107 protein-coding genes and 1 pseudogene (2 of these 108 only partly in view) are annotated in these 115,343 nt (G+C 57.0%); 38 read left to right on the top strand and 70 right to left on the bottom strand.

The window, feature by feature from the left end; all coding sequences use genetic code 11:
- Both M5B97_RS03880 and M5B97_RS03875 read right to left on the bottom strand, forming a co-directional pair.
- Window positions 1–478, bottom strand: the 5' portion of a protein-coding gene (locus M5B97_RS03880) for a CHAD domain-containing protein (protein ID WP_248730798.1). It extends 284 nt beyond the left edge of the window; the window shows 478 of its 762 coding nt (coding positions 1–478); it begins with the start codon at window positions 476–478; the stop codon falls past the left edge of the window.
- Window positions 479–522: 44 nt separating this feature from the next.
- On the bottom strand, window positions 523–801 hold the full coding sequence (locus M5B97_RS03875) for a hypothetical protein (RefSeq protein ID WP_010176194.1): 279 nt from the start codon (window positions 799–801) through the stop codon (window positions 523–525).
- 216 nt (window positions 802–1,017) lie between these two features.
- On the opposite strand from M5B97_RS03875, the gene M5B97_RS03870 reads away from it, so the two are divergent.
- Complete coding sequence (locus M5B97_RS03870; protein WP_248730797.1) at window positions 1,018–2,055, top strand: patatin-like phospholipase family protein; 1,038 nt, start codon at window positions 1,018–1,020, stop codon at window positions 2,053–2,055.
- 47 nt (window positions 2,056–2,102) lie between these two features.
- Here M5B97_RS03870 and M5B97_RS03865 read toward each other — a convergent pair whose 3' ends face one another.
- The 6 genes from M5B97_RS03865 to kdpF all read right to left on the bottom strand — a co-directional run bounded on the left by M5B97_RS03865 (window position 2,103) and on the right by kdpF (window position 10,066).
- Window positions 2,103–2,792 (bottom strand): response regulator, encoded by a 690-nt coding sequence (locus M5B97_RS03865; protein WP_134659778.1) that lies wholly within the window; start codon window positions 2,790–2,792, stop codon window positions 2,103–2,105.
- Window positions 2,793–2,829: 37 nt separating this feature from the next.
- Window positions 2,830–5,481 carry a sensor histidine kinase KdpD gene (locus M5B97_RS03860; RefSeq protein WP_248730796.1) on the bottom strand — a complete coding sequence of 884 codons (2,652 nt, stop codon included), beginning with the start codon at window positions 5,479–5,481 and terminating at the stop codon, window positions 2,830–2,832.
- A gap of 133 nt (window positions 5,482–5,614) precedes the next feature.
- Window positions 5,615–6,160 (bottom strand): potassium-transporting ATPase subunit KdpC, encoded by a 546-nt coding sequence (gene kdpC, locus M5B97_RS03855; protein ID WP_248730795.1) that lies wholly within the window; start codon window positions 6,158–6,160, stop codon window positions 5,615–5,617.
- 39 nt (window positions 6,161–6,199) lie between these two features.
- On the bottom strand, window positions 6,200–8,263 hold the full coding sequence (kdpB, locus tag M5B97_RS03850; protein ID WP_248730794.1) for a potassium-transporting ATPase subunit KdpB: 2,064 nt from the start codon (window positions 8,261–8,263) through the stop codon (window positions 6,200–6,202).
- 9 nt (window positions 8,264–8,272) lie between these two features.
- Window positions 8,273–9,967 (bottom strand): potassium-transporting ATPase subunit KdpA, encoded by a 1,695-nt coding sequence (gene kdpA, locus M5B97_RS03845; RefSeq protein WP_123715175.1) that lies wholly within the window; start codon window positions 9,965–9,967, stop codon window positions 8,273–8,275.
- 9 nt (window positions 9,968–9,976) lie between these two features.
- Window positions 9,977–10,066, bottom strand: a complete 90-nt coding sequence (gene kdpF, locus M5B97_RS03840; protein ID WP_003218754.1) for a K(+)-transporting ATPase subunit F — start codon at window positions 10,064–10,066, stop codon at window positions 9,977–9,979.
- Window positions 10,067–10,476: 410 nt separating this feature from the next.
- On the opposite strand from kdpF, the gene eat reads away from it, so the two are divergent.
- Together eat and M5B97_RS03830 are read left to right on the top strand one after the other, a co-directional pair.
- Window positions 10,477–11,841, top strand: coding sequence for an ethanolamine permease (gene eat, locus M5B97_RS03835; RefSeq protein WP_248730793.1), 1,365 nt, complete (start codon window positions 10,477–10,479; stop codon window positions 11,839–11,841).
- 110 nt (window positions 11,842–11,951) lie between these two features.
- Window positions 11,952–12,119: a DUF2897 family protein gene (locus M5B97_RS03830; RefSeq protein WP_012722955.1), complete on the top strand. Its 168-nt coding sequence runs from the start codon at window positions 11,952–11,954 to the stop codon at window positions 12,117–12,119.
- Between the two features lie 6 nt (window positions 12,120–12,125).
- On the opposite strand, the gene M5B97_RS03825 is transcribed toward M5B97_RS03830, so the two are convergent.
- The 28 genes from M5B97_RS03825 to mtnA form a co-directional block, all read right to left on the bottom strand.
- Window positions 12,126–12,974: a DUF1989 domain-containing protein gene (locus M5B97_RS03825; RefSeq protein ID WP_248730792.1), complete on the bottom strand. Its 849-nt coding sequence runs from the start codon at window positions 12,972–12,974 to the stop codon at window positions 12,126–12,128.
- Window positions 12,975–13,192: 218 nt separating this feature from the next.
- Window positions 13,193–13,525, bottom strand: coding sequence for a helix-hairpin-helix domain-containing protein (locus tag M5B97_RS03820; protein WP_248730791.1), 333 nt, complete (start codon window positions 13,523–13,525; stop codon window positions 13,193–13,195).
- 206 nt (window positions 13,526–13,731) lie between these two features.
- Window positions 13,732–15,165, bottom strand: coding sequence for a hypothetical protein (locus M5B97_RS03815; protein ID WP_248730790.1), 1,434 nt, complete (start codon window positions 15,163–15,165; stop codon window positions 13,732–13,734).
- 206 nt (window positions 15,166–15,371) lie between these two features.
- On the bottom strand, window positions 15,372–17,366 hold the full coding sequence (locus tag M5B97_RS03810) for a nucleoside-diphosphate sugar epimerase/dehydratase (protein WP_248730914.1): 1,995 nt from the start codon (window positions 17,364–17,366) through the stop codon (window positions 15,372–15,374).
- A gap of 95 nt (window positions 17,367–17,461) precedes the next feature.
- Window positions 17,462–18,481: a glycosyltransferase family 4 protein gene (locus M5B97_RS03805; protein WP_248730789.1), complete on the bottom strand. Its 1,020-nt coding sequence runs from the start codon at window positions 18,479–18,481 to the stop codon at window positions 17,462–17,464.
- Window positions 18,478–19,443: an SDR family oxidoreductase gene (locus M5B97_RS03800; protein ID WP_248730913.1), complete on the bottom strand. Its 966-nt coding sequence runs from the start codon at window positions 19,441–19,443 to the stop codon at window positions 18,478–18,480. Before M5B97_RS03800 ends, M5B97_RS03805 begins: the two co-directional genes overlap by 4 nt.
- A gap of 13 nt (window positions 19,444–19,456) precedes the next feature.
- On the bottom strand, window positions 19,457–20,377 hold the full coding sequence (locus M5B97_RS03795) for a glycosyltransferase (protein WP_248730788.1): 921 nt from the start codon (window positions 20,375–20,377) through the stop codon (window positions 19,457–19,459).
- Window positions 20,374–20,961, bottom strand: a complete 588-nt coding sequence (locus M5B97_RS03790) for an acyltransferase (protein ID WP_248730787.1) — start codon at window positions 20,959–20,961, stop codon at window positions 20,374–20,376. The genes M5B97_RS03795 and M5B97_RS03790 overlap by 4 nt, the downstream gene beginning before the upstream one ends.
- Window positions 20,962–20,978: 17 nt before the next feature.
- Window positions 20,979–21,983 carry a glycosyltransferase family 2 protein gene (locus tag M5B97_RS03785; RefSeq protein WP_248730786.1) on the bottom strand — a complete coding sequence of 335 codons (1,005 nt, stop codon included), beginning with the start codon at window positions 21,981–21,983 and terminating at the stop codon, window positions 20,979–20,981.
- A 5-nt stretch (window positions 21,984–21,988) separates the two neighbouring features.
- Window positions 21,989–22,978: an EpsG family protein gene (locus M5B97_RS03780; RefSeq protein WP_283100881.1), complete on the bottom strand. Its 990-nt coding sequence runs from the start codon at window positions 22,976–22,978 to the stop codon at window positions 21,989–21,991.
- 186 nt (window positions 22,979–23,164) lie between these two features.
- Complete coding sequence (locus M5B97_RS03775) at window positions 23,165–24,343, bottom strand: glycosyltransferase family A protein (protein WP_248730784.1); 1,179 nt, start codon at window positions 24,341–24,343, stop codon at window positions 23,165–23,167.
- Between the two features lie 5 nt (window positions 24,344–24,348).
- Entirely contained in the window at window positions 24,349–25,356 is a 1,008-nt protein-coding gene (locus M5B97_RS03770; RefSeq protein ID WP_248730783.1) for a polysaccharide biosynthesis protein, read from the bottom strand.
- Between the two features lie 14 nt (window positions 25,357–25,370).
- A complete protein-coding gene (locus tag M5B97_RS03765; RefSeq protein WP_248730782.1) occupies window positions 25,371–26,732 on the bottom strand; it encodes an oligosaccharide flippase family protein in 1,362 nt (453 codons plus the stop codon).
- Window positions 26,729–27,877 carry a DegT/DnrJ/EryC1/StrS family aminotransferase gene (locus tag M5B97_RS03760; RefSeq protein WP_248730781.1) on the bottom strand — a complete coding sequence of 383 codons (1,149 nt, stop codon included), beginning with the start codon at window positions 27,875–27,877 and terminating at the stop codon, window positions 26,729–26,731. Before M5B97_RS03760 ends, M5B97_RS03765 begins: the two co-directional genes overlap by 4 nt.
- 14 nt (window positions 27,878–27,891) lie before the next feature.
- Window positions 27,892–28,953, bottom strand: a complete 1,062-nt coding sequence (locus M5B97_RS03755) for a DegT/DnrJ/EryC1/StrS family aminotransferase (RefSeq protein ID WP_248730780.1) — start codon at window positions 28,951–28,953, stop codon at window positions 27,892–27,894.
- A 45-nt stretch (window positions 28,954–28,998) separates the two neighbouring features.
- Entirely contained in the window at window positions 28,999–29,814 is an 816-nt protein-coding gene (locus M5B97_RS03750) for a GNAT family N-acetyltransferase (RefSeq protein WP_248730779.1), read from the bottom strand.
- A gap of 304 nt (window positions 29,815–30,118) precedes the next feature.
- Window positions 30,119–31,450, bottom strand: coding sequence for a Wzz/FepE/Etk N-terminal domain-containing protein (locus M5B97_RS03745; protein ID WP_248730778.1), 1,332 nt, complete (start codon window positions 31,448–31,450; stop codon window positions 30,119–30,121).
- 439 nt (window positions 31,451–31,889) lie between these two features.
- On the bottom strand, window positions 31,890–32,129 hold the full coding sequence (locus tag M5B97_RS03740) for a lipopolysaccharide assembly protein LapA domain-containing protein (protein ID WP_248730777.1): 240 nt from the start codon (window positions 32,127–32,129) through the stop codon (window positions 31,890–31,892).
- 24 nt (window positions 32,130–32,153) lie between these two features.
- A complete protein-coding gene (gene ihfB, locus M5B97_RS03735) occupies window positions 32,154–32,450 on the bottom strand; it encodes an integration host factor subunit beta (protein ID WP_003189779.1) in 297 nt (98 codons plus the stop codon).
- 131 nt (window positions 32,451–32,581) lie between these two features.
- Window positions 32,582–32,866 (bottom strand): hypothetical protein, encoded by a 285-nt coding sequence (locus M5B97_RS03730; RefSeq protein ID WP_248730776.1) that lies wholly within the window; start codon window positions 32,864–32,866, stop codon window positions 32,582–32,584.
- Window positions 32,867–33,027: 161 nt separating this feature from the next.
- Window positions 33,028–34,716 carry a 30S ribosomal protein S1 gene (gene rpsA / locus M5B97_RS03725; RefSeq protein WP_123715163.1) on the bottom strand — a complete coding sequence of 563 codons (1,689 nt, stop codon included), beginning with the start codon at window positions 34,714–34,716 and terminating at the stop codon, window positions 33,028–33,030.
- Between the two features lie 119 nt (window positions 34,717–34,835).
- Window positions 34,836–35,525, bottom strand: coding sequence for a (d)CMP kinase (gene cmk, locus M5B97_RS03720; protein WP_003172653.1), 690 nt, complete (start codon window positions 35,523–35,525; stop codon window positions 34,836–34,838).
- Window positions 35,522–37,732: a bifunctional prephenate dehydrogenase/3-phosphoshikimate 1-carboxyvinyltransferase gene (locus M5B97_RS03715; RefSeq protein WP_248730912.1), complete on the bottom strand. Its 2,211-nt coding sequence runs from the start codon at window positions 37,730–37,732 to the stop codon at window positions 35,522–35,524. Before M5B97_RS03715 ends, cmk begins: the two co-directional genes overlap by 4 nt.
- Window positions 37,733–37,760: 28 nt before the next feature.
- Entirely contained in the window at window positions 37,761–38,873 is a 1,113-nt protein-coding gene (gene hisC / locus M5B97_RS03710; RefSeq protein ID WP_134659724.1) for a histidinol-phosphate transaminase, read from the bottom strand.
- A 9-nt stretch (window positions 38,874–38,882) separates the two neighbouring features.
- Window positions 38,883–39,977 carry a prephenate dehydratase gene (gene pheA / locus M5B97_RS03705; RefSeq protein ID WP_123715161.1) on the bottom strand — a complete coding sequence of 365 codons (1,095 nt, stop codon included), beginning with the start codon at window positions 39,975–39,977 and terminating at the stop codon, window positions 38,883–38,885.
- On the bottom strand, window positions 39,977–41,062 hold the full coding sequence (serC, locus tag M5B97_RS03700; protein WP_123715220.1) for a 3-phosphoserine/phosphohydroxythreonine transaminase: 1,086 nt from the start codon (window positions 41,060–41,062) through the stop codon (window positions 39,977–39,979). Before serC ends, pheA begins: the two co-directional genes overlap by 1 nt.
- Before the next feature lie 112 nt (window positions 41,063–41,174).
- A complete protein-coding gene (gene gyrA, locus M5B97_RS03695) occupies window positions 41,175–43,829 on the bottom strand; it encodes a DNA gyrase subunit A (protein ID WP_123715160.1) in 2,655 nt (884 codons plus the stop codon).
- 423 nt (window positions 43,830–44,252) lie between these two features.
- Window positions 44,253–45,323 (bottom strand): S-methyl-5-thioribose-1-phosphate isomerase, encoded by a 1,071-nt coding sequence (mtnA, locus tag M5B97_RS03690; protein WP_248730775.1) that lies wholly within the window; start codon window positions 45,321–45,323, stop codon window positions 44,253–44,255.
- A 109-nt stretch (window positions 45,324–45,432) separates the two neighbouring features.
- Here mtnA and M5B97_RS03685 point away from each other — a divergent pair, with 109 nt between their 5' ends.
- The 4 genes from M5B97_RS03685 (at window position 45,433) to M5B97_RS03670 (ending at window position 49,100) form a co-directional block, all read left to right on the top strand.
- Entirely contained in the window at window positions 45,433–46,764 is a 1,332-nt protein-coding gene (locus M5B97_RS03685; RefSeq protein ID WP_248730774.1) for a TRZ/ATZ family hydrolase, read from the top strand.
- Between the two features lie 63 nt (window positions 46,765–46,827).
- Window positions 46,828–47,526, top strand: a complete 699-nt coding sequence (ubiG, locus tag M5B97_RS03680) for a bifunctional 2-polyprenyl-6-hydroxyphenol methylase/3-demethylubiquinol 3-O-methyltransferase UbiG (RefSeq protein ID WP_003189760.1) — start codon at window positions 46,828–46,830, stop codon at window positions 47,524–47,526.
- A 4-nt stretch (window positions 47,527–47,530) separates the two neighbouring features.
- On the top strand, window positions 47,531–48,202 hold the full coding sequence (gene mupP, locus M5B97_RS03675; protein ID WP_123715157.1) for an N-acetylmuramic acid 6-phosphate phosphatase MupP: 672 nt from the start codon (window positions 47,531–47,533) through the stop codon (window positions 48,200–48,202).
- A 157-nt stretch (window positions 48,203–48,359) separates the two neighbouring features.
- On the top strand, window positions 48,360–49,100 hold the full coding sequence (locus M5B97_RS03670) for a YciK family oxidoreductase (protein ID WP_248730773.1): 741 nt from the start codon (window positions 48,360–48,362) through the stop codon (window positions 49,098–49,100).
- An 83-nt stretch (window positions 49,101–49,183) separates the two neighbouring features.
- On the opposite strand, the gene M5B97_RS03665 is transcribed toward M5B97_RS03670, so the two are convergent.
- From M5B97_RS03665 to M5B97_RS03640, 6 genes are read right to left on the bottom strand one after another with little or no spacing between them, the layout of a single operon-like run.
- On the bottom strand, window positions 49,184–50,698 hold the full coding sequence (locus M5B97_RS03665) for an ABC transporter substrate-binding protein (protein ID WP_134659716.1): 1,515 nt from the start codon (window positions 50,696–50,698) through the stop codon (window positions 49,184–49,186).
- Window positions 50,680–51,699, bottom strand: coding sequence for an ABC transporter ATP-binding protein (locus M5B97_RS03660; RefSeq protein ID WP_134659714.1), 1,020 nt, complete (start codon window positions 51,697–51,699; stop codon window positions 50,680–50,682). Before M5B97_RS03660 ends, M5B97_RS03665 begins: the two co-directional genes overlap by 19 nt.
- The gene (locus M5B97_RS03655) at window positions 51,696–52,652 is read right to left on the bottom strand and encodes an ABC transporter ATP-binding protein (RefSeq protein ID WP_248730772.1); all 957 of its coding nucleotides are present in this window, start codon (window positions 52,650–52,652) and stop codon (window positions 51,696–51,698) included. Before M5B97_RS03655 ends, M5B97_RS03660 begins: the two co-directional genes overlap by 4 nt.
- A complete protein-coding gene (locus M5B97_RS03650) occupies window positions 52,649–53,506 on the bottom strand; it encodes an ABC transporter permease (protein WP_248730771.1) in 858 nt (285 codons plus the stop codon). The genes M5B97_RS03655 and M5B97_RS03650 overlap by 4 nt, the downstream gene beginning before the upstream one ends.
- Window positions 53,503–54,450, bottom strand: coding sequence for an ABC transporter permease (locus M5B97_RS03645; RefSeq protein ID WP_248730770.1), 948 nt, complete (start codon window positions 54,448–54,450; stop codon window positions 53,503–53,505). Before M5B97_RS03645 ends, M5B97_RS03650 begins: the two co-directional genes overlap by 4 nt.
- Before the next feature lie 3 nt (window positions 54,451–54,453).
- Entirely contained in the window at window positions 54,454–55,341 is an 888-nt protein-coding gene (locus tag M5B97_RS03640; protein ID WP_123715149.1) for a proline iminopeptidase-family hydrolase, read from the bottom strand.
- A 183-nt stretch (window positions 55,342–55,524) separates the two neighbouring features.
- Between M5B97_RS03640 and M5B97_RS03635 the strand changes: the two genes are divergently transcribed.
- A complete protein-coding gene (locus M5B97_RS03635; RefSeq protein WP_123715148.1) occupies window positions 55,525–56,289 on the top strand; it encodes a LuxR family transcriptional regulator in 765 nt (254 codons plus the stop codon).
- 92 nt (window positions 56,290–56,381) lie between these two features.
- Complete coding sequence (locus tag M5B97_RS03630; RefSeq protein WP_248730769.1) at window positions 56,382–57,314, top strand: proline iminopeptidase-family hydrolase; 933 nt, start codon at window positions 56,382–56,384, stop codon at window positions 57,312–57,314.
- Window positions 57,315–57,413: 99 nt separating this feature from the next.
- Here the strand turns inward: M5B97_RS03630 and M5B97_RS03625 are convergent, their stop codons facing one another.
- Complete coding sequence (locus M5B97_RS03625) at window positions 57,414–58,916, bottom strand: nucleobase:cation symporter-2 family protein (RefSeq protein WP_134659704.1); 1,503 nt, start codon at window positions 58,914–58,916, stop codon at window positions 57,414–57,416.
- A 158-nt stretch (window positions 58,917–59,074) separates the two neighbouring features.
- Between M5B97_RS03625 and M5B97_RS03620 the strand changes: the two genes are divergently transcribed.
- A complete protein-coding gene (locus M5B97_RS03620) occupies window positions 59,075–59,908 on the top strand; it encodes a nucleoside-binding protein (RefSeq protein WP_248730768.1) in 834 nt (277 codons plus the stop codon).
- A gap of 65 nt (window positions 59,909–59,973) precedes the next feature.
- Here M5B97_RS03620 and punC read toward each other — a convergent pair whose 3' ends face one another.
- Entirely contained in the window at window positions 59,974–61,158 is a 1,185-nt protein-coding gene (punC, locus tag M5B97_RS03615) for a purine nucleoside transporter PunC (protein ID WP_248730767.1), read from the bottom strand.
- Window positions 61,159–61,280: 122 nt separating this feature from the next.
- Here punC and punR point away from each other — a divergent pair, with 122 nt between their 5' ends.
- A complete protein-coding gene (gene punR / locus M5B97_RS03610) occupies window positions 61,281–62,198 on the top strand; it encodes a DNA-binding transcriptional activator PunR (protein ID WP_248730766.1) in 918 nt (305 codons plus the stop codon).
- On the opposite strand, the gene M5B97_RS03605 is transcribed toward punR, so the two are convergent.
- On the bottom strand, window positions 62,176–63,348 hold the full coding sequence (locus tag M5B97_RS03605) for an aspartate aminotransferase family protein (RefSeq protein WP_123715142.1): 1,173 nt from the start codon (window positions 63,346–63,348) through the stop codon (window positions 62,176–62,178). The genes punR and M5B97_RS03605 overlap by 23 nt on opposite strands.
- 103 nt (window positions 63,349–63,451) lie before the next feature.
- Here M5B97_RS03605 and M5B97_RS03600 point away from each other — a divergent pair, with 103 nt between their 5' ends.
- Entirely contained in the window at window positions 63,452–64,357 is a 906-nt protein-coding gene (locus M5B97_RS03600) for a LysR family transcriptional regulator (protein ID WP_248730765.1), read from the top strand.
- On the opposite strand, the gene M5B97_RS03595 is transcribed toward M5B97_RS03600, so the two are convergent.
- Window positions 64,354–64,977 (bottom strand): HAD family phosphatase, encoded by a 624-nt coding sequence (locus tag M5B97_RS03595; protein WP_248730764.1) that lies wholly within the window; start codon window positions 64,975–64,977, stop codon window positions 64,354–64,356. The two genes, M5B97_RS03600 and M5B97_RS03595, sit on opposite strands and share 4 nt — an antisense overlap.
- Before the next feature lie 151 nt (window positions 64,978–65,128).
- Window positions 65,129–66,322 (bottom strand): enoyl-ACP reductase FabV, encoded by a 1,194-nt coding sequence (gene fabV, locus M5B97_RS03590; RefSeq protein ID WP_123715139.1) that lies wholly within the window; start codon window positions 66,320–66,322, stop codon window positions 65,129–65,131.
- Between the two features lie 274 nt (window positions 66,323–66,596).
- On the opposite strand from fabV, the gene M5B97_RS03585 reads away from it, so the two are divergent.
- From M5B97_RS03585 to M5B97_RS03565, 5 genes are all read left to right on the top strand, one after another.
- A complete protein-coding gene (locus M5B97_RS03585) occupies window positions 66,597–67,421 on the top strand; it encodes an aspartyl/asparaginyl beta-hydroxylase domain-containing protein (RefSeq protein WP_248730763.1) in 825 nt (274 codons plus the stop codon).
- Window positions 67,422–67,572: 151 nt separating this feature from the next.
- Window positions 67,573–68,946 (top strand): nucleotide 5'-monophosphate nucleosidase PpnN, encoded by a 1,374-nt coding sequence (ppnN, locus tag M5B97_RS03580; protein ID WP_248730762.1) that lies wholly within the window; start codon window positions 67,573–67,575, stop codon window positions 68,944–68,946.
- 298 nt (window positions 68,947–69,244) lie between these two features.
- Window positions 69,245–69,502: an AbrB/MazE/SpoVT family DNA-binding domain-containing protein gene (locus M5B97_RS03575; RefSeq protein ID WP_134659692.1), complete on the top strand. Its 258-nt coding sequence runs from the start codon at window positions 69,245–69,247 to the stop codon at window positions 69,500–69,502.
- Window positions 69,499–69,894, top strand: a complete 396-nt coding sequence (locus M5B97_RS03570) for a type II toxin-antitoxin system VapC family toxin (RefSeq protein ID WP_134659690.1) — start codon at window positions 69,499–69,501, stop codon at window positions 69,892–69,894. The genes M5B97_RS03575 and M5B97_RS03570 overlap by 4 nt, the downstream gene beginning before the upstream one ends.
- Window positions 69,895–69,964: 70 nt before the next feature.
- The gene (locus tag M5B97_RS03565) at window positions 69,965–70,339 is read left to right on the top strand and encodes a hypothetical protein (RefSeq protein ID WP_177421605.1); all 375 of its coding nucleotides are present in this window, start codon (window positions 69,965–69,967) and stop codon (window positions 70,337–70,339) included.
- Window positions 70,340–70,346: 7 nt separating this feature from the next.
- Here M5B97_RS03565 and M5B97_RS03560 read toward each other — a convergent pair whose 3' ends face one another.
- The gene (locus M5B97_RS03560; RefSeq protein WP_123715135.1) at window positions 70,347–70,676 is read right to left on the bottom strand and encodes a YXWGXW repeat-containing protein; all 330 of its coding nucleotides are present in this window, start codon (window positions 70,674–70,676) and stop codon (window positions 70,347–70,349) included.
- Window positions 70,677–70,804: 128 nt separating this feature from the next.
- Window positions 70,805–71,701: a LysR family transcriptional regulator gene (locus M5B97_RS03555; protein WP_248730761.1), complete on the bottom strand. Its 897-nt coding sequence runs from the start codon at window positions 71,699–71,701 to the stop codon at window positions 70,805–70,807.
- A gap of 50 nt (window positions 71,702–71,751) precedes the next feature.
- On the opposite strand from M5B97_RS03555, the gene M5B97_RS03550 reads away from it, so the two are divergent.
- Window positions 71,752–72,465 (top strand): NAD(P)-binding domain-containing protein, encoded by a 714-nt coding sequence (locus M5B97_RS03550; protein ID WP_283100842.1) that lies wholly within the window; start codon window positions 71,752–71,754, stop codon window positions 72,463–72,465.
- Window positions 72,466–72,532: 67 nt separating this feature from the next.
- Here the strand turns inward: M5B97_RS03550 and mqo are convergent, their stop codons facing one another.
- Complete coding sequence (gene mqo / locus M5B97_RS03545) at window positions 72,533–74,179, bottom strand: malate dehydrogenase (quinone) (protein WP_248730759.1); 1,647 nt, start codon at window positions 74,177–74,179, stop codon at window positions 72,533–72,535.
- Window positions 74,180–74,661: 482 nt separating this feature from the next.
- On the opposite strand from mqo, the gene M5B97_RS03540 reads away from it, so the two are divergent.
- The gene (locus tag M5B97_RS03540; protein WP_134659686.1) at window positions 74,662–75,849 is read left to right on the top strand and encodes an MFS transporter; all 1,188 of its coding nucleotides are present in this window, start codon (window positions 74,662–74,664) and stop codon (window positions 75,847–75,849) included.
- A 73-nt stretch (window positions 75,850–75,922) separates the two neighbouring features.
- Here M5B97_RS03540 and M5B97_RS03535 read toward each other — a convergent pair whose 3' ends face one another.
- Both M5B97_RS03535 and M5B97_RS03530 read right to left on the bottom strand, forming a co-directional pair.
- The gene (locus M5B97_RS03535) at window positions 75,923–76,144 is read right to left on the bottom strand and encodes a hypothetical protein (protein ID WP_123715131.1); all 222 of its coding nucleotides are present in this window, start codon (window positions 76,142–76,144) and stop codon (window positions 75,923–75,925) included.
- Window positions 76,145–76,332: 188 nt separating this feature from the next.
- The gene (locus M5B97_RS03530; protein ID WP_248730758.1) at window positions 76,333–76,737 is read right to left on the bottom strand and encodes a MerR family transcriptional regulator; all 405 of its coding nucleotides are present in this window, start codon (window positions 76,735–76,737) and stop codon (window positions 76,333–76,335) included.
- Window positions 76,738–76,811: 74 nt separating this feature from the next.
- Between M5B97_RS03530 and M5B97_RS03525 the strand changes: the two genes are divergently transcribed.
- The gene (locus M5B97_RS03525; RefSeq protein ID WP_248730757.1) at window positions 76,812–77,891 is read left to right on the top strand and encodes an SDR family oxidoreductase; all 1,080 of its coding nucleotides are present in this window, start codon (window positions 76,812–76,814) and stop codon (window positions 77,889–77,891) included.
- A gap of 159 nt (window positions 77,892–78,050) precedes the next feature.
- Here M5B97_RS03525 and M5B97_RS03520 read toward each other — a convergent pair whose 3' ends face one another.
- Window positions 78,051–78,416, bottom strand: a complete 366-nt coding sequence (locus tag M5B97_RS03520; RefSeq protein WP_248730756.1) for a DUF6124 family protein — start codon at window positions 78,414–78,416, stop codon at window positions 78,051–78,053.
- 544 nt (window positions 78,417–78,960) lie between these two features.
- On the opposite strand from M5B97_RS03520, the pseudogene M5B97_RS03515 reads away from it, so the two are divergent.
- Window positions 78,961–79,175, top strand: a pseudogene (locus tag M5B97_RS03515) (hypothetical protein).
- Window positions 79,176–79,575: 400 nt separating this feature from the next.
- Entirely contained in the window at window positions 79,576–80,949 is a 1,374-nt protein-coding gene (locus M5B97_RS03510) for a hypothetical protein (protein WP_248730755.1), read from the top strand.
- Between the two features lie 273 nt (window positions 80,950–81,222).
- Here M5B97_RS03510 and M5B97_RS27705 read toward each other — a convergent pair whose 3' ends face one another.
- Together M5B97_RS27705 and M5B97_RS03500 are read right to left on the bottom strand one after the other, a co-directional pair.
- A complete protein-coding gene (locus M5B97_RS27705) occupies window positions 81,223–82,356 on the bottom strand; it encodes a multicopper oxidase domain-containing protein (RefSeq protein ID WP_248730754.1) in 1,134 nt (377 codons plus the stop codon).
- 2 nt (window positions 82,357–82,358) lie between these two features.
- A complete protein-coding gene (locus tag M5B97_RS03500; RefSeq protein WP_248730753.1) occupies window positions 82,359–82,982 on the bottom strand; it encodes a multicopper oxidase domain-containing protein in 624 nt (207 codons plus the stop codon).
- Between the two features lie 833 nt (window positions 82,983–83,815).
- Here M5B97_RS03500 and M5B97_RS03490 point away from each other — a divergent pair.
- The 4 genes from M5B97_RS03490 to M5B97_RS03475 all read left to right on the top strand — a co-directional run bounded on the left by M5B97_RS03490 (window position 83,816) and on the right by M5B97_RS03475 (window position 88,083).
- On the top strand, window positions 83,816–85,531 hold the full coding sequence (locus tag M5B97_RS03490) for a carbamoyltransferase C-terminal domain-containing protein (protein WP_248730752.1): 1,716 nt from the start codon (window positions 83,816–83,818) through the stop codon (window positions 85,529–85,531).
- 74 nt (window positions 85,532–85,605) lie between these two features.
- A complete protein-coding gene (locus tag M5B97_RS03485) occupies window positions 85,606–86,781 on the top strand; it encodes an MFS transporter (RefSeq protein WP_248730751.1) in 1,176 nt (391 codons plus the stop codon).
- Window positions 86,747–87,454 (top strand): HAD family phosphatase, encoded by a 708-nt coding sequence (locus tag M5B97_RS03480; RefSeq protein ID WP_248730750.1) that lies wholly within the window; start codon window positions 86,747–86,749, stop codon window positions 87,452–87,454. Before M5B97_RS03485 ends, M5B97_RS03480 begins: the two co-directional genes overlap by 35 nt.
- The gene (locus M5B97_RS03475; protein ID WP_248730749.1) at window positions 87,454–88,083 is read left to right on the top strand and encodes a YdcF family protein; all 630 of its coding nucleotides are present in this window, start codon (window positions 87,454–87,456) and stop codon (window positions 88,081–88,083) included. Before M5B97_RS03480 ends, M5B97_RS03475 begins: the two co-directional genes overlap by 1 nt.
- Before the next feature lie 707 nt (window positions 88,084–88,790).
- Here the strand turns inward: M5B97_RS03475 and M5B97_RS03470 are convergent.
- Window positions 88,791–89,549, bottom strand: coding sequence for an SDR family oxidoreductase (locus M5B97_RS03470; protein WP_134659672.1), 759 nt, complete (start codon window positions 89,547–89,549; stop codon window positions 88,791–88,793).
- 168 nt (window positions 89,550–89,717) lie between these two features.
- Here M5B97_RS03470 and M5B97_RS03465 point away from each other — a divergent pair, with 168 nt between their 5' ends.
- Window positions 89,718–90,650, top strand: a complete 933-nt coding sequence (locus M5B97_RS03465) for a helix-turn-helix domain-containing protein (protein WP_248730748.1) — start codon at window positions 89,718–89,720, stop codon at window positions 90,648–90,650.
- A gap of 440 nt (window positions 90,651–91,090) precedes the next feature.
- On the opposite strand, the gene M5B97_RS03460 is transcribed toward M5B97_RS03465, so the two are convergent.
- From M5B97_RS03460 to M5B97_RS03445, 3 genes are all read right to left on the bottom strand, one after another.
- Window positions 91,091–92,110: a GGDEF domain-containing protein gene (locus tag M5B97_RS03460; protein WP_248730747.1), complete on the bottom strand. Its 1,020-nt coding sequence runs from the start codon at window positions 92,108–92,110 to the stop codon at window positions 91,091–91,093.
- 177 nt (window positions 92,111–92,287) lie between these two features.
- Window positions 92,288–93,556, bottom strand: coding sequence for a PAS domain-containing methyl-accepting chemotaxis protein (locus M5B97_RS27610; RefSeq protein ID WP_283100841.1), 1,269 nt, complete (start codon window positions 93,554–93,556; stop codon window positions 92,288–92,290).
- A gap of 100 nt (window positions 93,557–93,656) precedes the next feature.
- On the bottom strand, window positions 93,657–94,541 hold the full coding sequence (locus tag M5B97_RS03445; protein ID WP_248730746.1) for a helix-turn-helix domain-containing protein: 885 nt from the start codon (window positions 94,539–94,541) through the stop codon (window positions 93,657–93,659).
- 361 nt (window positions 94,542–94,902) lie between these two features.
- Here M5B97_RS03445 and dusA point away from each other — a divergent pair, with 361 nt between their 5' ends.
- Entirely contained in the window at window positions 94,903–95,889 is a 987-nt protein-coding gene (gene dusA, locus M5B97_RS03440; RefSeq protein ID WP_248730745.1) for a tRNA dihydrouridine(20/20a) synthase DusA, read from the top strand.
- Window positions 95,890–96,105: 216 nt separating this feature from the next.
- Here dusA and M5B97_RS03435 read toward each other — a convergent pair whose 3' ends face one another.
- Window positions 96,106–96,852: a hypothetical protein gene (locus tag M5B97_RS03435; protein WP_248730744.1), complete on the bottom strand. Its 747-nt coding sequence runs from the start codon at window positions 96,850–96,852 to the stop codon at window positions 96,106–96,108.
- 425 nt (window positions 96,853–97,277) lie between these two features.
- On the opposite strand from M5B97_RS03435, the gene tal reads away from it, so the two are divergent.
- Complete coding sequence (tal, locus tag M5B97_RS03430; RefSeq protein ID WP_248730743.1) at window positions 97,278–98,204, top strand: transaldolase; 927 nt, start codon at window positions 97,278–97,280, stop codon at window positions 98,202–98,204.
- A gap of 171 nt (window positions 98,205–98,375) precedes the next feature.
- Here the strand turns inward: tal and rssC are convergent, their stop codons facing one another.
- Both rssC and rssB read right to left on the bottom strand, forming a co-directional pair.
- Window positions 98,376–98,858 carry an anti-sigma factor antagonist RssC gene (gene rssC / locus M5B97_RS03425; protein WP_010212025.1) on the bottom strand — a complete coding sequence of 161 codons (483 nt, stop codon included), beginning with the start codon at window positions 98,856–98,858 and terminating at the stop codon, window positions 98,376–98,378.
- Window positions 98,858–100,039, bottom strand: a complete 1,182-nt coding sequence (gene rssB / locus M5B97_RS03420; RefSeq protein WP_134659656.1) for a two-component system response regulator RssB — start codon at window positions 100,037–100,039, stop codon at window positions 98,858–98,860. The genes rssC and rssB overlap by 1 nt, the downstream gene beginning before the upstream one ends.
- 276 nt (window positions 100,040–100,315) lie before the next feature.
- On the opposite strand from rssB, the gene M5B97_RS03415 reads away from it, so the two are divergent.
- Complete coding sequence (locus tag M5B97_RS03415; protein ID WP_134659654.1) at window positions 100,316–100,612, top strand: PilZ domain-containing protein; 297 nt, start codon at window positions 100,316–100,318, stop codon at window positions 100,610–100,612.
- 63 nt (window positions 100,613–100,675) lie between these two features.
- Here the strand turns inward: M5B97_RS03415 and M5B97_RS03410 are convergent, their stop codons facing one another.
- Complete coding sequence (locus tag M5B97_RS03410; RefSeq protein WP_123715117.1) at window positions 100,676–101,365, bottom strand: VacJ family lipoprotein; 690 nt, start codon at window positions 101,363–101,365, stop codon at window positions 100,676–100,678.
- 196 nt (window positions 101,366–101,561) lie between these two features.
- On the opposite strand from M5B97_RS03410, the gene M5B97_RS03405 reads away from it, so the two are divergent.
- Complete coding sequence (locus M5B97_RS03405; RefSeq protein ID WP_248730742.1) at window positions 101,562–102,170, top strand: HAD family phosphatase; 609 nt, start codon at window positions 101,562–101,564, stop codon at window positions 102,168–102,170.
- A gap of 110 nt (window positions 102,171–102,280) precedes the next feature.
- Window positions 102,281–102,547, top strand: a complete 267-nt coding sequence (locus tag M5B97_RS03400) for a DUF4404 family protein (protein ID WP_134659650.1) — start codon at window positions 102,281–102,283, stop codon at window positions 102,545–102,547.
- 136 nt (window positions 102,548–102,683) lie between these two features.
- On the opposite strand, the gene queF is transcribed toward M5B97_RS03400, so the two are convergent.
- Both queF and M5B97_RS03390 read right to left on the bottom strand, forming a co-directional pair.
- Complete coding sequence (gene queF / locus M5B97_RS03395) at window positions 102,684–103,514, bottom strand: NADPH-dependent 7-cyano-7-deazaguanine reductase QueF (protein ID WP_248730741.1); 831 nt, start codon at window positions 103,512–103,514, stop codon at window positions 102,684–102,686.
- A 69-nt stretch (window positions 103,515–103,583) separates the two neighbouring features.
- Window positions 103,584–104,105 (bottom strand): cupredoxin family protein, encoded by a 522-nt coding sequence (locus tag M5B97_RS03390; protein ID WP_248730740.1) that lies wholly within the window; start codon window positions 104,103–104,105, stop codon window positions 103,584–103,586.
- Window positions 104,106–104,262: 157 nt separating this feature from the next.
- Here M5B97_RS03390 and M5B97_RS03385 point away from each other — a divergent pair, with 157 nt between their 5' ends.
- Both M5B97_RS03385 and M5B97_RS03380 read left to right on the top strand, forming a co-directional pair.
- Window positions 104,263–104,943 carry a heavy metal response regulator transcription factor gene (locus tag M5B97_RS03385; RefSeq protein WP_248730739.1) on the top strand — a complete coding sequence of 227 codons (681 nt, stop codon included), beginning with the start codon at window positions 104,263–104,265 and terminating at the stop codon, window positions 104,941–104,943.
- On the top strand, window positions 104,940–106,295 hold the full coding sequence (locus M5B97_RS03380; RefSeq protein WP_248730738.1) for a heavy metal sensor histidine kinase: 1,356 nt from the start codon (window positions 104,940–104,942) through the stop codon (window positions 106,293–106,295). Before M5B97_RS03385 ends, M5B97_RS03380 begins: the two co-directional genes overlap by 4 nt.
- Window positions 106,296–106,409: 114 nt before the next feature.
- Here M5B97_RS03380 and M5B97_RS03375 read toward each other — a convergent pair whose 3' ends face one another.
- Genes M5B97_RS03375 through M5B97_RS03365 form a run of 3 tightly spaced genes read right to left on the bottom strand, consistent with a single transcriptional unit; the run spans window position 106,410 to window position 109,655 of the window.
- On the bottom strand, window positions 106,410–107,654 hold the full coding sequence (locus M5B97_RS03375) for a lipoprotein-releasing ABC transporter permease subunit (protein ID WP_123715110.1): 1,245 nt from the start codon (window positions 107,652–107,654) through the stop codon (window positions 106,410–106,412).
- Between the two features lie 59 nt (window positions 107,655–107,713).
- Window positions 107,714–108,397, bottom strand: coding sequence for a lipoprotein-releasing ABC transporter ATP-binding protein LolD (gene lolD / locus M5B97_RS03370; RefSeq protein WP_167659653.1), 684 nt, complete (start codon window positions 108,395–108,397; stop codon window positions 107,714–107,716).
- A 7-nt stretch (window positions 108,398–108,404) separates the two neighbouring features.
- A complete protein-coding gene (locus M5B97_RS03365) occupies window positions 108,405–109,655 on the bottom strand; it encodes a lipoprotein-releasing ABC transporter permease subunit (protein WP_248730737.1) in 1,251 nt (416 codons plus the stop codon).
- A 94-nt stretch (window positions 109,656–109,749) separates the two neighbouring features.
- Here M5B97_RS03365 and M5B97_RS03360 point away from each other — a divergent pair, with 94 nt between their 5' ends.
- Window positions 109,750–110,334, top strand: coding sequence for a PilZ domain-containing protein (locus M5B97_RS03360; protein ID WP_134659639.1), 585 nt, complete (start codon window positions 109,750–109,752; stop codon window positions 110,332–110,334).
- 44 nt (window positions 110,335–110,378) lie between these two features.
- The gene (locus M5B97_RS03355) at window positions 110,379–111,101 is read left to right on the top strand and encodes a glycerophosphodiester phosphodiesterase (protein ID WP_123715107.1); all 723 of its coding nucleotides are present in this window, start codon (window positions 110,379–110,381) and stop codon (window positions 111,099–111,101) included.
- Between the two features lie 42 nt (window positions 111,102–111,143).
- Here the strand turns inward: M5B97_RS03355 and sthA are convergent, their stop codons facing one another.
- Window positions 111,144–112,538 (bottom strand): Si-specific NAD(P)(+) transhydrogenase, encoded by a 1,395-nt coding sequence (gene sthA, locus M5B97_RS03350; RefSeq protein WP_060753154.1) that lies wholly within the window; start codon window positions 112,536–112,538, stop codon window positions 111,144–111,146.
- Between the two features lie 234 nt (window positions 112,539–112,772).
- On the opposite strand from sthA, the gene M5B97_RS03345 reads away from it, so the two are divergent.
- Together M5B97_RS03345 and M5B97_RS03340 are read left to right on the top strand one after the other, a co-directional pair.
- Window positions 112,773–113,315, top strand: a complete 543-nt coding sequence (locus M5B97_RS03345; protein WP_248730736.1) for a chalcone isomerase family protein — start codon at window positions 112,773–112,775, stop codon at window positions 113,313–113,315.
- 162 nt (window positions 113,316–113,477) lie between these two features.
- Window positions 113,478–114,776, top strand: a complete 1,299-nt coding sequence (locus tag M5B97_RS03340; protein WP_123715105.1) for an MFS transporter — start codon at window positions 113,478–113,480, stop codon at window positions 114,774–114,776.
- Window positions 114,777–114,864: 88 nt separating this feature from the next.
- Here M5B97_RS03340 and M5B97_RS03335 read toward each other — a convergent pair whose 3' ends face one another.
- On the bottom strand, window positions 114,865–115,343 hold the final stretch of the coding sequence (locus M5B97_RS03335; protein WP_134659633.1) for a glyceraldehyde-3-phosphate dehydrogenase. 985 nt of this gene lie beyond the right edge of the window; only the last 479 of its 1,464 coding nucleotides appear in the window; its start codon lies off the right edge, out of view; the stop codon is at window positions 114,865–114,867.

Here is a 115,343-nt window from a genome sequence, read left to right as displayed (position 1 = left end):
TCAAGGCATCGCCGAGTTTTTCCCATTGCTTGGCGAGACGTTTTTCGATGCGTGGGCGCAAGCCCTTGAGCAGTTTCTGATGCTCGGATGCGCGAATAAAACGTGGGAAAGCGTCGAGGATCAACAACAGGTGGGCCACCTCGGGGCTTTGCGCAATGTCCCGATAAGCATCGGGTTGCAAGCGCAAACGCCGCGCGGCGGCCTCGTGATAACCCTGCTGGAGCAGGTAAGCAGCCAGCACCTCTCGATCCCGCAGCGGCGTGGTCAACTGGCCGACCGCCTTGGCGGCCAATTCAAGCTGCTCCACTCCGGGCAAGCCGCGCAGAGGACGCAACAGGCTGCGCAGGCGGCGCACAGTAGTGCGCAGATCATGCAGGGCTTCATCGTCGGTGACGGCAGCGAGACGAGCCTGGCAGCTCAATAATCCTACTTCCAGGCCAATGACCTGAACGACTAACTGATCGACCAAGGCTGACATCCCTTCCTCCGCTGACGATGAAACTCTCTGCCAACTGCTACGGTTTAACGGCCGGCGCGCGACTCACGAATATAGAACCGGGCCTTCTCGGCCTTGTTGGAGCAACCCTCAAAAGCTTCGAATTGCTGCTGGGTCTTGGCGCCAGTCAACAGGGACAGCGCTTTGGAGTAACTGACAGTCCCAGCGAATCCCTCGGCCTTGGCCAGGTCCAGCTCATGCCAGGCGGCATCCAGTTGCGTGCCACAGCTATCACGGTACGCAGTTTTCCCGGCACAACCGGCCAGAGCCAACACGATCACAGGCACACACATCCAGGCTTTCATCGATGACACCTCAAAATAAACAGAAACAGTCGTAGCCTGTAGACGTTGCCTACAGGGAAAAGTGCCTTGTCCGGCTACCCGAAAGCAAAACTGACTATAGCCAGAGCATACCCGAGCGCCCTGGCTAATCAGGAAAAATATTCCGCACATCGACGAAGATTGAGCCGCCACTCGGATGAGCGCATTGTGGTCAACTGTTTTGCGAAGGATCAGCTCATGAAGAAACGTGTGGCCTTGGTACTGGGCTCCGGGGGGGCTCGGGGATACGCTCATATTGGCGTGATCGAAGAAATCGAACGGCGCGGTTATGACATCGCCTGTATCGCCGGTTGTTCCATGGGCGCGGTGGTGGGTGGGATCTACGCAGCCGGCAAATTGGATGAGTATCGAAACTGGATTGAAAGCCTCGACTACCTCGACGTGCTGCGCCTGGTGGATGTGAGCTTTCGCCTGGGTGCCATTCGTGGCGAGAAAGTCTTCGGGCAGATCCGCAAGATCGTTGGCGAACTCAATATCGAAGAGCTGCGCATTCCCTACACCGCCGTCGCCACCGACCTGACCAACCAACAGGAAATCTGGTTTCAGGAGGGCTGCCTGCACCAGGCCATGCGTGCCTCAGCGGCGATTCCCAGCCTGTTCACCCCAGTGATGCAGGGCAACCGCATGCTGGTGGACGGAGGCCTGCTCAACCCATTGCCGATCGTGCCGGTGGTGTCGAGCCATTGCGACTTGATCATCGCGGTCAACCTCAATGCCACCAACCAAAAGCACTACCACTTGCCGCTGATCCAACGCCCGCCCGCGTTCAAGAGTCGCTTCAACAACCTGGCGAGATCCCTGGGCTCGCACCTGCCGTTTCGACGCAAACAAGCTGAACAATTAATGAAGCTGGAACAGGAGGCCTTGCAGGCCGAAGCGGCAGAGATCAACCCGTGGCTGGAATCGGCAGAGCCCGAAGCCCAGCAGCCTGCGGCGGCACCGGAAACAGAAGGCGCACCGAAGTCCGCGACCGGTTCGTTCATCATCGATAACGTCGGCCCGGCGTCACTGCTGGATCTGATCAACCAGAGTTTCGAAGTGATGCAAACGTCACTGGCGCAGTACAAGATTGCCGGTTACCCGCCCGATGTGCTGATCAACGTGCCGAAGCGGGTGTGCCGGTTTTTCGAGTTCTACAAGGCGCCGGAGCTGATCGCCCTGGGGCGGCAAATCGCCAGCGATACCCTGGACCGGTATGAGAGTGAGCAGCACTGACATCGGCAGCCAGCCCCTCTCATCGGTGACCGGGTTCTCGTCAGAATCTAAGCATTCAACAATCGATACCCCACACCCGCCTCGGTCACGATGAACCTGGGCTGAGTGGGGTCATCCGCCAGCTTCTGCCGCAAGTGGCCCACGACGATGCGCAGGTAGTGGCTGTCCTCGGTATGGGTAGGCCCCCAGATATCCTTGAGCAGTTGCTGCTGGGTAATCACCCGTCCCGGATGCCGCGCCAACTGTGCCAGTACCGCGTACTCCTTGCGGGTGAGCGCCACTTCGGCACCGTCCAGCAGGACGCGACGATAGGCCAGGTCCACCGTCAGAGGGCCGAAATTCAAGGCAGCTTCCTGGGCCTCGCCCGCCGGCGCCTGGCGCAGCAATGCACGCACGCGGGCGAGAAACTCCTGGATACCGAACGGCTTGGTCACGTAGTCATTGGCGCCACCGTCGAGGGCCTCGACCTTCTGGCCTTCGCTGGCCCGCACCGACAGCACCAGGACCGGCACCGTCGACCACTCGCGAAACTCTCGCAGCACTTGCTGGCCGTCCATGTCGGGCAGGCCAAGGTCAAGTACCAGCAAGTCCGGCTTGCTCAGTGCCGCTTGGGCCAGGCCCTCGTTGCCGGTGCCGGCTTCGATCACTTTATAGCCCTGGGAGGCCAGGCTGATGCGCAAGAACTTGCGGATCTGCGGTTCGTCATCAATGACTAGAATCGTCGCGGTCTGGCTCATGGTGTCCAATCAAAATCCGTGGAGAAAAGAGGGTAGCTCAAGCCTCGCGCTCCAAGCCAGGCTGCGTCGGTAGCGGCAGGAACAAGGTGATGCAGGTGCCCCGCCCGTCAATGCCATCGGCCACGCTGATATGCCCGCCGTGGGCACCAACCATGCCCTGGCAAATCGCCAGGCCCAGACCCGTGCCCTGCCCGCCCCGGTCACCGCGAGCGGCGGTGTAGAACATATCGAAAATCTTTGCACGCTCATCCTCGGGAATCCCCGGGCCCTCATCGGCCACCGCGAAGAACAACTGCTCACCCGTCACGCCGGCGGTCAACTGCAAGCGGCCGTGAGGCGGAGAAAAACGCGCGGCATTTTCCAGCACATTGACCAAGGCTTGTTCGATCAACGCCGCGTGTACATACAACAGCGGCAGTTCAGCCGGTACATCGGCACTCACCTGCAACGGCGCGAGCACGGCGCGCAAACGACCGAGGGCACTGCCGACGATGTCGCCGGGTGACACCCAGTCCCGCGCCAGTTTCAACGCACCATGGCCCAGGCGCGTCATGTCCAGCAGGTTCTGGATATAGCGGTCGAGGCGCTCGGCTTCATCGCGGGTGCCTTCGAGCAACTCGCGGCGGTCGTCCAGAGGAATCGCTTCGCCAAGGGCCAACAAACTGTCGATGCTACCGCGCATGGACGTCAGCGGCGTGCGCAAATCGTGGGATACCGAAGCCAGCAAGGCGCTGCGCAACTGCTCGGTTTCGCCATGCAGCCGAGCGGATTCGAGTTCCTGCCCCAACTGGGCCCGTGCCAGTGCCTGTGCCAGCGGCTGGCTCAACGCAGTGAGCAGGCGACGGCGTTGGCCACTCAACTCCAGACCCGGTTTGGGGCTGACACCGAGCAATCCCAGGGGCCCCTCCTCGCTCGATAACGGCCACCACCACCAGCGCCCGAACGGCAAGGTGCCAGTGCCCATGCCGGCCGGTTGATCGTGCTGCCAGGCCCAATCGGCGGCGGCGCGCTCGGCTTCGGTAAGGGTCAGCGGGCCACCGGTCTCGACCTTCCAACCGCCCTGGCCGTCACGGTTGACCAGGCACAGGTCCAGGTCACTCCAGCCTTCCAAATGATGGGCCGCGGCGCTGATCACCGCCTGGCGATCGGTGGCCGCCGTCAGTTTGCGCGACAGGTCAAGCAGTTCGCTGGTTTCTTCCTGGGTATCACGCAGGGCCTGCAGTTGCCGGCGTTGGCGCGCAGCAAGGTTGCCGGTCAAAGCCGCCATCAACAGGAAGAACAACAGGGTCAGCACGTCCTCTTCACGCTGGATGGCAAACGAGAAATTCGGTGGGATAAACAGGAAATCGTAGGTCAGGAACGACAGCACTGCACACACCAGGGACGGTCCCAGGCTGCTGCGCACCGCCACCAGCAATACTGCCGCGAGAAACACCAGGGAAATATTCGGCAGCGGCAACACACTGGCCACCGCCCACGCCAGCGCAGCCGCGACGATGGTCGCCAACACCGCCAGGCCGTAGTCGAACCAGACCAGCCCGCGCACGTCCGGCAGGCGTGGCGGTGCGGGCATGTCGTCGCTGTCGAGCACGTTGATTTCCAGGCCCCGCGCATTGCGCAGCAAGCGCGCCGCCAGGCCGCCCCCAAACAACCGGCGCCGCCACCGCATCCGCGACTGCCCCACCAGCAACAGGCTGGCGCGGCGTTCGGCGGCATGCTGAATCAGCGTTTTCGCCACTTCCCCCGCCCGCAACAACACAACCTCACCGCCGAGCCGCTCAGCCAGTTGTTGCGCGTTCTGCAGGCGCAGGCGCGATTGCTCATCCCGCGCGCGCCCGTTGTCGACATGCACCAGGCTCCAGGGTAAATGCCGACGCTGGGCCACGCGGCTGGCATGCCGCACCAAACGTTCGGCCTGGGCATCACCATCCACCCCCACCAACAAACGCCCGCGTACCGTCGGTGCCGCCTGGCCGAGCTGACGATAGCCTTGAGCCAAATCGTCATCGACGTGAGCGGCAGCGGTTTGCATCGCCAACTCGCGCAGAGCCATCAGGTTGGTCTGGGTGAAAAACGCATCGATCGCCGCGCGGGCCTGTTCGGGCACGTAGACCTTGCCGTCGCGCAAACGCTCCAGCAGCTCACGGGATGGCAGGTCTATCAACAGCAATTCGTCCGCCTCTTGCAGCACCCAGTCCGGCAGCGTCTCGCGCACTTGCACGCCGGTGATGCCACGTACCTGGTCGTTGAGGCTTTCCAGGTGCTGGACGTTGACCGTGGTGAACACGTTGATGCCGGCGGCGAGCAGTTCCTGGATGTCCTGCCAGCGCTTTTCGTGACGGCTGCCGGGGGCGTTGCTGTGGGCCAACTCGTCCACCAGCACCAGCTTGGGCTTGGCGGCAAGCAGGCCGTCGAGGTCCATTTCTTCGAGCACCACACCGAGGTATTCGCTGCGCACCAAGGGTTGCTGCGGCAGGCCACTGAGCAGGGCTTCGGTCTCGGCGCGGCCATGGGTTTCGACCACCCCGGCGATCAGCCGCACGCCTTGGCGCAACTGGGTGTGGGCGGCCTGGAGCATGGCGTAGGTCTTGCCCACGCCCGGCGCGGCACCGAGGAAAACTTTGAGCCGGCCACGGCCGTCCCGGGGCAGTTCGGCTAACAGGGCATCGGCGCGGCCGGAGTCGCTCATGCGGGCAGTGTCCTTCAGGTATTTACGTAATCAGGCTCAATGAAAACAACTCGGGGTGGGGCCTTGCTCCCGATAGCGGCGGGCCAGGCGCTGATACACCGCTGATCGGCCGCAAGCCCCCTTCCACAAGGGTTCAGAGCTTTTCCAGGGCCATGTTCAGCGCCAGCACATTCACCACCGGCGGACCCACCAACGGGCTTTCGATGTGCTCATCCAGCAACCGTTGCAAAGTCGACACCGGCACATTCCGCGCGGCTGCCACCCGCGCCAGTTGATAGGCAATCGCCTGCGGTGGCAAGTGTGGATCAAGACCGCTGCCGGAGGTAGTCAGCGATGCCAAAGGTACCGGTCCCTGGCTCGGCACCCACTGCTTGTGCGCATCATCAACGATGCGCGTCGCCAACGCCGGGTTGCTTGGGCCGAGGTTGCTGGCGCTGCTGGAAACCGTCGCAAAGGCACCGGCCGATGGGCGCGGATGGAACCAGCCGTCACCGGTAAAATCCTGGGCGATCAGGCTGGAGCCGCGGACCTTGCCGCTGTCATCGCGTACCAGGCTGCCATTGGCCTGCGCGGGAAACGCAACTTGGGCGAAACCGGTGACGACCAAGGGGTAAGCCACGCCGGTGATCAGGGTCATGAGGACCAGCAGGCTTAGGGCCGGGCGGATCATGTTAGTCATCTTCACATCCTCAATAAATCGAGAAATTAATGGGGCGAGTTACACCAGGTGCAGTGCGGTCAACAGCATGTCGATCGCCTTGATACCCACGAACGGCACCAGAATCCCGCCCAGCCCGTAGATCAGCAGGTTGCGCCGCAGCAACGCCGCCGCACTGGCCGCCTGCACGCGCACACCGCGCAGCGCCAGGGGAATCAGCACCACGATGATCAGCGCGTTGAACACGATTGCCGAGAGAATCGCGCTTTGCGGGCTCTGCAAGTGCATGACGTTGAGCACGCCCAATTGCGGGTAGATCGAAGCGAACAGCGCCGGCAGGATCGCAAAGTACTTGGCCACGTCGTTGGCGATGGAAAAGGTGGTCAGCGCGCCACGGGTGACCAGCAACTCTTTGCCGATTTGCACCACGTCCAGCAGCTTGGTCGGGTCGCTGTCGAGATCGACCATATTGGCGGCTTCGCGGGCGGCCTGGGTGCCGTCGTTCATCGCCATGCCGACGTCCGCCTGGGCCAGCGCCGGGGCGTCGTTGGCGCCGTCGCCGCACATCGCCACCAATCGGCCGTCGTTCTGCTCGTGGCGTATACGGGCGAGTTTCTTCTCCGGCGTGGCTTCGGCCAGCACGTCATCCACACCCGCTTCGGCGGCAATCGCTGCGGCAGTCAGCGGGTTGTCGCCGGTGACCATCACCGTGCGGATGCCCAGTTTGCGCAGCTCGGCGAAACGCTCGCGAATGCCGGGCTTGACCACGTCTTTGAGGTGGATCGCACCGAGCAATTTGCCGTCGGCGCACACCAACAACGGGGTGCCGCCGCTCTGGGCGATCTTGTCGATTTCCCGCGACATGGCCGGTTGCAGATCGCTCCGTTGCTGGCCGATAAACGCCAGCAGCGAATCCACCGCGCCTTTGCGGAATACGCGGCCTTGGTAGTCGACACCGGACAAGCGGGTTTCGGCACTGAACGGCACGCCGGTCAGTTCATCCGGGTGCGGTTCCGCCTGTGGGTGCAAGGCGCGCAGGTATTCGACGATGGATTTGCCTTCCGCGGTGTCATCCGCCAGGGAGGCCAGCAATGCACCTTCGGCCAATTCCCGACCGCTCACGCCAGGCGCCGCCAGCACCGCCGCGCAACGGCGGTTACCGAAGGTGATGGTGCCGGTCTTGTCCAACAGCAGTACATGCACGTCCCCCGCCGCTTCCACGGCACGGCCGGACTTGGCAATCACATTCAGACGCACCAGACGGTCCATGCCCGCGATACCGATGGCCGACAACAAACCACCAATGGTCGTAGGAATCAGTGTCACCAGCAATGCGACCAGGAACACCAGCGGCAAGCTGCCATTGGCGAAGTGGGCGAACGGCTGCAGGGTGACCACCACCAACAGGAAAATCAGGGTCAGGCCGATCAGCAGGATGTCCAGCGCGACTTCGTTGGGGGTTTTCTGGCGCTTGGCGCCTTCCACCAGCGCGATCATGCGGTCCAGCGTGGACTCGCCGGGGTTGGCGGTGATACGGATCAGCAGCCAGTCGGACACCAGGCGCGTGTTGCCGGTGACGGCCGAACGGTCACCGCCGGACTCGCGGATCACCGGTGCGGATTCGCCAGTGATCGCCGCCTCGTTGACCGCCGCGATCCCTTCGATGACCTCGCCGTCACCGGGGATCATTTCGCCGGCGGCAACGCGTACCACATCGCCTTTGCGCAGACTGGTGGCCGGCACCACCTTGAAGCTGCCATCGGCCTCTTTACGGCGTGCGCTCAGCCCTTCGCTGCCGGCCTTGAGGCTGTCGGCGCGGGCCTTGCCGCGACCTTCGGCCAAGGCTTCGGCGAAGTTGGCGAACAACACGGTGAACCACAGCCACACCGCGATTTGCACGGCGACAAAAGTCGGCACGGCGGTGTCGGGCACGAAGCACAGTACGGTCGTAAGAATGGCGGTCAGTTCAACCACCAGCATGACCGGCGAGCGTTGCAGTTGCCGAGGGTCCAGCTTGACGAAAGCCTGGCCCAGCGCCGGGCGCCAGAGGGCGGAGATGGCGGTCTTGGCGGGTTCATGAGTGGCCACGGGGGCCGCATTTTTTGCAGGCATATTCATTGTCATAACCCCTTATCAGAAGCCCATGCTCAAGTGTTCGGCGATGGGGCCCAACGCCAGCGTCGGCAGGAAAGTCAGGCCGCCCACCAGCAAGATGGTCACGGTCAGCAACGTCACGAACAGCGGGCCGTGGGTGGGGAAGCTGTTCTGGCCAATCGGCGCGGTTTTCTTCATCGCCAGGCTACCGGCCAGGGCCAGTACCGGGAGGATGTAGCCGAAACGACCGATCAACATACCCAGGCCCAACATCAGGTTATGGAACGGGGTATTGCCACTGAAGCCGCCGAACGCCGAGCCGTTGTTAGCGCTCGCCGAGGTATAGGCGTAGAGCAACTGGCTGAAACCGTGAGGCCCAGGGTTGCTGATGGCGCCGGCCGGCCCAGGCAGGCTGGCAGCCACAGCGCCGAGAACCAATACACCCACCGGCATGACCAGTAAGGTCACCACGAGTAATTGCACCTCCTTGGCCTGCAGCTTCTTGCCCAGGTATTCCGGGGTACGGCCGATCATCAGCCCGGCGAGGAACACCGCGATCAAGACGTTGAGCAACATGCCGTACAGGCCCGCACCAACGCCGCCGAAGATCACTTCGCCGACCATCATGTTGACCAACGCCACCATCCCGCTCAGGGGGTTGAGGCTGTCTTGCATGCCGTTGACCGAACCGTTGGACGCTGCCGTGGTGGTCACCGACCACAACACGGTGCCAGTGGTGCCGAAGCGCGCTTCTTTGCCTTCAAGCGGTGCGGTTTGCTCAACGGCGGGGTTGTTCAGGGCCGGGTTGGGCTGGTATTCGGCCCACAGCGAAGTGGCGCCGCCAATCAGGAACAGGGCCAGCATGCAGCCCAGGATCGCGCGGCTCTGACGCAGGTCTTTGACGTAGTGACCGAAGGTGAACACCAGCGCCACCGGGATCAGGATGATCGCGGCCAATTCAAACAGGTTGGCCCAGGCTGTCGGATCTTCGAAAGGGTGCGCCGAGTTGACGCCGAAGAAGCCACCACCGTTGGTGCCCAATTGTTTAATTGCAATCTGGCTGGCGGCCGGGCCGAGCGGAATCACTTGATCCACGCCCTGCATCGTCACCGCGTCAACGTAATGGGCGAAGGTTTGCGGAACGCCCTGCCAGACCAGGAACAACGCCAACACCAGGCACAACGGCAACAGGCCATAAAGGGTGGCGCGGGTCATGTCGACCCAGAAGTTGCCCAGGGTCTTGGTGGACTTGCGACCGATCCCACGGCAGAGCGCGACCAGGACGGCCAGACCGGTGGCGGCGCTGACGAAGTTCTGCACGGTCAGGCCGGCCATCTGGCTGAGGTAGCTCAGGGAGGCTTCACCGCTGTAGTTCTGCCAGTTGGTATTGGTCATGAAACTGACCGCGGTATTGAAGGCCAGCGTCCATTCCTGGCCCGGCAATTTCTGCGGGTTCAGTGGGAGGTAGTCCTGGAACATCAGGATCGCGAACAGCAACACAAAGCCGGCCAGGTTGAACGCGATCAGCGCCAGCGTGTACTTCTGCCAGCTCTGTTCCTGGTGCTCATCTACGCCCGACAGGCGATAGCAGGCTTTTTCCACAGGCGCTAAAACCGGGCTCAACCAAGTGCGCTGGCCTTCCATCACCTTGTAGTAGAACCGCCCGAGGAACGGTGCCGGCACCAGCACCACGGCAAAAAAGGCGATGATCAGCCAATAGTCATAACTGTGCATAGCCCGCTCCTAGTTCCGATCCGCGCGTAGCAGCGCAACCAGCAGATAAATGAACAGTGCCACGGCCAATAGCAGTGACACCCCGTCCAGAACGCTCATGGAAGTCTCTCCGTTTTGCGGCGATTGCCGCGTGTAGGGCAATTGTCCGCAGGAGGGGCGTAAAGGAACGAGAGCGAGGACACGGGCGGGGCGTAAAGACGGCGTAAAGAGTGGCTTTATGCGCGGTTTACGCAGGGATTTGTAGCGGCTGGGCGGGCCTCATCGCGCGTTCACGCCCACGCCCACATGTTGATCAGTGCTTGCCATGACAGCTCGGTCAAATGTGCGGGTTTGCTCTCGATGGCGCCAGCCAATGCACCCGCGCACTTCTCTGGTGCGTCTCGGCCGACATTCAAACGCCAAACCGTCCCCCGAACGACAACAGCGCGGCTTTACGACAATGATTCTCAGGCTGGCATGGCCGCTGCAACACCTTGAATCATTCCAACCGGTTCAGGGAGCACCACACAATGAACACACAACTCAAACCCACGCTGGGCACCTTGCACCTGTGGGGCATCGCGGTCGGGTTAGTGATTTCCGGCGAATACTTCGGCTGGAGCTACGGCTGGGGCGTGGCAGGCACGCTCGGCTTTCTGGTGACGTCGCTGATGGTCGCGGCGATGTACACCTGCTTTATCTTCAGTTTCACCGAGCTGACAACTGCGATTCCTCATGCCGGCGGGCCGTTTGCCTACAGCCGTCGTGCCTTTGGTGAAAAAGGCGGTTTGATCGCCGGGCTCGCGACCTTGATTGAGTTTGTGTTTGCGCCTCCCGCCATCGCTTTGGCCATTGGTGCTTACCTGAATGTGCAGTTCCCCGCACTGGACCCGAAACATGCGGCCGTCGGTGCCTACATCGTGTTCATGGGCCTGAACATTCTCGGTGTGAAACTTGCCGCCACGTTCGAACTGGTGGTGTGTGTGCTGGCGGTCGCCGAATTGCTGGTGTTCATGGGCGTGGTCGCGCCGGCATTCAGCTTCAGCAACTTTGCCCTCAATGGCTGGGCCGGTGCGGATACTTTCGGCGCTCCGGCGATTGCCGGGATGTTTGCGGCGATCCCCTTCGCCATCTGGTTCTTCCTGGCCATCGAAGGTGCCGCCATGGCGGCTGAAGAAGCGAAAGATCCTAAGCGCACCATCCCAAAAGCCTACATCAGCGGCATCCTGACGCTGGTGATCCTCGCCATGGGCGTGATGTTCTTTGCCGGTGGAGTGGGCGACTGGCGTGCACTCTCGAATATCAACGACCCGCTGCCTCAAGCCATGAAAGCGGTGGTGGGTAACGGCTCCGGCTGGCTGCACATGCTGGTGTGGATCGGTCTGTTCGGCCTGGTGGCAAGTTTTCACGGCATCATCCTCGGCTACTCGCGTCAGTTCTTTGCCCTGGCGCGTGCCGGCTACTTGCCGTCTTTCCTGGCCAAACTGTCACGTTTCCAGACACCGCACCGGGCAATCATCGCCGGTGGCGTGGTCGGCATCGCCGCGATCTACAGTGATGGCCTGATCAATCTGGGCGGCATGACACTGACAGCGGCGATGATCACCATGGCAGTGTTCGGAGCAATCGTGATGTACATCATGAGCATGCTCAGCCTGTTCAAACTGCGTAAGACCGAGCCGCTTCTGGAACGCACCTTCCGCGCGCCGGGCTACCCCATCGTGCCGGGCATCGCGCTGGTGCTGGCGGTGGTGTGCCTGGTGGCCATGGTCTGGTTCAATGCGCTGATCGGGCTGATCTTCCTGGGGTTCATGCTGGTGGGGTTCGTGTACTTCCAGATGACCGCACAGGACCGCGCCGATGCACCGGCAGATGCAATGCTGACGGGGCTCTGATCTACTGAGGCAGAACGGGCCTACACTGAACTAGTAAGAAAGCCCGTCACTCAAAGCAGTTATTCCCGTGGGAAAGTTCTCCCACGGCAATCTGCCTCAAGGAGAGCCTTATGCCGTGGTATGCGTGGTTGATTTTAGTGGTGGCGATCGGGTCGATCGTCGGTGGGCTGATGATGCTGCGTGACAGCGCCAACAAAGTGGAACTCACCGACGAACAACGCAAGCGCGTGGCCGAGCGCAACGCCCAGGCGGATGCCAAGGATGCGCAGGATCGCTAAGCCGGCTTACTCCCAGGCCGCCTTGGCCATGTGCAAACCGTGCTGCCCTCTGTAGGCAGCACGTTCAGGCTGAGTCCAGCCGTTCAGTAACTCATCCTCCAGGCGGTAGATTTCGACACCCAGCGGACGACAGACCTTCAACGGGTCCTGCGCTTCCGGCCCCCACATCGGCAGTGAGAGGTCCCCGCCAGGGCAGGTCGACAGTGCGCACAGCAGATCAATCTCGGCGAAAAATTCCAGATAGTCCCCCTTCTGCGCCGGACAGGCTTTCATGAAGTACATATCGTCATGATTGAGGCCGGTGCACTGGAAGATATTCAGCACGTCATGCACGTCGAATTCCGTCAGGCCGTGGGGCAATACCGCACGCGTGAGGTTCGAGTGGCAATGATGATGGAAGTCTTCACCGGTCAGCATGCGGTTCACATACGGGTCGCAGCGCGTGCCAAGCAAATCATGCAAACGACCACCGTGTTCATCGATGCCATAACTGGCCAGGCTGTCATCGGTGATCGTCACCAGTGGTCTTAAAAATGGCAGGTTGGACCACAAACGGTCGTGGGTGCTGACATGCGCGCCCTGTAATTGTCTCGTACGTGCGGCCCACAGACGTTCGCGCGGGTCATTGGCATTCCACACGTTGAAGTCACCCACCTGCGGCCCCACCGGCGTCGTGACACGGAACACATGCCCGGCCGGCACTTTCCACGCCCTCCCCGTACGAATCGGTACCTCGAACTGCTCAATCAACGTGCGCTGATCCTTGCGATCACGAATACGCTCATAGAACGCCGTATCAACCTGCAATGCTGAGCCTTTACTGACTTGGTAAGCGGCCGGATAGTCTTCGTACATGCTGCAGATCCTCAATCAGGGCTAGGTAAACAGCGCCAAGACGGGCACTCCGAATCATTCAAGTACAAGCTCATGGCCTCGTCTGCCGCCTGTTTATTAGAGCGTAATGGTTGAACCATTTTCACTCCAAACGTAATCAGTATTCGTGCCAACGTCACGGGGTTCAGAAAATAAAAAGACCGGTCAATGACCGGCCTTCTAGACGAATTTTTACATCCTTAATTAATAATAAGCCTGTCGCGATTTTTCTCCAGCAATGCCTTGCCGATGCCCTTTACTTCAAGCAACTCATCCACCGCCGTGAACGGGCCATTACTTTCGCGGTAGGCAATGATCGCCTTGGCCTTGGCGGCACCGATGCCGAACAGGTCACGGCGCAACACCTCGGCGTCGGCGGAGTTCAGGTTGACCTTGGTGAACTGTTCGACTTTGTTCATCTGAACGGTGATAGGCGTTGCGGTTTCCGGCTTGATAGACGGGGCTGCGTTGGCGACAACAGAGAGAGTGGTGAGCAAGGCGAAGACCAGGGACGACAAGTAAGTGTTTTGCATTGGTGACGCTCCATGACATCGTTATAAGAAAGCAGCTTTCCGAAGCTGCCTCTCAAATCTAGGCAATTGCATGGATTAGTCAAAAACAGCTAAGTTACAAAACATGAGTTCAATACTTTCACATTAAGTGATAAACACCCTCGCAAAGCCTTCTTATCCGTTATGAAGGGGGCATTCATTATAGCGACCAAAAAGCCGCCTGCTGATTAGTGTGGTGCTACATTGATGCCTTTGGCTTCAAGCTGGCGGGTCAAATAGATCACTGCCGCTTTAAGTTGATAAAGCTCTTCACGATCCGACACCGACAGGTAGCCATCAGGATTGACCACCACTGCATCCGGGTTAGTCCTTTGAACATCTTGGGCCAAGTTACCGGTCTCATTACTGGTAATCTTCTGCCGTTTCTCTGTTACGACGCCTTTTGCGTCGGTTTCTTTCCACACAATATAGCGGTCAGACACATAGATTTTGTTGGCTAGCACACGCTGCATGCTTTTGGCATAATCGACTTCACCATGCACCTCTTGCAACTTGCTATCGGTTGGGGTCATGACACGGCCCGCCTGCACATCGCCTACAAAGTAACCGGAATAGTTGCTCTTGCCGCCAATTGCGTTGGCGTAAACACCATAGTTGGTGTCGTTTCGACCATCTACAATCGCACGGTAGCCAGTAGCTTGTTTACCATCGGTTGCGAGCACTGTCGAGCTGGCACCGCGTACGTCATCGGAGCCGCTCACTGCATTACTCACTCGCGCATCGATAGCGGTCACGCGCGCGAAGCCTGTTGACGCAGCGTTCGGCTCAATGCGTGACTCGCTAGCCACGAGCGGCGCGTTGCGTGCCCCCCCTCCTGAGACCAAGTCAGACGTGACGACGCCCATTACGCCGTTAGCGCGCTCGAAAGCGTTTGATACCGGCGAGTTGTTTGTCGCGTCAGTGAGCGAGTCAACCGCTTTGGCTGCGTTGGCTGCCGAGAATGCCCTTAGTGCAGAGTCTCGCCCTCTGGAGTCGGCCAGGATCGAATAGCCCCAATCTCCCGACTTTTTCAGGCCGGCAACTGACGCATTATCAATGCCCACCGCGCCTTTCGCATAACCCAGCACGCCATAACCAGGCCCGGCGCCGTTCAAGCGCTCACCATAAACGCCGGAGCCGTCAGCTGATTCATTTTTGCCATAAACACCATGACCATCGCCCGTCAGGATTTTGTAACCGGTGACACCGCTGCCGGTACCTGTTCCGCGCATCAGCCCGTAAACGCCTGACCCGTCACCATTCTCCCAACGAGTACCGATTACCCCATTACCCGGGCCGGCAGCACGTCGGTTGCCGACAATCGCATCCGCCATAGTCGTCCTGGTGGTGGCACCGCCTATGGCACCACCGCCCGCCCCACCGTCACCCTCGTCCAACGCATGAAAACCGTAGCCGGATGCAAGCGGGCCAATTGCATTGTGGTAAGCAAACACCGCATCAGATACGCCGTGCGTATCCTTGACCACGCGCAAAGAACTTGGCTTGTCCACCGCGTCATCGGTGACGATATTTACATGGTGGTCGGTAACTTCCGGGATAGGGTCGGCAATTACAACGCACGGAACGGCGCTTAACAGCAACGCCACGGCCCAATTTTTCATCAAAAATTTCCTTTAAAGTCAATTGTTCAATCATACCTAAACGCGATTGGCAAAGCTTTTCAGGCCGACACTTTTCATGAGTTTTCGGCTAAATACCAGAGAAGTGCCGCTACATCACTCAGCGCTCATCATGTAAAAAAAAGGCCGATCTATGTCGGCCTTGTTTTCCACAACGTTTTAGTATGAGCGACTTAGCGCAATTGTGCTCAGGGTTCCAGGCGACGTTGCTGGTAAATCCAGTCAACGATTTCACCATCAGGTGCGTAGCCACTCACGGTGTCACGCAGCAGTTGACGAACAAGCGTGTAATCATCCTGATCCACCGCTGCGAGCAGCTCGGTCAACTTGGCTTTAAGCACATCCCACGGCAGATAGTCTTCGTTAGCGCTCATGATCATCGGGTGTTGAGTCGCCACCACGTTGTCACCGATCAACAGCTCCTCGTACAGCTTTTCACCAGGCCGCAAGCCGGAGAACTCGATAGAAATGTCGCCATGCGGGTTCTTTTCAGAGCGCACGCTGAAACCTGAAAGGTGAATCATTTTTTCGGCCAGCTCGACAATTTTGACCGGTTCGCCCATGTCCAGCACGAACACGTCACCACCGCGGCCCATGGAACCCGCCTGGATGACCAACTGAGCCGCCTCCGGAATGGTCATGAAGTATCGCGTGATCTTCGGATGGGTCACCGTCAGCGGCCCACCCGACTTGATCTGTTTGTGAAAAAGCGGAATAACAGAACCTGAGGAACCCAGCACATTGCCAAAACGCACCATTGTAAAACGGGTCTTGTTAACGTGCGAAACGTTTGATTTTTCGCCAAATAAAACAGGTGCAATTTCGCGACTGAGCGACTGAAGCGTCAACTCGGCCAAACGCTTTGTGCTGCCCATCACGTTAGTCGGGCGAACGGCTTTATCGGTTGAAATCAACACAAAGTTTGCGACACCTACCTGAAGCGCAGCCTGAGCTGTATTCAGCGTACCGATCACATTGTTCAATATGCCTTCGGCAATGTTGTGCTCTACCATCGGTACGTGCTTATAAGCCGCCGCATGATAAACAGTATCAACATGCCAGGTTTTCATTACATCCAACAGCTTGGCCTTGTTGCGTACAGACCCCAGGATTGGCAACACTTTCACAGGCAGCGACTCGCGGACGACGCACTGTTCAAGTTCAGACAAAATACTGTAGAGATTAAACTCACTGTGCTCGAAAAGTAACAGGGTCGTCGGGCGCAGCGACAGGATCTGCCGACACAGCTCGGAACCAATAGAACCGCCTGCGCCGGTCACAAGTACGCTCTGACCCTTGATGCAATGTTCAAGCAATTCGTGCTGAGCTGGTACGGCGTCGCGGCCCAAGAGGTCGGCGATGTCGACCTCTTGAATATCGTCAACCTTCACACGCCCGCTGGCCAGATCCATGAAGCCTGGAACGCTTCTGACGTGCAGCGGAAAAACCTCCAGAAAACTGAGAATTTCGCGACGACGCGCCCGGTTTGAAGAAGGCAGTGCCAAAAGAATCTCTTGAGCACCGGTTATATCGATCATGCGCTGGATGTGCTTCGGTTTATATACCTGCAAACCGGAGATCACGCGGTCGGAAATACTCGCGTCATCGTCGATGAAGGCTACCGGGCGCATCACGCGGCCCATGCGCAGCGCGGCAACCAGTTGGTTACCCGCAGCCCCGGCACCATAGATGGCCACACGCGGCAGACCATCTTCACGACTGGTGAAAGGAACATGCTGAACCGTCGAAAACCAGTCACGAAGGAAATACTGACGCATCGCCAAGCGCAGGCCGCCAACCATGATCAGGCTGAGCCACCAGTAGTTGAAAATAATCGAGCGCGGAACGACCGTTTGGTGATTGCTATACCAATACACCAATACGCCCAGGATCAGGGACGAAAGGCTGACGGCCTTGATAATCGCAATTAACGCATCGTTACCGAAATAGCGCATGACCGCTCTGTACATTCCAAAACGAATGAACAAAGGGATCGCAACTATCGGCGCGGCAAGGAACAGCCACAAATGGTCTCGCAGAGGATTGACCATATCATCAATGCCAAGCCTTACGACAAATGCCAGCCATAACGCCGCCCACACGACGATTACATCAGTGGATACCTGAATAAGGCGTTTCTGACGCCGTGGTAGGCCCACAAGCATCGTCCGTAATTTCTCCATAACCCCTTCGTCCACCCAGACTGCTCCTACTGATTAAGCGCCAGCCCTGATTGTACGGTTCCCGGCGATTTTTGACTGAAAATATCACCGTGCTGCTAAGAAGCGTTTTCAAGCTTACCCGCATGAAACTTCACCGCCAACGCGACCAGCGGCAGGTAGGCCAGCAACAGACACACAAGGCCGTCGACCTGATATACCGCAGCGGCGATTGCCCAAGGCATAAGCCATGCCACGTTGATCGCAGCCACAGCCAACGTCACCGGGCGATGACGCCCGAAACGCCGCGAAGCGTATTGATAGGCATGGCTGCGATGAGCCTCGTAAATTTTATCACCGCGCATTAAGCGACGAGCCAGGGTGTAGGTCGCATCAACTACGAATACCCCGAGCAGGATCAACCAGGACCAAAAGAGATGTGACGACGTCCAGGCCGCCTGAATAGAGATAATCCCCAGCACAATGCCCAAAAAACCGCTGCCAGCGTCGCCCATAAAAATTCGCGCGGGGGGGAAGTTCCAAAAAAGGAACCCTATAACAGCCATAGCTAGTAAAAAAGGCAACCAAATCAGCTGGGGCAACCCGACAAACCAGTACAGTAAACAAGCGCCAAGACAGGCACATATAGCTTCGACGCTGGCGATACCGTCAATGCCATCCATAAAGTTATATAAATTCAGCATCCAGACTAAATAGAACGCTGCCAAGAAGTGGCCTACCCAGCCAAAATCAACACTGACGCCCATTAACTGAAGCGGCGGAAGCCCACCGAGCCAAAAAAGCGCCCACGCTGCAGCGCAAAAATGACCGAGCAGACGCCAGCGCGCCGCGATATGACCATGATCATCCATAAACCCGATAATCGCGATTAACGCGGCCGCACATCCCAAGCCAATCAGCACCTCTAGGGCAACCAGGTTTAAGTACCCGAGTACCGGCAAGCACAAAAGAAACGCCAGCACGATGGCCACGCCTCCACCGCGCGGGGTAGCGACCGAATGCGAGCTCCTTGCATTGGGGATGTCCATAATGCTTCTCGACAAAGCGTAACGCCTTAACGCGCCGGTCAGCACGAGCGACAGCAGAACAACGACGATAGCTAGAGACCGGAAAATCATTGTTTTTTAAGTTCCAAATAATGTAAAGCCGTTGCTCTAAGCGCTGCATCAACCGTCACCGGAGGCTGCCATTGCAGAACCGTTTTGGTCTTAGCAATATCGACCTGCAACGAACCCAATAGTCGCTGCGACAGATCCTTTTTTCCGACAGCCGCGGCAGTAACTTTCAACATACAACCAGGCACGGGAAGAAGATAAGCACGTTTATTCAACGCTTTGGCCATTTTTTTCAGCAGGCCCGTGGTTGATAAATCCTGCCCGTCACTGACCAGAAAGGTCTGATTAGCCGCTGCCGGGTGTGCAATACACGTCACGATCAGATCAACCAGGTTATTGATCGCGACCAGACTGCGGCAGTTACCTATAGCGCCAAACGGTAAAGGAACGCCCCTGTCCAACCAACGCATCATGCTTAGGAAATTGGCCTTAACGCCTGGGCCGTATACCAGTACCGGGCGAATAATGACGACCTGCATGCCGGTCTTTTCAGCCAGGGCACGAAGCCCGTCTTCGGCTTCCCTCTTCGACACGCCATACGGGTCGGTGGGGCAAGGCGCATCGTCAGCCTTATAAGGGCTGCCTGGCAGAGTGCCGTCGCCGTTTACTTTGATCGAGCTGATAAACACAAACCGCTTAACGCCTGCCGCCGCAGCTTGTGCCGCGAGGTGCAGAGTGCCGCCAACGTTGACCTTACGAAATTCGGCAAGCGGGTCCATCACAGTATCGTTCATCACATGCACGCGCGCCGCGCAATGAACGACAACCTCTTGGCCAACCAACGCCGTCGACCAGTCAACCGATTCGTCCAACGAGTCAAAATTTACCGTTTTCACAGACGCAGGAATTGAATCAACGTGTCGTCGTACCGCCGCCACACAGGGAATATTATCGGCGACTAACCGTTCGACTAATGCCCGACCAACAAAACCCGACGCCCCCGTCACAAATACGCTATTCATCAGCGTAGCCCTCGCACTAATAAATTCCTAAAATGATCACGATCGCTAAAAGAAAACGATCACGAAGTCGACGCCGTGTGCAATTGAAGTTCTTCACCAGGAAACTTAACGGAACTTTACCGGAAGCTTTTAACTCGGCAGGCAGTTGCGGCAGATCTGCTGACAACAGCTGGCTAATTTTGGCTATCTCAGCTCTGTACCAACCGGAACGCATCAACGACAGGCGAGCCATAAGCGCTTTTAAGCCCTGATTTGCGCCTACCTGATTATTAGAGTGCTGACGGTACAATATCTTTGGGCAAGGATCGATAAACCACACCAAGCCCTTGGCACGAAACCAAGCGTACATCAACCAATCATGCAGAGATACATTATTCGCCGCGGACCAGTTATCCACAAGAAACTGTTTGAAGGCACTCGCCTCTGCCACCTTCAATACATAACTACAGCCTGGGCCCGCAGCCTCAAAAATGAAGTCATACGTTTGTTGTGCTTGTGCCTTATTCAAGACCACTTGGCGGCCGTCGGGCCAAAACGCCGTGACGTTACCCGAGTAAGCCGACACACTGGGATTGGAAAGCTTTTGATGCGCTGATACGAGTTTGTCGGCGACCCAGATATCGTCTTGATCAGCGAAGGAAATATAGTCATAACCACTGAAATCTACATCACGAATCAAACGAAAGAAGTTTTTCGCCGCCCCGCCAAACTTAAGACCATAGGGCAATGGAATAACGCGTGCGTCAGCCTCGCTGAGTAAAGTCACCCATTGCTCAGTGTTATCTGACGATACATCGACACTTACAAACAATGTAACGTCGACACCTTGCTGACCAAGAATTGAGTCAACCTGCTCTTGCAGCCATTGGGTGCCGTTATAGGCCGCCATTAATACTGCCACGCGCGCCTTGGTGGGCGCGGTACTCAATGCGCTCATACCTCCACCCACGATGAGCTGGCGATGTCATAGGTTTTTATCACCTTAGCCGGCGACCCTACCGCAATACACATTGGCGGAATGGTGCGCGTCACTACCGACATGGCACCGATAATACTGCCTCGTCCGATAGTCACACCCGGCAGCACACACACGAACTCACCAAGCCACACATCGTCCTCAATAACGATAGGAGCAGACACGAGCTTGCGCTCGATAGGGCTCTCAAAAGGAGAGGAATGGGCTTCGCTGCCTTTATACACACCGTGGTTGTGGTCACTGATAAAGACCTTGCTCGCGATCAATACCCTGTCGCCGATTGTGATCGACTCAACACTGCCCAAGTGCACGTAATCATTGATTTGTACATCCTTACCAATATGGATACACGTGCCAGCCTTTTCGGGGAAAGCGTCAATTCTACAGCTTACCCCGGTAGTAAACCCCTTACCGATCGATACATGCCGCGCACCACGCATATAAAACGGACGTCGCACAATACGCGCGCTTGGGTAAAATAGCCTGCTATACACTACGTCACAGAGCAGCTTCAAAAGCCCTCTAAAACCATATACTTTCAGCACAATAGTTAACCTATAAATTAGTAAGGAGAATAGTTAATGAGTTTCAAACTTTTAGCAATTAAACGCAGCAGCCGCGGACACGTGGCCAGTCTCAACACCGCCTTGTGTTTAATTCCAAGTAATGCCTGAACGTCTGGGCTATTGGCCAGATTCATCTCAGGAAGCCCAATTAGCTTAACTGCTACGCTGTTGTACTCCGCATACGCCGGCATACGAAAAGCGGCGAGCACCAACGCATGGGAAATTTGCTTGGACACATGAGCAAGGAATAAATGATAGTATTGTTGCGCCACGCCATTTTTTTCAAGAAAGATGGATTCCAATCGAATGACCTCTATCAGCGAGTTAAAAAACACCCAACTAATAGAGCGGCTGGTACTATTATTTCTAACCAAGGCGTGGTAATAAACTTTAGAAACAAATGCTGTATGCGATGAGAAAAAAGAGACCGCCCTGGAAAAATACATGTCCTCACAGGCGCGGACCGCTGGAAACTCAATTGAGTGCTCTCGTAAAAATGAACGGCGGTACATCTTGTTGACGGGACTTGATAAAACCGCATCATCTAACATTGCCGCTTTGAAGATGGCATCCCCCGACAGTGTTTCAAAGCGGAAACGGCTGATTTCGTGCACAATCTTCTCGTCTTGCGTGACAAAGTCAAGACCAAAACTAATGAAATCCAACCGTTCCTCTGTCATGCGCGAGACTAAGTCTAAGCACAGGTCTTTATCAATCCAGTCATCTGCGTCAACAAAAACAATGTACTCCCCCGAGGCGACGCGCATACCCAGATTGCGCGCCACGCCTTGTCCACTATTGAGTTGTTCTAAAAATTTTACGTTTTGGTCATGCGCAAAAAATTCTTTGCAGACCTCCAGAGATCCGTCGGTGGAGCCGTCATCAACAATTATAATTTCAATATTTTTATAAGTCTGAGCCTTTAAACTTACCAAGCACCTCTGCAAAAACTCATGCACATTGAACACGGGAACAATAATTGAGCACATCGCTTCCGACATCAGGTTCACTCCCAGAAAAACAAATATGGTACAAAGGGCGATGGACCTTCGTTAAAGCTGTCCGAAAAATTCTTCATTTTTAGAATGAACGCAATAACCGCCACGCCCAACAGTGCTGCTTTAGACACGTTGGAAAGCGTGACACGATTGCTTGACATCGAAATGATGAAGTAGAGAAACGTCGCGAAACTGACTAATTGCAAAAATCTTAAGCCTGCGTATGAAAATTGCGCAACACCGAACATCAAGCATGCAATACCTAACAAAATACAGCAGGCCGAGAACGTATTTTTGCGTGTGCCAGGATCAAGCATCCATATGAAGAGCGCCGCAACAGTGACGATTAAAGTAGACAGCCCCGAAAAGATAGACGCGGTATAAATCTCAGAGTAATTTTGAAGTTTCGCGATGAAATACGGGTAGGCGCCGACGAAACCCACGGCGAATAGAACCGTGCAACCAATCAAGACCCTCCAGCGCCGGCTGTGAAGAACATACAACATCAGGCCAAGCAACCCACCCGAGCTTTGAATCAAGCTGGCCACCACTACCCAGGCGATGAACCTTTTCTCTTTGCCATCTCTTAAGTAAATTAACGCCCAAAAAACGATAGCAAACGAGAGTCCATAGCGGACCCCATTCATCACCATATCAAAATAATAAACGGGAATGATAAAGGCGCAAAAAAACAGCAATGATTGGTTTTTTTGAATCGCGCCCATTACCAAAAAAGCCGTCGTTATTGCGCCTAATGTGGCCAATACAGCTCTTGGCGAGTCCAAAAAACTCGAAAAAAACAGGATTAGTTCTTCAAACAAAGGCTCAAACGTGCGGGTATACTCGCCGGCCTCCGCGATGCGTTGTATTTCTTGCAAATAGACGGCCGTATCGATACCGACGTTACCTCTCAGCAATGCGATCAAAATCATCGGGAGCAGGCCTATGAAAAAGAATGTACGCGGCCACCTTGTGTAGCTACCAAACAAACTCGCCATCACAAAAAACAAGGTACTCGAAACATAAAATTCCATTAAAAACCTATTCACCTAAAAGCGTTACTGTTGAGATCCATCTATAAAAATTTAACGGTAAACCATATACCTCTTGCTATTTTGATTCACGGTAAACGGCGCAAGTCTTACTAAAAATCAAAACTAATGCCTTACCCTCTGCACGCGCGCTCACACCGGAAGCTTAAGCTTTGCAGGGCAATCAGCTAAAAAAAGTTGCAAGCCGTGACTCGCGCTGTACGTCGTCTCAAGCCCCTTCAACACTGAGCTATCAGTTGACACTTTTGACTTAAACAGCTTTGTAGAAATGCGTGACAGTACCCACGCAAACTCCGCCCACACCGAGCGAACCACTTGATAGATTACTTTCGCGTAACCATAGTGCGCTGCGGTTCGTCGAAAAGAACTAAACGTTTCTTTGTAAGAACGAGGAAAATAAACGAGGCACTTTACCAGCACCCGGCCAAAATTTGGATGTAGATTAAGGCCCTCAGACGCTTCTACTTTTTCAACGGCTTTCAACAGCGAATAGGACCACACCGTCGGCACCGAATAAAATTCCGGGATACGCTCATCCCATACCAAATTTTTAAACGGAGCAATATGAGCGTTGTCCCTTAGCTTGCCGTAATGCCCGCCTGAACTGCTTTGCCCAGAAGTACTCATACCTGAAGCACCCGGTATAATAACCGGATAATCTACCAGTACGCAGGCATTCGATTCATTGGCGATAAGAAAGGAGCTGTATATATCAGGGCTTACACCGCCAAATACCTGACCGTACTTCAACTTGATTCTGCGCGCCAAATCCGCAGAAATCATACCGGCATAGGCGCGGGGCATATCAAAAACCCCCCCCCCAAAATTATCAAGCGCATGGCGCATGGATGCTTTTAAGTCATGAGGTGTCACTGAGCCGTCAAAGGGCGTGATGTGCAGGGTTGCGGAATAAGCATTGCCTTGAGTGGAGTGCTTAAAGTCATCCCAGTAATACAACGCCGGAAAATTAAATTTCACAGAATCAATTTTCTTGCCTCGTGCCCACTCAGCGACCTGCACGATCTCTTTGCCAACAAAGTCGTCATCCCCGATGAACACCAAGTACTCACCGTCCGCAGAATCAAGCCCGAGATTAAAGTTATCGACCACACTGATGCCATGGCCCGACCTGATTAACTTTAAACGCGAGGCTGAGTAACTGTCCACGAAATGGTCAGAGATATCGTCAACAGGGCTGGAGTCGCACACCACCACTTGAATATCGGGCGACAGCTCTAAAATCGAACTAATCGATTGCACTGCGTAATGGGCACGGTTATGTGTAGGTATAATGACGCTTAACAAGGTCATGCTGATTAACCAATGTTCTGTTGAATATAGGTCAGCGTCAGCAGCAACTGCTTGATCTGCTCTACGCTCAATAGCTCTGTATTGTGCGAGGTGTAATCGTCAATCGCATTTGCTTCAGGCTGCCCTTCGATAATGAACTTATCGTAGTTCAGATCGCGGTTATCCGCAGGAATACGGTAGTACCTGCCCATGTCCTTGGCCTTGGCCATTTCTTCGCGAGACACTAACGACTCGTACAGTTTTTCGCCATGGCGTGTACCAATGATATTGACCACAGCTTCACTGGCAAACAGCTCTTTCAATGCAACGGTCAGGTCACCGATGGTGCTGGCCGGCGCTTTCTGTACGAAGATATCGCCTTGTTCGCCATGTTCAAAAGCATGCAGTACCAAATCGACAGAATCTTCCAGGCTCATCAAAAAGCGTGTCATGTTCGGATCAGTAACAGTCAGTGGAACGCCGGCCTTGATTTTATCGACGAACAGAGGAATTACCGAGCCACGCGAAGCCATCACGTTGCCGTAACGGGTTGCGCAAAAGACAGGGCCGCCTTCGCGAACGGTGCGCGACTTGGCGATCAGAATCTTCTCACCCATGGCCTTCGAAATACCCATGGCGTTGATCGGGTACACGGCTTTATCGGTGCTCAGGAGTACAACACGTTTTACATTGTTATCAATCGCGGCATTCAGGACGTTTTCGGTACCTGTGACGTTTGTCAGAACCGCTTCCATTGGGTAAAACTCGCAGGACGGTACTTGCTTCAAGGCAGCTGCGTGAAAAACATAATCAACGCCGGCCATAGCGCGATTGATGCTTTCATAATTTCTGACATCACCAATATGAAACTTGACTTTAGGATTGTTCAACGCAATCCGCATGTCTTCCTGTTTTTTTTCATCACGGCTGAAGACGATGATTTCTTTAACATCGGTGTTCAAAAACCGGTTCAGCACGGTGTTACCAAACGAGCCGGTACCGCCCGTGATCATCAAAACTTTATTGTCAAACATGGTTGAATCACCTATTAAATAAATATATATAGCGCAACGCCAAACACCGAGACAGATGTGAAAATCAACACCGACATCAGTAGCGCCGCGTTTTTTGCGTAGGCACCGACCTCAGGGAGTCTTGACGCCCTGATCCACGAAACCACAGTCGAAGCGATATGGTAGGCCGAGTAGGCGTAACAGACGGCTTCGATATTTTTCTCAGCGGCAGCAACGGTAGCCAACACCAGAGTCACTGCTGTCAGGCATGCAGACATTGAGGCTTGAAAACGATAATCCTTGGAAAAAATCAACAAACTATAAGGGATAAACCCAAACGCGCCAATGGCAAGACCGGGCAGCAATATCGCGATATAGCTTGCAATCAAGCGGTTACTTTCACTTGGCCCAACCCATAGCTGGATAATGGGAGCGCGGAACCACCACAGAATGAAGGTGGGCAAAGCCGTGACGAAAAAAACGGACAGGACAAATCGCTTCACTGTCTTGTGTGCTTGACCCAGCCTCCCCTGCGCCGCCTCACGCAACAGTATCGGCTGAAAATACTGACTGACTGGGCCTGCCAAAATAGAAATCGGCGTCATGCACAACAAGCTGGCCAAATAGTAAGGCGTTACACTGCTGGCCGAGGCGAATATGGAGATTATAGGCTTGTCCAGCTGAGTTACCGCGGCGCCCGCGGCGGAAAATAAAACCAGCGCGCCACCGGTCCTGGTCAGTGCTATAGCGTCCTTAAGTGTCGGCCGTTTTTCTTCAACACCCGGCGTAACGTGAGCGGAGACTCTCCTCATTACAGCAAGCCGTGAACACCACCAGTGCACGGCTGTGACCAGCAACTGAGTGATAATAAACACTTCAAGCGTAGCGGCTATATACATCAGCGCGGCGGCTGTTACACCCGCGCGAACGGCGACGCCTAAGATCTGTATACCACTGCCCAGTGTGTATTTTCGCCACGCTATCAAACTGCAGTAATAGAGGTTTTGCATAACGAGCAGCCAAAACAACACCACCGCACCGATCACCACCAGCCAGGAGGCCGAATCGCCAAAAAAGGCGAGCTTAAGTGCCACGGCGATGCCTAATAGAATGGCGTAAAAAACCGAAAGACTTAGTTCGGCTGTCTGTAGCAAAGTGCGCAGAGAGCGGCTGTCGTCGGAGGCAACGGAAACCTCCCTCCCAGTCAGGGTCGACATGCCCAAATCCATCATGACCAGAAGTGCTTGAAGCGACAGAATGACTGCCACGACGCCGAACTGCGCGCTGCCCAATAACCGGCTGTACCAGGGTAAAAAAAGGAAGGCCACCAGCAAGCTGGAAGACCTTCCCGCGTAAAGCATTAACATTCGCCCAATCGCAGGCACGCGCAACTTCATGCGCCGCTGTCGACTTTACTGGTTACTTTAACGCAGACGGCTTCTTTCAACGCGCTTGCGACATGCATGACATCAACATCGTTAAGCCACCAACCGCATGGCACGCCGATCACACTGCCCTGCAAATAATCTGTATTAGGCAATGCACAGGCATCCGCTTTGAAGCCACTGTAGGTGTCATTGCGCTGGTGCACGATAGAAGCCATTACCCCCTTGCTTTTTAACTCACTGAGTACGTGCTCTCGGTTATCGACAAATACCAAGAACACCCAGTACGCAGGTTTACTAAACTGCGGCACCGGAACAGGTGTTAGACCTTCTACTTCCTCCAGCAGCGCACGCAAGGTTTGCACATTCCTGGTCGTGCGCTCATGCCTGGCATGCAGCGTCGGAATTTGCGCGCAGCCCAGCGCTGAGCACAAGTTATTCATAGTCATACCCCAACCAATCTCGGGTATATCCGATGCGGGGCTAATTTCACCGCTTTTGCTTCTGAAGGTCGTGAAGTCAATACCAAATCGCCTTAACTGACGCGCTTTGATAGCCATTGACTCACTACGGCAGGCCAAAGCACCACCCTCCGTGGTGTTGATTTGCCGATTCGGGTAAAACGAGTAAATCGCAAAATCCCCATATGAACCAACTGGCACAGCTTCTTGCTCGGCGAGCAGGGCGTTGTCACAGTCTTCAATCAACGCGATATTGTGCTTCTTGCACAATTCGCTGATCTCTTTCGCTGGCCCAGGATAACCGGCAACGTGATACAAGATCACCGCTTTAGTTTTTTTACTGATTTTTGATTCAAGGTCTGCAAGGTCCATCGACACTGTGCCAGGGCTCACATCAACCCAAACGGGCAGCGCCTTGTGTTGTGCAATGGCCGAGTTGGTTGAAAGGCATGCAAAGGGAGTGGTCAACACCTCATCGCCTTCCTGCACGCCCGCCAGATGCAAAGCAAGGAATAACGCACTGGTCATATCGACCGTCGATACAACATGCGGCAGCCCGATGATTTGTTTCAGGCCTTCCTCAAACTTTGTTACCCACTCTCCTCCAGCGATCCTGCCGGAGCGCAATATGTCCAGCGCTACAGCCTCCATCTCAGGCAGACTGACGACGCCATATAGCGGGATGACTTCAGACATCAACTAGGCTCCGCTCAACCACGTTTGAGTACATGGACGATCCGCTCGCGGTCGTCATCGGACACCCACCACCCACATGGAATATGCACCAGGCGCTTGTAAAACTCGTCCAAGCCTGGCATTGCGCCGGCAAACGGTTTGAATACGGAGTGAAAGTGGTTGGGCCGATGAAGTTTTGAAGCCATCACGCCATTCGCGGCTAATAATTTCTCAACGTCGTCCGAGTCATCTGCCAATAGCGTGTACAGCCAGTAGGCCGGTTTGGCCTGTGCATCTACGGTCGCCGGCGCAATACCGGTTATCCCGATTAACGCTTGATCAAAATAACGCCCGTTATCGTGGTGTTTTTTCAACAACGGCGATATGCCCTCCAACTGCTTTAATCCAATCACAGCAGCGACGTTGTGCATATTGTATTTGTAACCTGCGGTCGTAATATCGACTTCGGTACGAGGCACGCCTTTCGCCAAACCAAACCAGCGCAGCTTCCGCGCCTCCGCCATCTGGTCCGGGTCCTTCATTACCAGCATCCCACCATCGACGGTGGTCATGTGTTTAATGGCTTGGAATGAATAAATCGCGTAGTCGGCCATCGAGCCGACAGGCTCGCCGCCATACTCAGCACCCAATGCATGGGCGCAATCTTCAATCAGAGAGATATTGTGCCGGTCCGCAATATCTCTGAGTTCTTTGAGGCGTGCAGGGTAACCGGCGTAATGTACGACGCAGATGGCCTTGGTCTTTTCGGTTACTGCAGCCTCTACAGCGTCAGGGCAAAGATTACCTGTTTTGCGCTCAACATCAGCAAATACCGGCGCCGCGCCCATTTGCAAAATAGTCGTATTGGTCGGCTCGGCCGTCATGGAAGTCGTGATGACTTCATCACCGGCGCCCACTCCTGCCAACAGCATCGACAGGTGAAGGGCTGCAGTGCCGCTGCTGGTTGCCAACACATTTTGCAGTTTGAAGGTTTCAGCAAATACTTGTTCAAAACGATAGACATGCTCCCCTTCAGAAATCATGCCACTGTAGAGTACCGACTCCAACGCAGGGAGCAGAATATCGCGTGGAGGCATTGCGACTTTCACGAGAGGTAGCGGTGGAGTTGTGTTTGACATTTTTTAGACCCGATCAAGAAATTTGATGTTCGGAAGCTCAACCGCCGTGCGGCCGCTTAAATATTTAACCATTCTAACGGCAGCAGACTGCAAATTAAGCGCCACTCCGCTTTTTTCCAATTCAGCTATCAAAGGGTCATCTTGAGCACTATTAAGAGACCACCTTGGGGGCATGGAAGCCATCATCAGGTCGACTACATCTCTACTGTTCCCTTCCCACTCTGCGACGGTGAGTCCGCTGTTTGAAGCCAATACAATAATTCGGGCGTTTTCATTTGAAATCACTTGACCACGAATCGCGAAAGGCGGCAGCCCGCGCGTCAAAAGACTGGTTGAATCAGGCCAATCGTTTGTCGCGTAATCCAGCTTGACACTATGTTCGATAACGCATTCAACAGAACCAAAGCGATCTTCCTGATCGATGACGAATCCTTGGCTGACGTAAACCTCGGGTTTTTGCGTCCAGAGCACCAATGCGCCCAAATTTTCGCGCTCGGCAAACTCGATAGCGCGGGCCATTAAACGTGAAGCCAGACCTTTTCCGCGCCACTGTTCAGCGACACACACAAGCCCTACCAGACCGATGGAGTTGCCTGAACCTATATCCAGAGACCTTACGACCAGAGCGGCGAGCGTTTCGTTCTGTTCTTCAGGGTTTATGAATTCAATGCAAGACACATTTTCTTCACGCGCCAGCCACGGAAAATGGGTAACCAAATCGATACCTCGCCCTCTGGAAGCAAAAAAAACCTCCCAAAATAGCGTACGCGCAGATTCAGGGGCCCCTGAAGAGATAATTGGCTTCAACGTAAAACCCATCCGACACAACTCCATTTCTCAACTCATCACGACGCAAACTGGAAGAATTTTTTCTGCAGTCCTCGGGTTACCGTATCAAAACCCTCAGCTCTGGCAAACCGTCATAGAAACCTCAACGATCCATAAAGCAAACTTGAGCACGACGTCCGACAATTGGCATTTATTACCCGTTCAGAGTCAGGGCGCCTGAAACAGCATCAGTACCGAAATATGAAGATCTCGCATGGAAGAGATTACCTGATTAGTCATCTGAAAATTCGTTCGCGCTACGACGCGCAATCGAGGATGAAATGCTCAAGGCTACCTAAAGCTTGCTTACCAGCGCCGGAGTAGATTTATCCTCCGTGAGAACCTGTTCAGAGCTAAAAAAACTTGGACGGCGACGCAGCAAACTGCGCGCGACGGCAACTGCCCCTCCTAGCGCGAGACCCGCAAGCAAGCCGATCAGGATGATCAGCATTTTTTTCGGTTTGACCGGTCGCAGCGGCTGTAGAGCCTGCTGATCTATGACGGCGAGCTTCAGCTCATCCATATTTGTATTGAAAAGCTTCAACCTTACGACTTCAGCACGCAACGGCTCTACACCCGCAAGAAAAATATCTTCATTTTTACGCTGCCCCAGCACCTCAACCTCACGGTTGGCCTTGAGCAACTGCAGCTCTTTGGCTATTTGAGCGATACGCCCTTCGGTAAAGTCATCTGACTTACGTGCCTGCAACGCCGTGCGTTCAGCTTGAAGCGCTTCAACCCCCATAAAATAGAGCGGGATTTGTTGATTGTTTATTTCTGTTCGCATGATGCTACCGCTTTCACGGCGCGACTCGCCCAACGATGTCGGCGAGGAGGGTTTTTCTATACCCAATGACTTGGCAATGCCTATCGCCTCATTTAATTGAGCGATCCGGTCAGCCCGTTGAATTTTCAGTTGCTCACGGAGTGCTTTCAGTTCGTCCGTCAATTGAGCGCGTCGAAGGCTGTCTACTTCTTGCAAAGAAGCGATCCTAGCTTCCTTGCTATTTAAATAATTCGCCCGTGCGGCGTCTAGCTTAACAGATAGCTCATTGAGCCTATTTTGTATGATGACGTTCAAGTCAGCCGCGATTTGCTTTCGCTCAGACGCGATAGCATAGCCGACAAAATTGTTAAGTATTGTAACGCCATCAACGCCTTGGGGATAATTCATCTCCAGCCTGATGAAAGTGCTTATGGAGTCAGACGTCTTGGCATCGGGCAAAATGAGCTTGATCGAGTTTTGATTGAACGCCTCGAAACTCTGCTCAAGGCTGCGCCCTGGACGAACAAAGCTCTTGAAGAGCTGTTGATTCTCACGAAAAAACCCCAACCTCGTCTCGTACGACTCCAGCGCAGCGCCCACTTTCAAAAGCGCCTCACGGGAAGACAGCCTATAAAGCTCAGACCGATTCAGTGCATCCAACTCGTTAATAGCGGCGGGGCGCAAGACACTACTGACCTGATACTCAGGGGTAGCCGAAAAGGCGTAAATGGCCGCCACCAGCACAGCGCCTGCGGCGAATAGCGCGATGAGTTTTTTCTGCTGCATAACGGATTGAAAAAGCGCGACGAGGTCGATCTCGTCGGACGAGGGCACCGAGGGCGCACGGAAATTACTACTCACAACAAAAACCTGCCTTCAAGGAGAAACTGCGGGCTCGTTATGCAGACGATTTGCTGTGTTTATTTATAATTATGTTAATACCGCTCAAAACCCGGCGTCGCTGCTAGGTCAGGAACACACAAAAATGCCTGTTATCGAGAATGCCCCGCATTTTGCCATCTATCGCTTACATTACAAGCCTTGACAAGTATGTAGGGCATTTCCTTGCGTGCGTAGGGAGCTTTCCGATGCGTGCAAATATGAGATGCCGCGAGGTTTTTGAAAGAGGCTATCGATCAAATTGATCACCGGTGCGCTAGGTTGTCCGACGAACGGATGAGCCGGTTGGGAGCGCTGAAGGCCGAGCAATCAGCAACACCACAGCTAAGCGCAATTGCCGTGAGCAACCCTGCGCAATGAAAAGTTCCAACGATCAAGACCAAACCAAAATGGCCAGATACTAAACTTTATGCCTTATCCGCCGACTGTTTTTTAGCCCGCTGAGCAAAAAAAGCGCAGGCCCCACTAACAGACCGATGATCAAAGCCACTACTATAAACAACGAAACAGGCAGGGATGGCGTAGCCCACCCAACGAACGACAACGCCGTTTTTTGTTGGTTTTCCAGTGCGAACGCCAAAACCCCAAACGCAATAATCAGCACAATCAACACTGCAAAAACGCGCTTAACCCCACGCATAACTTTCTCCTGCCCCAAAAAAACTCAGACGCCTTCTTCCTCTTCTTCGTTCACCCGATCGCGCAATTCCTTGCCCGGCTTGAAATGGGGAACGAACTTGCCATCGAGGCTGACGGACTGACCCGTCTTTGGGTTGCGGCCTACGCGCGGTGCGCGATAGTGCAATGAGAAACTGCCAAAGCCTCGGATCTCGATACGATCTCCGGTAGCCAGGCACTGGGACATTTGCTCAAGCATGGTCTTGATGGCCAACTCCACATCCTTGGATGAGAGCAGCCCTTGATGGGTGACAATACGTTCGATCAACTCCGACTTCGTCATATTTTTCCCTTCTTTTTCAAGCAGCTAGGAAAAGCGCTCCGAAGGTTTTAGCATGACTTGATGAATTTGAACAGCCCAAGTGGCGACTTATCTACAGGATCGATCGACACCCGCAAACTCACCTCAGGACCTCAATTGCAGATCACCAACATAGTGCGCGTTACGGCGCCAGCGGGGTTCCATCCAAACATGTAGTCGCCCTCCTCATCCTCGGCGTCGCTGGACCGAGTGATAACCTTATAGCCTTGCGCCTTGCACTCGCGCGCAGCGCGCTTCTCGCACTTGTCCCAGCCTGAGCCAAGCCCGGAGCAGTCAATCTCTATGCCACTCACGCCACGTCTGGCGTGGGTCTTGGCACTCGTGGCAGCACACCCCACGAGCATTACGACTGCAAACACCACGATCAGCCTCTTCATTGAGATCCTTATTGAAACAACACCAGGAAAATCGCTTTCCTGAAAACTATAGCCAGTTCCTACCCTGAGCTGTAGACCTCACCTCTCGGTTGTTGATTCAACGAATTTCAGGCACAAAAAAGGGCGACCGAAGTCGCCCTTTTTCTATCGCTTTACAGAACTTAGTTCTGCTTAGCCATTGCTTCGCGCAGCAGGGAGGCCATAGTGGTCTCGCCTGGTGCAGCAGCATCCGGAGCAGTTTTCAGGCTCTGGATTGCTTCTTTCTCTTCAGCATCGTCTTTCGACTTGATGGAGAGCTGGATCACGCGACTCTTGCGGTCAACGCTGATGATCTTGGCTTCTACTTCCTGGCCTTCTTTCAGAACGTTGCGCGCATCTTCAACGCGGTCACGGCTGATTTCGGAGGCTTTCAGAGTTGCTTCGATATCGTCGGCCAGAACGATGATGGCGCCTTTGGCGTCAACTTCTTTCACAGTGCCTTTAACGATGGCGCCTTTGTCGTTGTCCTGAACGTATTCAGAGAACGGATCGCTTTCCAGTTGCTTGATACCCAGGGAGATACGCTCGCGCTCTGGGTCAACCGACAGGATAACGGTGTCCAGCTCGTCGCCCTTCTTGAAACGACGAACAGCTTCTTCGCCAACTTCGTTCCAGGAGATGTCGGACAGGTGAACCAGGCCGTCGATGCCGCCGTCCAGACCAATGAAGATACCGAAATCGGTGATCGACTTGATGGTGCCGGAGATTTTATCGCCCTTGTTGAACTGGCCAGAGAAATCTTCCCATGGGTTAGATTTGCACTGCTTGATGCCCAGGGAGATACGACGACGCTCTTCGTCGATGTCCAGAACCATGACTTCCACTTCGTCGCCGACTTGTACGACTTTCGAAGGGTGGATGTTCTTGTTGGTCCAGTCCATTTCGGAAACGTGTACCAGGCCTTCAACGCCTTCTTCCAGCTCAGCGAAGCAGCCGTAGTCGGTCAGGTTGGTTACACGCGCGGTTACGCGAGTGCTTTCTGGGTAACGGGCTTTGATAGCGACCCATGGATCTTCACCCAGTTGCTTCAGGCCCAGGGAAACACGGTTGCGCTCGCGATCGTATTTCAGAACCTTGACATCGATCTCGTCGCCAACGTTGACGATTTCGGAAGGATGCTTGATACGCTTCCAAGCCATGTCGGTAATGTGCAGCAGGCCATCCACGCCACCCAGGTCGACGAATGCGCCGTAGTCGGTGAGGTTTTTGACGATACCTTTGACTTGTTGGCCTTCCTGCAGGGATTCCAGCAGAGCTTCACGCTCGGCGGAGTTCTCTGCTTCCAGGACGCTGCGACGGGAAACGACAACGTTGTTGCGCTTCTGGTCGAGCTTGATGACCTTGAATTCGAGCTCTTTGCCTTCCAGGTGCGTGGTGTCGCGCACTGGACGAACGTCGACCAAAGAACCTGGCAGGAACGCACGGATGCCGTTAACGTCGACAGTGAAGCCGCCTTTAACCTTACCGTTGATAACGCCCTTGACCACTTCTTCAGCTGCGAAGGCTGCTTCGAGAACAATCCAGCATTCAGCGCGCTTGGCTTTTTCACGGGACAGCTTGGTTTCACCGAAACCGTCTTCAACCGAGTCCAGAGCAACGTGAACTTCGTCACCGACCTTGATAGTCAGGTCACCAGCATCGTTGTAGAACTGTTCCAGCGGGATCAGAGCTTCAGACTTCAGACCAGCGTGAACGGTTACCCAGCGAGCTTGGTAATCGATATCAACGATAACACCGGTGATGATGGAGCCTGCCTGAAGGTTCAGGGTTTTTAGGCTTTCTTCAAAGAGTTCCGCAAAGCTTTCGCTCATTTTAATTCCTGTTGATAAGGGCGAAGAATACGCCCATCTCCACACCCCAGACGGTGTGGGTCAGTTTCAATTAAAAGAAGCACCACAGGACTATGACTGGTCCCCTGCGGCCTTCTTGGTCACCCGGCGATGTCGCGAATGGCGATCTCGCTCAAGATGCGTTCCAGCACCTGCTCGATGGACAACTCCGTGGAATCCAGCTGTATGGCATCAGCCGCCGGCTTGAGCGGGGCTACTGCGCGCTGGGTATCACGCTCATCGCGTGCACGGATCTCATCTAGCAGACTCGACAGACTAACACCATCGACTTTTCCCTTCAACTGCAAGTAGCGGCGGCGAGCCCGCTCCTCAGCACTGGCGGTCAGGAAAATCTTCAACGGCGCCTCGGGAAACACCACGGTCCCCATGTCACGGCCGTCGGCCACCAGGCCCGGCGGCTCCTGGAAAGCCCGCTGACGCTGCAGCAGCGCATCACGCACGGCCGGCAGCGCGGCAACCTGGGAAGCCCAGGAGCCTACCTGTTCATTACGCAGGTCATCCGTTACATCATCCCCTTCCAGAATGATGCGTTGGGGATGACCTTCCGTCGCGCCCACGAACTGCACATCAAGGTGCGCCGCCAGCAGCTTCAGGGATTCTTCGTTGGTCAGGTCGACGCCATGGTTGCGTGCAGCAAACGCCAGCAAGCGGTACAACGCGCCGGAGTCCAGCAGGCACCAGCCCAGCCGCTTGGCCAGGATGCCAGCGATCGTGCCTTTGCCCGAGCCACTTGGCCCGTCGATGGTAATCACCGGTGCTTTGATATTCACAATTGAGCCTCTTGGGCAACACGAATGCCGACTTGGGCACACAATGTAAGAAAATTCGGAAAAGATGTCGCAACGTTGGCGCAATCACGGATACGAATCGGCGCCGCCGCCCTCAGGGAAGCCACGCTGAACGCCATGGCAACCCGGTGATCGCCATGCGCATGCACGTCACCACCGCCCATCGGACCACCGTCAATGATAATCCCATCGGGGGTCGGTTCACACTTCACCCCAAGTGCAAGCAGACCATCGGCCATGACCTGGATACGGTCAGACTCCTTCACACGCAACTCTGCAGCCCCACGCAACACGGTTCGCCCTTCGGCACAGGCCGCCGCGACAAACAGCACCGGAAACTCGTCGATTGCCAACGGCACCAGCGCTTCGGGAATCTCGATGCCCTTCAACGCAGCCGCGCGCACACGCAGGTCCGCTACCGGCTCACCGCCGACTTCACGCTGGTTTTCCAGAGTGATATCCGCCCCCATCAGCCGCAGGATATCGATGACCCCGGTGCGCGTCGGATTGATGCCGACATGCTCCAGCAACAGCTCGGAGCCTTCGGCAATCGAAGCAGCCACCAGGAAGAACGCCGAAGAGGAAATATCCCCTGGCACTTCTATATGAGTAGCGGTCAATGCATGGCCCGACTCCAGCGAAGCAGTCGCCCCTTCCACCGCCACCGGGTAACCGAAGCCGCGCAACATCCGCTCGGTATGGTCACGGGTTGGTGCAGGCTCCACCACCGCGGTTGTACCCTCGGCGTACAACCCTGCCAGCAACAAACAGGATTTGACCTGGGCACTGGCCATCGGCATGGCGTAACTCAGGCCTTTCAGCGACTGGCCACCCCGAATGGTCAGCGGCGAGCGCCCTTCCGGTCCGGTTTCGATCACCGCCCCCATTTCCCTCAGCGGCTTGACCACGCGATTCATCGGTCGCTTGGACAGGGATACGTCGCCAGTCAGTACGCTGTCAAAACGTTGCGCAGCGAGTAAACCGGCGAGCAGGCGCATGGAGGTGCCAGAGTTACCGAGATAAATCGGCCCGGGCGCCGGCTTCAAGCCATGCAACCCCACGCCATGGATGGTCACGCGCCCATGGTGCGGGCCTTCGATCACTACTCCCATGTCGCGAAACGCCTGCAAGGTCGCCAGGGCATCTTCACCTTCAAGGAAACCTTCGACCTCAGTCACGCCCTCGGCCAATGAACCGAGCATGATCGAGCGATGAGAGATCGACTTGTCACCCGGCACCCGGATGCTTCCGCTCAAGCGGCCACCTGGGTTGGCGAGGAAGGTCAGGTCATCGGCGTTCACAGCGGTTTCCATGTAGGCCCGGCGCGCCAGGATCTTGCTGAAATGCTCACGTGCTACCCGCGCACGGGTGAACACGCCCAATAATTGATGACCATCCCCGGCATCAACCGCGTCGCGCAAGGCATCGAGGTCACTGCGAAAGGTGTCCAGGGTGCGCAACACCGCTTCGCGATTGGCGAGGAAGATGTCGTGCCACATCACCGGGTCACTGCCGGCAATCCGCGTGAAGTCGCGGAAACCACCCGCGGCGTAGCGAAAAATATCCAGGTTTTCGTTGCGCTTGGCCAAGGAATCCACCAGGCCAAATGCCAGCAAATGCGGCAGATGACTGGTCGCGGCCAGCACTTCATCGTGGCGCTCGACCTGCATATGCTCGACATCCGCGCCCAACTCACGCCACAAACGATCCACCACCGCCAACGCAGCCGGGTCGGTTTGCTCCAGCGGCGTCAAGATGACCTTATGGCGGCGAAACAGCTGCGCATTGGATGCCTCTACCCCACTCTGCTCGGAACCGGCAATCGGATGGCCCGGCACGAAGCGCGCCGGCATACCACCAAACGCCTGTTGCGCCGCACGCACCACATTCCCCTTGGCACTGCCGACGTCCGTCAGGATTGCCTGGTCAAGGTCCATGCCGGCCAATACAGCCAGCAATTTCTCCATGGCCAGGATCGGCACGGCGAGCTGAATCACGTCAGCGCCGCGGCACGCGAGCGCCAGGTCCGCCTCACAACGATCCACCACCCCCAGCTCAACCGCCAGCTTGCGCGATTGCGGGTCCAGGTCCACACCGACCACTTCGCCGCACAGCCCGCTTTCACGCAGGCCCTTGGCAAAGGAGCCACCGATCAATCCCAGGCCGACCACCACCAGGCGGCCGATCATAGGCACAGCAGGTTGCAATGCGGTGACATCAACCACGGGCCAGAACCTTGGCCAACGCCTCCAGGAAGCGGCTGTTTTCCGCCGGCAAACCGATTGTGATACGCAGATGGTTCGGCATGCCGTAGTTGGCCACCGGGCGCACGATCACGCCTTCGCGCAGCAAGCCCTGGAATACCGGCGCAGCCACCTGAGCGAGATCGACGCAAATGAAATTGCCCTTGGATGGAATCCAGCCCAGGCCCAGCTCACGCAAACCGTTCTGCAATTGCAGCATGCCGCTTTCGTTGATACGTCGCCCCTCTTCCAGGTACTCGGCATCCTTCAACGCTGCACAGGCCGCCGACAGGGCGAGACTATTGACGTTGAACGGCTGACGCACACGGTTCAGCACATCCGCCACTACGGCCGTCGAGAGCGCATAGCCAACCCGCAGCGATGCCAGGCCATACGCCTTGGAGAACGTGCGCGAGACCAGCAGGTTCGGATAGGCCGCCAGGAAATCCAGACCGTCCGGCAGGTCGCCGCCCTCGGCGTACTCGATATAGGCCTCGTCCAGCACCACCAGCACATGCTCAGGCACATCTTGCAGGAAGTCGTCCAACGCCTGAGCATCGAACCAGGTACCGGTCGGGTTGTTCGGGTTGGCGATAAACACCACGCGGGTTTGCGCGTCTATTGCCGCCAGCATGGCCGGCAGATCATGCCCCCAGTCTTTGGCCGGAATCACTTTCGCATCAGCGCCCACTGCCTGGGTCACGATCGGATAGACCGCAAACGCGTGCTCACTGAACACCGCATTCAGGCCCGGCGCCAGGTAAGCACGGCCGACCAGCTCAAGAATATCGTTGGAGCCGTTGCCCAGGGTCACCTGGTTCAGCTCAACACCGCACTTTTGCGCCAGCAGGGACTTGAGGGCAAAACCGTTGCCGTCGGGATAACGCGTCAGCTCAACCAGCTCTTCACGAATCGCCGCCAGCACTTTAGGGCTTGGGCCCAGCGGGTTCTCGTTGCTCGCCAGCTTGACGATATTGGCAGGATCCAGATTCAACTCACGCGCCAGCTCGTCCACAGGCTTGCCCGGAACGTAAGGCGACAGTTGTTGCACGCCCGGCTGTGCCAGGGCGAGAAAGTTGCCACTCATGTTAAAGCCTCACAAAACCGCTTTCGGGTAAGAGCCCAGCACCTTGAGTGCCACGGCTTCCTGACTGATTTTCTCCAGCACACCTTTGACCAGCGGGTCGCGATGGTGGCCGACGAAGTCGATAAAGAACACATAAGTCCATTTACCGCTGCGCGAAGGACGAGTCTCGATGCGCGTCAGGTCAATCCCGTTATCGTGGAACGGCACCAGCAACTCATGCAGCGCGCCGGGTTTGTTGCTCATAGAGACGATGATCGAAGTCTTGTCGTCGCCGGTCGGCGGCACTTCCTGGTTACCGATCATGAGGAAGCGCGTGGCGTTGTCCGGGCGGTCCTCAATCTTCTCGGCCAGACGCGTAAGGCCATACAGGCCAGCCGCCATATCACCGGCGATGGCCGCCGAGTTCCACTCGCCCTTGACCCGCTTGGCCGCTTCGGCGTTGCTCGATACCGCCACGCGCTCGACATTCGGGTAATGGGCGTCCAGCCACTTGCGGCACTGAGCCAGGGACTGGGCATGGGAGTAGATACGACTGATGCTGTCAGTCTTGGTATTCTCGCCCACCAGCAGGTGGTGATGGATGCGCAGCTCGACTTCGCCGCAGATCACCATGTCATGCTCAAGGAAGCTGTCCAGCGTGTGATTGACGGCGCCTTCGGTGGAGTTTTCCACCGGCACCACACCAAAGTTCACCGCACCGGCTGCCACTTCACGGAACACTTCATCGATGGCCGCCATTGGCTTGCTGATTACCGCGTGGCCGAAGTGCTTCATGGCCGCGGCCTGGGTAAAGGTGCCTTCAGGGCCGAGGTATGCCACCTTCAGCGGCTGCTCCAGGGCCAGGCACGAAGACATGATTTCGCGGAACAACCGCGCCATTTCTTCGTTGCCCAGCGGGCCTTTGTTGCGCTCCATCACGCGCTTGAGCACCTGGGCTTCACGCTCGGGACGGTAGAACACCGGCACTTCGCCTTCCGCCAGGGACGCCATCTTCACCCGCGCCACTTCCTGGGCGCACCGCGCACGCTCACTGATCAGTTCCAGGACTTTCTCGTCCAGGCTATCAATACGTACGCGCAGTGCCTTCAGCTCTTGCTCAGACATTAGCCGTGTTCCTTTTCGAACTCTGCCATGTAGGCAACCAGCGCGTTGATCGCATGGATGTCGACGGCGTTATAGATGGAAGCACGCATGCCACCCACCGAACGGTGCCCCTTGAGGTTCAACAGGCCGCGTTCGTCGGCACCGGCCAGGAACGGCTTGTCCAGACGGTCGTCAGCCAGGCGGAAGGGCACGTTCATCCAGGAGCGGTCAGACAGATTGATCGGGTTGCTGTACAGGCCGCTGGCATCGATGAAGTCGTACAGGACGCGCTTCTTCTCTTCGTTCAGCTTGCCCATGGCAGCTACGCCGCCCTGCTCCTTGAGCCACTCGAATACCAGGCCCGACAAGTACCAGGCAAAGGCCGGCGGGGTGTTGTACATCGAGCCGTTATCCGCTGCGACCTTGTAGTTGAGCATGGTCGGGCACAGCGAACGGGCGCGACCCAGCAGGTCTTCACGGACGATGTTGACCAGAATGCCGCTCGGGCCAATGTTCTTCTGCGCACCGGCGTAGATCATGCCGTATCTGGACACATCGATCGGGCGCGAAAGGATGTCCGAGGACATGTCGCACACCAGCGGGACATCGCCCACTTCAGGCACCCAGTCGAACTCCAGGCCACCAATGGTTTCGTTCGCTACGTAGTGCACGTAGGCGGCGTCCTTCGACAGCTTCCACTCGTTCTGACCCGGAATAGCGAAATAGTCGTAAGGCTTGGCGGTGCCCGCCACATTGACGTGACCGTAACGGGAGGCCTCTTCAATAGCCTTCTGCCCCCAGATACCGGTGTCGATATAGTCGGCAGTGCCGCTTTCAGGTAACAGGTTCAGCGGGATCTGAGCGAACTGCTGGCTCGCACCACCCTGCAGGAACAGCACCTTGTAGTTGGATGGGATGTCCAGCAAGTCGCGCAGATCCTGCTCGGCCTTGGTGGCGATGGACACAAACTCATCGCTGCGATGGCTCATTTCCATCACGGAGAGGCCTTTTCCATGCCAGTCGAGGAGTTCACCCTGCGCGCGCTGCAGGACTGCTTCAGGAAGCGCCGCGGGACCGGCACAGAAGTTATAGGCTCTCTTGCTCACATCCAATCTCACTCTAGATCTGGTGGGGTGGTGCAATAAACACGTATTTCAATACTTTCAGAAGGGACAAACAACAAGGGGGCGAATCTTCATCCGCCCCCTGTGTGTCCGCTTATTCCTGCGGTTCTTCTTCGTCTGCGGCAGCGTCGAGTGTCGGCTCGTCGACGTTGTCATCGCCTGCCGCGATCACCTCGCCATCAAACTCTTCACCTTCAAGTTCCTCGCCTTCGACTTCCGAAGGCTCCTGAACACGCTCCAGGCCGACCAGCTTCTCGTCCTTGATCAGCTTTATCAAGGTCACGCCCTGGGTGTTACGGCCCAGGCTCGAGACTTCAGCCACGCGGGTACGCACCAGGGTGCCCTGGTCGGAAATCAACATGATCTCCTCACCGTCGAGCACCTGGACCGCACCGACCAGACGGCCGTTACGGTCGTTGCTGACCATGGCGATCACGCCCTGGCCGCCACGCTTGTATTCCGGGAACTCGCTGATGGCAGTGCGCTTGCCATAACCACGCTCGGAAGCCGTGAGAATCTGACTGCCTTCTTCCGGGATCAGCATCGAAATCAGCTTCTGCCCTTCCGGCAGGCGCATGCCGCGTACACCGCGGGCGGTACGGCCCATGGCACGAACGTCGGACTCCTTGAAGCGCGTCACCTTGCCGCCGTCGGAGAACAGCATGACTTCACGCTCGCCATCGGTGATGGCGGCGGAGATGAGCACGTCGCCTTCATCCAGCTCCAGGGCGATCAGGCCCACGCTGCGCTGACGGCTGAAGGATTCCAGCGGGGTCTTCTTCACGGTGCCTTTGGCGGTAGCCATGAAGATGAAGTGACCTTCGGTGTATTCCTCGACCGGCAGCATGGTGGTGATGTACTCATCACTGTCCAGCGGCAGCAGGTTGACCAGTGGGCGACCACGGGCGGCACGGGAAGCTTCCGGGATTTCGTAGGTTTTCAGCCAGTACACCTTGCCCTTGCTGGAGAACAGCAGCAGCGTGGTGTGGCTGTTGGCGACCAGCAGGTGAGCAATGTAGTCCTCATCCTTCACGCCGGTCGCCGATTTACCTTTGCCGCCACGACGCTGGGCCTGGTACGCAGCCAGAGGCTGGGTCTTGGCATAGCCGCCGTGGGAGATGGTCACCACGCGCTCTTCTTCCGGGATCATGTCACCCAGGGTCAGGTCGAGGCGTGCATCAAGGATTTCCGTACGGCGCACGTCGCCGTATTCGGCACGGATCACTTCCAGTTCTTCGCGGATCACTTCCATCAGGCGCACGGCGCTGCTGAGGATACGGATCAACTCGCCTATCTGGTTGAGGATCTCCTGGTACTCGGCCAGCAGCTTTTCGTGCTCCAGGCCGGTCAGGCGGTGCAGGCGCAACTCCAGGATGGCCTGGGCCTGTTCCGGCGACAGGAAGTACTTGCCATCACGCATGCCATATTGCGGATCGAGGTTCTCCGGACGGCACGAATCGGCACCGGCGCGCTCGACCATGGTCATCACCGCGCTGGACTCCCAAGGCGTGCTGATCAGCGCTTCCTTGGCTTCCGACGGCGTTGGCGAGGCCTTGATCAGTGCGATAACCGGGTCGATGTTCGACAGCGCAACCGCCTGGCCTTCCAGGATATGGCCGCGCTCACGGGCCTTGCGCAATTCGAATACGGTACGACGAGTCACTACTTCGCGGCGGTGACGGACGAAGGCTTCGAGCAGTTCCTTGAGATTCAGGATGCGCGGACGGCCATCGATCAGGGCCACGACGTTGATACCAAACACGCTCTGCAGCTGGGTCTGGGCGTAAAGGTTGTTGAGGATCACCTCAGGCACTTCGCCACGACGCAGCTCGATCACCACGCGCATACCATCCTTGTCGGACTCGTCACGCAGTTCGGTGATGCCTTCGAGCTTCTTCTCCTTGACCAGCTCGGCGATCTTCTCGATCAGACGCGCCTTGTTCAACTGGTAAGGGAGTTCGGTGATGACGATCTGCTGGCGGCCACCGACCTTGTCGATGTCTTCGATGATCGAGCGGGCACGCATGTAAATGCGACCGCGACCGGTGCGGTAGGCTTCGATGATACCGGCGCGACCGTTGATGATCGCGGCGGTCGGGAAGTCCGGACCGGGGATATATTGCATCAGCTCATCGACGGTCAGCTCGGGGTTGTCGATGAGGGCCAGGCAACCGTCGATGACTTCACCGAGGTTGTGCGGCGGGATGTTGGTCGCCATGCCCACGGCGATACCGCTGGAACCGTTGACCAGCAGGTTGGGGATCTTGGTCGGCATGACGGCCGGGATCATTTCGGTGCCGTCGTAGTTCGGCACCCAGTCCACGGTTTCTTTATGCAGGTCGGCCAGCAGCTCGTGCGCCAGCTTGGTCATGCGCACTTCGGTGTAACGCATGGCCGCGGCGTTGTCGCCGTCGACGGAACCGAAGTTGCCCTGGCCGTCTACCAGCAGGTAGCGCAGGGAAAACGGCTGGGCCATCCGAACGATGGTGTCGTACACCGCAGTGTCGCCGTGAGGGTGATACTTACCGATCACGTCACCGACAACACGGGCAGATTTCTTGTACGGCTTGTTCCAGTCGTTACCCAGCTCGCTCATCGCGAACAGCACACGCCGGTGCACGGGCTTCAAGCCATCGCGCGCATCAGGCAGTGCCCGACCGACAATTACGCTCATCGCGTAGTCGAGGTAGGACTGTTTCAGCTCGTCTTCGATATTGACCGGGAGGATTTCTTTGGCCAGTTCGCCCATGAGAAGCCTGATTCCTTTTTCGGGTGAAACCTCGTCACATCCATATGGGACGAACGAAGCTCGCCGCTGCCGGCAGGTGCCTGGCAACGACTTACGACAAATCAACGAGTTATGACACGGATCTGCGCGTTATAGGCAACCCCTCGGGGCGGCCCTGGAAACCGCCGGATGTTATCACAATCGCCGCCACGCACCTATCCCCCTGATGCGCATGGAGCATAGTAAGTTGACGGATGACAGGCTTGAGGGCGACGAGAGGGGCTCAGAGAAGCGTCGGCACTGTTTTTTGAGGGCAGATCCCAGTGTTTTATTGACATCGAGGGCCAATCGGGGGGCAAGCACCCCTCCCAGATTTGAATGTGCGCACAATTCAACAGTGAAAGGGCGCTTGCCCCGAGCGCTATCTGACAGCCGACAACGCTGTTAATGCAGCCGCTTACGGCACATCAACTTGGCCAGCTTGGCCGTGTCGGGCCGCTCGACGATACCTTTTTCAGTCACGATCACATCAATCAGATCTGCCGGGGTCACATCAAACACCGGATTAACAGCACTCACGTCCAACCGTTGGCCGTCAACGTCCAACAGTTCGCGCGTGTCACGCTCTTCGAGGGTGACATCATCCCCCGTGGCCATCATCAGATCGAGTGTGGAACTCGGCGCCACTACCATAAAGCGCACACCGTGGTGCATGGCGCACACCGCCAACTGGTACGTGCCGATCTTGCCGACAACATCGCCATTGGCGGCAATGCAGTCGGCACCGACGATCACCCAGGTCACGCCCTTGGTCTTGAGAATATGGGCGCCGGCAGAGTCGGCGTTTACCGTGACCGGAACGCCCTCGCCCGCCAGTTCCCAGGCAGTCAGCCGCGACCCTTGCAGCCAGGGGCGGGTTTCGTTGGCGTAGACCTGCTCGACCAAGCCCTCGAGGAAAGCCGCGCGAATAACCCCAAGCGCCGTGCCGACACCGCCTGTCGCCAAGGCGCCTGCATTGCCATGAGTGAGGATTGCCTGGGCGTTGCCTTGATGCCTGCGAATCCGTTCAACCCCCAACTGGGCCATGACGAGGTTGGCTTCCCGGTCGCTTTCATGGATCGCAATGGCTTCGGCCTCCAGCACCGCTAAAGGATCGGCATGTTTCTTGACGCGATCCAGACGGTCACGCATACGCTGCAAGGCCCAGAACAAATTCGCCGCGGTTGGGCGCGAATCGGCTAAAAGTGCGTAGTCCTCTTCCCATGCAGCCTGCCAGTCCCCGCCTTCTGCGATTCGAGAGCGGGCTGCCAGTACCAGCCCGTAGGCTGCGCTGATGCCGATGGCTGACGCGCCACGTACCACCATCGAGCGAATGGCCTGGGCCACCTCATCCACCGTGGTACAGGCTACCCAGCTTTCCCGGGACGGCAGCGCACGCTGATCGAGCAGGTGCAGCGCGCCATCACGCCAATCGATGGCCTTTACTTTCTCGGCAGCCAACAGTCGGTCGCGCATCCCTTACCCCGCACTCATGAACAAAAGCCGCCGATTATAGCGATCCGCCAGCCAGGACGCTCGGGTATACTTCGCCCTTCTTTTATAGCTGCCTGGGAAGACGCCTGCGATGACCGCCACTGCCGCCCCCCTCGACTTATTGTTACTGCCAACCTGGCTGGTACCCGTCGAACCCGCGGGCGTAGTGCTCAAAGCGCATGGCCTGGGCATTCGCGACGGGCGAATCGCATTTATCGGGCCTCGCGAAACCGCCTTGAAGCTCGCCACCAAAGAGACGCGTGAACTGCCGGGCATGTTGCTCAGCCCCGGCCTGGTCAACGCCCACGGCCATGCGGCAATGAGCCTGTTTCGCGGCCTGGCCGACGACCTGCCGTTGATGACGTGGCTGGAAAAGCACATCTGGCCCGCCGAGGCCAAATGGGTCGATGAAGCCTTTGTCCGCGACGGCACCGACCTGGCCATTGCCGAGCAGCTCAAGGGTGGCATCACGTGTTTCTCCGACATGTACTTCTTTCCCAAAGTCGCCAGCGACTGCGTACACAACAGCGGCATGCGCGCGCAGATCGCCATTCCGATCCTCGACTTCCCGATTCCCGGCGCCGCCAGCGCCGATGAGGCGATTCGCCAGGGCATCGAGGTGTTCGGCGACCTCAAGCATCACCCGCGCATCAGGATCACCTTCGGCCCCCACGCGCCCTACACCGTGTGCGATGAAAACCTGGAAAAAATCCGGATGATCGCCGAAGAACTGGACGCTTCGATCCATATGCACGTGCACGAAACCGCGTTCGAAGTGCAACAGGCCGTGGAACAAACCGGTGAGCGCCCATTGGCCCGCCTGGGTCGCCTCGGTTTGCTGGGCCCGCGCTTCCAGGCCGTTCATATGACCCAAATCAGCGAGGATGACCTGGCTTTGCTGGTAGAAAGCAACACCAGCGTCATCCATTGCCCGGAATCGAACCTGAAACTGGCCAGCGGCTTCTGCCCGGTGGAACGTCTGTGGCAAGCGGGTATCAATGTTGCGATCGGCACCGACGGCGCCGCCAGCAATAATGACCTGGACCTGCTGGGTGAAACCCGCACCGCCGCGATGCTGGCCAAGGCGGTAGCCGGATCGGCCACCGCGCTGGATGCCCATCGTGCGCTGCGCATGGCCACCCTGAACGGCGCCCGGGCCATGGGCCTGGAGAGCGAGATTGGTTCGCTGGAGGTCGGCAAGGCCGCCGACATCGTGGCCTTCGATCTGTCCGGCCTGGCGCAACAACCGATCTACGATCCGGTCTCACAACTTATATACGCCACCGGACGCGATTGTGTGAAACACCTTTGGGTCGCCGGCAAGCAGTTGCTCGACGACCGGCGATTGACCCGCATGAACGAGCAGGAACTGGTCGCCTCGGCGATTGAGTGGGGCCGGCGCATCAGCGGGCGAAACGAATAATGTCGGTTTTGGACCAGCGCGTTCAAAGCCTGTAAACCGATTATCAGCTTTAGAGGATTCACCATGAGCAACGTCGACCACGCCGAAATCGCCAAATTCGAAGCCCTGGCTCACCGCTGGTGGGACCGCGAAAGCGAGTTCAAGCCGCTGCACGACATCAACCCGCTGCGGGTCAACTGGATTGACGAACGCGTCAACCTGGCCGGCAAGAAGGTATTGGACGTCGGTTGCGGCGGCGGCATCCTCAGTGAAGCGATGGCCCAGCGCGGTGCCACCGTGATGGGCATCGACATGGGCGAGGCGCCGCTGGCCGTCGCCCAACTGCACCAACTGGAATCCGGCGTAAGCGTGGAATACCGCCAGATCACCGCCGAAGCCCTGGCCGAAGAGATGCCGGAGCAGTTCGACGTGGTGACCTGCCTGGAAATGCTGGAACACGTACCCGACCCCTCTTCAGTAATCCGCGCCTGCTTTCGCATGGTCAAGCCGGGCGGCCAGGTGTTCTTCTCCACCATCAACCGCAACCCCAAGGCTTACCTGTTCGCCATCATCGGCGCCGAATACATCATGAAGCTGCTGCCGCGCGGCACCCATGACTTCAAGAAATTCATCCGCCCGTCCGAACTGGGCGCGTGGAGCCGCCAGGCAGGACTGACCGTCAAGGACATCATCGGCCTGACCTACAACCCGCTGACCAAGCACTACAAGCTGGCCAACGACGTTGACGTCAACTACATGATCCAGACCCTGCGCGAGGAGTAAGCCGGTGAAGTTGCGAGCAGTTCTCTTCGATATGGACGGTACCCTGCTGGACACCGCGCCGGACTTTATCGCCATCTGCCAGGCCATGCGCGCCGACCGTGGCCTGGCGCCGATCAACGATCAGCACATTCGCGATGAAATCTCCGGCGGTGCACGGGCGATGGTCGCAGTGACGTTCTCGATGGACCCCGAATCCCCTGGTTTCGAGGCACTGCGCCTGGAGTTCCTGGAACGCTACCTCAAGGGCTGCGCGATCCACAGCAAGCTTTTCGAGGGCATGGGCGAGCTGCTGGACGACATTGAAAAGTCCAAGCTGATATGGGGCGTGGTGACCAACAAGCCGCTGCGCTTCGCCGAGCCGATCATGCAGCAGTTGGGCCTGGCCGAACGTTCGGCACTGCTGATCTGCCCGGATCACGTGAAGAACAGCAAGCCGGACCCTGAACCACTGATCCTGGCGTGCAAGATGCTCGACCTGGACCCGGCGAGCGTGCTGTTCGTGGGCGATGACCTGCGCGATATCGAGTCCGGCCGCGACGCCGGCACCCGCACCGCAGCGGTCACCTACGGCTATATCCACCCGGACGACAACCCGCGCCATTGGGGCGCGGATGTAGTAGTGGATCACCCGCTGGAGCTGCGCAAGGTACTGGATAGCGCTCTCTGCAGTTGCTGAAGCATGGCTGCCCCCTGTAGGAGCGAAGCTTGCTCGCGAAAAACCTGAGAGCATTGCGTTTATCCAGATGCCCCGCGCTATCGTTGACGCTTTTCGCGAGCAAGCTCGCTCCTACAGAAAGCACGCGGATTTCCTGTGAATTTTGTCGAGGTTGTTTATGTTTGATTACTCCGCACGCCCAGACCTGCTCAAAGACCGAATCATCCTGGTGACCGGTGCCGGTCGCGGGATTGGCGCGGCAGCGGCGAAAACCTATGCCGCCCATGGCGCCACGGTGTTGTTGCTGGGCAAGACCGAAGCCAACCTGGCCCAGGTGTATGACGAGATCGAAGCCGCAGGCCAGCCGCAACCGGTGGTGATCCCGTTCAACCTGGAAACCGCCCTGCCCCATCAATACGATGAACTGGCAGCCATGATCGAAAAGGAATTCGGCCACCTCGACGGCCTGCTGCATAACGCTTCGATCATCGGCCCACGCACACCGATCGAACAGTTGTCCGGTGAGAACTTCATGCGTGTGATGCAGGTGAACGTCAACGCAATGTTCATGCTGACCAGCACCCTGCTGCCGCTGCTCAAGCTGTCCAAGGACGCATCGGTGGTGTTCACCTCCAGCAGCGTCGGGCGCAAGGGTCGGGCGTATTGGGGTGCTTATGGCGTGTCGAAATTCGCCACCGAAGGTTTGATGCAAACCCTGGCCGACGAGCTGGAAGACGTCGCGTCGGTACGGTCCAACAGCATCAACCCGGGCGGTACGCGCACCAGCATGCGGGCCCAGGCGTACCCAGGGGAAAACCCGATGGAAAGGCCGGCGCCGGAAGAAATTATGCCGGTGTACCTGTACCTGATGGGGCCGGACAGCGCCGGCATCAACGGCCAGGCATTCGACGCGCAATAGGCCAAAAGAAGAGCCAACTGACACAACCAAAACCAAATGGGGGAGCGGGCTTGCCCGCTCCCACAGGGGTATTGCGACGCTCTCTAGTTTTTCACCACTTCCTCAAGCGTGAAGCGCCCCAGCGGGTTTTGCAGGAAGTTGCTCACATTCTTGCGTGAGATGTTGATGTACGGGCTGTAGTACAGGTCGATCCAGTTCACATCCTGTTTCGCCAGCTTCTGCAGTTCGACATACATCTGCTCACGCTTGGCCGGGTCGGCCTCGATGCGCGCCGCGGCCACCAGTTCCTTGACCTTGTCATTCTTGTAGCGGGTCATGTAGTTCTGGTTGGTGTCGTGCCCCAGTACGAAGGTGGTTTTCTGGTCCGGGTCGAGAATGTCGTTGGTCCAGTACATCACCGAAATATCGTACTCACCATCCACCAACATCTGCCAGCTCTGGGTTGGGTCGACCTTTTGCAGGTTGGCGGTCACGCCGACTTTGGCCAGTTGGTCCTTGATGATCACCGCGATCTGCTCATCGGCCTCGTTGCCGGCATTGACTACGTAGTTGAGCTTCAAGTCCTTGGCACCGGCCTGCTCCAACAGTTTCTTAGCGGCCGTCGGGTCATACGGGCGCTGCAGGTTGTTGGCATAGTGGTACAACGAGCCTTTCGGGATGTAGGAATAAGCCACTGTGCCTTGACCGTAAGTGGCGGTCTTGACCAGCGATTGTTTATCAATGGCCATGTCCAGCGCCTCGCGCACTTCCTGCTTGGCCAGCAGACCGTGAGCGTGGTTGATCAGCAAGTGATCCTCACGGGTGGACGGGTCGGAGTGGATCACCACATTCTTGTCTTTTTTCAGCTCTTCCACCCGGGAGAACGGCACGAAGATCGCTGTGTCCAGCTCGTTGTTCTGCACCATGCGCATACGGGTGTTGTCGTCGGTCACCGACACCCATTCCACGCCGTCCAGGCTAACGTTCTTGGCTTGCCAGAAGTTCGGGTTTTTCTTCAGGATCACCCGATCGCCCTTGCGCCACTCATCCACGGTAAACGCGCCCGAGGTCACCGGCTTTTCCGAGTACGCGTCTTCGCCCATCTGGGTCATGGCCTTTTCCGACAGGATCGATACGGTGGGCGACGCCAGTTGCGAGAGGAAAGCCACGGCGGGAGTTTTCAGGGTGACCACCAGGGTTTTCGCGTCCGTGGCCTTGGCGGTGTTGATCAGGCTGAACGGATCGCTCCACAGCGAGGCTTTGTTGTCGCGGATCCGCAACAGGCTGAACGCAGCATCGTCGGCGGTGATTGGCGAACCGTCGGAGAACTTCGCATCGCGCAGCTTGAAGGTGTAGGTCAGGCCGTCCTTGGAAATGTCCCAGCTTTCGGCCAGCCCCGGCTCCATCTCGGTGCCCAGGTTGTCCACGCGCACCAGGGTGTCGTAGACGTTGGCGAATACCCAGGTGTCGCGATTTTGCGCGCTTTTGATCGGGTCGAACGTGGTGCTGTCTTCACGGCAGCCGATGGTCAGGACGCCAGCGGCGTGTGCCAGCCCGGCCGTCAGCGACCAAGCGGTCAATGTGGCGGCGGCGAGCAACTTCAAGTGACGGGATTGCATGTCTGAACTCCTTGTTGATAGACGGCAGAAAGGGTCAACGGCTCTTCAAGCACGCAACTGTACCGATGCTCGTGCAGGAAATGGGTAGGCGGCAACACCACGGAACACAGAGGCCGGGCGTGCCGGCAACGCGGGTGAAAGGCGCAACCTGTAGGTAAATTCAACGGGCTTGGTGGCTCGCCCGGTAAGGGTTCAGCCGGTAACGGCCGACGGGGATCGATCTCGGGAATCGCCTCAATCAACGCCGCCGTATAGGGATGGCGCGGTGCGGTGAACACCGCCTCTACGGGCCCTTCTTCGACGATCTTGCCCAGGTACATCACCGCCACGCGGTCGCACAGGCGTCGCACAATGGCCAGGTCATGAGCGATAAACAGGATCGCCAGGTTCATGCGCTGCTGCAGCTCCAGCAACAGGTTGATGATCTGGCCCTGGATCGACACATCCAGCGCCGCCACGCACTCATCGGCAATGATCAAGCGCGGCTCCACCGCCAATGCGCGTGCGATACCGACCCGCTGGCACTGGCCGCCACTGAGGGAGCCGGGTTTGCGGCTGGCCAGCTCCGGGCGCAGCCCGACCAGATCGAGCAGCTCATCGACCCGACGTGGAATGTCCTGCGGTGTGACCTTGCGCTGTACCCGCAACACTTCGGCAAGGGTTTCGCCGACCGTGTGGCGTGGGTTCAGCGCGGCGTACGGATCCTGGAAGATCATCGCGGTTTCATGGCGCAGGCGGGCAATGTCGATAGCGCTGCCGTGGGCCATGTCGATACCATCGAACAGTACCTGGCCGGCGCTGATCGGGTTGAGGTGCAAAATCGCCCGGCCCAACGTACTTTTACCGCTGCCGGATTCGCCCACCAACCCGAGGGTTTCCCCGGCGCCCAGGTTCAGTGAGACACCATTGACGGCCCTCACCCACTGCTTGTTCAGACCGAACACACCACTGCCGGACGCGGCGAAGCGCACCTCAAGGTCCTTGATCTGCAACAGGCTCATGGGCGCTCTCCCAATGGATAGTGGCACGCTACCTGCGCGCCTTCGGGCAGCCATTCAGTACACAACGCGCCGACCTGCGGGCAACGTGGGCTGAAGCGGCAACCACGCGGTAACGCATCCAGCAACGGCGGTTGGCCGGGAATGGTGCGCAGCAAGGCATGGCCGCTGCTGTGGGCCGGCTGGCAATCGATCAGGCCGGCGGTATAAGGATGTTGCGGACGCGCCAGCACGTCGTATTTGCTGCCGTGTTCGCACAGGCGCCCGGCGTACATCACCGCAATGGAATCACAGGTCTGCGCCACCACGCCGAGATCATGGGTGATCATGATGATCGACAGGCCCCGCTGGTCGCGCAGGTCCAGCAACAGGCGCAGGATTTGCGCCTGCACCGTCACATCCAGCGCCGTGGTGGGCTCATCGGCAATCAGTACTTTCGGGTTGCAGCCCAACGCCACGGCGATCATGGCGCGCTGGCGCATGCCGCCGGAAAATTCGTGAGGGTAGTTGTCGACCCGCGCCTGGGGGTCGGGGATGCCTACCTGACGCAGCACCTCGATGGCCTGCCATCGCGCCTCTTTTTTCGACGCCCCCTGATGCAGGCGAATGCCCTCGGCAATCTGCTCACCGATACGCATCAACGGGTCGAGGTGGCTGCTGGGGTTCTGGAAGATCATGCCCAGTTGGCCGCCGCGCACGGCACGCATGCCGGCGTCATCCAGTGACAACAGGTCTTGGCCGGCCAGTCGCACCGCGCCGCCTTGCACGCGTAAGCCGGGCGATGGCAGCAGACGCATCAAGCCGCGACAGGCCATGGTCTTACCCGAGCCGCTTTCCCCCACCAGGCCGAGGATTTCACCTTCAGCCAAGTCGAAGGACACGCGGTCCACCAGGGTCACATCGCGCCCGGTGTTGTTGGCGATCACGCTGAGGTCGCGCACTTGCAGCAAGCTCATGAGCGGTCCCCCAACACGTGCGCCACACCGTCGGCCAGCAGGCTGAAGCCCATGGCCAGGGTCACGATGGCCAAGCCCGGAAAGGTGCAGATCCACCACGCCGTGGTGATAAACGCTTGCCCTTCGGCCACCATCGTCCCCCACTCGGCAGTCGGCGGTTGCACGCCCAGGCCGAGGTAACTCACGGCGGCACCGTTGAGCAGCACCAGCACGGCGTCAGACATGGAAAACACGATCGAACCGAACATCGCATTGGGCAGCAAATGCCGGAACAGAATGCGCCCATGGCCGAAGCCCAGGCTCTTGGCGGCCAGGGCAAAGTCGCTTTCCTTGAGCACCAGGATCTGGGAGCGGATCAGCCGCGCATAGGATACCCAGCCTACCAACGCCATGGCGATATAGAAGCTCTTCAGGCCCGGGCCGAGGATAGCCATGATCGCCAGCATCAGCACCAGGAACGGAAACGCCAGGATCACGTCGATCACGCGCATGCAAAAGCTATCGAAACGCCCGCCTATGTAGCCGGAAACCGCGCCGACGAAGGTGCCGATCATGAACGGAAAAATCACCCCGACGATGGCCAGTTGCAGGTCGATGCGCGCACCCCAGATCACCCGTGAAAGGATGTCTCGGCCATAGTTGTCCGTGCCGAAGGGATGGGCCGCGCTCGGCGCCAGCAGGCTGAGGTCAGTGTTCTGCGCAATCGGGTCATAGGGCGCGATCCACGGCGCGAACAGCGCCAGGGCCAACCAGCCGAACAGGATCAACAGCCCCCAGGCCGCGGTCAGCCGACCGTTGCGAAAACCAAACCGCAGGCGCAAGCGCCACGGGGCGATCAGCGGGCGGCTGCTCATTGCATCTTCACTCGCGGGTCGAGGGCCACCGTCACCACATCGGCGAGGAAGTTGACCACCACCGTCGCACAGGCCAGCACCATCGCCACGCCCTGCACCACCATGTAGTCGCGGGTAAAGATACCGCGCACCAGCAATTGGCCAATGCCCGGAATCGCGAACAGACTCTCGATTACCACGGTGCCGCTGATCAGCCAGCCGATATTCACTGCCAGCAGGTTGACCGCCGGCACCAGTGAGTTGGGCAGCACATGCCGGCGGAACACCGCGGCCTCCGACAGCCCGCGCGCCCGTGCAGCGGTGACGTGGTCGGCCTGCAACTCCATCAACATGCTCGCCCGCAGGTTGCGTACCAGCACCGCCGACAGCGCCAGCGCGATGGTCAGGCAGGGCAACAGCATATGGTGGGCCTTATCCAGCCAGGTCCGCCCATAGCCGGACACCGGGAACAAGCCCCATTGCACACTCAGCAACAGGATCAACATCAAGCCCAGCCAGAATGCCGGCATGCCCAGGCCGACCGTGGTGAACACGCGGACCAGGTTGTCCACCCACCCACCTTTATTGCGTGCCGCCAGCGTCGCCAACGGCAGCGCAATCAGCAGCGCCAGCACCACACTGCCCAGTACCAGCACCAGGGTCGGCTCGATGCGGGTGACGATCAGCTTCAGCGCATCAACCTTGTACAGCAGCGACTGGCCGAGATCGCCATTGAGCAGGTTCTTGAGGAAGTAGAAATATTGCAGCCACAGAGGCTGATCAAGACCGTACTGGGCGCGGATTTTCAGCAGCGCATCCGGTGTGCTGCGCGAGCCTAGCAAGGCCCGCGCCGGGTCGCCGGGGATCGAGCGCACCAGCACAAAGGTGATCAGGCTGATGCCGAACAACACCGGCAGCAACTGCAGCGGCCGGGAGAGCACAAAGCGATAGCGCGCCAGGTTCATCCGTCAGCCTCGGTGACGAGCGAGAAAGTCCAGCAATACCGGAAAATATGCCTGGGGCTCTTCATAAAACGGCATATGGCTGCTGTTGGGGAACACGTGCAACTCGGCGTGCCTGGCGGCCTGCTTCATGCGCATGGCGCAGGCCGGGGTCAGCTCGTCATGTTGGCCGGTGGTGATCAATATCGGCATCTTGAACCCGGCCATCTCGGGGATGCGGTTCCAGTCCTTGAGGTTGCCGATGTACAGAAATTCGTTGGGGCCTTGCATGGTTTCGTACGGTCCCATGTTCCAGTCGCCGAGGGAGCGCTTGACCGGCTCGGGCCATTCGTCCAGGCGGCACACGTGGCGGTAGTTGAGCAAGGTAATGGCCGCCTGGTACTGCGGGTGGTCCAGGGTGCCCATGGCTTCGTGGCGTTGCATCATGGCCACGGTTTCGCTGCCCAGGGCACTGCGCAGGCGTTCAAGTTCTTGAGACAGGTGCGGGATGTCGCCGACGGTGTTTTCCAGGATCAGGCTTTTCAGCGCGTCGGGGTAATGGATGGCGTATTCGATACCCAGCCAGCCGCCCCAGGAATGCCCCAGCAAGTGCACGCGCCCCAGGCCCAGGGCTTGGCGCACGGTTTCGACTTCTTCCACATAACGGCGGATTTCCCACAGGGCAACATCGGTCGGTCTGGCTGATGCGCCCGTGCCAAGCTGGTCGAATGCAACCACTCGCAGGTTATGGTCCTTGAGCCAGCCATGGGCGTCGCGCAAGTAATCACACGGCAGGCCCGGACCGCCGTTGAGACACAACAGCACCTCATCGCCGTCGCCAAAGCTGTAGACCACGAGGTTATGACCGTCGACTTGCACGTTGTACTGCTGGTCGGGGGCAATTTCACGCCACATGTATACATTCCTTGTGTTGTATCGGCCTGGCAGCTAGCGGCCGTTTATCAGGCCAACACTACCGAGGATGCCGCGCGTCCATAACCTAGTATTTCTTATAGGTTTGGCCTGGCAGTCCTTCGCCGGGGCGTGGCATTCTACTTGCAGCAAGTCGAGATTCAAACGAATTCGGGAGCAGAACGGATGCTGGCCAAGCTAACTGCCTTCAATAACCGCCTTATGCCGGGCAGGAGCCTGGATGAACAGATGGACAACACGTTCATCCTCGCCCAGCAGTTGGGCTTCGATGCGTTGGTGTATGACTACACCCCGGTGCCCATCGACCTTGATGGCACGCTGATCACCCCCTCGGTGCTGGAGTTGCGTAACACACCGACCGACTGGCAGGCCTTGTGGTGCAGCGAAGGGTTTTACCAGATTGACCCGGTGCAGCATCTGGCGCTGAGCACAGTGTCGCCGTTTGTCTGGTCTTACGAGGCAAAAACCGAGACCGCCCTGCAGAAAATCATCGACCCCTGCCACGCGCCGGTATCGTCCTACCTCCATGAACGGCAACTGACCTGCGGTGTCAGCGTGCCCATTCACTTGCCCCGGGGCGGTTTTGCCTCCCTTACCGGCCTGCGCATCGGCAAGGCGCACACGGTTTTGAAGGACGCCCAGCAGACCCTGGCGGATTTCAGCCTCATTACTCACGCCTTGCAGGAAGCGGCCTACCCGCTGTTCAGCAAAGAGCTTCGCACCTACCCGCACATTCATTTGACCAAGCGTGAACGCGAGTGCCTGAAATGGGCCGCCGACGGCTTGACCGCCGCCGAAATCGCCACGCAACTGAGCCGTTCATTGGCGGTGGTCACCCTGCACCTGGCTTCGGCCATGCACAAACTGGGCGCCAAGAACCGCGTTCAGGCGGTGGTGCGTGCCACCCATTACCGCCTGCTCGAAGATTGAGCCATCGGCAAAACCTATCTGTTTTGCTAGTTACCTAAACGTCCCGTGCAGATTATCGTGGCCCTGATCCTTTTTTCAGAGCAGGGTACGAAATGGAATTCATCGAAAAAGTCCGCGAAGGCTATGCGACCTTTGGCGCTTACCAGACCTGGTACCGCGTCACCGGCGACCTGACCACCGGCCGCACCCCCTTGGTGATCATCCATGGCGGCCCTGGTTGCACCCATGACTATGTCGACGCCTTCAAGGACGTCGCCGCCAGTGGTCATGCGGTCATTCACTATGACCAACTGGGCAATGGCCGCTCCACTCACCTGCCCGACAAAGACCCATCGTTCTGGACCATCGGCCTGTTCCTCGAAGAGCTGAACAACCTGCTGGACCACCTGCAGATCAGCGATAACTACGCGATCCTCGGCCAGTCCTGGGGCGGTATGCTCGGCAGCGAACATGCGATCCTGCAGCCCAAGGGCCTGCGCGCGTTTATCCCGGCCAACTCGCCAACGTGCATGCGCACCTGGGTCAGCGAGGCCAACCGCCTGCGCAAATTGTTGCCGGAAGGCGTGCATGAAACCCTGCTCAAGCACGAACAGGCCGGCACCTACCAGGACCCGGAATACCTGGCCGCTTCGCGGGTTTTCTATGACCAGCACGTATGCCGGGTCAACCCATGGCCGGAAGAGGTGGCACGTACCTTCGCCCAGGTTGATTCAGACCCGACCGTGTACCACGCCATGAGCGGCCCGACCGAGTTTCACGTCATCGGCAGCTTGAAAGACTGGAACGTGATTGGCCGCCTGTCGGCGATCAACGTACCGACGCTGGTGATCTCCGGTCGACACGACGAGGCCACTCCGCTGGTGGTCAAGCCGTTTCTGGATGAGATCGCGGACGTGCGCTGGGCACTGTTTGAAGACTCCAGCCACATGCCCCACGTGGAAGAACGCCAGGCGTGCATGGGAACAGTGGTGAAGTTTCTGGATGAGGCGTGTTCGGCGAAGCACTCCGAACGCAAGGCTGGATGATTGCCAAATGTGGGAGCGTGCCTGCCTGCGAAGACGGTGTGCCAGCCGCGGTTATTTCAACCGAGCCACCGCCTTCGCGAGCAAGCCCGCCCCCACCGTTCAGACCTCGCTGGTCTCAGGCTTTGCCGACTTCTTCGGCACATCGGCCAGTAACGGGATCTCCGTCCCCTGTGCATCAAACAACTTGCCGCCACTGAAGTAATCCCCGTCACGCAGTGCCGCCACATCGTGGAAGCACAAACTGCGCTCCGTCCCCGCCACGAACACCGATTGCTGGTCCGAATTACCGACGGTGAAGTGGTTGAACGCCAGGTTCAGCAAAATGGCCATGATCGCCGACGAACTGATCCCCGAATGGAAAATCGTCGCAAACCAAGTAGGAAAGTGATCATAGAAACTCGGCGCCGCGATGGGGATCATGCCGAAACCGATTGAAGTGGCGACGATGATCAGGTTCATATTGTTGCGATAGTCCACCTTGGACAAGGTGCGAATGCCACTGGCCGCCACGGTGCCGAACAGCACAATACCGGCTCCCCCGAGTACCGAGGTCGGCACCGCTGCGATCACTCGCCCCATGAAGGGCAGCAAGCCGAGCACCACCAAGAACACGCCGCCCGTGGCCACCACAAAACGACTTTTCACTCCGGTCACCGCCACCAGCCCGACATTCTGTGCGAACGCACTCTGAGTGAAAGAACCGAAAATCGGCGCGAACATACTCGACAGCATGTCAGCACGCAGGCCGTTACCGAGGCGCTTGGAATCGACTTTGGTATCGATGATCTCGCCCACGGCCAGGATATCCGCCGAGGTTTCCACCAGCGTTACCATGACCACAATGCACATGGAGATGATCGCGGCCACATGGAAGGTAGGCACGCCGAAATGGAAGGGTGCAGGGAAACCGAACATCGGCCCCTGGGTCACGCCGGAAAAGTCGGCCATGCCGAGCAATACCGCGATCACCGTGCCTATCACCATCGCCAGCAGGATCGACAAGCGTGAAATGGTCGCGCTGCCGATCTTGCTCAGCAGCAACACCAGTACCAGGGTCAATGCGGCCAGGCCTATATTCGCCATGCTGCCGAAATCGGGCGCACGGCTATTACCGCCCATGGCCCACCGTGCCGCAACGGGCATCAGGGTCAGGCCGATGGTGGTGATGACGATGCCAGTCACCAGCGGCGGGAAGAACTTGGTGATCCTTGAGAATACCGGCGTGATCAACAACCCGATAAACGACGCGGCCATCACCGCCCCGAGAATCGCCGGCACGCCACCGGCGCCATCACTGCCGACAATCGCCACCATCGTCGCCACACCGGCGAACGAAACGCCTTGCACCAGCGGCAGCTGACAACCGAAGAACGGCAGGCCAAGGGTTTGCAACAAGGTCGCCAAACCACCGGCAAACAACGAGGCCGCGATCAGCAGGCCAATATCCGCGGGTGATAAGCCGGCCGCCTGGCCGACGATCAACGGTACCGCGACGATGCCGCCGTACATGGTGAGCACGTGCTGCAGGCCGTAAGCCATATTGGCGGCGACGCCGAGATTTTCATCTTCTGGCCGCTGCGATGACGCCTTCGGAATAGTCATGGTGAGGGGTTCTCTGTTTTTGTTGTGCAAGCACTGTATGCAATGTCATGGCTCGATGTCCATAGAGTTGTATACAAACAATTGAACAAGATACCCTCCAACGGCGTTACAAAAACAATCCGGCCGTCATGAGCCAGAACGCCAAAGGACCTGAAACAATGAAAAAGGCATTACAAGGTGCAACCGTTGCCCTCACTCTCCTCGGCGGTGGGGAGGCCGTTGCAGTGGAATGGATGAACAACAGCTTGGGATTTCGCTACGGACAGCACTTCACCAACCCGAATAACCCCGACGACTTCAGCAAGCGCATCTACAGTTTTACCCACGCCAGCGGCTACCAGTACGGCAGCAACTACCTCAATCTCGATGTGTTCCTCTCCGACAGCCGCGACCCACGCAAGGGCACCGACCATGGCGGCAGTGAGGTGTATGCCGTCTATCGGCACCAGTTGTACGCGTCGCGGGTATTCGATGTGCCGCTCGGTACCGGGCTGATCAAGGACTACGCGCTGACACTGGGCTTTGACGCCAACCGCAACAACAACTTCGCCTCGGCCAAAAAGCGCGCACTGGTAGCCGGCCCGACGTTGAAATTCAACACCGTCGGCGTGCTGGACCTGAGCCTTTTGTACTACAAGGAACGAAACCATACCGGCATCCCAGGTGCGAAGGAGTCCAATCACACCTTCGACGACACCTACATGCTCAACCTGACGTGGATGCGCCCGTTTGAAATCGCCAACCATGCGGCCAAATTCCAGGGTTTCATCAATTATGTCGGGGAAAAAGGCGAGGACTACCACGGCCGCGATACTGCGCCGGAAGCGCTGATGCGCACGGCGTTGATGGTGGCGGTGCGGCCGGGGAAAAGCGTCAAGCCGAACCTGTATCTCGGGCTGGGCTACGAGTACTGGCACAACAAGTTCGGCGTTGACGGCGGCCGGGGCAGCCGCACATCTACGCCGACGCTGAATATGGAAGTCACGTTCTAACCGAAGACCCCAATCAAAATGTGGGAGGACGGTGCCTTCCCACATTTTTTGAACAGGTTGTCAGTTCACGCGTTGGCCAATTCCGAATGATCCGTCTTCGACCGCGCCAACCAATACCCCAGCACCGCCATCGGCGCGGTCGCCAGCATCACGATCACGGTAATCAGCAACGGCTGGTCGAGCATCGACGACACCAGCAGGCTGCTGAGAAAGCAAAGGCCCAGCTGCAGGGTGTTTTGCAGGGCCGCCGCCTTGCCGGAGTTTTCCGCAAACGGCATCAGCGCATTCGCCACCACGATGGGGTAACTGGCGCCGTTGACCAATGCCATCAGGCAGAACGGGATCAGCAACGTGGTGAGGGTCGGCACCGTCAATGTGGCGACCAGATACAACGCCACCATGCTGATGCAGTAGGCCAGCAGCAACCACGGCAGCAGGGTTTTACCCTGGTAACGCTGCAGTGCGCTGCGGCAACTGTAGCCACCGATGAGAAACGCCAAGGTCGGCAGCACATAGCTCAGGCCAATGTCATTCGGGCTATAGCCCATGCCACCAAGGATAAACGGCGAAGCGGTCAGCCAAGCGAAGAAACTGGCGGAACACGCAGCGAAGATCATTACATTGCCGATGAACACGCGAGACGTCAGCAACTGGCCGTACCCCAGGCGTGAAGGTTTGCCCTCCTCTGCCTGACGTTTCGGCATTTTGCGCAGGAACAGCGTCGGCAGCAGCAACAACAGCGCCACACCCAGCAAGACCCCGAAGATCGCCTGCCAGCCAAAGTGATTCAACACCAGCGCCCCCAACAACGGCGCCAGGGCCGGCGACAGCGACATCAGCGGCATGATGCCGGCAAACACACGGTGAGCTTTGTCGGCCGGGTAGCGGTCGATCACCAGGGCCTGCCAACTCACCGCGGCGGAACACACGCCAATCGCCTGTATGAAGCGCAATGCCAGCAACTGCGGCGCGGTCTCGACCCAGAACATGCCGAGGCAGCCCAGCACAAACAGGCTAAGGCCCGTGAGCAGGATCGGCTTGCGCCCCAGACGGTCAGACAACGGCCCCCACAACAACTGCCCCACCGCAAAACCGGCGAGGAAAATACTCAAGCTGGCGCCCACGGCACCCGCACCAATCTGCAACTGCTCGCCCATGGCACCGAATGCCGGCAAGTACATGTCCATGGCGAGATAACCGAGCATGCTCAGCCCCGCCAGATACCCCGTAAAACCAAACGAATTTTTCATCGAAACCTTTGAGAACTTGCCATCAAACAATTTGTTGACCGACGCCCATTATGAAGCTGACAGTTTTGCTGTGAAGCGATAATAATTGGACACTCTTATCAATATTTTTGAAGGCAAGTCCCATGTGGTCCGAATACTCCCTGGATGTAGTCGATGCCGTGGCACGCCATGGCAGCTTCAGCGCCGCGGCCCAGGAGTTGCACCGCGTACCCTCGGCCATCAGCTACACGGTGCGTCAGATTGAAGAATGGCTGGCGGTGCCTCTGTTTGTGCGGCGGCATCGCGATGTCGAACTGACCCCGGCCGGCCGCCTGTTTATCGACGAAGCCCGTGGTGTGATGAAAAAAATGCTCGGCACGCGGCGTTTATGCCAGCAAGTGGCGAACGGCTGGAGCGGTCAATTGAAAGTCGCCGTTGACTCCATCGTCAAACCGCAGCGCTGCCGCCAGTTGGTGTTGGACTTCTACCGGCAGTTTCCCGAGGTGGAATTGCTGTTGGAGTACGAAGTGTACAACGGCGTGTGGGACGCCCTGGCCGATGAGCGCACCGACATCGTCATCGGCGCCACCAGTGCGGTTCCGGTGGCCAGCCACTTCACCTTTCGCGACATGGGCTTGCTGAACTGGTTGTGCGTGGCCAGCGCCAAGCACCCATTGGCGGCGGTTGAAGGTTTGCTCAGTGATGATCAATTGCGCCCGTTCGCGTCACTGTGCATGACCGATACCTCGCGCAACCTGCCCAAGCGCGATACCTGGACCCTGGATAACCAACGGCGCCTGGTGGTGCCCAACTGGGCCTCGGCGCTGGATTGCCTGCGCGACGGCCTGTGCGTCGGCATGGCGCCGGCGCATCAGGTGTTGCCATGGATCGAACGCGGTGAACTGGTCGCGCTGCAGTTGCGCAGACCGTTCCCGGCCAGCCCGTCGTGCGTGGCCTGGGCCCAGAACAAACTGTCTCCGGCCATGGCGTGGCTGCTGGAATACCTGGGCGATACCGAGACGTTGAACCAGGAATGGCTTAATGGTCCAGTAAACGGGTGATTGCCCTCACGATCATATCGACCTCTTTGCCCGCCAGGGTCAACGGCGGCAACAGGCGGATGATCTTGCCCCGCGTCACGTTGATCAACAGCCCATGTTCCTGGGCGGCTCGCTGGGTCAGGTCGCGATAAGGGCTGGCCAGCTCGATACCGATCATCAAGCCCAGCCCGCGAATCGCCAGCACCTGCGGGTGCTCGCTCAGTTCCACCCGCAACCGCGCCAACAAGCGTTCGCCCTGTTGCGCGGCGTTCTGCAGCAAACCTTGCTCTTCAATAATATCCAGCACGGTGCAACCCACGCGGCACGCCAACGGGTTACCGCCGAAGGTACTGCCATGGCTGCCCGGGGTGAACAACTGAGCCACTGCAGCGCGCGCCAGGCAAGCACCGATCGGCACGCCGTTGCCGAGGCCTTTGGCCAGGGTCATTACGTCCGGGGTAATGCTCTCGTGCTGGAAGGCAAACCAGGTGCCGGTACGGCCGATACCGGTCTGGATTTCGTCGAGCATCATCAGCCAACCGTGGCGCGTGCAGTGATCACGCAGGGCTTTCAGGTAACCGGGCGGTGCGGGCAACACGCCACTTTCGCCCTGGACAGGTTCCAGCAAGACGGCCGAGATGCGCGAGCCGAACTGTAGCGTGAGCGCTTCCAGAGCCGCCATATCGCCGAAGCGCACCTTGAGAAAATCCCCCGGCAAGCGCTGGAAACCCAAGCGCACCGACGGCCCGTCGCTGGCCGCCATAGTGCCCAGGGTACGGCCATGAAAGGCATTCTCCATGACCACCACCAACGGCTGCTCTATGCCTTTTTTCCAGCCATGCAGGCGCGCCAACTTCAGTGCCGTCTCGTTGGCTTCGGCACCGGAGTTGTTGAAGAACGCACGGTCCAGGCCGGACAACTGGGTCAGGCGCCGAGCCAGCTGTTGTTGCCAGTCAATGCTGTAGAGGTTGGAAGTGTGCAGCAACAAACCGGCCTGCTCACTGATGGCCGTCACCAGCTTCGGATGGGAATGCCCCACATTGGTCACTGCGACACCGGCCACTGCATCGAGGTATTCACGGCCCTGCTGGTCCCACAGGCGTGTGCCCAGGCCACGGGTAAAACTCAAGGCCAAGGGTTGATAAGTGTCCATCAGGCAGGCGGCGGTCATGGCGGCGGGCTCCAGTGCATCATTGTGATGGGTCCAGTATCGTTAGCCACCCAAGCTGGATAAACTGCACATTCCTGCAATGACTTTAAACCAGGACTTGATAATGGATCTGTTCCAGGCAATGTCGGTGTACGTGAAAGTGGTGGAAGCTGGCAGCATGACCGCCGCGGCGCACGCCTGCGGCATGTCGACCACCATGGTCGGCAACCACTTGCGCGCCCTGGAACAAAGACTGGGCGTCAGCCTGCTCAAGCGCACCACCCGCAAACAAAGCCTTACGGAGTTCGGCGGGCAGTATTACCAACGTTGCCTGGAAGTGCTCGGGCTGGTGGCTGACTCGGAGCAATGGGCGGAGCAAGCCCATAGCGACGCTCCCAAAGGCACCTTGCGCATCACGGCCCCTCCAGTGTTCGGCACAGAGCGACTGGCGCCGGCCTTGAGCGAATTTGCCCAGCGCTACCCCCTGATCAATCTGTACGTGGTGCTGAGCAATCAGCGCATGGACCTGGTCGACAGCGGCTTCGACGTGGCGATTCGCCTGGGCGAGCTGGAACCCTCAAGCCTGATCGCCAGGCCCATGCAGGACTACACCCTGACCCTCTGCGCCTCACCGATTTACCTGGCGCGACGCGGTACGCCGCAGGTGCCCAAGGACCTGCGACAGCACGATTGCCTGGCGTTCGCGTACCCCTCGACCGACGACTGGCGCAATGCCGACAAACTGTGGCGCATGACCGGCCAGGAAGGCGAAGTGGAAGTTGCCGTGTCCGGCTCGCTGACGATCAACAGCTCCCAAGGCCTGCATCAGGCGGCGGTACAGGGCATGGGCATCGTGATGCTACCTGACGCCCTCGTCCGACCCGACCTGCAGGCCGGAAAACTGGTGGCGCTGTTGACCGACTATCAACTGCCCTGCCGCCCTATGCACCTGCTGTACCGCCAGGACCGCTATCGCCTGCCCAAATTGCGTGCCTTCGTCGACTTCGTCATGGAAAAGTGGGCGCGCTAGAACGCCACGCCCAACTCACGCAGACGCGCAGCCGTACGCTCGGCCGAGACATGGTGAATGCCCTGCCAACCGAGTGCGACCGCCGCCTCGGCATTGCCGGCGACGTCATCGATAAACACCACTTCGCCTGGCTGGATATCCGGCAGATGGGCGCGCACCTGTTCCAGGCTCGCGTGATAGATCGCCGCGTCCGGCTTGATCTGCTTCAACTCGCCCGACACCACGATGTCGCGAAAGCGCTGCAGGAATGGGTAGTTGGCACGCGCATAAGGGAACGTCTCGGCCGACCAGTTGGTGAGCCCGAACAGAGGCATGCCGGCTGCGTGCAGCGCTTCGAGAATCGCCACGCCTTCGGGCAACGGGCCGCGCAGCATCTCGTGCCAGCGGTCGTAGTAAGCCTGGATCAAGGGTTCGTGTTGAGGGTATTGCTCGATCAGGCGGCGCGTGCCGTCCGCCAGGCTGCGGCCAGCGTCCTGCTCGGTGTTCCAGGCTTGGGTGCAGATGTTATCGAGAAACCATTGCCGCTCTTGGTCGCCGGCAATCAGCTTGCGATACAGATGTTGCGGGTTCCAGTCGAACAGGACACCGCCAAAATCAAAAACTACTGCACGAATCGTCATCAGATCCTCCGTTAGCGTGGCTTGATAGCCGAAGGAGTCTGGCAGATTGTGAGGGAAGGTGGGAGCGCGAGGGGGGGGTGTAAGAACCTTTCAGGTTTACACGAGAAAAGTGGGAGGGAGGCAAAGCTCCCTCCCACTTTCAGACTGCGTCTCAGGCTTGAATCAGGCCATTGATCTTCACAGTCGGGTTCACGTCAGCGTCGTAATCCACGCCGTCGATTTCAAAGCCGAACAAGCGCAGGAATTCTGCCTTGTAGCCGGCAAAATCGCTGATCTCGTTGACGTTTTCGTCGGTGACCTGGTTCCACAGGGCCGCCACGGCGTCCTGGACTTTCGGTTCCAGCTCGGCCAGGTCGGCACGCAGGCGACCGTCGGCGTCCAGCTTGGGCTCTTTGCCGTACAGGCTGTCCTTGAACAGGCCGTAGACCTGCTCGATGCAACCTTCGTGGGTGCCCTGCTCTTTCATCACTTTGAATAGCAGCGACAGGTACAGCGGCATGATCGGGATGGCCGAGCTGGCCTGGGTGACCACGGCCTTGAGTACCGACACACGGGCGTCGCCCTTCAGCGCGGCGAGGTTGTCGCGCAAGGTCAGGACCTTCTTGTCCAGGTCTTTCTTGGCTTCGCCGATGGAGCCGTTCCAGTAGATGTCCTGGGTCAGCTTCTCACCAAGATAGGTAAAGGCGGTGGTCTTGGCGCCTTCGGCGAGCACGTCGGCGTCACGCAGGGCGTCGATCCACAGTTGCCAATCTTCGCCACCCATCACTTTGACGGTGCCGTCGATTTCTTCCTGGGTGGCCGGCTCAAGGGTGGTGTCGACCACAACACCCTTGTCGGTGTTGATACCGCGCAGGGTCACAGCCTTGCCGATAGGCTTGAGGGTGGAGTTGTGCACCACGCCTTGCGGGTCGGTACGGCGCGGCGCGGCCAGGCTGTAGACCACCAGGTCGATCTTGCCCAGGTCTTTCTTGATGGTTTCGATGGTCAGGCGCTTGATCTCGTCGGAGAACGCGTCGCCGTTGATGCTCTTGGCGTACAGGCCTTTTTCGACGGCAAACTTCTCGAACGCGGCGCTGTTGTACCAGCCGGCGGAGCTCAGCTTGCCTTCTTCGCCTTCCTTCTCAAAAAACACGCCCAGGGTGTCGGCGCCGCAACCAAACGCAGCACTGATGCGCGCGGCCAGGCCGTAACCGGTGGAGGCGCCGAGGACCAGCACCTTTTTCGGGCCGCCTTCGATGGCGCCGTGTTGGGTGACGTAGTCGATCTGCTCTTTGACGTTCGCTTCACAGCCAACAGGGTGAGCGGTCACACAGATAAAGCCACGAACCCGCGGTTTGATGATCATAAAAATTCTGCCTCTTCCAAGGTGCCGAAGGCCAATAGTGGCCATTCAACTTCAATCGTACCGGTCTATGACGTCCGAAAAACCGAAGCGTCACGATAGACGCAAATCTTCTGTTCTCAAAATTCAATCCACAAAACATCAGGACGGCCATAACACCTGTTAAAAATTGTGCCGGGGCTTCACAAATTCGCAATATTTAAACCGCCAGGCAACGTCATAAAGTCCTATCATGGGCGGATTGTTTCGCTTTGTTTCCGGTCCGGAGCCATGTTTCATGAGTAAAAGTGCTGTTCGCAAAAAGCTGGTATCAGTTGCCTGGGTGCTTGGCGTTCTGCTGTTTATCTACTGCTTCCCACGCACCAGCCTGGTATTTCTGCTGCTGGTGGTGTTCTGCGGCCTGTACGATTTCCTGCGCAACGGCCTGTATGACCGTGACACCATCAAGAAGTACTTCATCGGGAACGGCCGCAATACGTGGATATTGGCACCGTTCAATACATTGTTCGACCTGTTGAGCAGCCGCAACCGCCATGTTTACACCATGCGCGACCTGCCGCCCGCCTGGCGCGAGGACCTGCAACAGGTGATCGATGACGCCATGGCCAACAAAGATGAAATCATCAGTTACCTGGATGAGCGCATGGCCGAGAAGAAGCGCGGCATGCTGTTCTTCCAATGGTACGGCCGACCGATCGAAACCACCCTGGACATCCCGCAACTGCGCAAGAAACTGCCGTTTGTGAAGACCATCGGCGTCTCGGTATTCAACGAGAACCGCTCGACCTCCTTCCATTTCGGCCCCCTGCGCATGATGTTCCGCGTGCTCTACAACATGGCACCGGCACCGCACCATGAAGGCGTCTACATTCAGGTGGGCAAGCACAAGCACTACTGGCACGACGACCCATTGTTTATTTTCGATGACACCTTGATGCATGCGTCCTTCAACAAGAACAATGCGAAACGCTACTGCCTGTTCATCGATATCGTGCGCCCGACCCCGCTGCCGGGCGTGCTCAACGCCGTGATCTCAGGCTTTGCCGGCCTGGTCTTCACCCTGCGTCGGGTTTTCTACAAAAACTGGAAGCTGATTCAGTAAGTTCTGCGGCATGATGGTGCCGGACGGTGTTTGCGCCCAGCCTGTGAGGCGGCCAGAATAACGGTCCAGTGCGCCCGAGTTCGGGCGCCCACCATTCCCAGGCCATCGCCGCTCCCGTGGGAGGCGATGGCTGTGCTTTCAAGGAATCAGAATGCCCCAACGTCAAGTCATCAATGCCTCCGTCAGCCCCAAGGGCAGCCTCGAAACCCTCTCCCAGCGTGAAGTGCAACAACTGAGTGAAGCCGGCACCGGCAGCATCTACACCCTGTTCCGTCAATGTGCCCTGGCCATTCTCAACACCGGCGCGCATATCGACAACGCCAAGACCATCCTCGACGCCTACAAAGACTTTGAAGTGCGTATCCACCAGCAGGATCGCGGCGTACGCCTGGAACTGCTGAATGCCCCGGCCGATGCGTTCGTCGATGGTGAAATGATCGCCAGCACCCGTGAGATGCTGTTCAGCGCCCTGCGTGACATCATCTACACCGAGAACGAGCTGGACAGCCAGCGCATCGACCTGAGCAATTCCCAAGGCATCACCGACTACGTGTTCCACCTGCTGCGCAACGCCCGCACGCTGCGCGCCGGGGTCGAACCGAAGATCGTGGTGTGCTGGGGCGGCCACTCCATCAACACCGAAGAATACAAATACACCAAGAAAGTCGGGCACGAACTGGGCCTGCGCAGCCTTGACGTATGTACCGGCTGCGGCCCCGGCGTGATGAAAGGCCCGATGAAAGGCGCGACCATTTCCCACGCCAAACAACGCATCACCAACGGCCGTTACCTGGGCCTGACCGAGCCGGGCATCATCGCCGCCGAAGCGCCGAACCCGATCGTCAACGAGCTGGTGATCCTGCCGGATATCGAAAAACGCCTGGAAGCCTTCGTGCGCGTCGGCCACGGCATCATCATCTTCCCGGGCGGCGCCGGTACAGCCGAAGAGTTCCTGTACCTGCTGGGCATCCTGATGCACCCGGACAACCGCGACCTGCCATTCACGGTCATCCTCACCGGGCCGAAACACGCCGCGCCGTACCTTGAACAATTGCATGCATTCGTCGGTGCCACCCTGGGCGAGGCGGCGCAAAAGCACTACCAGATCATCATCGACAATCCGGCCGAAGTGGCACGGCAGATGACGAGCGGCCTCAAGGCCGTGAAACAGTTCCGTCGCGAGCGCAACGACGCGTTCCACTTCAACTGGCTGCTGAAGATCGACGAAGGCTTCCAGCGCCCATTCGACCCGACGCACGAGAACATGGCCAGCCTGCAACTGAGCCACGCGCTGCCGCCGCATGAACTGGCGGCCAACCTGCGCCGGGCGTTTTCGGGCATCGTGGCCGGCAACGTCAAGGACAAAGGCATTCGCCTGATCGAACAGAACGGCCCCTACGAGATCCATGGCGACCCGGCCATCATGAAACCGCTGGATGAGCTACTGAAGGCATTCGTGGCCCAACACCGCATGAAGCTTCCGGGTGGCGCCGCGTATGTTCCGTGCTATCGCGTTGTTCAATAAAGGTGCTCAGTAAAGGTGGCTGAGTAATCCGCGCAGCACCTTCACATTATTGATTTCCACCCACGGGCCAGGGTGCGCCAGTTTGCGCACCCCGGCCGTGGCTCCAGGCGCAATGCCCACGTGGAAACAGGCGGTCGGTCATATGCTGTATCTCTTTGCAGGCGTTTTCGGGCGTGTCGACGGGGTAAACCGGACTATCGTTTTTTAACTGTGCCGATCAACTCGCACCAGAAGAGCACCTATGGACCAACGGATCTTGTCCTCCATAATTCCTTACCCTAAGGTAAGGAGCATAACGATGGAGATATTCAATATGGCAACCGCCACACTGACCTCAAAAGGGCAAATCACTATTCCGGTCCAAGTCAGAACAGCCTTGGGCCTGGAAACCGGAGACCGCGTAGAGTTTGTCGAAATGGAAGACGGCAGGTTTTCCATCATTGCCGCCAGCAAAACCGTACACGACCTCAAGGGCCTGGTCCGTAAACCTGCCAGGGCTGTCTCGATCGAAGACATGAACCGCGCCATCGCCACGCAAGGAGCAAAAGCCGGATGATCGGCCTGGATACCAACGTGTTGGTGCGCTACGTCACCCAGGATGATCCCGTGCAATCCCCCAAGGCGTGCGAGCTGATCGAATCGCTCACCACGCTTTCGCCAGGCTTTGTCAGCCTGGTGTCGGTGGTGGAATTGGTGTGGGTCTTACAAAGCTGCTACCAATGCGCCAAAAGCGAATTGGTGACGGTTTTGGAGACGCTGTTGCGCACCCGCGAATTGATCATCGAACAGGCGGAAATCGTTTGGCAGGCACTGCGGCGGTTCACGGCGAGCAAGGCCGATTTTGCCGACTGCCTGATCGAGCGCTGCGCCCATTCGGCAGGGTGTGAATACACCGCGACATTTGATCTGGATGCAGCCAAGGCAGCCGGGATGAAACGCCTGAGCTGAGCCATCGCGTTGCGGTGGCGACCAGGCTTTGGTAAAACCGCGTTCAGACCTGATCAAGAGAAACACTCACGTGCGCAAGCTGCTTTTTGCAATCTTGAGCGTGGCCCCTGCACTGGCCATCGCCGACACCATCACCTGGCCCGATCTGCCGCAAACCTGCTTCGTCAGCGGCCGCTCTGCCACCAGCGTAGATGTCGATACGGGCTGTGCGGCCTTCCTGATCAACGTGAAAGGCAAGGCGGCGGGTACGCCGATCAAGCTGGATATCCCGCAGTACGCCTTGCACGTCGACGAGGCCACCGGCAAGGAAACGCCGGTGATCATCATCCAGGCGGAAGAAAACGGCGAGATCAAGGCCGTGGGCTATAGGGAATTGGGCACCGACCAGCTCGGCGCCGCATTGCTGCGGGAGGTTCGGCTTCTAGGCACCCAGAAGCCGAGCTAGCCAAGGCTTAGCGAACCCAGCCGCCACCCTGCCAGTGGTAACCGTCACTACGTTGCACCCAATGCGGATGCACATAACGGTAACCTTCGCGCACCGGCTCCCAGTGGCCATGCACCGCCACGTATCGCCCGCCCTGCCAACGCCAGTAACCGCGCGACCAGACATAGCCGTAACGTGCTGCCGGCTCGACCTCGATCACTTGGACCGGTGGCGGTTGCGGCGCGACGACCTCGACATACTCACGCTGTACCGGTCCGCGTTCATGCACCACGCGCTCTTGCACACACCCGGACGCCGCGACGACCACTGCCGCCAAAGCTGCATAACGTAGCAACATACAAAACCCTCGGGCGTTATCGCCCAACAAACACGCTGAAAATTCCCCCTTCCTGCAGCCTCGCTCCTGCTTGGCTCTGAGTTCTTTTTAACAGGTAGTGTCTGTCGGCGGGCTGAACGGCGGGCGCCTTAAGCAGGGCCAAAACGCTGTAACACAGCGTCGACAAAGCGCCGCAGCTTGGCCGTTCGTTGCCGGTTTGCGGTGTAGACGAGGTGCATCGGGCGACTCGGTGCGTCAAAGGCCGGCAGTACGCGCACCAACTCCCCCCTGGCCAGCGCCGCACGCAAGAAATCCTCAGCCCCCAGGACAATGCCAAATCCATCCAGCGCGGCCGACATCAAGGCCCTGCTCTCATTGATCTGCAAACGGCTGGAAACCGCCACTCGGTAAGTGGCCGCACCTTGGTGGAACACCCATTCCCGATCAGCAGGGCGGGCCCAGAAGGCGTAGCCCAGGCATTCATGTTGCTCAAGGTCTGACGGTATCAGCGGTGTGCCGCGTGCCGAGAGGTAAGCCGGTGCCGCACAGGCCACCAGCCGATAAGGTGCCAAGGGCCTCGCCGTGAGGCTGTTCGTGGCCAGTGGGCCGATACGAAAGGCCACCTCATAACCTTCCTCCACCAGGTCGACGAAGCGGTCTGTCAGGTGCAGGTCGATTTCCACGTCTGGATGATCGCGCAGGAACGCTGTGATCAGAGGCATCAGGCTATAGGAGCCAAAAGTGACCGGGGCGGTGATCCTCAGCTTGCCGCGCGGCGTGTCGTTCATGATCTGCGCGAGCGAGTCGGCGGCGTCGGCTTCCGTGAGGATGTGCTTGCAACGCTCGTAGTAGGCACTGCCCAGCTCCGTCAAGCTTTGCCGGCGAGTGGTGCGATTAAGCAGGCGCGCCCCCAGACGCAGCTCAAGCGCGGCGACATGCTTGGCCACCATCTGCGGCGACATGTTCAAACGCTCGGCTGCACGTGCGTAGGAGCCCGACTCAGCGGCCACGACAAACGCATGCATGCTTGAAAGACGGTCCATCATTCCCTACTCCCAGTAACAACATCGACACCAAAACGCTTATTTATCGAGATTTGGTTGCTAATCATCATAACCGCTCCCCCGTTCACAGGAGCAAGGACATGAAGATTGGCGTAATAGGCGCAGGCTTTATCGGGCGGGCCGTGGCCGAATTGGCACTGGCGGCCGGGCATGAGGTGATGTTGAGCAACTCCCGTGGGCCCCAGACCATGAGCAGCGTGCTCAGCGGCATCTTGGGTGTGCAGGTGGGCAGCGCCGATGATGCCGCCAGATTTGGCGATGTGGTGCTGGTGGCCATCCCCCTTCAGCACTACCGCAGCGTCCCGGCGCAATGGCTGGAGGGCAAGGTGGTGATGGACGCCAATAACTACTACCCGAACCGTGACGGGCATATTCCGGCGCTGGACCGCTTTGAAACCACCACCAGCCGGCTGCTCGCCGAGCACCTGCCGCACGCGCATGTGGTGAAGGTGTTTAACGCGATATTTGCCCCCGACCTGACCCAGGACGCTCGCCCCCACGGTGCAGCGGACCGCCGCGCCCTGCCGGTGGCAGCGGACGATGCGGCAGCCAAGGCACAGGTGATCAGCTTGCTCGACGAACTCGGGTTCGATGCCGTGGATGCTGGCGGGCTGGATGACAGCTGGCGCTTTGAACGGGGCAAACCCGCGTACTGCATTCCGCTGGATCAGGCAGGCCTGGAGGCCGCGCTGGCCAAGGCCGAACGTACGGTTGAACTGCCTGCTGTCGAACGAACCCGCCGATAAACGCCCGTGCACAAAAAAGCCCGCTGACCGTCACCGGTTCAGCGGGCTGTTTACATCAGGACTTGGCTTACAGCGCCAGGTCAGACGCAGGCTTGCTTGGCTCTGCCGCAGGCTTGGCAGCCTCGGTAGCCTTTGGCGCCGTCAGTTGCGGGATGGCTGGCGGTGGAGTCAGTTGCAGGACGCCGGCCGTGTAGGCCCATTCCTTGGCAACAGCTTCAGGACTGTCGTTCAGCTTGGTACCGTAGCTCGGTACGATCTGGTGCAGTTTGGCCTGCCACTCAGGGCTCGCCACTTTGTCCTTGAACACTTTCTGCAGCACAGTCAGCATGATCGGAGCCGCGGTGGACGCGCCCGGCGATGCACCCAGCAGGCCGGCGATGGTGTTGTCGGCGGAGCTGACCACTTCGGTACCGAGTTTCAGGACACCGCCCTGCTCTTCGTCACGCTTGATGATCTGCACGCGCTGACCGGCCTGCCACAGGCGCCAGTCTTCTTTCTTGGCGTTCGGGAAGTACTCTTGCAGTGCCTTGAAGCGGTCGTCGTCCGACAGCATCAGTTGACCGGCAAGGTACTCGACCAGTGGGTATTCATGAATACCGACTTTGGTCATTGGCCAGATGTTGTGGGTGGTGGTGCTGGTCAGCAAGTCCAGGTACGAGCCTTCCTTGAGGAACTTGGTCGAGAAGGTCGCAAATGGGCCAAACAGGATCACGCGCTTGCCGTCCAGCACGCGGGTGTCCAGGTGCGGAACCGACATCGGCGGCGAACCCACCGAAGCTTTACCGTAAGCCTTGGCCAGGTGCTGCTCGGCCACGGTTGGGTTATCGGTCACCAGGAACGAGCCACCCACTGGGAAGCCTGCGTATTCCTTGGCTTCAGGAATGCCGGACTTTTGCAGCAAGTGCAGTGCGCCGCCGCCCGCGCCGATGAACACGAACTTGGCGTCGGTTTCGGTCTTGGTGCCGTCTTTCAGGTTTTTGTAGCTCACACGCCACGAACCGTCGGCGTTCTTGGTGATGTCCTGCACTTCGCTCGACAGTTTCAGGTCGAACTTCGGTGTGGTTTGCAGGTGAGCGACGAACTGACGGGTGATCTCGCCGAAGTTGACGTCGGTGCCGATTGGCGTCCAGGTGGCCGCGATTTTCTGGTTCGGGTCACGCCCTTCCATCATCAGCGGAACCCACTTGGCGATCTGCGCCGGGTCTTCGGAGTACTGCATGCCGGCGAACAACGGGCTCGCCTGCAGGGCTTCGTAGCGCTTCTTGAGGAACTTGATGTTGTCATCGCCCCACACAAAGCTCATGTGCGGCGTGGAGTTGATGAACGAACGTGGGTTCTTCAGCACGCCCTGCTGGACCTGCCAGGACCAGAACTGACGAGAAATCTGGAAGGCTTCGTTGATCTCGACCGCTTTCGGGATCTCAACAACGCCATCCTTGTTTTCCGGGGTGTAGTTCAACTCAGCCAAGGCCGAGTGACCGGTACCGGCGTTGTTCCAGCCGTTGGAGCTTTCTTCGGCAACGCCATCAAGACGTTCGACCATCTCCATCGACCAGTCCGGCTGCAGCTCGTTGAGCCACACACCCAGGGTCGCACTCATGATGCCGCCGCCGATCAGCAGCACATCGACTTTCTTTGCCTCTTCCGCGTGAACGGACGTGATCCCCATCGACAAAGCCAGCCCCAGCAGGGCAGTGTTTACTTTCTTAAACATCAGTAGCACCTATGATAAAACGCCATCCGCCCCGCCGCCCCGGATCATGGCAACCCTCGATCACGCTACGTCAGGCAACGTACCGTGGGGTTTACGCAATCACATGAGGACCGCAGGGTGGGCACACAAGGCCGATGAATCGGCCTCACTGTTATGTCCCTTCTGCGCTGACTTCTTATCATTATTGGCTTCAGCTACCTGGGCGACAGACCACCGCCGGGACGTATACGGGTGTACGCACCAGGGAAAGACTAGACCAAGACGGCGCGCAGAATATCACGCTGAGCGGCATTTATGCGTCGTTTGGCCAATTGACAGCTCTAAATCGCCGGTTTTGGCGCGACCGTGTCAAGGCTGGCAGACGCGACGTGGCGTCACAGGGTTGGAACGTTTACGCAAAACGCTGTTCTAGACAGTTTCGCCGCTGCTTGCGTAGCATCGGCGGCTTTCCTTCGTGCGATCCACCTAGACTAGAGTTGCCCATGACTATCCAGCAGACACCCGGGCATGTACTGCCCGCGCGTAGCGCCGCCAAAATGGAAGCGGCCATGGCCGTGGGTGCCTTCGCAATCGGTACCGGCGAATTTGCCATCATGGGCTTGATGCCCGACATCGCCCACAACCTGGGTTTAAGCGAACCCCAGGTCGGCCACGCCATCAGCGCGTATGCCTTGGGGGTGATGGTCGGCGCCCCATTACTGGCGATCCTCGGCGCCAAGTTGCTGCGCAAACACATGTTGCTGTTGCTGATGGGCCTCTACGCCCTGGGCAACCTCGCCACCGCCTTCACCCCGACCTTCGGCTCACTGGTGGCCTTCCGCTTTATCAGCGGCCTGCCCCACGGCGCCTACTTCGGGATTGCCGCCGTAGTCGCCTCGAGCATGGTGCCCAACGACAAACGCGCCGGCGCCGTGGCCCGCGTGATGATGGGCCTGACCCTGGCCATGCTGCTCGGCAACCCCATCGCCACCTTCCTCGGCCAGCACCTGGGCTGGCGTTCGGCGTTCGGGTTGGTCAGCGTGATTGCCCTGTGCACCATCGCTCTGGTCTGGCAATTCGTGCCCCACCGCCACGACGAACAACGCAGCGACCCGCGCAAGGAAATGCGCGCCTTCACCAAACCCCAGGTGTGGATGGCGCTGTCGATTGGCGCCATTGGGTTTGCCGGGATGTTCTGCGTGTTCAGCTACCTGGCACCGACCATGCTAGAAGTGACCAAAGTGTCGCCGCAGTGGATTCCGTTTGGGCTGGCGGCGTTTGGTGTCGGCGGGATTATCGGCAACATTGCCGGCGGCAAGCTGTTTGACCGCATGCAGTTCCGAGCGGTGGGCTTGATATTGGTGTGGTCGATGGCCGTGTTGCTGTTCTTCCCCTTCGCGGCGTCGTCGCTGTGGGGCGTGCTGCTGAGCATGGGATTGGTCGGCACCATGGTGGCCTTGGCTGCGCCGCTGCAGATCCGACTGATGGACATCGCTCATGAAGCCCCGAGCCTGGCGGCGGCGTCCAACCACGCGGCGTTCAACCTGGCGAACGCACTGGGGCCGTGGTTCGGAGGCATGGCAATCACGGCGGGATATGGCTGGACAAGCACCGGCTACATCGGCGCGGCTACCGCGCTGGTGGGCCTGGGCCTCTACCTCATCGCCCGCCGCATGCAGGGCGGCCACTGAAAGCCCAATTGTAGGAGGGGGCTTGCTCCCGATGGCAGCGGGTCAGTCAACACACTGATGACTGACCTCCCCGTCAATCATCATGCAACAGCCCTGACCCATACTCCCCATAACTGCTGCCCAACCCACTGCCGCCAAAATTCATCTTGGCGGCTTTGCTCGGGCTGTGGTCACCAAACGCCTGGCATCCCCCCGAGAAACAGGGGTCGCTGCTCACGCCCGAAGAACCCGACGAACAAGCACTCAACAGCAACGTGCCAGCAACCATCACGACTTTGACGAGGTTCGAAATCATGTTTTCAGTTCCCTGTGGCTGGAGGCGCGAGGGTCCTCTCTTGAAGAGGATCGTAGACTTCAAAGGCCCAGGGAATGATGAAACTTTACTGCGCGACAGCAGGGGTTCAGGTTGCCGCCTTGGGGTAAGACGGCGATGCGCGGCGTTGCCGGCTTACTCCTGGGCTGGAGGATTGCAGCCTTCGTTGTCTAAACGCCAACCGTTGAATGGGCAGCGTTGCTCAGTTGCTGAAGTTCAAGCTGCTTGGCAGCGCTGGCCTCGAGGTTCGCGCGCTCTGCATCCAGATACTGATAAATGCCATGGAGGTTGGTGATTTTCTGCTTGATCTCCGCCATCTTCTTTTCAATCAGCTTAGCGCCGTCAGCACAATCGATCAGCTTGTTGCGCTGCGCATCCAGAATCTCGCCTATTTCCCCGAGGGAAAACCCCATGCTTTGCGCCCGCTGGATGAAGTCCAGGTCCTGCAGGGTTTGCGCGGTGTAAACACGATAATTGTTGGTTCGCCGCTGCGGTGAGATCAAGCCGATCTGCTCGTAGTAACGCAGCGTATGGCGGCTTGCACCGCTGCGCGCCTCAAGTTCGCCTATTTTCATGAAAACAACACTTGACTGTAGAGTTGGGTCGACAGTTTACGCTTGATTTCTCACCTGACCCAAGGAACATGGAAATGAGCGTGGAGTGCTTTGTCACGGGCGGTACCGGCTTTATCGGTCAACATCTGGTGGCGCACCTGAGTGCAAAAGGTCACACCGTACAGGTGTTGATGCGTCGCCCAGAGCGCCTCGCCGCACTGCGGGAACACGTCGACCAGTTGGGAGGGAACGCGTCCCGGGTATTTGCCGTGGCTGGCGACCTGGAGCAGGACAACCTCGGGCTGAGCCTTGCCGACCACGAAAGGCTGAGGCAAGCCAGCGTGGTATTTCACCTGGGAGCCCACTTTGCCTGGGGGCTCTCATTGGAGCATTCACGTGCCGTGAATGTGGAAGGCGCCAAACGCGTGGCGCTATTGGCGGCCGAGCAAACAAGCCGGTTAGTGATGATCGGCGGCTTCATGCTGAAAAACCATGAACACCTGCAACGCATAGGCATTGATCCTCATCATCCCGAGCTGACCAATTGGCCCGCCCTCTACCGGCGCGTCGGCGCTTACGAGGGGAGCAAGCTGGAGGCACACTTTGCCACCCTGGAGCTGATGTCAGCCAAGGGCGCAGACGTGACCGTCGTCCATCCCGCCACGGTGTGTGGCCACAGCCACACCGGCCATATCCTCGAAGGTCAGCCACTGATGGAGCTGATACGAAGCCTTATGCACGGAAAGCTGACTGCCGTGCCCGGCACCGCCGAACACTGGCTGCCGCTGGTCACCGTGGATTATCTGGTCGAGTTGGTGACGGCCAGTGCTTTTGACCCGGCCATGAAGGGCCAGGAACTGCTGGCACTGGACGCCCAAACGCCCAACTTGCGCGAACTTCTGGCACAGGTGGCACAAACCATCAGCGTAAAGCCTCCCAAGCATCACATTCCGCTCCGAGTGCTGAAATGGCTACTGAGGATTCCTCCCGTCGCGCGTTTTTTGAATACCAGTGTCGAGGCTTTGGACTTCATCCAGACCACGCGTTTTGATACAGCGGCGGTCGAGCAATTTGCCAGCAGGCATGGGATAGCTAAACCGGATATACGTGAGTCTTTGCGGCGTACTGCTGTGTTCGTCAAGTCACAGGACATAGCCACGGACAAGTCTCGCTGACTTATTGCGGGCATTCAGAGATCGTGTTTTCAGTTCGCTAGAGCTGGAGGCGCGAGGGTCCTCTCTTGAAGAGGATCGTAGGCTTCAAAGACACAGGGGATGATGAAGGGACAACACGGGTTCAGGTTGCCGCCTTGGGTAAGGCGGCGGGACGGATCGTCAGGCGTTGGCCTTGCTGGCGGCAGGAGCGGCTTGCTCCTGGGCTCGGTCAACGAGTAACGCACTCAGGTCGATCAGTTGTTGGATGCCCAGGACGATGGCGCGGTGGGGGTCTTGGAGGTCGAACGCCAGGGTGGCGGCCATTTGGTTGGCGGATTCGAGGTTTTCGGAGGCGTTGGCCAGGAGGGTTTCGGTGTCGGTCTTGGGGTTGACGAGGAATAGGTTGGTGGTTGGCTGGTCGGCGGGAGCGGCTTCGTTGGAAGGAGGCAAGTAATGATGAATAGCGCGCTGAGCCGCTGCATGAAGCTTGGCATCATTGGGTGCGGCGTTTGAAGCATACGGCGGATTAGGCGTGACCTTGTACATGGCGAAGCTCCTTAACTATTCAGGAACTGCCAAACTCACTTCCACATGAGGGTGGCAGCTGTACGCAGGTGTGGAAGACCAGGGCTAAGGACCCGGCGCACCGAAGTGCCCCGCGCACAGCCGCCGAAACACATGATACAGACGTAAAAAAACGCCGATAGGTGTTTGTGACGATTGCGTCTTAGCTTGGTACGGACTTCCACATCCGGCCGCTGGTTTTCCAGCGGTTTGGGGAGGTTAGCGAGGGGTGGTCTGAGGGGCAAGCTTAGAAAATTGTGGGAAATTTCCCAGACTATTTTGGACTGGCCACCAGATCACTCAGCCGCTCCGATGATGGATTGGAACACCTAGGCCTGTTGACCGCATTATCAAAGGCCTACAGCGCACCCCTTAGTCGTCCGTACCACTTTTGTACCGCTCTCATCCCCGAAGCACCTTTTTTTCAGATAACGAGATCAGACGTTGGCTCAAGAAAGGCGAAGTCCTCAGCAGCCATGGCGACAGTCGCTGCTATGCTTCATCTCTTTCGAACGAGGGAGCGAACATGGAAAGCGAATACGCCTAGCTGATGCTCTCGAAAGAATTTATGAAAATCAGCTTGCCTTAGAGGCTGCCTTGATGGACCTATGCATTTGGACTGAGCAGCAAAACGCTCTGACAGTGGGAGGGAATGTTCGAGGGGCACTCGCCACGATTGGAGAAAATGCTAGCCACATCAAACAAAGCCTGGCGAGGTTAAGAAGCAAAGACTCTAAGTGACTGGTAAAAGTAGACATTAGGCGACGTTTTGACCGCCTCTTCGGCCATAAAAATTATCGAAGGATGACTAAGAAAGTGGAATCACTCCATTCACGACCGATAGATAACGAAAAAAAACAATTTTAATGTCTATTCTGGGTCTTCTACGTTTCTTTATTCTTCAAAAATAACAGGCCACGTAAATCTAGAGGAGACCTGCGAAATCCTCGCGGAATCCGATGCTTTTATCTTCGCACTGACCAATCGTGGAAAATTATGCTACACGGACGATGGAAGACTTAAATCCAAGCAGCTAAATATCGAAGCGCAAATAGCAGACCAAGGAATTACAGTTAACGGCCACGCTGATTTTTTAAAAGCAAATCCAGGAAACTGTAATATTTATGCTTTCCTGAGGGTTTTGGAGCATCTACTTTCTGAAAAACGCTTGTTTAATGCTGCTTACGGCTTCCCCACCGAAAGCGCCCGGATATTCATGCGGCCCATCGCAATACAATATGAGTCTGACGACACTTACGAGTATATTGCCCCCTACATACGAATTTATGAGAGTGGAATCATCAGCATCGCCTTACCTAGTGTATTAGGATTCGAAGACACCCCTATTGAAGGCGTCATTTACGACGAAGTTAACAAATCTCGCCAAAACATCACTTCAATGTTGTGCGAGAGAGAACTATATCTAGCTTGTGCAGAATCACAGCTTTCCCAGATGACAAGAAAGGAGCGCTTGAAGCAAAGAAAGGCATTTGAAAGTATTATGCGCAACGTACTCAGCGCCCCCCATACAGTGGACTTTATAGACGAACCATTAACCGTATATGAGCTTATTCACACCGATCAATTTACTCTGACCGACGTTGCACGAAACCTGCTGTCGGTTGTGGCCCGAACGATAGCCCTAGGGCGCGTACAAACGAGGGTTCGGTGGTACGCTAACCAGTATAAGGACGACTCCATTGGGCAACACTGGAGAGGCAAACCTATTATTTATATCAAATCGCACACTGATCAGAAGCCAGGAGCTTTGGAGAACTGGAACGCACATCGACAGCTAGTTAACAGCATACTCATACGAAATGTAATAGGAAAGGACTTCACCAGCAACGATCTACAACTGCAAGATATGAGAAACTCTGACGATTACAATAGTTTCTATACCGAACAGGTTTCGCTAATGCTTGCATCCTCAAATCTAAACTATTTTCTTGAGAAACGAACAGATTACACCTTTGATAACTTGATTGCTGACATACAAGCGCTCAATGAAGCTTCTCACTATATCTTAACATACTATTCCTATGCATCTCTTGAACTCGAAAAGTGTGGAACATCTAATGATGTAGCCAGGATCGAGCTCGATATATTAAATTTTGAAGAAACATTACTATCCGCACATAAATATGGCGAAATAGCCCACTACATAGAGAATGTCCTAAAGGGCGACCATCTAACAACAATATACAACTTAATGCATAAAAAAATGGCAAATACTCGCAAGAGGCTTGAGCTAGATGAAAAAATCACGTCTGAGTCCTACACGCGTCGAATAACAATCATCTTTGGATTAATTGCGTCAGCTACATTATCGCCTGAACTGATGCAGCCGCTAGCAAAATACTTGGGAATCGCGTCCGAACAGGACCATATAAACAAGCTTTATGGAATAGCAGCATCAATTGCCGTTGTTGCTGGATCACTGACGATCATTCATTATTTTTTCAAAATCTCGTCGTTAATTAAAAGATATCTTAATGGACACTACAACCCTTAACGTTTCCTAACACCCCATAGCTATCGAAGTGTCATCTTGTAAGCGCGGAATTTGACACGTTGCTGGTTCTCGGACCAGGACATCCCGCCCGAAGAGATCAAAGGCACCATACACGCCACCCGCCCATGGAAGCGTTAGTTTCTTAAGCTGTGTAAATGAGAGAGCGGGCGCGTAAGCCTAAGGTCGTGAGTGGGAAATCGGGGTCAGACCACTATAAAACCCGACTCCCCACACCCAACCTCATAAGTGAGCCGTATCTCCGCTCCGCTTCCCTCAATGCCCCTTATGATGCCCCACCCCCTCACCCGCTACTGACACGCTCGCCTGCGCCACTTTCCCCGACGCGGGAAGCACTCGAATGATGCTCATCATCCCCAGGTCTTCGTGCCCCAACAGGTGGCAGTGAAAGACAAAATCCCCCACCACTTCACCGCGAAAATCCATCAGCAGTGACACGCTCGGGTACGGGTCCTGCGCATTACCGGACCAGGCCGGCACCTCGATGGTGTCCAGGTATTGCCCCACAATTCCCGGGGCCTGCGGCTCTTTACCGAAGTTGTTCTGCCCCTGCACATAAAAATGAATCTGATGGATGTGAAACACATGGTTTTCGGTGCTGCGGTTCTCGACAGACCACTGCTCCACCGTGCCTTGGGTGGTGGTAATACTCGGTGGCTGGTCGGGATTGAACACGTGCGGCACTTGGCCGTCGACCGTCATGTAGAACTCGGTTTGATTGGCGTTCTCGGAGAAGTACAAGTTGCGCTGGGCAACGACGGGGGCTTGCTTCAATCCGGCAAAGCGCTTTCCAGCCGTTTCGGAAATCGGTCGTGCAGGCAGGCTGGCAAGTTTTGCCTCGGTGTCAGCCCCTACGTCGAGCGTGATCAGCGGGCGAGTCGGATTGCAGTCGCCGTCCACACCGGTGTTGATATTGGCCGTCATCAGCGTGGCTTTTTGCACGCCGACGCCGGGCATATTCGCCACGAACTCTACGCGCGACGCCGGCGGCAACCGGAAATGATTGACCGCAATGCTCTGGCCCGTGCCACCTGTGCCGTCTTGGGAGTTGATTGGAACACCGTCGATGGCTATCAAGTTAAGGGTCTGCGGCACGTTGTCGTAGACGAGGCTCAGGTCGAGTATGGAATCTGCGGAAATATTGGCGACCCGCCAAAACTGGGCCTGGCCCGATGGGACTTGCATCTTGGCGGCGACAAAAAATACGTTGTTCTTATCGGTGTAGGAGTTGACCGGCACATTGTTCACGGTAACGTCGTGGAACGGCACGTCGACCCCGCAGTTACCGGGCCCTTCCTTCAGGTTATTGAGCTGGCGCTGATCACGCAGAACCAGAACCTGTTGCGGTAGCCCCTGCACCGCTGGAAAAAACCGTTCGATCCCGTCCACAATCAATGCGCCGGTCGCGCCGCCATGACGACCGGTTCGGAAATGCCGTGCACATGCGGGTGGTACCAGTACATCCCTGGTGGCTCGTCAGTGGGGAAGTCCAGGGTGTAGGTGAAGGTTTCGCCGGAATTGATGATGGTTTTGATCACCTCGTCCCCGCCACATACCGGCGCGGTATTGGTGCCGTGATAATGCAGGTTGACCGAGGTGCTGTTCATGAACTTGGCACCGCAATTGGGCGGGTCGAGCGCCATCGGGTTGATTCCCTGGGGCGTGTTGTTGGTGACCACCACCGTCAGTTTGTCGCCGGGCAGCACATGCAACGTGGGATTCTGCATGCCGTCGGGCGTCATGAAGCAATAAAGCGTACGGCCCTTGTCATCGACCGTTTGCTGATAAGAAAAGCTCACCGCCAGCGTGCCATTTTCACTGTAAAGCGCGGGCGGCGTGACTACGTGCGCGCCTTGGGCAAACCTTGGACACCCGCCGGGAATCGGCGCGATTGCTGCGTTACTGATAGCGGCCGGCGCGGTTTGCGCCAACGTGCTGCCATGTGGGAGCAGGGATGACAGGAGTACCACGCACGCCGATGCAGCAAGCGCCTTGATCGCTATAAGTCCATTCATGTTCACCTCGTCATTGAGAGCGACCGGGTGTACGCCTACTGCGCGTCACCACTGCAATTGAACAACCGTATGAGGGAAGAGGCGCCTATCTGACTGGAACAAACGCTGCGACACGCGGGGCGGCTGCCCTTGTGACATTCCACATCATATCCTGCCAATCCTGAGCGACAGACTAGCTCAGCCGTTACAAGGGTGAGCGGCGTTGAAAGATCATTGAGTTATAAAAGCAATAGCAAAATGACATCGCACGAAAAAGATGATGGCATCTTGCGTCAGGATAAGGTCACGTGTCAGGGGAATACTCAATCCCGGATTTGCTAAAAAGATGCATGAAAATCAACTCGCGTTAGAAGCGACACTAATAGAGTTTGCTCTCCATAGTGAAAAGTCAGGCTTGAGTGAGGTTGGTAATAACGTATGGGGTGCTCTTTCGTAATAGGTCAAAACGCTGGGTACATCAAGCAGGGCTTGGCCAAGCTAAGAATTAAACACTTTTGACAAAGCACGCCATTATTATTTTGAGGTATGCGGTGGAATTGGGGGACAGCTTCTGCATATGGGCTTAAGACGTGAAGCCACAGCCACAAGGATTTAACTGAATTTTCGGGCAATCCATAGTTATAACCAAAAGCCATGTCAGAATTTTCTTATGGAAAATTTTCATAGGAGCGTCACAATCCGGTGCTACGGTTTTTTCGTCAGAGGGCAGGATCGCCCACTTGGGACTATTAAACGGTCCACTGGACGCCAGGGAATATTCTGAGGACAGAGTTATGGGCGGTACTGATGCAGTGATCTCTGATAATCACTGAACTGCAAAACATGGAGTTGTTATGATAGTTTTAGGAATTACCAACAATGATTTATCAGGTGCCTGCCTGGTCCGCGACGACCGAATTCTCTCTGCGGTAAGTGAAGAACGGTTTACCCGTATCAAAGATGACAAAGTCTGGCCTGCGCAATCTATTTCATTTGTACTGAGTGAAGCGGGTATTAGTTTAGAGGACGTAGACTATGTGGCCTATGGCTGGAACGCAGGCTTCACAGCTGAAAAGCACTTACCTTTATATTTCGACCGTATTGTAGATGAAGTCAAGAACAACCCTGATGGGCTACCTCTTTTTCGTAAACGTATTGCTGACGAAATCAACAATGACAAGGAAAAAAGAGCTGAGTTCGATAAGTTTATCTCAGATAACGCGTTGTCCGCCTACTACATAGACCACCATGAATGCCACGCGTTGGGTGCTTATGTATGCTCCCCCTTTGATGAAGCTTTAACCTTGACATGTGATGGGCGAGGTGATTTCCAATCACTGACGCTAACACATTACACACCCAACGAAACCACGGTATTACAGCGTGAAACAAGCATTGATAGTTTGGGGTACTTCTACGGACGTATCACCCATCTACTAGGTTACAAACCTAATCGTCATGAAGGTAAGATCACAGGGTTGGCTGCATTCGGCGATCCTGAGAAATTGCTTGGCGTGATGCGACAAATGATTAATGTCGAGGATGGGCGCATCAGAGCCAAATGCGGAGACCTTTTCCTGCCTTCATATAATGGTTATAGCGACACATTACAGAATTTACTAGCGCAGGAAAAACCGGAAGATATCGCAGCCGCCGTTCAACGCCATGTTGAAGACATGCTTGTCAAAGTCGTAACTTACCATCTAGAAAATATAGGGACTAGCAACCTTTGTTTAGCTGGTGGTGTATTTGGCAACGTGAAGCTTAACCAGCGTTTACGAGAAATCCCTAACGTGAGTAACGTCTATGTGCTGCCATGCATGGGAGACGGTGGCCTAGCATTGGCTGCTGCAGTGGGTGCTGCTTACTTGGAAAACGGCACTCGATTCAAAAACCCGGCGATGACGCTGGGCCCATCAGCACGTAGTGTTTCACAAAATATAAACCTCATAAATCGTGACTATCCTGAATTGGGTTATCACAACCCGAGCAATATCATTGAAACGCTCGTAGATGCTTTAATGGAAAACCAGGTTCTAGGAATGTTCAAAGGAAAAATGGAGTTTGGCCCAAGGTCGCTGTGCAACAGGAGTATCGTCTACCATGCCAAAGACGCTGATGTGAACGACTGGCTCAACAAACGGATGCACCGAACTGAGTTTATGCCATTCGGCCCAGTGACAGCTGTCGAGCAGGCCGCCGAATGCTATATCGGCTGGTCCGAAGAGCAGGTTGCCGCTGATACCATGACGATGACATATGATTGCCATGCGCAGTTTATCGAGGCCAGCCCCGCTGTCGTGCATATTGACGGTACCGCTAGACCGCAGGTAATTCGTCCTGAGGCTGATGGGTTTATGCACAAGCTCCTAAATGCCTGGCACTCTCGAACAGGGCAATCTGCTTTGATAAACACTTCTTTCAATCGTCATGAAGAGCCGATTGTATGCTCGTCACAAGATGCCTTGGCTGCCCTTAAGGAAGGCATGGTCGATTTGGTAGTTATGAGCGAGTCGTTAATCGTATGGCGTAAAAACAAGAACAGTTTCGCATTACAGCGTTTTGAGTAAAACCGATTCGCTTAGGGGCTTTATAAAGCCCCTTTTTCAAAGCTGGTGTTCTACTGTTTTTATCTGGTGACCCGATGTACATGATATTTTTTGGTTTTTTTGCAGCTGAGGGCATTATCTATCCATTCTGGCCAACCTGGCTGGATACCCTAGGATTTAGCACCAGCCAGATAGGTTTGCTGATCGCGGCAGCTTATTGGCCTCAAATTGCAACAGGGGTGTTGATTACTTACGTCGCGGACTGGCGTGTAGATCAAATTTACCTGGCCGCACTACTAAGTTTTTCAGCAGCAGTGAGTACTCTGCTGTTTTATTTCCTACCCTCCTCTCTATTCACTTTTATCGCGCTGAGCATTTCGTTCGGCGGCGTATGGATGGTCGTGCTGCCTCTGTCCGAGTCGTATCTGCTCAAACGAGACAAACAGTCCATTCAAAACTACGGCTGGGTAAGAGCGGTTGGCTCTTCAGCATTTATTTTAATGTCGACACTGGGTGGTATTTTTTTTACTATTTATGGGCTTTCCTGGGTGCCTGTCATCGCTGCTGCAAGCATGACCTTTACAGGCTTGAGTTGCCTATGGCTAAGACATCGAATTCCAAATACTAAATTATCTGGCAATACTCAGATCGCTAAAAAGCCAGATTGGAGACGTTTATTCGAAAACAAAATACTGCTACTTGCAATCGCTTCTGCAGGCATAATCCAATTAAGTCACACGCTATATTTTGCCACAATCTCAATAAACTGGGGATTTAAAGGCTACTCATCGACTACAGTTGGATTATTCTGGTCAGTCGCTGTGTTTGCTGAAATTACATACTTTGCATTCTCAAACAAAATTTTAAGATTTTTCTCTCCGCTATCTATCGTAGTTCTATCCAGTTTATGTGCATCGCTTCGCTGGGCGTTTTTCTCTAATAGCGACGCTGTATCACTAATCATTATAGGACAGTGCATGCACGCGCTGAGTTTTGCTGCTTATCACACGGCAATTATGCGCTTTATCCGCGATCACGCTCCGCAAGACATCCAGATTTTAACTCAGGGTTTCTATTATTCTTTCGCAGTAGCAATACCAATGGGGCTGGCCACGCCTCTTTCCGGCTACCTTTACGAGATAATGCCCAATGGCTCTTTTTATGTAATGGCAATTATAGCCTTACTCGGCGCGCTACTGGCCTTAATCGCTCATCAAAAAATGCGGAATTCTAAACATGATGGCACACACGTTTACAGCGGTCTGTTTTGATATGGACGGCGTTCTTATTCAGTCACGGGAAGTTATTGAGCATGCTTGGACTAGCGTGGCGCGCGAGTACGGCGTTGAAATTAGTCAGGATTTTATTCATGAACACATCCATGGTCGGCCAGGGGAGTATACTCTTCAAGCCCTCTTTCCTAACTTCAGCCAACCCACCCGCAGCATAATCAAAAAACAAGTAGATGCGGCTGAAGAGGTCGCAGTCTGTTTGTTGGTACCTGGGGTGGCAAAGCTAATTTCTAAATTGCGGGAACGCTCAGTTCCGTTGGCATTGGTAACCAGTAGTTGGCCCGCTCGTATCGCCTACGTACTCGATCATCATGGGCTAGAAGCTACCTTTGAATGTATAGTCTCACGCGAGGATGTCAGCAATGGAAAGCCAGCGCCTGACTGTTATCAGCTGGCGGCTCGAAAGCTAAACACCCCCATAAATGAGTGCCTTGTCTTCGAAGACTCCGTAAGCGGTGTGCAGTCAGCTGTAAGCAGTGGCGCATGTTGTCTCGGTATCAGCAATGACTTTTCGCTAAGCAACTACGGCGCCAAGGCGGTGTACACCGACTTTAACGCCCTGCCAATTATAGAAAGTTTGGCACCAACCTCTCTTTTTAATGAAAATGGCCTGATTCTCGGCAACCATAGCTCTAGGAGTTTAACTTCTTAATGACATCAACACTAAAGTATGCCGCTATTCTCTGGGAGTTCTTATCTGAAGGACGTCAGCATAAAAAGTGTGACTTGTTAGTAGTCTGTGGATCGTACGATCTTCGTGTCTGCGATTACGCTTGCGAATTGCTTCGCAAGGGAGTGGCTGAGCATTTATTGTTCACAGGCAATACCGGGAACTGGACTAGACACTTATGGGATAAGACTGAAGCCGAAATTTTTGCTCAGCGTGCACTAGACCTCGGCGTTTTACATGAGCAATTCAGCCTGGAAAAACGAGCAACTAACTTTGCTGAAAATATTGCCTTTGCCAAAGAAATGTTCCCGCAGATAAAGAGCGCGACTTTTCTTACCAAGCCAAACTCAATCCGCCGAGTAAAATTGACTTTACCCATCCAGTGGGCGGGCCTTGACGCGTGGGTTGATGCTCCGAGGTATTGTTTCCCTGAGCAAACTTCCAATCAGGTGGGAGTGCTCGGATTAATCGATGAAATGGTGGGCGATATACAGCGTATTATGGTGTATCCAAAACAGGGATTTCAAATCGAAGAAGAATTACCGAAAAAAGTCCAGGTGGCCTGGAAGTACTTAATTGAGCAGGGGTTTAAAAACCACCTTATCAGTTAATATGAAACGGACGTTTCTGGACGTATCACTTTGTGGTGCCTGCAAGGGAAACCCGTTAGTCCAAGTAACCCACCGGTGGCCATGCGGGATGTCACGCATCCTGCCCAGCCACTCTATTATCGCCCGTTCAATAACACCTGACAGGGGCCAGCTTCATCTCCCGTCGCTTGATCCAGGCTTGGACAACGTGTTTACGGTCGAAGGTTTAGTGTGGCCCCAATGATGGATTGGACCAACTCTATGCACTCCCCCAATATGTATTGAGAAAACTGGCGCACACCTCATCCCGTACCACTTTTTTACCACTCTTTCGAAAAAGAAAGCATTCATCCTTGCAGGTGCCCTTACGCCACTACCATGACATCAGCGAATCTACCGCTCTATTTCCATCTCAAAAAAATAAGGATTTTCGATGAAACAGAGCCGCCGTCGATCAAGTCCAATTTCAGATATTCGCATGGCCCTACGCTTTTCCGTCGCTCCATGACGGTTTGGACATAGCACTTCTCAAACCGCCGGCAGTCTGGCTTAAAGTATTAAGCAGTGGATCTCTTAGCAATTTCCAAGCAAGCATCAATTTGGAATGCTCAACGTAACCGTCCGCGCAAGGCACCATGTTTCGGTGATACGACCTAATCAACCAGTCGCATAAATAGGATCGCAAGCCCGGTCGGTCAACATGGCTTAAGTTACCGAAAAAGGCCTTATCAAGAGCCTGCAGGGACGCTCATCCCTCCGTCTGCCATGACTACGGCTCCTAAAATGTAAGACGCCCGCTCCGATGCCAGGAAGGCGACCACTTCTGCGATTTCCTCAGGCTGAGCGGCACGCTTGATGGGCGTTTTTTCGCCATGCTGGGCTAGGAATCCAGGGCCGTCATCCACAACATCGTTCAAGATATTAGTAACCACATCCCCAGATCCGACTGCATTGACGCGAATACCGTAGTCAATGACCTCCAAGGCCAGCGTGCGCGTAAGCTGGGCCAGCGCTCCTTTTGAGGCGGTGTAGGCAGCAATCGTAGGGAACGCCTGGTAAGTAGCGTAGGAGGCGATGTTGACGATGGCCCCACTTCGATTCGGGATCATCGCCTTTACGGCTTCCCGAGCATGTAAAAATGCGGCGGTAACATTGACCGCCTGGATGCGCTCCCAGTCGTCACGTGTCATATCCACGACTAATTTGTTAATAATTATCCCAGCATTATTGACCAATATGTCCAAACGGCCGAAATGCGCTATCGCTGTAGCCACTGCTGTTTCGGCAGCGCCATCCTGGGTGATATCCGCAATCAGCGGAATCAGGCCAGGTTTGGCGAGCTGCTCGACCGTCGGGCTTTTGTCTTCAGCGACTACTTTAGCCCCACGCTCATGCAGCATCAGGGCGACAGCTCGACCAATTCCGCTAGCTGCACCGGTTACCAGAGCTACTCGACCCTCGAACTCACCACGCGTATCAGAAGCCATCTCTATCTCCAAGGCAGGCGTCCAGCAGCAAGAACTGCCGCTGTAGACAACGTCACCTTCTCCTATCCGTGAGCTAGGATCTGACGCGTTTTTGCCGAACTGTCGGGATTTTGCTATTTGTTGCCAGGGCTAGGTACCCTGTCCAACCATCGCCCGCGAAACCACGCCATGGAAAAATTCAGACAGCCAATTCTTTCAACTCATCAGGAGTGTATTCCTGCCCATAAAATGCCAGATTACCTGCCCGCTACCGCCCATCAGCCTATCGGCCAAAGCGTTAACTCTCAGGTGCAAGTACAAATATTCAGGCATCGAACCACCCTACAGAATCTAACGATCCCCGCCGTCGCAGAGCCATTGCTTGTTCTGGTCGTTTCAGGCGCTGCGATTGTAGAAGAGCGCGTTGGGGAAGAAGATTGGATATCCAACGCCGTCACAACTGACGACTTTTTTCTGACGATGTCGCCCGTTCCCTATGAAATGCGATGGCAAACAGCAAGCGATGGGGGCTTTGAGGTAATACATGTCTATCTCAGCCAGGGGCTACTGGATCTTGCCGCTAGGGATGTATTTGCTGGCCATGGTGGGACAATGAGGCTTCGGGAGGCATCAGGGGAGCGAGACGATGAAATCTCCAGACTCATGAGATCCCTCTATCACGAAATGACCTCAAGCGAACAAGCCAGCTCTTTGTATTTACAAGGAGTAGCCCAGGCGCTGGCCGTGCATTTAGTCCGAGGCTACGGGGACAGTATTGACTCGTCCACGCGCATGAATGCCTTGCCTGCTTACAAACTTCATAGGGCCATAGCCGCCATGCATGCTGGGCTGGATAGCGCGTTCAACTTAGGCAGGCTGTCCTCAGAAGCTAGCATGAGCATTTCGCATTTCAGTCGCATGTTCAGAAAGGCAACGGGACGTAGCCCTTCCCAGTACTTTATTCATATGCGAATGGAGGTGGCACGTCAGCTACTTCTGGAGTCCGATCTCAGCATCCTTAACGTCGCCCTCAACGTTGGATATGCAAGTCCGAGCCATTTCGCTCAAGTTTTCAGGCGTCATACCGGCGTAACACCGCGTGAGTACCGACATCGCAGCTAAGTTCAGATAGATACCCGCGTCGCACTATCAACACCCAGCCCCCTCTGAACCATTCCTGATCAACAGCCCCCCTTCGCATTCTCCATCCCAGATTCCAATGCCCTCAGTCATAGCTCAACCGCAAACCCTCTCCCGCCGCTTCACCGTCGCCATCATGAAGGATTGGATATAGTCCTCAAAACCACTAGCTCTGCTATCGAGCACTGATAGATCAGTCTCATAGTAAATTCTAAGCAAGCATAAATTTGGTAGACCCCTGCTATGCTTAGCCGTTCTCGATGAGGTAGTACACATGCCAGATGATTATTCACTCTCGGATTTGCTTGAACGAAGACCGAAGAAAGTTTTCAGAATCGAACGGTTCAAGAACATTAAAGTAAAGGTGTGCAACGTCAACATAGACGTCATCCAGTCAAGCCTTATTATATAGTCGCAAGAAGCTACGGCCCGATCCGTTTGCCGTTCTGAAACACCCTATCCTTGCCATCATGTTTGGCTTTATACATATTAATATCTGCGCATTTAAGCACTGCTGACATGTCTGATATTGCCGAAAATTGCGCGATACCCGCGCTACAGGTATATTGATGTGGAGGCAAGACACTGCAACGAATGTTTGCTAATAAGTGCATTGCATATTCATGCGCAACGGCGTCATCGTCGCCCAATAGTAAGACACCGAACTCTTCGCCACCGATCCGCCCAACACTGTGGCTGCCCGGGGTAAGTTTCAGGCAAGACGCCATAGCGCATAAGATCTTATCCCCAATATCGTGACCGTACTGATCGTTCTTCTGCTTAAAGCTATCGATATCCAACATAATAAAATAGCCGCTGCGACCTTCTGCCAATGAGCGTTGAAAGGTATCCATGAAGGCACGCCGGTTAAGTATAGAGGTAAGAAAATCCGTCTCCGCCAATGCTCTGAATTCACTTTCTTTCAAAAGTATTGAACGCATGCTTCTCAAATAGGTAAAACTAAGTGTAACGCCAATAAACATGGAAGCGATGCTAAAAATGCCCAGATAAATCCCGAGCCCACTATACAAACCGAGATCGAGTGAGGGCCACATTACTGCCCAAACCAGCACTGCGGACAATAAATAATCTTGCACCGCAACAAATAAAATGGCGCTACTCACTACGATAATTACAGCAAGCGGAAGTGCGAAGATGCGCAACTCAATATGCGCGGCAATAACATGCCCAAAACCTAATGACAACAAAAAAATATATACACCGCCGAGTACTCTCCACACCCAAAAATAAGCGGTTTTACAGTGGATATTCCAGACCAATAACAGAGTGATTGTAACCGTAATATTTGGCAGATCCAGCGTGGTCATAGGATCAATCAACAAAACAACTATCCAAGCAACCAGCCCCACCAATTCAATCTTGGTAACTGCGGGTGATAGTAGCGTTCGCATTCTTGATCTGATCTTGAAAATCACCGGCATCCTAAACTCCGCTTTCGAAACCACCTGGATATTTTAATGTCAGGGCCAGAGCTCATCCATGACGCAGATTTTTCTCTACTACTGTCGATCTTATTAATCTGAAAAAGAATGCATGTAACAATCGCGGTGCCTGCAATCTATGAAACAGTAAGAATTAATGCGAGGAACACAAAAAATTCAATCCAGGTCGCTGGTGACCCTACCAATTGCTTTCACGACTTGCTCAGCGCCAAACTGGATAGCCGCCATTGCCATGCGTGCCTGCTCGGATAACTCCAGCAAAACGTCGGCTTGGTCCCTGCTACACTGAACGCGCAACGCGGCTTGACCAGCAAATTCACGATTTTGCAGGACCACGCCTGTAATCTCTTGCGTTGCTAAACTGGTGCGGCCGGCGAGTTTGCGCACTTCATCCGCCACTACCGCAAAACCTCGCCCGTGCTCACCTGCGCGTGCCGCTTCTATAGCAGCGTTAAGCGCTAAAAGATTGGTCTGGGAGGCAATGGACCCAATGGTATCAACTATAGAACCGATCAACTGCGACTGCGATTCAAGAGCGGTCATGCTGTCGGTCACTGAGGCCATCTGTTGCGCAATAGTTTGCGTACCGCGAATCGAATCGGCGACCAGATCGATGCCTCTTTTCGCTTTTACGTCGGTATCCAACGACACGTCGTAAGCCATAGTAGCGGCTTGCTTGACTCCTTCGGCTTTCTCAACTTGCTCGGTCACCACGCTGGCGAATTTGGCTATTTTATAAATCCGGCCGGAAGCGTCCTTGATGGGATTGTAAGTGGCCTCCAACCACACCACTTTTCCGCCTTTATCAACCCGGCAAAAGCGCCCAGCGTGGAACACACCTCTGTTTAGTGTTTTCCAGAATTCGGAGTAGTGCGCCGAAGCCACGTCCTGCGCCAAGCAGAAAATACGGTGATGCTTGCCCTGTAACTCCGCAGCGCTATACCCCATAGCTTGTACGAAAGACTCGTTGGCATGAACGACCTCACCTGCAAGGTTGAATTGAATTATCGCCATTGAACGATTCAGCGCGCTAAATATTTCTATGGCGTCCTGTTCGTCCCGCGCTAGGGGAGGCGCAACAATGCCGTAGCCTTGGAACGTTCGGTTCGCCGCTTTGACCCAACCGATACTAAGTGCAACAGTGCAGCCATCGGCGGCGCGATAGAGTTGCTGATCTATAGCGCATAGGCTCGGAGCGAATTTTCTTTGCGGATCATTTGAGATGTCGCTCACTGCCATGCTCGACAGACTTTCCAAAGAATACCCTAGCGTCTCTGCAAATCGCTGATTGGCCGAAATAATTCGCCCAGCTCCATCAACGTGTATTGAGAGAAAGACCGAATCGATGCCGGCGAGCGTACCGAGCAACTCCGTTAGTTTCCCTTGATGTTCAAACAGAGCATTCTTGACTCGACGATTAAACATACTGACATCCGGTAGGAGCGAGCGCAAAAAAGGACAGTTTTATGTACATATTTTTCTAGAGAGCGAATTAAAAATAATGCATCTTCATCAGGTTCACACCCTAAAAACTGCAGATATAAACAGAATTACCCTCATCCTCGTACTCAGCAACGCCTAATTCCATACTTACCCGAGAAACCGAAAAACATATTGACATGGCCCGCCTCATCAGCTCGACAAATGCCGGGCTCAACTCTATTAGCCGCTTATTACATTTGAAGTAACCTTGTAACTCTCCCTCTTTGATCATGCGTTGCATGTGGGTTTTTGACACGCCCAAGTTCGACGAAATTTGAACATAGGACGAGACGTTGTAACCGGTTTCCAGCGATCCGTTTCGCAGGGCATCGGTATAAAGCGCAAGCATTGGCAAGTGACCGCCGTCCCGATTGAGAATCCATTTTGCTTCAGGGAGCATCTTATCGAGCAGCAAATCTGATTCAAGAATTTTGGCAAACCCACGAGCAAAAACCCGTAATAAATTCGCTGACCTTTCTAATCCCGACAACGAACTATTGTACGGAGAGATCATCTGCGCAGGCAGTAAGTACGACTTGATCAACTGCGTGGCATCGTACAACGTTTTATCCGTAGGTTGAAAACTACGCTGGCGTCCATCCTGAACGTGTAGCTGAACGTCCATATAGCCACTTAAAACCAAAAATGAGAAATAAGTATCCAGACTGTTGCGAGACATATAACCTCGCCTCTGGCAAAAAGCTTTTACTGTCGACAAGGGGACTTTTTCATCTTTATAGCTAAAACTCAGCAAAGATAGGGCCACCATGAACCTGTCATACTTTAAAAGATTCTTATAGAAAAAAGGCTTTTCTCGATAGCTTTTCATTATCAAATCAAAATGCAGAAGAATAGCTTCGTCTATATAGACTTGTGTCATCTCGAAACTGGTCTCTTTCAAACGTTCAAGCAGATCAGTTATGTTCATCTAACCTAAACGACCTCTTCACACTAACCAGATAGTTACAAATCGCAATTTTCGTAGTATATACATATTCCAACAGTTGGCTGATTCACCCCAAAAATGTTTTATGGCCTGGATCGCCTCAAGCACGTTAGGCTGAGCGCGCGTCAGATCGATTTCCTATCGGCGGAGTGCTGTCTATCGAAGGAAGGGCTATATAGGGGGCAGATCACGATATCTGAGGCAATGGCCGGTTCTGATCGTCGGTATATTTCATCCGTTAACGTTACGTGCGATATGGTCAGGAGCGCTTCACACCTCCCCGACACCCAAGACCCATCCCTGATAAACTGCGCCCATTCGCCTCGCTGACTTAGATTCCCCCATGCCCCTACAAACCGCTCCCCTCTCCCGCCGCTTCTCCGTCGCCCCGATGATGGACTGGACCGACCGCCACTGCCGGTTCTTCCTGCGCCTGCTCTCCAAGCACGCCCTGCTCTACACCGAGATGGTCACCACTGGCGCGATCCTCCACGGCGATCACGAGCGCTTTCTGCGCCACAACGAAGCCGAGCACCCGCTTGCCCTCCAATTGGGTGGCAGCGTTCCAGCCGACTTGGCGGCGTGCGCGCGTATGGCGGAGGCTGCCGGTTACGATGAGGTGAACCTGAACGTCGGCTGCCCCAGCGACCGGGTCCAGAACAATATGATCGGCGCGATCCTGATGGCTCACCCAGCCTTGGTGGCCGATTATGTAAAGGCGATGCGGGATGCGGTATCGATTCCGGTGACGGTGAAACATCGCATCGGGATCAATGGGCGGGACAGTTATGCCGAGTTGTGTGATTTTGTCGGCACGGTGAGGGATGCGGGGTGCACCAGTTTTACGGTGCATGCGCGGATTGCGATTCTGGAAGGGTTGTCGCCGAAGGAGAACCGCGACATTCCGCCATTGCGCTATGACGTGGCCGCGCAGTTGAAGCGGGACTTCCCGGAGTTGGAGATTAATCTCAACGGCGGCATCAAGACGCTGGAGCAGTGCCATGAGCATTTGCAGACGTTTGATGGCGTGATGCTGGGGCGGGAGGCTTATCACAATCCGTATTTGCTGGCGGAGGTGGATCAGCAGTTGTTTGGCAGTGAGGCGCCGGTGATCAGCCGGGCGCAGGCGTTGGCGCAGTTGCGCCCGTATATCGCTGAGCATTTGGCCAGCGGCGGGACGATGCACCATATTACGCGGCATGTGCTGGGGCTGGGCACCGGGTTCCCGGGGGCGCGCAAGTTCAGGCAGTTGTTGTCGGTGGATATTCATAAGGCGGCTGACCCGCTGGCTTTGCTGGATCAGGCTGGGGAATTGTTGGAGGGGCGGTGATTGGTTAGCGGCTGGGGATCAGTTGGTTTTGGATTGACGGACACATTGCTATCGGGGCAAGCCCCCTCCCACATTTGGATTTATGTATCTCAGCAAGGCAGCGGTGGCTGTGAGGCTGTCATCGCAGGCAAGCTAGCCCTTGCAATTTGAGCGGTGGCCTAGCCTGGGCAAGTGCGAGGGCGCGGCATACGCTGCCGGCCCTTGCTGCAATGTTGCTTAGTTCTCCGGCACTGTTCCTTTGGGAACAGTTACCCATTGGTCGGTGTCGCGGTTATACTTTTTCCAATCTTTCTCGGTTCTAACCTTGCGGTATAGCGTGCTGAATGTTGTGCCGCCTAGAATTTGAAATTGAACTTCGCCGCCTGGTGTTTTGCAGTTAACCAACCCCAGAATTGGAGAGTTCGGGTTCACTTGTAGTGCATACACTGCATTCCCAAAGGTTCCGGTGGTGGCGTAGTCCAATGCAAAACTCACGAACTGGCTTTTCGGGGTGTCGCTGGACTGTAATGCGAGCAGTCGCATTGTCGTGAAGGTGGCACCGTTAAAACCCAGCGCATGCAAGTCAGGCCCATCGATGGCCCAGTACTCTTGGGGTGTGCCGCCTCCTTTGACGTATTTATCCAGGTCATTCTGAGCCTTGGAATAGATAACCCCGGCCTTGAGCTTCTGGACATGCCAATTGTTGGTGTCTGCGTTTTCATACGCGCGGTACACCCAGGTGGCAGGCGCCGTCACTCTGGAATCAGTGATCTTCCCGCCATAGGTCGAGGTCAGTTCATTTTCCTTCTCGAGGGTACGACTGCCTATCGGTCTGCCGGCTTTGGCGGTGGCAATGATATCGCGCATCTCCTGGTTATCGTAGCAACCGGCGGTGAGGGCTTGCTGCACTGTTACATCGGCAAATACCACCGTTGAACATATAAAGCCCATGGCAGCGACTAGCGTTGATACATTCCATTTCATCACGTCTCTCCTTTACTTTTTCACTGGCGGACAAGCAGATAATTAATGGGAAGGCACACACGCACTTCGCCGCGGACAATTAAGTCATCAGAGTTTTTATCGGCGTATTCAGCGTCTGCGATTCAGGTATAGCACAAGCAAAAACAGCAACAAGCAAACTTATAAGAAATAAAGTTTTCACAACTTCAAAGTATTGAATTCAGCTATTTAAATTGGCTTAAAATTGACTCAAAGGCTGTGGCATAGCCTGCGGTCACTCCGGTTGAACCTACCACCGGTTTTGCCCTCCTATTGATCAGCAAGGCCGGTCATTCAAACGGCTGTTTTCAGGTTATCGCCCTCGCAAACGCTCGAACACGTTTGCGCCCTTGAGCGCCTGCCGGTGCTCGGGTAATGTCACCAGACCCATAGGACAGAGCACGCCCATGACTTCCAAGCTGGAACAACTCAAGCAATTCACCACTGTCGTTGCCGATACCGGCGATTTCTCGGCACTCGCCAAGCTCAAGCCACAAGACGCCACCACCAACCCTTCCCTGCTGCTCAAGGCCGCGTCGATTCCGGGCTATGCCAAGCTGCTGGATGAATGCGTAAAAGACTGCGATGGCGATGTGGGCCTGGCCAGCGACCGCTTTGCGGTGGCGGTGGGTCAAGAAATCCTCAAAGTGGTACCGGGCCGCATTTCCACCGAGGTGGATGCCCGTCTGTCGTTCGACGAAGCCGCCATTCTCAAGCGGGCGCACCGCCTGATCGACCTGTACGACAAAGCCGGCGTTGGCCGTGACCGTGTGCTGATCAAGATCGCCTCCACCTGGGAAGGCATCCGCGCGGCGGAAAAGCTGGAAAAAGAAGGTATCCAGACCAACCTGACCCTGCTGTTCTCCTTCGCCCAGGCCGTGGCCTGCGCCGAAGCCGGGGTGTTCCTGATTTCACCGTTCGTGGGCCGTATTTACGACTGGTACAAGAAGGCCAACGGCAACGACTACACCGGCGCGGATGACCCGGGCGTGCAGTCGGTGACGCGCATCTACAACTACTACAAAGCCAATGGCTATAAGACTGTAGTGATGGGTGCGAGCTTCCGTAACCTGAGCCAGATCGAGGAGCTGGCCGGGTGTGATCGCCTGACCATCAGCCCGGATCTGCTGGAGAAGCTGGCAGCCGATACTGGCAAGCTGGAGCGTAAGCTGGCGCCCGGGCAGGCCGGTGAGGCGCGTATTCATATGGACGAGAAAGCGTTCCGCTGGGCCTCCAACGAAGACGCGATGGCGACTGAGAAACTGGCCGAGGGTATTCGGCAGTTTGCTCGGGACCAAGAGAAGCTGGAGGCGTTGTTGTCGGCCAAGCTGTAAAAGCGCAGGCGGCAAAAAGGGCGGCACCTTTACGGGTGCCGCCCTTTTTTTGTGCCTTTGTCCCGGACTCAAGCCAGGCTTAGCTTAACTGAGGGCGCGAAGGGTGGGTCAATCTGGAGACCGACGCTCGCAAGCCCGCTCCCACAGCTGGACGGGATTTTCAGCTGCAGGTCAGTGGCGTTCCAGGGCGTTGACGAGGTCGTGGAAGGCTTCGCGGTTGGACTCGTTCAAGCCCATCAGGATCTTGTGCGCTTCCAGCACCTTGACCCGCACGATTTCTTCGGACTGGTCTTGCGAAGGCAGGTCGGTCAGGCATTCAGGGCATGGGATCGGGCGGTCAACGATGTTGAACACCTGGTCGAAGCCCATCGACTGCAATAGACGTGTGATGTCTTCGTGGGTGGTGACCACAGTCGGCAACAGGCCGACCTTCTGCCGAGACAGAATGGACAACTTGGCCAACAGGCCCAGCGTGGTGCTATCGATGCTGCGGGTTTCGGTCAGATCGATCACGATCGCCGAGAAGTTCAGCGCTGTGAAGATCCGCTCAATCGTCGCATCCAGCGCCGAACACAAGGTCAGGCGCACTTCACCGACAAACTTCAGGACAAATGTCCCGTCCTGCTCGGCGAATTGGATTCTTCCGGTACTCATCAAAGATTCCTGCTCAACACCAATAGGGCGATATCATCCGGCATCTCCCCTAGCGTGGCCAATCCAAACACTTGCCGCAGGCCATCCAGGCTGCCGCCCGCCGACTTGACCTTTTGGGGCAAGGCGGCTTCTTTCTCCTTGAGTGTAGGCTCTGGAAGAAGGTCCAGGATACCGTCGGACATCAGCGTGAGGCTGAAGGTCGGCGGCAGTTCCAGGATGTGGTCTTCGTAGGTGGCTTCATTGAACAAGCCTACGGGCAGACCACGCCCTTCCAGGTAACGCACACTGTCGGGAGTGTATAAAACAGGCATCGGCAGGTGACCGCCAATACTGTAGGTCAGAAGACCGGTTTCTTCATCAATCACGCCGCCGACCATCGTCACGTGCTTGCCCAGCTTACAGCTGATCAGGCCTCGGTTGATGTGGCCCAGCACCTCGGAGGGGGTAAATTCCGGCAAGGTGCCATTGCGCTTGGATTCGAACAACAACCGCGTGGTCATGAACTTCAACAACACGGTGACAAACGCAGATGATGCGCCATGGCCGGAAACATCGGCCAGGTAAAACGCTACACGTCGTTCATCCACACGGAAGTAGTCGACGAAATCACCCGACAGGTACAACGACGGGATGATCTGGTGGGCAAACTTGAACTCGTCAATGCTCCACGGGCTGACCGGCAGCATGTTCATCTGCACCTGGCGACCGGCGTTCTGGTCCTCCTGAAGCAGATTGAGGCTGGCCTCGAGCTCGCGGTTGGCGCTCTCGAGCTTTTCGCGGTAACGCTGGTTCTCGACCAGCAGGCGTGCCCGGTCCAGCGCGCGGCGCACCGAGTGCTCCAGCACGGCAAGGTCTTCCAGGGGCTTGATCAGGTAGTCGGCGGCGCCCAGGCGCAGGGCCTCGACGGCATCGTTCATCACGCCGGCACCGGACACGACAATCACCGGCGTCTGTGGGGCACGCTCAGTCACCTGGCGAATCAGCTCCAGGCCACCCATCTGGGGCATGCGCAGGTCGCAGATCACGAGGTCGGGCTGGTCGCGCTCGAACACCTGGAGACCCTGTTGGCCATTACTGGCCTGCAGGACGCTGAAGCCACTGTCTTCCAAATAGGCCGCGAGGCTCGCGCGCACTACTTCGTCGTCATCGATTATCAGCAGCGTGGCACTGGTTTTCTGCATGTGGGCAAACGGCGCCAGAATTAGGTTGGCGTAGGTGGCTCGACAATGGCCGGGCGCACGTACTGGATTCGCTTTCTAGCCTCTCTGTCCTACAAAGCATAGGCAATTAACCCACGCACAACTGTAAAGCAGAGGTGCCCTTCTAAGGCGCAGACGGTACTCCCATCCGTCAGGGGTTTCAAGCTCATGCCGATGGTCGCCGGGCGTCTTTACACCGCAAATCACCGGGAGTTATAAGAACAGCCAACACCACAACACAAAGTAAGGATGGAACCCATGAGCGAACACGAGCGCGACTACGCCGAAAAACGCGACTTCATCCGCATGCGAGTGGATGCCGATGTGTCGTTGATCCACGCCGGGCAGGAGATAGCCGGGGTTTGCCTGGACCTTTCCAGCTCAGGCATGCAGGTGCAGGCCCCTCGCCAGTTCAACGTGGGTGACCCATTGACCGTACGCATCGATTCAGAGCATCCGGCCCTCAAGGGGCTGGAGGCGGACACCGAGGTGGTGTGGACCAAGGCCATGGGCGATGAGCAGCACCTGGGCCTGAAGATCTTGAAAATGCGCTGAAAGCCATCCACAAAAAAGGCGACCACTAAGGGTCGCCTTTTTCCATTTCAAAAATGTCACGGCTTAAAAGTCGTCGACGACCTTGCCATCCTTGACCTTGAACTCACGGTTCTGCAGGTACGCATTACGGATGAAGGTGTACTTGTCGCCGGTGATCAACTTCTCGCTGTCGAGCAGGCTGGCACGGGTATCAACAATGTTCAGGCCGAAGGTGCTGTTACGCCAGCCGATATCGTTCATGTAGCGATACGGCTGGGTGTAGGTGTCGACGTATCGGGACGGCGCATCACGCAGGGTGCTCGGCCCCAGCAACGGCAGCATCACGTAAGGACCACTGCCAACGCCCCAGTAGCCGAGGGTCTGGCCGAAGTCTTCATCGTTGCGGTGCAGCCCCATTTTGGTGCCGACATCGATAAAGCCCAGCACACCGAATGTGGTGTTCACCAGCAGGCGAGCGGTGTCGACACCGGCCGCATGCGGTTTGAGCTGCAGCACGTCATTGGCAAAGTTGCCGACATCGCCGATGTTGCGGAAGAAGTTATGGATGCCCGTCTGCATGAACTGCGGGGTGACAAACTGATAACCCTGGGCCAATGGCTTGAGCGCGTAAGTGTCAACGGTGTCGTTGAAGGTGAAGATCGGGCGGTTGACGCTCTCCCATGGATCGTCTTCCGACGCAGCCTGGGCGGCGAACGGGGCCATTAAAATAGTGGCACACACAGATAGCTGAGCGAAGTACTGGCTCCAGCGCATAGCTTTGGCTCCTTGAATAGTCTGTCATGGGCGCTATGCCCTGAAGAAGGCCGTCAGTATATGACGGAAGTAACAATTTAGGCAGCCAGTAGGAAACGTCATATGGAAAATGCACAAAATTCCTACAATCACCTGCCGATGTCATCTGCTTGTCATACCGCCTCGCTAGCGTCACAACTATTTCAGGGATGTTGAAATGCCTCACGCCGAAATTGCCGTCTCCAGCGCCCCGGCCCTGACTGCCGTACTGTTCGGCCTGAGTGGCTGCCTGGTGGACTTCGGTTCCCAGGCACGCACCGATTCGTCATCTCTCGACTCCCAAGCTACCCCTGGCGCGCTGAAGATCCTGCGTAGCCTCAAGGAGCAGGGCGTGCCCTGTGCCTGGCTGGATGAACTGCCCGCCGCGGTGACCAAGCCACTGGCCGCCCAATTACCTGATTGGTTGAAAGCAATACCGCCCTCCTCCATCCGCTGGCCTGCGCCTCATGCGTGCTGGCAAGCCTTGATGGAATTGAACATCGAACGCCTGGACGGCTGCGTACTGGTCAGCGGTGAGCCACGCCTGCTGCAATCAGGGCTGAATGCCGGGCTGTGGACCATCGGCCTGGCGTCCTGCGGGTCACTCTGTGGCCTGGCGCCCGAGCAATGGCAGGCACTCACAGAGCAACAGCGCGAGCACAAGCGCGGCAAAGCCACAGTGGCGTTATATGGGCTGGGCGTGCACTCGGTGATCGATCACCTGGGCGAGCTTGGTACCTGCCTGGCGGACATCAGCCTGCGCCGGCTCAAAGGCGAGAAGCCCTGATCGAGATCATGCACAGCCGGCGCCGGTGGATTAATCTACAGGTCAGCCCGTAGACCTTTCCCGGCGTGCCGCGGTCTATGCCAGTGCCTATCGATAAAAGGAAAAACGTCATGCCTGATCGCAAAAAACTGGAAGAACAGGTCGAAATCCTGCGCGGGCAGCTGGAACAGGACCCGCCGCTCTCGCTCGAAAAACGTGAAGCGCTGGAAGAGTTGATCGCCCGATTCGAAGTGCAACTTGAATTGGAACCGGCGACTCAGACACCCAGCATTGCTGACGATGTAAACCGGGCGGTGGAGGGTTTTGAACTGGATCATCCAGGCATTGCCGGGACATTGCGCAATATCGTGCTCACGCTGGGCAATATCGGGATCTGATCTACCCCGCCAGCCAAGCGCAGATCCAACTGTGGGAGAGGGCTTGCTGCCGATAGCAGAGGGCCAGACACAGAAGCTGTGACTGACACTCCGCCATCGGGAGCAAGCCCCCTCCCACATTGGTTTCGCGTGCAGGCTACTGACGAGCCAGGCGCACGTTCTGGAACGCCACATCCTCAGTGCTGCGATACGGGTTGATATCCAACCCGCCACGGCGCACATACCGCGCATACACCGTCAACTTCTCCGGCTTCAGCAGGCGCTGCAGGTCCAGGAAGATGCGCTCCACACATTGCTCATGGAAGTCCGAGTGCTGGCGAAAGCTCACGATATATTCCAGCAGGCTCGCGTGATCCAGCGCCGAACCACGGTACTCCACCACCACGCTGCCCCAATCGGGCTGGCTGGTGACCGGGCAGTTGGATTTGAGCAGGTGGCTGTGCACGCTCTCCTCGACGATGCGCGAAGCATCGCAGCGCAGCAGTTCGGGGCGCGGATGCTCGTAGTTGCTGACACTGATATCCAAGCCATCGATACACACACCCGGCAATGCCATCACGCCCTCGGCCTCGATCTCGGCCAGGCTGCGGATGCGCACAGTCACAGGTTTGCCGGCGGCGGCGCTGAGGTCGGCGCGCAGCGTCGTTTCCAGGCTCTGGGTGTCGGCGAAGGCGGTCTGATTCAGCGAATTGAGGTACAGCTTGAAGGACTTGGACTCGATGATGTTCGGCGAGTCGGCCGGGATGCTGAATTCACCGATGGCCACCACCGGCTTGCCCGACGGCAGCAGCCAGGACAATTCGAAGCAGTTCCAGAAATCCACGCCCTTGTAAGGCAAAGTCTCGGCGCTGAGGCCAAGCTCGGCCCACTTGGCAGCGCGAGGGATCGGGAACAGCAACGACGGCGTGTAAGTGGAGATGTATTCACTGGACTTGCCCAGCGGCGAATGTTCGGCTGCGGGATGCATGGCGGAAACCTGGCTAAATAAATCGCGCCAGTCTACCAGTCTTTACCCCCGCGCCTAAACGGCACCGGATCAATCGACGTTGATCTGGCCGACCATGCCCGCCTGGTAGTGCCCGGGAATGTTGCAGGCAAACTCCAGGCCGGTACTTTTACTGAACGTCCACGTCAATTCGGCGGTTTTACCCGGCTCGACCAGCACGCTATTGGGGTCATCATGCTGCATGCCGCCCTTATCACCATGCCCCATGGCACTGTGATCCATCTTGCCCATGCCGGTCGCGGTGAGCATGCCACTGGCCTGCATCTGTAACATTTCCTTCTGGTGCTCGGCATGCATCGCCGCGTCGCCCAGGTTGAATTCGTGAAGCAGCTGGCCTTTGTTAACGAGTACAAAGCGCACCGTCTCACCGGCTTTTACGTGCAACGATTTGGGCGAAAACGAAATGTCCTGAAGTACAACTTCCACGGTACGCGTGGCCTTGCTCGCCGGCGCCGGCTGGCCAAATGCGAACGTGTGGCCTGCATCGGCAGCTGCATCGAAACTCAAGGCCAACAAGCAACCCGCCAGAATCAGGGGTGTACGCAACGCCATCGCTCTTCTCCAAAAATGTGTGACTCGCTTGACCCACACTCTAAGATTACGCCGCTGCCAGCCAGCTGACTGTTAGATTACAACTTTGTCAGCTTGCGCCCTTCCCCTGGCGCCCACGGTATAAAGCCCGTCGTGCCCCGTTGCCAAGAGTTGCCCCATGAAACTGCTGATCATCGAAGACCAACCCAAAACCGGCCACTACCTGCGCCAGGGCCTGGCCGAGGCCGGCTTTACCACCGAGCTGGTGGCTGACGGCACCACGGGACAGCACCTGGCACTGACCGGCGACTACGACCTGCTGATCCTCGATGTCATGCTGCCGGGCCGCGACGGCTGGCAAATCCTGCAAGCGGTGCGCAGCGCCGGCCTGGACCTCCCGGTGTTGTTCCTCACCGCCCGCGATGCCGTGGAAGATCGCGTACACGGCCTGGAGCTGGGGGCCGACGACTACCTGATCAAGCCCTTCGCCTTCTCCGAACTGCTGGCCCGGGTGCGCAGCCTGTTGCGCCGAGGCAGCAGTACCTCCCAGGAAACTGCACTGCAACTGGCCGACCTGCGCCTGGACTTGATCCGTCGCCGGGTCGAACGCAACGGCCAGCGTATCGACCTGACCGCCAAGGAATTCGCCCTGCTGGAGCTGCTGCTGCGGCGCCAGGGCGAAGTGCTGCCAAAGACGTTGATCGCCTCCCAGGTGTGGGACATGAACTTCGACAGTGATACCAACATCATCGAAGTGGCCATCCGCCGGCTGCGCCTGAAAGTCGACGACAACTCCCCCAATAAACTGATCCACACCGTGCGCGGCATGGGTTATGTGCTGGAGGAGCGCGTCAATTGATCAAGCGCCTGTCCCTGACCAGCCGCCTGGCACTGTTGTTTGCCGCTTGCACGGCGGTGGTCTCGCTGCTGGCCGGGGTGCTGTTCAACCGTGCCAGTGAAGCGCACTTCATTGAGCTGGACCAACAACAACTCGACAGCAAGCTGTTGGCCTTGCGCGCAACCTTGCAGGGTGTCGACTCGCTGCAGTCATTCGCCCAGCGTGAAGCACAACTGCGCGCCGAACTCCTTCTCCAACAGGATCTGACACTGCGCATCACCTCCGCCGGCCAGCGTTGGCTGGACAACGCCCCCAGCGTCACCCTGCCCGAAGCACCCGGCCTGCACAGCGTGCAACATGCCGGTACCGAGTACCGGGTGTATAACGCTCTATTGAGTGCCGGCCAGCCCGATTCGCCGCAAGTGACCCTGATACTCGACATCACCCACCACCAGCACTTCCTGCAACGCATGCAGCATCTGATCTGGCTCACCGTCGGCCTCTCGGCCCTGGCTACCGCCCTGCTCGGCGCCTGGGCGGCACGCAGCGGGTTACGGCCCTTGCGCCGCATGGGGGAAGTGGCCGCCAGCGTGTCCGCCCATTCCCTCACCCAGCGATTGCCCCAGGAACAAATGCCGGTGGAGCTGGCCGAACTGGCCCAGTCTTTCAACGCCATGCTTGGCCGCCTGGACGATGCCTTCCAACGCCTGTCGGCGTTCTCCGCCGACATCGCCCACGAACTGCGCACGCCCCTGTCCAACCTGTTGACCCAGACCCAGGTCATCCTCACCCAACCGCGCCCGCTTGAGGACTATCGGGAAGCACTGCACAGCAACCTGGAAGAACTGCAATGGATGGCGCAACTGGTGAATGACATGTTGTACCTGGCCAAGGCGGATAACGGCTTGCTGATACCCAGGCGCGAAGCCTTGGCGCTGGAGGAGGAAGTCGAGGCACTGCTGGAGTTCTTCGCACTGTTGGCCGAGGACGCGCACGTCAGCCTGGTGCGCGAGGGCACGGCCCACACGGCGGGTGATCGCGGCATGTTGCGCCGGGCATTGTCGAACTTGCTGGATAACGCACTCAGGTTTACCCCGGCCGGTGGCGAGGTGCGAGTGCGACTGACTGAAAGCACGCGCGGCGTGACGCTGACGGTGGAGAACACCGGGGAAGGTATTGCGGCGGTGGTGTTACCGCGCTTGTTTGATCGGTTCTACCGAGCCGACCCGGCGCGCCGTGAAGGCAGCAGCGAGCATGCGGGGCTGGGGTTGGCGATTACCCAGTCGATTGTAAAAGCGCATGGGGGAAGGATTTATTGTGAGTCTGGAGCGGGCTGGACCAGGTTTGTAATTGAGTTGCCCAAAGGAAATTGATCCAGCTGTTCCGGCCCCTTCGCGAGCAAGCCCGCCCTCACATCTGGCCGCTTACTTGCGTTGGAGGGCGGTCGAATGTGGGAGCGGGTCTGTTCGCGAAGGCGGTCTCAAGAACTATGAATACCTGAGGGCATGCGCCGGCTCAATCTTCGCCGCCCGATACGCCGGGTACAGCGTCGCCAGAAAACTCAACACAAACCCTGCCGAGCAAATCAGCAGCACATCACCGCCCTGCAGCTCCGAAGGCAGGTTGCTGACAAAATACACATCCGAGCTGAAGATATGCTGCCCGGTCGTCCGCTCCAGCCAGCCCACCAGTTCACTCACGTTCAGCGCTGCAATCACCCCCAGCACGCCACCGATCAAGGTACCGACGATGCCGATCACCGTGCCCTGCACCATGAAGATCGCCATAATCTGGCGTGGCGTGGCGCCGATGGTACGCAGGATCGCGATATCCGCGCCCTTGTCGTTCACAACCATGATCAGGGTGGCGATGATGTTGAACGCGGCGACAGCGACGATCATCAGCAACAGCAGGCCGATCATGGTCTTTTCCATCTTCATCGCGCTGAACAGGCTGCCCTGGGTGTGGGTCCAGTCATCGGCCTTGTAGGCGTCGCCCAGGCCGGCGGCGATGTCCGCCGAAACCTTGGGTGCTGCGTAAAGGTCTTTCACCGCCAGGCGCACGCTTTGCACCTGGTCAGGTTGCCAATGCTGTATCTCTGCCGCGTCAGCCATGTGGATCAAGGCCATGGAGCCATCCAGCTCGGCGCCGACCTTGAAGATACCGACCACGTTCAAACGCTGCATGCGCGGAGTGATGCCGCCCGGTGCTGTGCTGACTTCCGGCACGATCAATGTCAGCTTGTCGCCCACGTTCAGGCGAAAACGCCGTGCGGTGATTTCGCCCACCACCACACCGAACTCGCCAGGTTTCAGGTCATCCAGTTTGCCCTGCACGATGTGCTGGGCCACGATCGACACCTTGCCTTCCTGGGCCGGGTCGACACCGCTGATCTCGATCGGCTGCATCGCCCCTTTGTAGGAAAACATGCCGTCCATCTGCGTAAACGGCACTGCCGCCGTCACTTGCGGGTTCTTCATCGCCGCAGCGGCCACCGGCCGCCAATCGTCAATCGGGCTCACGCCGACGATGGTGGCGTGGGGCACCATACCGAGGATGCGCGAACTCATTTCGCGCTGGAAGCCGTTCATCACCGACAGCACCACGATCATCGCCAATACGCCCAGGGCGAGGCCGATCATCGAGGTCATCGAGATAAACGAAACAAAACGATTGCGGCGCTTGGCGCGGGTATAGCGCGTGCCGATGAAAATCGATAACGGTCTGAACATTCGCGGGCACCGTTGAAAAAATAGAAAACCCGACGTCCGGCGCCGGGCTTGAAACAGGGTCAGATGGTGACCAGATGACCTTCCTGCAAGTGCAGCACACGGTCCATCTGGCGTGCCATGCTCATGTCATGGGTCACCACCAGGAACGCGGTACGCATCTGGGTGCTCAACTCCAGCATCAAGTCCTTGATGCCCTGGGCGGTGTGGGAGTCGAGGTTGCCGGTGGGCTCATCGAGCATCACCAACCCTGGGTTGTTGACCAGGGCACGGGCAATCGCCACGCGCTGGCGCTCACCGCCGGACAGCTCGGCCGGCTTGTGCTCCAGGCGATGCCCGAGCCCGACCCGTTCCAACAAGGCTTTTGCCCGCTGGCGCGCTTCCGGGATCGCGGTCTTGCCGATCAACAGCGGCATGCACACGTTTTCCAGCGCAGTGAACTCCGGCAACAGGTGGTGGAACTGGTACACAAAACCGAGCGAACGGTTGCGCAGTTGGCCACGGGCCTTCTCACCCAGCGCCGACAGTTCTTCACCGGCCAGCCAGACACTGCCCTGGGACGGCGTATCCAGGCCGCCCAACAGGTTGAGCAAGGTACTTTTGCCGGAACCGGAACTGCCGACGATCGCCACGCGCTCACCTGGATGAAGCTCCAGTTGCAGGTTGGACAGCACCACCACCGACTCCGGGCCTTCCTCGTAGGATTTGCCCAGGTTGCGGCAGCTCAGGATTGCTTTTTCACTCATGCCCGATTCACTCATAACGTAAGGCCTGTGCTGGCTGGGTACGTGCCGCGCGCCAGGCTGGATACAGGGTGGCAAGGAAACTCAAGACCAACGCGGCACCGCCTACCATCAATACGTCCTGGGCCTGGACCTGGGACGGCAGGTAATCGATGAAGTAGACGTCGGCGTTGAGAAACTTGTGACCGATGACTTTTTCCAGGGCGGCGATGGCGGCACTGACATTCAGCGCGGCCAGGATGCCGACGGCGGTGCCGATCAACGTGCCGACCACGCCGATCACGGTGCCCTGCACCATGAAGATCGCCATGATCTGCCCCGGCGTGGCGCCAAGGGTACGCAGGATCGCGATATCGCCCTTCTTGTCATTTACCACCATCACCAGTGTGGAAATGATGTTGAACGCAGCCACGGCGACGATCAGCAGCAACAGCAGGCCGATCATGGCTTTTTCCATGCGGATGGCCTGGTACAGGTTGCCGTGGGTGCGGGTCCAGTCGCGGGCGTAGTACTGGCTGTCGCCCAGGTGCTGGGCGATTTCCCACGCCGTGCGCGGCGCATCGAACAGGTCGCTGAACTTCAGGCGCAAGCCCTGCACCTGATCCGGCTGCCAACGATGCAGGCGGGCCAGGTCGGTGAGGTTGGTCAGCCCGAGGTAACCGTCGATCTCACCGGCGCCAACATGGAAGGTGCCAACCACAGTGAAGCGCTTCATGCGCGGGAACATGCCGGCCGGGGTCACGGTGACTTCCGGCGCGACGAAGGTCAGCTTGTCGCCCACCTTCACCCCGAGCTTGGCCGCGGCCTTGTCGCCGATCACGATGCCGAAGCTGCCGGGCGTCAGGTCATCGAGTTTGCCTTGCAGCATGAACTTATCAATGATCGAGACCTTGCGTTCCTCGGCCGGGTCGATGGCATTGAGCAGAATCTTCTGCACCTTGCCATCGTTGGTCAGCAACCCCTGCATCTGGGTGAAGGGCGCGACGGCCACCACCTTGGGGTTCTGCTTGACCTTGCCGGCCAGGCTCTGCCAGTCGCTGATGGGCGAGTCGGCCTCGATGGTCGCGTGGGGCACCATGCCCAGCACGCGGGTGCGCATCTCATGGTCGAAGCCGTTCATGACCGACAGCACCACGATCATCACGACCACGCCCAAGGCGAGCCCGATCATCGAGGTCAAGGAAATGAACGACACAAAATGATTGCGACGCTTTGCACGGGTATAACGCGTGCCGATGAATACGAAGAGAGGTCTGAACATGTCGGGGCTTGTTCGGAGGAAAAGAAGACGTCCCGGTGGCGGGGTCTGGTAAGCAGCTTTACACTCTGACCATTACCGTTAGCTGGGGTTCGCCATGTCGACATTAGATGAAGAAGAGCGCCGCGAATACTACCGTATCGCCGACATGATCGCACTCCAAATCAAACACCTGTCCGTGCCCGAAGCGGCGAGCAAAGATGTGTTGCTGGATGACTCGCCGCTGTTCAATCTGCTCAGCGAACTGCACCTCAGCGAATTCGAAGCCCAGCACTTGCTGCGCCAGATCAGCGAGAAAGATCGCAACCTGGCGGCCTTCCTCAAAGTCCAGAACAAACGCCTGGACCTGCTCAGCCAGGTCATGGCTCGCGGCCTGTTGAGTGAAGTCGGCGCGCCACAGCCGGTGATCATTTCCGAAGGCGGTATCGACTTCCAGCACGCCACGCCGCTCGCCCCCGGCGCACACCTGGCCGTCAAGCTGGTGCTGATGCCCCAGGCACTCGGCCTGCTGCTGCGTGCCCGGGTCACCCACTGCGACCCTAAAGGCGATGGCTTTGACGTGGGCACGGAGTTCGAGTCCATGACCGACGCCCAGCGCCAGTTGCTGGCCCGCTACATTCTGCAGAAACAAGCCCAGGAGCGGCGCCTGGCGCGGGAACAGAGCGACGCCCAACACCCCTGAATACGTATTCACCCCGCCAGACGAGCTGGCGCAAAGGAGCAACTGTGACCCTGATTTACGGCCACCGCGGTGCCAAAGGCGAAGCACCGGAAAATACCCTGACCAGTTTTCAGGAGTGTCTCAAGCACGGTGTACGCCGTTGCGAACTGGATTTGCACCTGTCCATGGACGGCGAGTTGATGGTCATCCACGACCCGACCCTCAAGCGCACCACCGACCGGCGCGGCAAAGTCGTCGAGTATTCGGCGGCCGACCTGGTGAAGATGGACGCCCGTAAAGGCGGCCCGGGCTGGGTCAAGCCATGCCCGATCCCACGCCTGGAGCAACTGTTCGAACAGTGCGACTTCGATCACTGGCAACTGGAAGTCAAAAGCGCTTCGCGCACCCGCGCCGCGACCACCGTGCTGGCGATTCGGGAAATGGCCGTACGCTTTGGCCTGATGGACAAGGTCACCGTGACCTCAAGCTCGCGGGAAGTGTTGAAGGCGGCGCTGGAGCTCACTCCGGATCTGTCACGCGGCCTGGTCGCCGAATACGCCTGGCTGGACCCGCTGAAGGTCGCGCAGAACTACAGCTGTGACATCCTGGCGCTGAACTGGACGCTGTGCACCCCTGAACGCCTGGAAAAAGCCCAGCGTCAGGGCTTGCACGTGTCCGTGTGGACAGTCAACGAACCCGCGCTGATGCGCAGGCTCGCCGACTTCGGCGTAGATAGCCTGATTACAGACTTTCCCGGTTTGGCCACTGCCACCCTTGGGAATTACTGAAATCGGTCTCCCCGGCCGGCTCAGGCCACCGGCCGGAGCCGCTCAAAAAAGCCGGTTGAGGCCGTCGTAGGCCGCTACCCGATAGGCTTCGGCCATGGTCGGGTAGTTGAACGTGGTGTTGACGAAATACTTGAGGGTATTTTGCTCACCCGGCTGGTTCATGATGGCCTGGCCGATGTGCACGATCTCCGACGCCTGGTAGCCGAAGCAATGCACGCCAAGGACTTCCAGGGTTTCACGATGGAACAGGATCTTCAGCATGCCTTGCGGCTCGCCGGCGATCTGTGCACGCGCCATGCTCTTGAAGAACGCCTTGCCCACTTCATAAGGCACCTTGGCCTTGGTCAGCTCGTGCTCGTTCTTGCCGATCGAGCTGATCTCGGGAATGGTGTAGATCCCGGTCGGCACGTCGTTCACATAGCGCCAGCTGCCATTGTCGACAATGCTGCCCGCCGCCGAACGGCCTTGGTCGTGCGCCGCACTGGCCAGGCTTGGCCAGCCGATGACGTCACCCGCGCCATAGATGTTTGGCACGCAGGTGCGGTAATTCTCGTCGACCTCGATCTGGCCACGGCTGTTGACCTTGACGCCGATGTTTTCCATGCCCAGCTTGTCGGTGTTGCCGGTACGGCCGTTGCACCACAGCAAGGCGTCGGCCTTGATCTTCTTGCCGGACTTGAGGTGCAGGATCACGCCGTTGTCCAGACCTTCGACCCGCTCATACTCTTCGTTATGGCGCACGGTGATGTTGTTGTTGCTGAAGTGATAGCTCAACGCTTGGGAAATTTCCGAGTCGAGGAAGCTCAGCAATTGGTCGCGGTTGTCCACCAACTCCACCAACACACCCAGGCCGCTGAAGATCGAGGCGTATTCACAGCCGATCACGCCGGCGCCATAGATGATCAGTTTGCGCGGGGTATGGCCCAGGCTGAGGATGGTGTCGCTATCGTAGATACGCGCGTGGTTGAAATCGATATCGGCCGGGCGATACGGGCGTGAACCGGTGGCAATGATGATGTGCTTGGCCACCAGTTTTTCGACCACACCGTTGGAGCACACCACTTCAACGGTTTGCTCGTCGGCGAAGCTGCCGGTGCCGAAGAACAGGTCGACACGGTTACGGGCGTAGTAACCGGTACGCGACGCCACTTGCTTGGCGATGACTTTCTCAGCGCTTTTCAACACGTCCGGGAACGAGAACCAGCGCGGCTCACCAATGGCCCGGAACATCGGGTTGGTGTTGAACTGCATGATCTGGCGCACCGAGTGACGCAAAGCCTTGGACGGGATGGTACCCAGGTGGGTGCAGTTACCGCCGACCTGACGGCGGCTATCGACCATCGCCACCTTGCGCCCTGCCTTCGCAGCGTTCATCGCTGCACCTTCTCCAGCCGGGCCGGAACCCAGTACCACCACGTCGTAGTTGTAGACAGCCATGCGTACTCCTCAGAACAGGCCAGGCGCACGGTAGAACGCCTGGCTAAATCATGCCGCGGCCAGCGGTCATGAAGGACAATTCGGCTCAAGTGTGTGAACCGGGGCACAGTCTATATAAGGCTCAACGCCGCGCACATTAACCCTTGGTCGCGTCATAGGCCAGTATTGCCTGAACGACGGGCTCTGGAAATTGCAATTACACTCTCGGCACGCACCTTTGCAGGATGGGCAATTATGCGGCATATCGTTTTGTGTCTATTGCTGATCTTATCGGTGACGGCACACGCCAGTGAAGCCGAACGACTCAGGCAAGCCGGCTTCCCGCCGCGCACCCATGAGCTGAGCCTGAAAAGCCAGACAGTGCTGACCTATCTCTGGGCGGATGTCTATGCCGCCGCGCTGTACGCCCCTACCGGCATCAGCGCCAGGCAGGCGTGGGATCAGCAAAAGGATCTGCGCCTGACGCTGTATTACTTTCGCGACATCGACCGCAGCGATGTGATCAAGGCCGCCACCACGACCCTGGAGCGTCAGCAAACCAGCAGCACCCTCGCCCGCCTGAAGCCCGAACTGGAGCAATTGCATAGCAGTTTCCGCAATATTCGCAGCGGTGACCGCTATGCCCTGGATTTTCGCCCCGGTCGCGGCTTGAACCTGGAGATCAACGACACGGTGGTCTTCAGCAGTCGCAACGCTGAACTGGCGAAGGTCTATCTCGGTATCTGGCTGGGCGAAAAAGGCTTGTCGGAGAGCCTGCGCAACAGCCTTTTCAAATGACCCTGCGACAACCAGTCAGCTTGCTATCGGTTTTTATTGCCTGTACTGGCTAATACACATATGGTTACAAAACTGCTCGTTAAAGCCTCGCGCAGCGACTTTGCAGCAAGGATGACCAGCGACCAGGGATCACCAATAAGATAGCCAAAATGAGTGCATGACATGTCCACCTCAACGGGCAAAGGCAAGGCGATTTTTCGCGTTGTCAGCGGTAACTTCCTCGAAATGTTCGACTTCATGGTCTACGGCTTCTACGCCACGGCCATTGCCAAAACCTTCTTCCCCGCCGACAGCGCCTTCGCGTCCCTGATGCTTTCGCTGGCGACCTTCGGCGCGGGCTTCCTGATGCGGCCACTGGGCGCGATCTTCCTCGGCGCCTATATCGACCGCCACGGCCGCAAGAAAGGCCTGGTGATCACCCTGGCGCTGATGGCCGCCGGCACCATCCTGATCGCCTGCGTGCCCGGGTACGCCACCCTGGGTGTGGCTGCGCCATTGATCGTATTGTTTGGCCGACTGCTGCAGGGCTTCTCCGCCGGTGTGGAGCTGGGCGGCGTTTCGGTGTACCTGGCGGAAATCGCCACGCCGGGCCGCAAGGGCTTTTTCGTCAGTTGGCAGTCCGCCAGCCAACAGGCCGCAGTGGTATTCGCCGGACTGCTCGGTGTGGGCCTGAACCACTGGCTCAGCCCGGAAGAAATGGGTGACTGGGGCTGGCGCGTGCCGTTTCTGATCGGTTGCCTGATCGTGCCGGTGATCTTTGTGATTCGCCGCTCCCTGGAGGAAACCCCTGAGTTCCAGGCGCGCAAACACCGCCCTACCCTGCAGGAAATCGTGCGTTCGATCGGCCAGAACTTCGGCATCGTCATCGCCGGCATGGCACTGGTGGTCATGACCACCGTGTCGTTCTACCTGATCACGGCCTACACGCCGACCTTCGGCAAGGCAGAACTGCACTTGTCGGACTTCGATGCCCTGCTGGTGACAGTGTGCGTAGGTATTTCCAACTTTATCTGGCTGCCGGTCATGGGCGCCGTGTCCGATAAGGTCGGGCGCAAACCCTTGCTACTGGGCGCGACAACGCTGGCGATCCTCACGGCGTATCCGGCACTGTCGTGGCTGGTGGCCAACCCAAGTTTCAGCCATCTGCTGATCGTACTGTTGTGGTTGTCGTTCCTGTACGGCTCGTACAACGGTGCGATGGTGGTGGCGCTCACCGAGATCATGCCGATCGAGGTGCGCACCACCGGCTTCTCCCTGGCCTACAGCCTGGCGACGGCAACGTTCGGCGGCTTTACACCAGCGGCGTGCACTTACCTGATCCACGTGCTGGACAACAAGGCGGCACCGGGGATCTGGCTCAGTGGCGCAGCGGTACTGGGGTTGATTGCCACGCTGGTTCTGTTCAAGGGCAATCGACATGCACTGAGGACGGCGCAAGCCTCGGTGGCAGGCGGCGCCTGACAGGCCGCTCTCGCGGCCCTCACGCACAAAACCTGAAGACATAAAAAAGCCCTGAACCAGTCAGGGCTTTTTCATTGATCGCCAGTGCTTAGCGCGGGAACGCAGGCGGGTTGACCCCAGCCATGTCTTCCATCACACGAACCACCTGGCAGCTGTAGCCGAACTCGTTGTCGTACCACACGTACAGGACAACGCGGTTGTCCTGGGTGATGGTCGCCTCGGCATCCACCACACCGGCGTGGCGCGAGCCAACGAAGTCGGTGGATACCACTTCCTGCGAGTTGACGAAGTCGATCTGCTTATGCAGATCGGAGTGCAGCGCCATATAGCGCAGGTACTCGTTCATCTCTTCACGGGTGGCGGCTTTCTCAAGGTTCAGGTTGAGAATGGCCATCGACACGTTTGGCGTCGGAACGCGGATCGCGTTACCGGTCAGCTTGCCGGCCAGCTCAGGCAAGGCCTTGGCGGCAGCGGTGGCGGCACCGGTCTCGGTGATCACCATGTTCAACGCGGCGCTACGACCACGGCGATCGCCTTTGTGGAAGTTGTCGATCAGGTTCTGGTCGT

The organism is Pseudomonas sp. MWU13-2517 (genome assembly GCF_023242545.1).
GTDB lineage: Bacteria > Pseudomonadota > Gammaproteobacteria > Pseudomonadales > Pseudomonadaceae > Aquipseudomonas.
This window is presented reverse-complemented; position numbering and strand designations above follow the sequence as displayed.

Excerpts from the sequence above, each read along its gene's own strand:
- M5B97_RS03665 (WP_134659716.1), bottom strand. The coding sequence starts at position 50,698 with ATGCAATCCCGTCACTTGAAGTTGCTCGCCGCCGCCACATTGACCGCT.
- M5B97_RS03405 (WP_248730742.1), top strand. The coding sequence starts at position 101,562 with ATGCCTCACGCCGAAATTGCCGTCTCCAGCGCCCCGGCCCTGACTGCC.
- M5B97_RS03870 (WP_248730797.1), top strand. The coding sequence starts at position 1,018 with ATGAAGAAACGTGTGGCCTTGGTACTGGGCTCCGGGGGGGCTCGGGGA.
- kdpC (WP_248730795.1), bottom strand. The coding sequence starts at position 6,160 with ATGACTAACATGATCCGCCCGGCCCTAAGCCTGCTGGTCCTCATGACC.
- ppnN (WP_248730762.1), top strand. The coding sequence starts at position 67,573 with ATGCCCCAACGTCAAGTCATCAATGCCTCCGTCAGCCCCAAGGGCAGC.
- kdpA (WP_123715175.1), bottom strand. The coding sequence starts at position 9,967 with ATGCACAGTTATGACTATTGGCTGATCATCGCCTTTTTTGCCGTGGTG.
- eat (WP_248730793.1), top strand. The coding sequence starts at position 10,477 with ATGAACACACAACTCAAACCCACGCTGGGCACCTTGCACCTGTGGGGC.
- M5B97_RS03825 (WP_248730792.1), bottom strand. The coding sequence starts at position 12,974 with ATGTACGAAGACTATCCGGCCGCTTACCAAGTCAGTAAAGGCTCAGCA.
- M5B97_RS03640 (WP_123715149.1), bottom strand. The coding sequence starts at position 55,341 with ATGTGGCGTGAAATTGCCCCCGACCAGCAGTACAACGTGCAAGTCGAC.
- rssC (WP_010212025.1), bottom strand. The coding sequence starts at position 98,858 with ATGAGTACCGGAAGAATCCAATTCGCCGAGCAGGACGGGACATTTGTC.
- M5B97_RS03375 (WP_123715110.1), bottom strand. The coding sequence starts at position 107,654 with ATGTTCAGACCGTTATCGATTTTCATCGGCACGCGCTATACCCGCGCC.
- M5B97_RS03490 (WP_248730752.1), top strand. The coding sequence starts at position 83,816 with ATGATAGTTTTAGGAATTACCAACAATGATTTATCAGGTGCCTGCCTG.
- M5B97_RS03865 (WP_134659778.1), bottom strand. The coding sequence starts at position 2,792 with ATGAGCCAGACCGCGACGATTCTAGTCATTGATGACGAACCGCAGATC.
- dusA (WP_248730745.1), top strand. The coding sequence starts at position 94,903 with ATGCCCCTACAAACCGCTCCCCTCTCCCGCCGCTTCTCCGTCGCCCCG.
- M5B97_RS03780 (WP_283100881.1), bottom strand. The coding sequence starts at position 22,978 with ATGGCGAGTTTGTTTGGTAGCTACACAAGGTGGCCGCGTACATTCTTT.
- kdpB (WP_248730794.1), bottom strand. The coding sequence starts at position 8,263 with ATGACAATGAATATGCCTGCAAAAAATGCGGCCCCCGTGGCCACTCAT.
- queF (WP_248730741.1), bottom strand. The coding sequence starts at position 103,514 with ATGCATCCCGCAGCCGAACATTCGCCGCTGGGCAAGTCCAGTGAATAC.
- M5B97_RS03570 (WP_134659690.1), top strand. The coding sequence starts at position 69,499 with ATGATCGGCCTGGATACCAACGTGTTGGTGCGCTACGTCACCCAGGAT.
- M5B97_RS03820 (WP_248730791.1), bottom strand. The coding sequence starts at position 13,525 with ATGCAAAACACTTACTTGTCGTCCCTGGTCTTCGCCTTGCTCACCACT.
- M5B97_RS03755 (WP_248730780.1), bottom strand. The coding sequence starts at position 28,953 with ATGCCTCCACGCGATATTCTGCTCCCTGCGTTGGAGTCGGTACTCTAC.
- kdpF (WP_003218754.1), bottom strand. The coding sequence starts at position 10,066 with ATGAGCGTTCTGGACGGGGTGTCACTGCTATTGGCCGTGGCACTGTTC.
- pheA (WP_123715161.1), bottom strand. The coding sequence starts at position 39,977 with ATGTCTGAGCAAGAGCTGAAGGCACTGCGCGTACGTATTGATAGCCTG.
- hisC (WP_134659724.1), bottom strand. The coding sequence starts at position 38,873 with ATGAGTGGCAACTTTCTCGCCCTGGCACAGCCGGGCGTGCAACAACTG.
- M5B97_RS03595 (WP_248730764.1), bottom strand. The coding sequence starts at position 64,977 with ATGACGATTCGTGCAGTAGTTTTTGATTTTGGCGGTGTCCTGTTCGAC.
- M5B97_RS03540 (WP_134659686.1), top strand. The coding sequence starts at position 74,662 with ATGACTATCCAGCAGACACCCGGGCATGTACTGCCCGCGCGTAGCGCC.
- punC (WP_248730767.1), bottom strand. The coding sequence starts at position 61,158 with ATGAAAAATTCGTTTGGTTTTACGGGGTATCTGGCGGGGCTGAGCATG.
- M5B97_RS03715 (WP_248730912.1), bottom strand. The coding sequence starts at position 37,732 with ATGATCGGCCGCCTGGTGGTGGTCGGCCTGGGATTGATCGGTGGCTCC.
- M5B97_RS03830 (WP_012722955.1), top strand. The coding sequence starts at position 11,952 with ATGCCGTGGTATGCGTGGTTGATTTTAGTGGTGGCGATCGGGTCGATC.
- M5B97_RS03525 (WP_248730757.1), top strand. The coding sequence starts at position 76,812 with ATGAGCGTGGAGTGCTTTGTCACGGGCGGTACCGGCTTTATCGGTCAA.
- M5B97_RS03635 (WP_123715148.1), top strand. The coding sequence starts at position 55,525 with ATGCTGGCCAAGCTAACTGCCTTCAATAACCGCCTTATGCCGGGCAGG.
- M5B97_RS03445 (WP_248730746.1), bottom strand. The coding sequence starts at position 94,541 with ATGAACATAACTGATCTGCTTGAACGTTTGAAAGAGACCAGTTTCGAG.
- M5B97_RS03385 (WP_248730739.1), top strand. The coding sequence starts at position 104,263 with ATGAAACTGCTGATCATCGAAGACCAACCCAAAACCGGCCACTACCTG.
- M5B97_RS03785 (WP_248730786.1), bottom strand. The coding sequence starts at position 21,983 with ATGTCGGAAGCGATGTGCTCAATTATTGTTCCCGTGTTCAATGTGCAT.
- fabV (WP_123715139.1), bottom strand. The coding sequence starts at position 66,322 with ATGATCATCAAACCGCGGGTTCGTGGCTTTATCTGTGTGACCGCTCAC.
- M5B97_RS03770 (WP_248730783.1), bottom strand. The coding sequence starts at position 25,356 with ATGTTTGACAATAAAGTTTTGATGATCACGGGCGGTACCGGCTCGTTT.
- ihfB (WP_003189779.1), bottom strand. The coding sequence starts at position 32,450 with ATGACGAAGTCGGAGTTGATCGAACGTATTGTCACCCATCAAGGGCTG.
- sthA (WP_060753154.1), bottom strand. The coding sequence starts at position 112,538 with ATGGCTGTCTACAACTACGACGTGGTGGTACTGGGTTCCGGCCCGGCT.
- M5B97_RS03500 (WP_248730753.1), bottom strand. The coding sequence starts at position 82,982 with ATGAATGGACTTATAGCGATCAAGGCGCTTGCTGCATCGGCGTGCGTG.
- rpsA (WP_123715163.1), bottom strand. The coding sequence starts at position 34,716 with ATGAGCGAAAGCTTTGCGGAACTCTTTGAAGAAAGCCTAAAAACCCTG.
- M5B97_RS03400 (WP_134659650.1), top strand. The coding sequence starts at position 102,281 with ATGCCTGATCGCAAAAAACTGGAAGAACAGGTCGAAATCCTGCGCGGG.
- mqo (WP_248730759.1), bottom strand. The coding sequence starts at position 74,179 with ATGTTTAAGAAAGTAAACACTGCCCTGCTGGGGCTGGCTTTGTCGATG.
- M5B97_RS03575 (WP_134659692.1), top strand. The coding sequence starts at position 69,245 with ATGGAGATATTCAATATGGCAACCGCCACACTGACCTCAAAAGGGCAA.
- M5B97_RS03465 (WP_248730748.1), top strand. The coding sequence starts at position 89,718 with ATGGAAAAATTCAGACAGCCAATTCTTTCAACTCATCAGGAGTGTATT.
- M5B97_RS03360 (WP_134659639.1), top strand. The coding sequence starts at position 109,750 with ATGTCGACATTAGATGAAGAAGAGCGCCGCGAATACTACCGTATCGCC.
- M5B97_RS03460 (WP_248730747.1), bottom strand. The coding sequence starts at position 92,110 with ATGCCGGTGATTTTCAAGATCAGATCAAGAATGCGAACGCTACTATCA.
- M5B97_RS03600 (WP_248730765.1), top strand. The coding sequence starts at position 63,452 with ATGGATCTGTTCCAGGCAATGTCGGTGTACGTGAAAGTGGTGGAAGCT.
- M5B97_RS03480 (WP_248730750.1), top strand. The coding sequence starts at position 86,747 with ATGATGGCACACACGTTTACAGCGGTCTGTTTTGATATGGACGGCGTT.
- M5B97_RS03470 (WP_134659672.1), bottom strand. The coding sequence starts at position 89,549 with ATGGCTTCTGATACGCGTGGTGAGTTCGAGGGTCGAGTAGCTCTGGTA.
- M5B97_RS03670 (WP_248730773.1), top strand. The coding sequence starts at position 48,360 with ATGTTTGATTACTCCGCACGCCCAGACCTGCTCAAAGACCGAATCATC.
- M5B97_RS03520 (WP_248730756.1), bottom strand. The coding sequence starts at position 78,416 with ATGTACAAGGTCACGCCTAATCCGCCGTATGCTTCAAACGCCGCACCC.
- M5B97_RS03605 (WP_123715142.1), bottom strand. The coding sequence starts at position 63,348 with ATGACCGCCGCCTGCCTGATGGACACTTATCAACCCTTGGCCTTGAGT.
- M5B97_RS03795 (WP_248730788.1), bottom strand. The coding sequence starts at position 20,377 with ATGAGCGCATTGAGTACCGCGCCCACCAAGGCGCGCGTGGCAGTATTA.
- M5B97_RS03415 (WP_134659654.1), top strand. The coding sequence starts at position 100,316 with ATGAGCGAACACGAGCGCGACTACGCCGAAAAACGCGACTTCATCCGC.
- M5B97_RS03475 (WP_248730749.1), top strand. The coding sequence starts at position 87,454 with ATGACATCAACACTAAAGTATGCCGCTATTCTCTGGGAGTTCTTATCT.
- M5B97_RS03530 (WP_248730758.1), bottom strand. The coding sequence starts at position 76,737 with ATGAAAATAGGCGAACTTGAGGCGCGCAGCGGTGCAAGCCGCCATACG.
- gyrA (WP_123715160.1), bottom strand. The coding sequence starts at position 43,829 with ATGGGCGAACTGGCCAAAGAAATCCTCCCGGTCAATATCGAAGACGAG.
- M5B97_RS03555 (WP_248730761.1), bottom strand. The coding sequence starts at position 71,701 with ATGATGGACCGTCTTTCAAGCATGCATGCGTTTGTCGTGGCCGCTGAG.
- M5B97_RS03410 (WP_123715117.1), bottom strand. The coding sequence starts at position 101,365 with ATGCGCTGGAGCCAGTACTTCGCTCAGCTATCTGTGTGTGCCACTATT.
- M5B97_RS03340 (WP_123715105.1), top strand. The coding sequence starts at position 113,478 with ATGTCCACCTCAACGGGCAAAGGCAAGGCGATTTTTCGCGTTGTCAGC.
- M5B97_RS03860 (WP_248730796.1), bottom strand. The coding sequence starts at position 5,481 with ATGAGCGACTCCGGCCGCGCCGATGCCCTGTTAGCCGAACTGCCCCGG.
- M5B97_RS03650 (WP_248730771.1), bottom strand. The coding sequence starts at position 53,506 with ATGAGCAGCCGCCCGCTGATCGCCCCGTGGCGCTTGCGCCTGCGGTTT.
- M5B97_RS03760 (WP_248730781.1), bottom strand. The coding sequence starts at position 27,877 with ATGTCTGAAGTCATCCCGCTATATGGCGTCGTCAGTCTGCCTGAGATG.
- M5B97_RS03560 (WP_123715135.1), bottom strand. The coding sequence starts at position 70,676 with ATGTTGCTACGTTATGCAGCTTTGGCGGCAGTGGTCGTCGCGGCGTCC.
- M5B97_RS03660 (WP_134659714.1), bottom strand. The coding sequence starts at position 51,699 with ATGAGCCTGTTGCAGATCAAGGACCTTGAGGTGCGCTTCGCCGCGTCC.
- tal (WP_248730743.1), top strand. The coding sequence starts at position 97,278 with ATGACTTCCAAGCTGGAACAACTCAAGCAATTCACCACTGTCGTTGCC.
- M5B97_RS03390 (WP_248730740.1), bottom strand. The coding sequence starts at position 104,105 with ATGGCGTTGCGTACACCCCTGATTCTGGCGGGTTGCTTGTTGGCCTTG.
- M5B97_RS27610 (WP_283100841.1), bottom strand. The coding sequence starts at position 93,556 with ATGTTTAATCGTCGAGTCAAGAATGCTCTGTTTGAACATCAAGGGAAA.
- mtnA (WP_248730775.1), bottom strand. The coding sequence starts at position 45,323 with ATGCGCGACCGACTGTTGGCTGCCGAGAAAGTAAAGGCCATCGATTGG.
- M5B97_RS03750 (WP_248730779.1), bottom strand. The coding sequence starts at position 29,814 with ATGGGTTTTACGTTGAAGCCAATTATCTCTTCAGGGGCCCCTGAATCT.
- M5B97_RS03485 (WP_248730751.1), top strand. The coding sequence starts at position 85,606 with ATGTACATGATATTTTTTGGTTTTTTTGCAGCTGAGGGCATTATCTAT.
- M5B97_RS03685 (WP_248730774.1), top strand. The coding sequence starts at position 45,433 with ATGACCGCCACTGCCGCCCCCCTCGACTTATTGTTACTGCCAACCTGG.
- ubiG (WP_003189760.1), top strand. The coding sequence starts at position 46,828 with ATGAGCAACGTCGACCACGCCGAAATCGCCAAATTCGAAGCCCTGGCT.
- M5B97_RS03645 (WP_248730770.1), bottom strand. The coding sequence starts at position 54,450 with ATGAACCTGGCGCGCTATCGCTTTGTGCTCTCCCGGCCGCTGCAGTTG.
- M5B97_RS03740 (WP_248730777.1), bottom strand. The coding sequence starts at position 32,129 with ATGCGTGGGGTTAAGCGCGTTTTTGCAGTGTTGATTGTGCTGATTATT.
- M5B97_RS03365 (WP_248730737.1), bottom strand. The coding sequence starts at position 109,655 with ATGTTCAGACCTCTCTTCGTATTCATCGGCACGCGTTATACCCGTGCA.
- M5B97_RS03620 (WP_248730768.1), top strand. The coding sequence starts at position 59,075 with ATGAAAAAGGCATTACAAGGTGCAACCGTTGCCCTCACTCTCCTCGGC.
- rssB (WP_134659656.1), bottom strand. The coding sequence starts at position 100,039 with ATGCAGAAAACCAGTGCCACGCTGCTGATAATCGATGACGACGAAGTA.
- M5B97_RS03805 (WP_248730789.1), bottom strand. The coding sequence starts at position 18,481 with ATGATTTTCCGGTCTCTAGCTATCGTCGTTGTTCTGCTGTCGCTCGTG.
- M5B97_RS03815 (WP_248730790.1), bottom strand. The coding sequence starts at position 15,165 with ATGAAAAATTGGGCCGTGGCGTTGCTGTTAAGCGCCGTTCCGTGCGTT.
- M5B97_RS03775 (WP_248730784.1), bottom strand. The coding sequence starts at position 24,343 with ATGACCTTGTTAAGCGTCATTATACCTACACATAACCGTGCCCATTAC.
- M5B97_RS03345 (WP_248730736.1), top strand. The coding sequence starts at position 112,773 with ATGCGGCATATCGTTTTGTGTCTATTGCTGATCTTATCGGTGACGGCA.
- lolD (WP_167659653.1), bottom strand. The coding sequence starts at position 108,397 with ATGAGTGAAAAAGCAATCCTGAGCTGCCGCAACCTGGGCAAATCCTAC.
- M5B97_RS03535 (WP_123715131.1), bottom strand. The coding sequence starts at position 76,144 with ATGATTTCGAACCTCGTCAAAGTCGTGATGGTTGCTGGCACGTTGCTG.
- M5B97_RS03730 (WP_248730776.1), bottom strand. The coding sequence starts at position 32,866 with ATGAAGAGGCTGATCGTGGTGTTTGCAGTCGTAATGCTCGTGGGGTGT.
- M5B97_RS03810 (WP_248730914.1), bottom strand. The coding sequence starts at position 17,366 with ATGGAGAAATTACGGACGATGCTTGTGGGCCTACCACGGCGTCAGAAA.
- M5B97_RS03630 (WP_248730769.1), top strand. The coding sequence starts at position 56,382 with ATGGAATTCATCGAAAAAGTCCGCGAAGGCTATGCGACCTTTGGCGCT.
- M5B97_RS03765 (WP_248730782.1), bottom strand. The coding sequence starts at position 26,732 with ATGAAGTTGCGCGTGCCTGCGATTGGGCGAATGTTAATGCTTTACGCG.
- punR (WP_248730766.1), top strand. The coding sequence starts at position 61,281 with ATGTGGTCCGAATACTCCCTGGATGTAGTCGATGCCGTGGCACGCCAT.
- M5B97_RS03585 (WP_248730763.1), top strand. The coding sequence starts at position 66,597 with ATGAGTAAAAGTGCTGTTCGCAAAAAGCTGGTATCAGTTGCCTGGGTG.
- M5B97_RS03625 (WP_134659704.1), bottom strand. The coding sequence starts at position 58,916 with ATGACTATTCCGAAGGCGTCATCGCAGCGGCCAGAAGATGAAAATCTC.
- M5B97_RS03655 (WP_248730772.1), bottom strand. The coding sequence starts at position 52,652 with ATGAGCTTGCTGCAAGTGCGCGACCTCAGCGTGATCGCCAACAACACC.
- M5B97_RS03435 (WP_248730744.1), bottom strand. The coding sequence starts at position 96,852 with ATGAAATGGAATGTATCAACGCTAGTCGCTGCCATGGGCTTTATATGT.
- M5B97_RS03875 (WP_010176194.1), bottom strand. The coding sequence starts at position 801 with ATGAAAGCCTGGATGTGTGTGCCTGTGATCGTGTTGGCTCTGGCCGGT.